Source organism: Parendozoicomonas callyspongiae, assembly GCF_023502345.1.
GTDB classification, from domain to species: domain Bacteria; phylum Pseudomonadota; class Gammaproteobacteria; order Pseudomonadales; family Endozoicomonadaceae; genus Sansalvadorimonas; species Sansalvadorimonas callyspongiae.
Genome location: NZ_JAMFLX010000001.1, coordinates 1 through 115,343 on the forward strand (window position 1 = coordinate 1; position 115,343 = coordinate 115,343).

Here is a 115,343-nt window from a genome sequence, read left to right on the forward strand (position 1 = left end):
CCTCAAGGTAAAATGGTCGATATTCGGTTTTATCAGCCTTGGCAAGCTGTGCCAACAAACCAAATAGTTCATCCCGAACCTGAAGAATTCCCATCGGGTTTTCTGACATCAGAACTGCCAGCTTTTCAACCGTAGAATCACTCGTGGTATATCGAGATCTGATTGGTACTTCAGGAATCTCATTCATCGCATCGTTCAGATGAAGCTCTGCATCTTTTCGTTTTTGAATATCATGGCCAGCTTTTTTGAATTCCCCCTTGGCAGCATCAAGGAGCAAGTCCGATTTTATTTTTTTTTCTTCATACTCCTGCATGGCTTTTTCATGCTCCTCACCAGCCACACGTTCCAGCTCCATTAAAAAACTGATGGCTTCCTGCATGACTGGCGTTTTCTTAATTGATGGTCGTCCAATAGCAGCCCCCCACAGGTTTGGAATAACAACCCAATCGTCGAAAGCCTTGGGAGCAATAACAAGGCGATTACCAATCACTGTCGCAAGTGCACAGATCACAGCTATCGCTGCAAACTCGACGGGAGCATTGTCCTTACGTTCAGCGATATCAACAACCCAGTCTCTGATTTCCGATGGCAGCCACAGTGGGTCAAATTTCATCACTGGTAGTAATGCCTGCTCAATAGGCTTTGGTTTCTCCCAAGTTATATTTGGTGCCTCCACAGCATTAGGAGCGGGCAGCAGCTTTATGTTTTGGTCGGGGGTTATGGAATTGTTAGCCACGGTCAACTCCTTTTGACAGGTTGGCGTAATCATTGAAATCGGTACCGGAACACCCGGCAGGAAATTGGGGATAGGTAACCCTGCCATTCACCCGTTCAGCCGCCTGTAGCGCCTTCAGGATGCCCGGGTTTCCAGGGGTGTAACGGTCATTGTCAGCAGCAAAGAGGATGTCAGATTGCTGATAGGCATCACGAAGGGCAAGCCCCGCATGGAGAAGATTCCCGCAATGAAAGGCGGCGAACACACTGGCGACATTCTTATCCACATAGACACTGGCTGCAGTCGCATAACCTTCAGCAATAGCATTAGTCCCAGTAGGCGAGAAGTTGCCAATACGGAAACCACAGCCCTGAATCTGGCCTCCTTTCTTAAACCGCTTTTGGAAACCACCGTTCTCATTATCAGGACAAATAAACTGGATGCTGCGAAGCTCGCCCTGCACATTGCAGACAGGAATAAGCAGGCTTTGGCCTATGACTTTAAGCCCGTAACTGGGAACGGCTTTCAAATCCAGATAGGGATGACTGGAAACCTCTCGCGCTGAGCGCCAGATATCCTGACAAACCTTTGCCGTTTCATCATTGACCCGAGCCGTTTCCCGCCTGATAGATTCCCGCAGATGTTTCGCTGCTATAGCCAGCTCTAGGCGCTCTTCATCACTAAGACTATGAACCGAAAATGGACGCCATAAATGCTTCTGCCCGATCCCCTTGAAGCTACCAAAAATCCCAAAGGGGTAGCGCCCAAAATGCAGCGCGTAATAGGCTGACTTGCGGCCAGATTTGTCGTGCGGTTCGGGATAGCGATGAAATTTACCATCAGCTATTGGGCGCTCATTCAGCGGTATACCAGCAGCAAATGTGGCATTAATGAAGTCATCAAGATATGAGGAATATGCTGTCATTCTGCACCCTCCTCATTATTGTCAATTATCACTCTGTTTTCGTCGAATGCATTCAGCTCATCCAGTCGCCACATTGGGCTTCCTGAAAAGTTTCTGGCTGGAGGGAGGTCTCCCTGTTTTCGCCACCGGTCTATCGACGATGTCGATTTCCCGTACCGGACAGCGAGCGCATTACGATCAAGGAAAATCTGCTGATCGGTTATTAAAATCTTGTGCGCACAGTGAGGGCATTCTGCTGAGATTTGCGCAATTACATTTGTGGTGTTTTTGCGGGTGTTACGGGACATTTCCTTGTCTCCGGTTGTGGTAACAGGATCAAGGATATGGGTGATATTCTGACATTACTGGCAACCGCCATTATTGGCTGGCAGTTGCCATAGATTTTGGCAGTTGCCACTGGAACATGCTGCCCAATGACCGTTAAATCAGTAGCTGTTCTCCCGGATATGCTTAGTAGCTTTGGAGAGTTTTTCCCTGATTGTACGACTACTTAGGTTTGGTATTCCCCGTGGAACTTCATCAACAAGATAATCTGCAAGCTGGGAAAAATTTGGGTTGTCAGCTGTCCCGTAGTTTTAGGGTCGCCTAAATGAGAAACGAGTTCAGGGATCAAAACACCAACTAACCCTGCCCAGGATTCAATTTCCTTTGTGGCTGCCGCAGTCAACTTGAGCTTACTACTTTGTAGTGCAGCGAGTTCTTCCACATTACACATCAGATCAACCCGGTGAATAGACACACTGTCATGGGTGTACGAAGGGTTCGGCTCGAACACTTGTAGGGATTTGAGAATTACGTTTCGGGTTATCTGTGGGTCTAGCTGCCAATAAATGTCAAATGGAGCAGGCAAACGCTCAACGGAGTAACCCTGGTCTTTGATAAGCCCAATTAATCGCTGTCCCATCTCTTCGCTGAGTATGACGTAGGCGTTGATTTGCTTACTGCCTAGAATCGCTTCCAAACTCTTCTCTGTTATTCCGAGAAACTGGGCAGAGTCCTCTATCGATATGAAATCATGATATGCATTTTTTTTATTATTCATGCCTAACCACACAGTCAAATATCTTGATGTTTTAGGCTAATTCGTTCGCTGACACTCTTCAATCGTCTGGAATGATAAAAAGTAAGAAAGCACATCTTTCGGTTTTTTCGGTGTGATTCAGGGAGTTCGGTCAGAAGCCATGACAACGACTTCTGACGCAAAGTGAGTAGAGATGTGTCAGGAGGGGCAACTGACCTCTTCCAGCCAGCGCGAGATATCACGATCCAGCCAACCAACAGTATTCTTACCCAGTCGCATAGGCTGTGGAAACCAACCGTCACGCACCCACCGATACACCGTACTACGGCTGACATTACCCAGACGCTGCTGCACCTGTGGCATTCTGAGAACTTGATGATGTTCCTGAGTCATTAGACAGTCCCTGTCTGTTGATGAGTCTTCAGAGTAACTTCCTGTATACCACCAGTCGTCCTCAATGCATTCTCATAAACCCCGGTTGCACGTGGTCTATGATGATCTTTTCTATATACCCCACTGGAGAATAGAGGATATGATGTTATATCCAAACCCTATTGGCGCATTCTTTCCTCCAACATGGTTCTGCCCATCCTATCTGCTCTGGCCGAACTTCCCTGTAAACACTTGCGTTGTTTCCTACTTTCACCTTCATAATTGGGTTCAAGACGGTATACCGATACATGGAATTAGATTTGTCCTTCAGGATGCCGGAAAGGATCAGTATTGGGCATACAACCAAAAGCAAGATGCTGACGCAGCGACCAATTGGCTTCAAAGCATAGGAATTCGACAAGCTATCCCCCTCCAAGCAGCTTGGGCCAATTATCTATAGGTGTCCATAATGGCAGGGGCATCAGAGATGGGACCCGCACCTACAACACGAACACGGTCCCACCCTGCCGCCCCCCATCACATATTTACACCTCCCCCCCTTTATATTTTTCTCAAAACTTTTTATTAAGCCCTTCAACTAAGACGACACATACACAGGGCCTCGACCAGGACCAGCATGAACAGCACTGCCAAGACAACGCGCCAAGACTAACCGACACAAGTAGGAGGAAAAGGTGAGAGCAAAACAGGTGTGAGATAAGAAAAATCAGGCCTGCAATCTGCCAAGACTACTGCCAAGACAAAACTGCAGATACAAAAAAGCCCCGCTATTAGCGAGGCTCTTAAGTGCTTGATATACAAGGCTTTGTTTGGTGCCGGCACCAAGAGTCGAACTCGGGACCTACTGATTACAAGTCAGTTGCTCTACCAACTGAGCTATGCCGGCAACGGGGTGGAATAATATGGATGAGGCCCTATTTTGTCAACACCTATAGACCGCTTTTGATTCCAGAAAACTCTTCCACCTTCTGGTTACGAATACACCTTCTATCAGAGCAGTCAGTTTTCCTGACAATAAGCCTTTGGGACTAAACCACTTCGCCTGCTGTTTATCTAATTTCTCATATAGCAGCCCTTTTTATCGGTCACTCATCTCAATGACCCAAACAGAAGGGCTAAGTGGAATTATTAAACCTGGAGGCATCAGGAATGGAATCACCAACAACAAGCCGCTCACCTTCTCCTTCTTCGACCCTTATAGCTCCCAGGTCAGCTGACGGGTCTCCAGGAAGGAAAACCTCCACCTCCAGTGGCAGTACACTGGTAGAAAATATTCAGAAAACCGGTGATAGCTTAATCCCTCAAGATAGACCTGTTTCACCTGGTAGTTTCGTTAAGTCAAAGCCTATACAAGCACGGAAGACAGATCCTGCAACAGGTAGACCTGAGCTAATACAGCAAACCGAAGATGAAAAGTTTCAACACATTAAAAAGCAGGCAGAGAGCTTGAGGCTCAAAGGAGCTTCCTTAAATCCGTGCAAGGGTAGACAGGCCCTTATTAACCTCCCTCCTATTGCTGCGTCAATGTTCCTACAGTTTGACAGCGTTGGCCTTTCTCAGATTCAGGAAGCTGAAGCCCTTGAACAATACTTGATAAAAACCACAGGAGCCCCTCCAGCCTATAGAACAGATAATGATAGAAGAAGGGTGAATCTTTCATATGAACAGGGATCTGCATTAATAAAAAAAGGCAAAACAGCAGAACCTCTTATTATCCCCGAGTTCGTCGCCAGAGGGCGACCTTTCTGTCTGAGAATGCTGGAGACCCTGGAAAGAAAATGTTTGGAAATGGAAACAGCCTCACAAGCAGCTGAGTCTTTCTGGGGGAAAACGGCGAAATTTTTTACTAATGCTCTCACCTCTACGACTCCATCATCAACTTCAGAGCACTACAATATCACCCTCCAGAACCTTCAGGAGATGCATTCAGACTTGTTCTGTTCCGAGGGTCACAGAACTGCCTTCCCCTACGAAGACAGAAAAATAAAACCGGGTCAGATTCTTGGAGAGAAGAGAGTTCCGGCTCCAGGATTCAGCAGCGCTGCAATGGATATTCTTGAGGGCGACCCAAGCCTTCCTCAGTATACGGAGGCAGGACTGAAGGCGGCACAAGAATTTAGAGAAGAGCAAATACGAAATTTAAAATTACCAAAGAATTATCCAGCGTTTGTATTGCACTTCCCAGAAAACCTTTCAGGAAGGTTTGCCAGATTAAGCATTCCTCTCACTCTTGATCAGGCTATTAAACTTGCAACAGTTAAATATTACGAGAAGAGTCTTCATCAAATAGAACAAAATGCAGCCCTTTTTTGTGGGGTTCTCGAAGAGATCAGCGAAGCCATTAAAAGAGCTGATTTCAAGCATTTTCCAGAGCAGTTTGCAGAGGAAAATATTTATAGTGCTATAAACTACATATTCGGAAACCATGGGGAGTTGTCCAGCTTATACTGCCAGCACTCCCACGAAATTTTTCGATTTAAAATGCTGCCAGCAGAACACATAAAGAAAGAACTTCAACGAGAAATTGGAGAGTTCAACGGAAGCCTTGGCCGGGCAAAAACAGTTGGTGAACTATGCAATGCTATCGGCAGACATATCCCCCGGCTTATTCAGATACATCCATTCCCTAATGGAAACCGGTATATTTTTGCGCAATTAGCAAGAGAGATTCTTCTTCATTATGGGTATCCCACAGCCCCCTCTCACAACTTAAAACTATTCGGAATGATTGGAGCCAAGGAGCTTTCAAACTACCTTCTAATGAGTATTGTGTATTTTCAGGATTTTGAAAAAAAGTGTCAGACAAGATATTCAGAGTTTGACGTCAGGCCAGGCCAAAGATTACCTACGAGTGCAGGTGAAGATATCGAGATGGTTGCACGCCAAATTGAATCTATCAGAAAAAAACACAATCTAAATCCGGAATATATTCTTGAAGAAGACTCTACCTCAAGCATAAGTACTCCAACGCAGGTTCCAGAGCCACAGGAAAAAACCAGCTGGGAAGATGAGATCGACTAAGTTCATTGAATTGCTCTTTTCTATGAGAAGAGCTTAAAACTCATCTATACACCTTCCTCCTACTTCCTTATTGGTAATGGTATATGAGGTTAAGCATCCCCCAAAGGTGGTTCTATATCTGGATAACAATCACCTTTAGCTTCGTACACCCCACCTATACTCAAGCCGGTGTAACGTGGAATCGGTTAATTAAAGCGGATGACAAACCCGGGGGGAAGGCATCCTCTGCGGTCAGACTGCTGCGTAAATGTTCTCTCTGCCTCTTCAATCAAGATAACTTTGACCCAGATAAAGTCCGAGTTGTTGACCAGCAGAATGAAAATATAATTCTCCGTATGCCAAATCCTTCGATTGATGGAGAGTTCCGTGAAAACAAACTTTATGATGCCATAAGAACGGCAGTTCCCTCCTGGAAGGGGCCAGATGACAGTGAGATAGTTGTTTTCAACCTGATGCATCGCTGGGCAGAGTTCGAAGAGTATGTTGTTGAAAAATCCTGGTTCGATGCTCACCCTGAACATAAATTTAAATACTTCCCTCAACTGGGGTCACTTCTCCCATCTACCTGGGTTCCAGGCTTGCTGAGAAAGCTACTCTACAAGTGGGATCGTCACCTTCTATTGCGTGCACGGGTAGTTGTAGATGCACTTCACGATGAATTATCCACCCTTGGTGAAAAACCCAAAATCATTATTCTCCATTGTGTATCTGGGCGGGATCGTACCGGATTTATCGATGGTCTATACCAAATGACTTATAATGAAAAATCCTACGAGTCAGTGGTAAAGGTTAACCAAGAAGTTGCTGGAAAGCCCCAGGATTTTTACAGCAGAAACAGCTTGAGGTGGGAAGCACTCAGGTTAATAGAGGAAGGATATTCGCACGTTGGAGAGAAACAGGCTGTGCTTGATTATGATGACAAGGATACAGCTTACTTTCAGCGGCAGCTTTCAGTCAGCAAGAAACAAAAGAAACATTAATATTTTCAGCGCATACAAAAAAACCAGACTTTATAGGTCTGGTTTTTTTCAGAATCTGGTGCCCAGGAGAAGACTCGAACTTCCACGCCCTTTCGGACACTAGCACCTGAAGCTAGCGCGTCTACCAATTCCGCCACCTGGGCTTTGCCGTTTTTTAACCTTGTCGGCCAAGTTTGCTAAGGATGATGATTGGTGCCCAGGAGAAGACTCGAACTTCCACGCCCTTTCGGACACTAGCACCTGAAGCTAGCGCGTCTACCAATTCCGCCACCTGGGCATCGCCCTTAGCGACCCGCCTTGAACAGCAACCTGTCGTTGCCAGCGAGCGAGGCGAATATTAGAGAGATCGCTATTTTGTGTCAACAGCTTGCTGAGTTTTAAGTATCAGTAAATTCCGAATACCGAAATAACTTCCATGAGATCTGCCATCGGTCTTTGATTCTGCTTAGATCAATCACTTCACATGAGGTCTTCACATTGGCACAAAAGCCGAATTTACTGGCGTAGACATGAAGGTATGAGCCACAGCTTCCCGACCAGAATAGAGGCGGGGTTGTTGTTTTTTGCTATTCTCACCGGAGTATTCGAGCATATCCGGGAACATCATCCTGTTCACATTCTTTATAAGTTACAGACAATACTCACAAATAAAGCTGATTGTTATTTAACTACTACATTTGTTAACAAAAAAAGTACATAACCAGCATTGGGTTACAGATACTCTCCACAGCACACCTCTTGAGCTGAAACACATCTATACTCACCCAGCTCGTCACACATAATCCCGGAGCAGTAATGAAGGGTTCCTCAACTCGTCGCCATCTCTTTCTCGTTTCATCTCTAGCCCTGGCAGTTTCTGCTGGCAATGCTTTTGCCGGTGGTTATGAAAAAGCAACACTTTGGGATGCCAAGTACAGCGCTCTGGCTGGTGCAGCGGTTTCTTCTGTTAATGATTCCAGTGCCGTTTATTACAATCCGGCTGGTCTGGCGTTTGCTGAACAGAATGATGTTTCCCTGCATGTCTCTCCAACATTCTCCCGGATTGACGGTCCGGCTGAGGGTTCGGGCTCTTTTGTAAAAGGCAAAACCCAGTTTTCTCCTGTTGGTGGTTTTACCGGCCTGTATAAACTGAATGACAAAACCACTCTGGGTTATGGCATTTATGCCGCTGGTGGTTCTGCCTCTGAGTACGATGTTACCGTTGGTAGTAGTGCTACATCACTAAGCGGTAAGTACTCTACTGATATTAAAGTGCTAGAGAGTGGCCTGGCTCTGGGCTATAGCCTAAACAACAACTGGTCTTTAGGTGCCACCTATCGCCTGACTTATGCTTATGCTGATATCAACCTGATGTCTGCAGCACAAGGCATTGGCATACAGGCCAGCTACAACGATATGAGCGGCTGGCACAAATCTGGTGTTCGCGTTGGGGCCATGTTCCGTTCCGATGATAACCGCTGGGGCTGGGGCATTAACTACCGTTCCGAGGTACAGATCAAAGCAGAAGGTAAAGCCTCATACAACAACGCTCTGGGTAAGCCCTTAGCGAGAAATCAACCAGCTCCATTCAAAGGAAAAGATGCAACGGCGGCTACAGCCCTTCCCATGCAGATTGCCACCGGTGTTGATTACCGTGTAGCGGATGATCTTACACTGTTTGGTGAAGTGACATTCAGCAAATACAGCACAAACAAGAGCATCGAGTTTGATTCTGATGAGCAGGCCCTGGTTGTGCCGCAAATCCCTCAAAAGTGGGATGACCAATACAGCTACCGGATTGCTGCGGAATACACCGGTATTGCCGACTGGGCTCTGAGAGGCGGCTATATCTATACCACAGGCCTTGTACCAGAAGAGTATGCCGCTGTTACCTTCTCCACCCCGGCTGCCGCACACACGGTGACTTTTGGTGCAGGCACGGCCATTATGGATGACAAGCTGGAACTGGATTTTGCTGCCGATTACAGCCTCGTGAAAAACAATGATGTAAAAGGCGGTGGCGCTGTGAGCGCAACGTCCAAGGCTCCTGCAGGCAAGTATCAATCCCAGGCACTCTCTATTCACATGTCTGCTACATATAAATACTGATTCTCTGCCTTTCAAGAAAACCTCTCGTCTCAAGAGAGGTTTTCTGCACTGAAACCCAGTTATAAAATACCGGATATTTAAGCCGGTATTCTTTTCTGATGACTCCAGCGGTCCTTGCAACCAAAAAGGCCAAAATTCCCCTCACTGTTCATGAGTATGAATATAAATCCTCCTGCACCAATTTTGGTGAAGAGGCCGCTGAAGCTTTGGGTTTGAATCTGGAGCAGGTTTTTAAAACTCTTCTGGTCAGTCTTAACGATGATCCTCGCAAACTGGCGGTTGCTATTGCCCCGGTCGCTGGAAAGCTGGATTTAAAAGCCTGTGCCAAAGCCCTGAAAGCAAAGAAGGCCGAAATGGCTGAGCAAGCACTTAGAGCTTTTGCCTGACAAAAAAAATGGGGTACTATTAATTATGCTTTGCTCTGCCTCCGTCTCTGCCTCTGAAACATGATGAAACCCGCAGCTATCCTGCTGATTTTCTGCCAATGGCTCTTTGCTAGTGTGTCCCTGTATGCACACAGTATGGATCTTGGGCATGATAGCCTTGAAGACGTGCATGTTCATTTTGAGCAAAGCAGCGAACCTGCCAGTCAGGAAGCAGATAGCGACAACAGCCCCCATATTCACTTTTCTTTGGACCCGGTCGTCCATCACCTGACTTTTAACAGTAACCACATTTCCAGTTGGTCACTGCTTGGCGATCAGCATTGGTATAACCAGATCTATCAACCGCCCCTGCCTCCTCCAACCAGTTATCCCCTTAAAGATTATTCAAATACTGACCGCAAACATGTGCTCAGACAGGGAGCACCTGTCTGCAAAGAAACCTTGAGGAATATATGCTATTTCGTTCAATTCCATGGCTGACGCGGGGGCAGCTGTATTGCTGCCTGCTGCTGTTAATGTCCGCCAGTATGGCTTTTGCCCATGGTGTCACGATAGGTGACCAGGGCTATATCCAGGAAATCTCTGGAGCAAACATCATTCCATTCATCTATCTCGGTGCCAAACATATGGTTACCGGGTATGACCATTTGCTGTTTCTGGTTGGCGTTATCTTCTTCCTTTACCGAGCTTCGGATATCGGGATATACGTCAGCTTGTTTGCAATTGGCCATTCCACAACTCTACTTGTGGGTGTGTTTTTCAATATTCCAGCCAATGCCTATTTAATTGATGCCATTATTGGCCTCTCAGTCGTTTATAAGGCACTGGACAATATGGGAGCCTACCAGCGCTGGCTTGGGTTTCAGCCCAACACTAAAGCCGCTACGCTGATCTTCGGCCTGTTCCACGGCTTCGGTCTTGCTACCAAGATTCAGACCTTTGAGTTGTCGGAAGATGGTCTGCTGACAAATCTGATTGCTTTCAATGTCGGGGTTGAAATAGGTCAGTTACTGGCGCTGTTCGGGATTCTGATTCTTATAAGTATCTGGCGGAAGCATCCTTCATTTCTGCAGCACGCTTATAGCGCAAACACCCTCCTTATGACCGCTGGTTTTACTTTGATCGGCCTGCAACTCACCGGCTTTTTTGTCGCATAACAATGAATAGGGGTGCTTATGTATAACTCAAATATTCCATCCAGAAACGAACTTCCATCCAGCAAGCAACTGGTTGTTTCTACCTTTATTGCTTTGATCGTTGCCTGCACTTTGCTAATCACCTGTGTTCTGCCTGCAGAATATGGCATTGACCCGACCGGTATCGGCCGTTCTCTGGGTCTAACTCAAATGGGAGAGATCAAGGAGCAGCTGGCTGAAGAGGCAACTCAGGATCAGGCTTTGCAGGAACAACCGACTCAGAAACAGGTGGCCTCTGCAACACCAGAGACAAGTAATACTGCCTCTGAAACCTACAAGGTAACTCTGAAACCGGGTGAAGCGGCAGAAGTAAAACTGGCCATGAAGAAAGATGCAGATGTGGATTATTACTGGTCAGTCAACCAGGGCCACGTAAACTTTGATACCCACGCTGATAACTCTCAGGTTAAGTATCATGGTTACAACAAGGGCAAGGCGGTTACAGAAGATAAAGGTGTAATGACCGCCGTATTTGATGGGAAACACGGCTGGTTCTGGAGAAATCGCTCAGAAACCACAGTGACAATCACCTTAAAACTCACAGGAAACTATAGCGAGTTAATCCGGGTGCTCTAACTTCAGGTTATTCTGAACCGAACTTAATCTTCATTAAAAGCATTTGCCTGTCTTAACAGGCAGATGCTGTTCAACTTTGAATTCTTTTCTTATACAAACAAACCGGCACAATGACCGGATGCCCAGGCCCATTGGAAATTGAAGCCTCCCAGATGCCCGGTTACATCAACAACCTCGCCAATAAAATAGAGATTATCCTGCAAACGGCTTCCCATTGTTTTGGAAGACAGTTGATCGGTATTCACACCACCCATTGTGACTTCGGCTTTTTTATATCCTTCTGTGCCGTTTGGCGTTATACGACAGTCAGAAAGCATACTGATCATTTTATCCATGCTTTCCCGTCGCCACTGGCAGGCTTCACCTTTCTCACCAATCCATTCAGCAAAAACTGTCGCCAGACGTTTGGGCAAATGTTCAGTAAGAAGTGTTGCCAATGAAGCCTTTGGGCGAGCGTCACGCTGACTTTTCAGCCACTCTTCCACATCAATATCCGGCAGCCAGTTGATGGTAATTTCATTACCTTTCTGCCAATAGCTGGAAACCTGAAGGATAGCCGGGCCACTCAGCCCTTTATGGGTAAACAGCAGTGCTTCACGGAAGCTGGCATTGTTACAGCTGGCAATCACTTCCGTGCTGATTCCAGGCAGATCTGCAAATCTTTTCATCAGTTCCTGGGGAAGAGTGAAAGGAACCAGAGCTGGGCGTGAAGGAACGATGTTATGGCCAAACTGCTTGGCAACCCGGTAGCCAAAATCAGTTGAACCCATTGTCGGAAAAGACAAGCCACCTGTCGCAACAACAAGGGATTCTGCAGTAACAGCGCCTTCGCTTGTCTGAATCTGATAGCTTCCACTTTCCAAAGCTTCAATTTCACCAATCTCGACTCGATTGCAGATAGTCACTCCCGCCTGATCACATTCAGCCAGCAACATATCAACAATATCTTTGGCTGTGTTATCACAGAAAAGCTGCCCCAAGGTTTTTTCATGCCAGGCAATACCATGCTTGTCGACCATGGCCTGAAAATCCCACTGGGTGAAACGACTCAGTGCTGATTTGCAGTAGTGCTTGTTACTGGAAAGATAGTTGGCAGGCTCGGCATACATATTGGTGTAATTACACCGTCCCCCTCCGGAAAGAAGAATTTTGCGCCCTGGGCGTTTGCCATGATCAAGCACCAGAACCCTGCGCCCCCGCTGCCCGGCAGTCAGTGCACACATAAGACCAGCGGCACCGGCACCAATAATGACAACATCACTCTGGGGAGGTAAAGACATACACAGGGTTCCATCAACAACAAACAGCAGGCGGGAGACTATAAAAGGAATGCCTGACCGGTGCTATTGTCCATTAACGAAGATTTCTAGCCCATTTCTACTGAACAAACGCCGTAAACTTCATCTGTTGGAATTTCCGGTGGTTTTCCATAATACATCCTTACCCACTCATGCCCTGTTGGTTCGAGCTTGAAGTGATTAATAAATTTCCGTCGGTTTAGATTATTGTCTGGGATATCGATATACACAGATGTACCGGCATAAAGCTGACAACAGAGGCCTTCCATCAGATCTTTGGCATCAACCACAGTCTGGGCATACAAAGGGCCAACCCGATACCCCTCCGCCGCTTCACGAAGCACACCATATCCACGTAGCTGTCCGCGCGAGTTGCGCATACAAAGATGCCGACGACCAACATCCAGATCAAGCCATTGGTGTATAAAACAACCACGAGACTCTTTTACATAGTGAGCGTCGAATGCAGTCAGTTCCATCGATTCGGGAGGACGAGTGACAACCCTGTCCCTTAACTGCTCAGATCCTTTAACCCGATAGTGATAGCGTCTGTTGTAATGAGACTCTTCGAATCCGTGTTTCCTGTATTTATGCAGCCGTAAAGGGTCTGCATCCAGCCCCATAAGCCGTACGCCAATTCGGTTCAAATCCTCAAATACATGTTTCCAGATCTGATAACCGTACCCTTTACCTCTCAGTTCAGGATCTGCGATATGGAAATATCCGATAAAGGCAAAACTGTACTCATAAATATGTGCTGAAAGACAGGCAACAGGCTTTCCATCGAGAACCCCGATATAAAAAAGCCCCGTCTTTGATTTACAGGCGACCTTGATATCTGCCAGCCCGGGGTTCCAGTCTGCTTTTGCAAACCACTCCGTCAGCAGTTCGAATTCATCATCCCACACATTACGAATGAGCATTTTTTGGGACATGACTACAATTCACGTCAATTTAAAGGAATGGATTATACAGATCAGTTGATCGTTAATTTTGCTCTACTACAAAAATACGACATTTTTTTAACGTCGCAGGATGGCTATCCAGCGGCCTAAATTAAGGAGACTGGCCATGGCTCCTGCAACATACGTCCAGGCGGCAGCTTTAAGAACCTTCCTGGCACCATGCATATCCTGTTCTGTTAAATAGCCCTCTTCCAGAATAGGCAGCGCTTTTTTAAAGCTGGCATCCATTTCAACCGGAAGATTAACCAATTGCACCCAAACGGCAGCCAGCATACCGGAAGCCCCAATCGCCACAGTTAACAACGTACTTTGGGGAACACGGGTAATCAAGAAAATTACTGGAGATATCATCAACGCGATGGCGCTGAAGCGTTCAATGGTAATAGCTGTTTTAATACGTCTCTGCCGGAGCATAAATCCCGGGTGCTGTTCCTTATGCTGCAGTGCATGTCCCACTTCATGGGTCGAAACAGCGACGGCTGTCACTGAACGGCCATCGTAGTTTTCCGGTGACAGGGAAACCAGCTTGTCTTCCGGGTTGTAATAGTCTTCACCCGGCCCGCCTTTCTGGACAGTCACTCCCTCAAGCTCAAAGCGTTCTATCAGGTGCTGTGCCAGCTCTCCCCCTGTTCCCTGAAGATCCGGGCGATCACCACCAAATCGTTTCATGGTAAAACGCACCCAGACCTGGGGCCCGAAAACCAGCAGAATAATGGCTATAAACGGGATAACAATGACCATCTGCACTCCCCTGTAAGATGGCTCTTTCGATTATTGGAAAGCTTACCAGAAGAAAAGCAAAATATTGGTTTTAATGCCGCCAAAACTGACAGCATTAGTTCAAGCATCCTGGTTATTCATCCCAGATATTTGCAGCTGTCTAAGGGCTGTTTCCCTCTCTCCAGTAATTACTCGATACAAAGCGATAACTCACTATAAAGTCGAGTTTGTTATTTAAGAGTTCCTTAACAACTCGGCTTCACAGGCGCAAACTAGACAACGTTGATAGAGGATGAAAAATGAAATTCTGGCGTCTTATCCTGACAGCATCTTGCCTTGCCATGACTCTTGCGCATGCAGCAGAACGCGAGATAGTGGTTCTGCCGTTAAATTATTCACTTCCGGAGCAGGTGTTGCCGCCGGTGTTAGCCATTCTTCCGGAGGACGCTACGGTTACGTCCCATGGCAACCAGCTTATTCTGAAAGTAACACCGGAAGAAAAGACCGATGTTGAACAGCTTCTTCAGCAGATTGATAAGCCTGCCCGACAGTTCTTAATCAGTGTGCGCACTCCCCATTCTTCTAACAATCATCAATCCGGGGTTACGGCGTCTGGCACTTTTGCAAATGACAAAGTTCAGGTAGGCAGCAGTGTACAGAATGGGAATGTTGTTATCCGCAACAGTGATGCCCTCAGTACTGAGAAACAACAGCAATCTGTAAGAGCTACAGAAGGAATGCCCGCCTATGTGGCAGTTGGTGAGTCGGTTCCAGTACACAGCTATCGGATTAATGCATCAGGACAGAGAGAAGTTGTAACCGAATTTAAACCTGCCAATAAAGGCTTTTATGTGACTGCAAGGCTGGTGGGGAGCAATGTTGTTCTCGATATTAACCAGACCAATGATCAGCACCAACAAAACAGAATCGCCACCAAACACCTGGCAACCCAGATCAGTGGACCTGTCGGTCAATGGATCACGATTGGGGATACGGATAGCAAATCAACCACCAGTCAGAGTGGACTGGTGGTGCGTAGTTCAGATGCCAGCCGAAAATCCGGCCAGATTCAGCTTCGGGTCGAGTTATTGAACTAGGCTGCGTTGACAATTAACCATTCGAAAGCTTCCAGCCAATATTTGTTCGGGGAATTGTGCAACCTTTCAGCACAGCTGTGTTCTGCTGGCAGTTTGTGCAAATGACCCCGATCATACCAGCCTGAAAATCCAGAATTCCGCACGACTCGGTTTCCAGTGAAAACAGGTTATAGACAGAGACTGATCCCTCAACCTTGTCATTGACCGGTGCAATATAGTTTCCGGTGATGACCGAACCACCTTTATGTATGACTCTCTGCATTCCGCTGGCGTCAGGTGCTATTGGTGATGCAGAGACACTACCTGCAAGTACCAGGGCTACGAAACCAGTTGTAAAAGACTTGATATGTTTCCGAAACATGGCGGACTCCTACATTATTCCATTAACCAGAATTTCCAGGTCGTGATGATTCGTTGACAGCGTATTAACAATTTCAGTGTACAACCCAATTTGGACGATGGGCTGTTACTCCTGCCTGCCCACTGTTACCAACCTGTTGCCGGCAGTAACAGCTTTCCTTAAAGAGCTGTACACCGGTGCTTTGTTATCACTCCTTATTTACTTTTATCCCTTTGTTTTTATTCGATTTTATATTTTCTGGCACATCCTGAGCATTTATCAGGTCACAATAAAAATAAAAATGCTTACTCCCTAGCCCATATAAAAATAATAATGACGGGCAACAAGTTGATTATTTTACGCGCTATCTGGTTCTTCTGAACCATGCAACACAACATGGACGAAGGCTGGAACAGGGAAGATACACAGTGTACTTGCTCAGCCAGTAAAGTAATCCGCTTGTAGAGTAACTTGTGTGCAACCGGTCTCCGGTTGCACTTTTCTTTATTTTTCTTTCACACTTTATCCAGTAGCTTATTCACTACCTGGGTACGCCTTGCATTATCCACAGCAAAAGAATTCTTTGTATTTGTCCCCTTGAATAATCCCGGAATAAGTCACTAATCATTCTCTGTTGATAACTCAAGTAAACCCTTATTCTGCAAGGGTTTCATCAGTTTTTACTTTTCCTTTTAAGTTCATCCTTAAACCTGAGGATAACTTTCACTCCTAATCTTCCATTTGAATATTCCACAGGGAGTCGCTTTATTTTTAGGCTGTACAAAAAACAGACAGACTTTACACACAGGCCCTTAGCTACAGGCTTCCAGCGTTTGTCAACAGCTTTTAAAAGCAAAATCACAAGCTATTCAACGGGATATACACAGCTTTTGTGCATAATTTTTAACCATAAAGTTATCCACAGAAAAATGTTAGCCATTCGTTAGTAAGCCGTTAGTAATGCGTTCATACCCACCGTATAACATGTGGAGTCTTTCATGTGGATAAAAAAGGCTCTTCAAGAAGAGCCTTAACAAGGTGTGAATATTTTTAAAGAGCCGGAAGAGCAGTTACTCCTCGTTCGGGTGCTTCCACTGGTTAATCAGTTCTTTCTGTACAGCAGGAATGACTGCTTCGTAATGGCTGAACTTCATGGAGTAGGTTCCTTCACCTCCCGTCATTGCTTTCAGCTTGTTGCTGTAATCACCCACACTGGATAATGGTGCTGTTGCCTGAATATCCAGAGAACCATCCGGACAGGCATCCGTTCCGGTTACCAGACCCCGAATACTGGCCAGATCACCGGTGATATCTCCCATGCATTGAGCAGGAACATGGATGACAATTGCGACATGTGGTTCCAGAATCTTTGGCCCTGCCTGTTGCACAGCTTCAATAAACGCTTTGCGTCCGGCAGTCACAAAAGCAATTTCCTTTGAGTCAACAGGGTGATGCTTGCCGTCATAAACAGTTACCCTGACATCCTGCATCTGGAATCCGGCAATCCCGCCCTGGTCATAAGCTTCCCTGACGCCTTTTTCCACAGCAGGAATAAATGGGCCAGGAATCACTCCGCCAACAACAGCATCGACAAACTCAAAACCTGCTCCGCGCTCAAGAGGCTCAATCTTCAGGAAAACTTCACCAAACTGACCGGCACCACCATTCTGTTTCTTATGACGGTGATGTCCTTCCGAAGGTTTGGTGATTGTCTCGCGATAGGGAATGCTTGGTTCAGCTGTAGCAACATGCATGTTGAAAACATGCTCCATCTTGTCGAGCACGGCTTTCAGATGAATATCACCAATACCCATCAGAACCGTTTCATTCTGGCGCTCACGGAACTCAATTTTCAGACTGGGATCTTCGGCCGCCATCTTCTGCAGAACGTCTGACATCTTCTGTTCATCACCCTGATGCAATGGGCTGACAGCCGTGCTGGCCATGGGATCAGGGAATTGCAGAGTTTTCAGATGGAAGTTGTCTTCCTCATGGGAGTCATGAAGAACGGCATCAAAATAGAGGTTATCTGCTTTCGCAATAGCGCAGATATCTCCCGGGCCAGCTTCATCAACAGCAATATGCTCTTTACCCTGAAGTTTATTCAGGTGAGTAATACGCAGGGGTTTTCTGCCATCACCAATATAGAGCTGACTGCCGTTACGAACAGTGCCCTGATGGATACGGAACATGCCCATCTTGCCCATGAAAGGATCAAGAGACAGTTTGAATACATGGGCAATAACATGGGCATCAGCATCAGGCACAACACTGACTTCCTCTGCTTCCTCGCCCTCACCTTTCAGAAACAGGGGAGGATTGCCTTCTGCCGGTGTTGGCATCAGCTCATTCATCACCTTCAGCAAATTATCCACACCTGCGCCGGTTATTGCAGAGGTGAAGCAGACAGGAATCAGGTGATTTTCCCGCAGAGCTTTTTCCAAAGGTTCATGAAGCTGCTCAACAGTGATGCTTTCTCCCTGTTCGAGATAAAGCTCCATCAAATCATCATCCACCTCAACAACCTGATCCACCAGGTTACTGTGGGCTTCATCGACAGATCCAAAGGCCGTTTGTGCGCTGTCATCAGCAGTAAAGTAACAGTCAACTACCTGGCCATCAGAAGTTGGCAGGTTAACTGGCAGGCACTCCTGACCGAGCACGTCCTGAATTTCTTCAAGAATGCCTTCACAGTCAGAAGCTTCATCAATCTGGTTCACGATCACCAGCGCGCACTTATGGCGTTCTTTTAATTTTTCCCATGCGGCACGGGTAACGATTTCAACACCATGTTTGGCGTTAACAACTATCGCAACTGTTTCTACTGCAGGCAGTGCCGAGATCGCACGCCCAAAAAGATCTGCTGTTCCTGGTGTGTCGAGAAGGTTTATACAGGATGATTTATAGGGAAGGTGGAGGAGGGAGGTTTCAAGTGAATGACCAGTGTCTTTTTCCAGGTCGGAGTAGTCTGATACTGTGTTTCGCCCTTCAATACTCCCGGGCGCTCCCGAAACGCCAACTTTATGTAGAAGCATTTCACAGAGTGTAGTTTTGCCACTGCCTGCGTGGCCAAGCAAGGCAATATTGCGAATGCGGTCGCTTTGATAGCCGGCCATCACTTCCCTCCTGTTGGGATTGTTTTCTATTCGCCATGAAAATCCCTTTTCATCCCCCCAGGGTACAAAAAGCGACCTGTTCAATCATGGCTCTATGAACACAACCCTTGTGTTATCCGTTCAGGAGCTTTGATCCTGTTCGGCTGTTCGAGGGTCGCGTTCGCTCTCTCAAACGTTTTTATTGACAGCTCACTTGCTGTGCATTTATTAGACAGGAAAAGTTGATATTCGGTTTGTACTGACTTCAGTATAAAGATGCCGCAATCTGGATAAATTGTTCCCGGTCAATAGGAAGTGAGGAAAGAAACAGAAGGCTTCTGACACAAATCAGAAGCCAGAGGGTAAGTAATCAGGGTGCCAGTCGCTCAATATCCCAAGAAGAATCATCCTGCAGCTTATAAAGGAACCGGTCATGCAAACGGCTTGGGCGCCCCTGCCAGAATTCGATTTTCGTGGGACGTACGCGGTAACCTCCCCAAAAGGAGGGAACAGGAACCTCTCCCTTTTTAAATTTACGCTTCATTTCATCGAATTTTAATTCCAGCATTTTACGGCCGGTAATTACGCTGCTCTGATGGGAGCACCATGCACCTAACTGGCTGCCATGAGGGCGGCTCAGGAAATATTTCATGGTCTCGGCTTTACCGAGCTTCTCGGCTTCGCCACGGATAATGACCTGACGCTCCAGAGGCAACCAGAAAAACATCAAGGCAACCTTTGGGTTTTTCTCAATTTCGTGAGCCTTGGCGCTGGTGTAATTGGTGAAGAGTGAGAACCCTGATTCGTCAAAGTATTTCAGCAATACTGTCCGAAGGCTGGGTTGCCCGTCTTCAGCCACTGTTGCCAGACTCATGGCATTGGGTTCATGGATATCAACTTCCTGAGCCTGCTCAAACCACTTTGTAAACTGTTGGATAGGATCATCGGTGAGATCCTCCCGCCTCAGACCATCACGGGTATATTCTTCACGAAGGGCACTTAGATCCATAACAGACTTTCACTCAATGCATTCAAACAGCCGTCAATAATGGCACTCATGCTTTGTGGAATAAAGATTCAGATGACAGGATCAGTTTTTTCACAGATCACTAGAAGAACACGACATGTTTAAAAAATGTCTAAAATATTCTTTCCCGCTTTAAAGCTGCAGGTGGAAAGTATGTCATATCACCATACGGCAAAGCTTTTACCATCGTCATGATGAAAAGCATCATTAGAGGGTCAATTCCATTTTATGCCGTTATCGCTGTACTCTTTCATGGATTTTTTGATGATGCCTATGCAGGCGGCGGATTATCAAAACAGGCTTCTCATCCCCCTCCTCGCTACTCTGATTGGGCTAAATTTGCCGCTGAACCCGAAGAATTAAAATTATGCGTTCCCCCTCCAAAACTGCCGCTCCCTCAAAAAATTAATGAAGGCGATATGCTTCAATATCAGGCTGGACCTATGCAAAGGGATGAGAGTACCCACCCATTTACTTTACAGAGCCAAAATAGTGGGATAACGCCGTCAAAACAGACCAATAAAAGACTGCTCAAATGTGTACGAACAAAGCCATCAGAACACAGGCTATTACCAGCTACCGATAACAAGGGCTGCGTAACTATCAGCCATAATGGACAATGGATTATTACCGGCCACAAAAATGGCATTGTCAAAATACATAGCGTGGCAAATCCAGAGCAAACATTTCAAATTGACTTTTCTGCCGGAATACAGCGCAATATTGGGTATATAGCCAGAGTAGATTTGACTCGTAACAACACATTATTAACAGCTGTTTTTTATTCCAAGGAGAACCCCTCTTTCTCTCTCGCTATTTATGATTTTGACAGCAGAACTTTTATTTTTCCAAAATATCTTGATGGAAGCATTCATAAACTCTCTGGAATAATGTCTCCTGGTGGGAAATTTATGGCGGTATTCCTAATTAAAGAAGGTGTCGTACAAGTAATTGACTGGAAAAACAGTCTCATTATCTACCAGACTCCTCTAAAGAATACGGGACTCATTAACCTATATTTCATCGACAACACACACATATTATTTGCCACTTACAAAAGTGCGTACAAAGCTGACTTTGTCACAGGGGAAACCAGGAATTTTTCCTATCTTGCGACACCAGACTTCTTCAGTGTAAATATATCCAATCACTGGATTACTATTGCACATACTAAGGGAATCTCATGTTTTTACGAAGGGGGAGTTACTTGTCAATCTTATTTTACAAATTGCACATTACCTATGGTGATCAGCAATGATGGTAAAACCCTGTATTGCTCTAAAGCAGGCAACATTTCTGGTTATAATATTTTTCTTGAAATCTTGAAAGTCCGATTTCCCTCAGGAGATTCCCTGGTTTCTGTGATAAAAATCACACCGGATGATCAGATGCTGATTGCCGGATATAGTGATGGATTCATCCGGCTGTGGAATATAGCTACTGAACAGCTTTTGCTGGAGCTGAAATGCCAGACTGAACCTATTGAACCTATTGAACCTATTGAAAATAAAATAAAAAATATTTGGGTCACTCCTGACTATGAATATCTGGTATATTCCCCACCTGATGATGAACCAATCCAGATCTACCCCTTGCATGTGGAATAATTTCCTGAAAAGCCTTAAGCCGCTATTACCCATCCCCGTCCATCAGAGCCTGTCAGAGAAAGACATATAGAATTAAATTTGTGCTATCCAATTCCAAATAAAGCGTATGTAAACCTTGTTACTTTTTTAAATTTGTTACCCTGAGAAAGGTGTTACCGCTTTATTAATGAAACATCGTAACACATGACCTGTACAAGAATTATTAATTGAACTTTAAAACCAGCTAACCAATTGTTTTTTCAGCACTTAGTTTGTTATGGCTTGCGAACTGCGTATTAAATGGTGCAGTCAGACAAAAAATAATTGTCTGACTGCAGCCAACCAATAATTATGATAAAGGCAAATGAACCGATTGTTTTACAGGATGCTTTTTTGTGGTGAAGCAGGATGACATACCTGATAGCTGAGTAAGAAGATCACTGGAGTGGTACGACAGAGGTCAGGGGCATGGATGCCCACAAAATATTATCCACACATTCTTTAAAACAATCCGTTCGAAACCCACTAAAAAGGAGCCTTAATGGCTCCTTTCTTTTCTTATTTAAAACTACAGAAGCAGCTTTCTGATATCACCCAGCAGAGTAGAAAGCAGTACCGTAAACTTGGCAGCTTCCGCACCATTAATAGCACGGTGGTCGTACGACAGTGACAGCGGAAGCATCAGACGAGGTTCAAACTCATTGCCATTCCAGCGAGGTTTCATATCCGCCTTGGATACACCCAGAATTGCAACTTCCGGAGAGTTCACAATCGGAGTGAAGTAGGTTCCACCAATGGAACCCAGGCTGGAAATTGTGAAGCAGCCACCTTTCATTTCTTCAGGCTTCAGCTTCTTGGTGCGGGCTTTCTCGGCCATTTCCGCACACTCAACAGCCAGCTCCCAAAGACCTTTACGATCAACATCCTTGATCACCGGTACCATCAGGCCATCCGGTGTATCAACCGCAATACCGATGTGAACATAGTTCTTCAGAATGCGGGATTTGCCATCTGGAGACAGTGACGCGCAGAACTGAGGCATCTCTCTCAGAGCATAAGCCGCAGCCTTCAGCAGGAAGGGCAAAGGAGTCAGCCGAGTGCCGCGAGCTTCAGCAACGGCCTTCTGTGCCTTGCGGAATGCTTCCAGTTCAGTGATATCGGCATCATCGTGCTGGGTCACATGTGGAATGTTGAGCCAGCTGCGTTGGAAGTTCTTTGCCGCTACCTGACGCAGGCGGTTGAGTTCTTCAACAACAACATCGCCCCACTGACCAAAGTCGATTTCGGGAATCTCTGGAATACCGTTGGCGGCAGTCACACTACCTTTAGCAGCCACAGGTCTGGTCAAACGTTCTTTCACAAACGTCTGCACATCTTCCTTCAGGATACGACCTTTCGGACCAGTTCCCTTAACCAACGTCAGATCAACACCAAACTCACGGGAAATCTTTCGAACCGCCGGACCTGCATGAACCAGACCGGGCAGAGCTGGTTTCATATCTTCTACGCTGACAGCCTTGTGGGCATGACCTGTGCGATCAACCAGAGCTGCAGGTGGGGGAATATCGCGGGAAGGTTCTTCTTCTGCTTCCACAACTTCCTCAACAGCAGGAGCAGCAGGAGCCTCAGCACCAGCGACTTCCATAGTGAAGATCAGGTCACCCTGATTCACCTTGTCGCCAATGCTTACTTTAATACCTGTGATTTTACCTGCACTGGCGGCAGGAATATCCATGGTGGCTTTATCAGACTCCAGCGCAAGCAAAGTGTCGTCTACTTCAACGGTATCGCCGACGCTGACAGATATCTCAATAACTTCAACGTTCTCTGCACCGATATCCGGTACATAAACTTCAATTTCTGCAGACTGAGCAGGAGCAGCAGCAACAGGTGCAGTCTCTTCTACAACAGTTTCTGCGGGAGCAGGTTCACTTGTCGGCTCTTCAGAGGCAGCACCTTCAGCAGCGATATCCATTCGCAGCATATCGTCGCCGTCTTTAACGGTGTCGCCAATGTTTACCAGAATTGCAGCAACAGTACCGGCGCGTGTTGCCGGAATTTCCATGGTTGCTTTATCTGACTCAAGAGTAATAACGGTATCTTCGGTATCGACAGTGTCGCCAGGAGCGACATTGATCTCGATGACTTCTGCGCCTTCACCACCGATATCCGGAACCTTGATTAATGCTTCTGCCATATTCTTAGCCTTCGGTCCGGCCGGGCTGATGAGATATTCCCACCAGCCCGGCTTCAGATCCTGTTCTGTTTCGTTTACTTCAGCCAGCTATCAGCTGTTCAGGGGAGTGACTTTCTCTGGGTCAATTCCCAGAATTTTGATTGCTTCAGGAAGCACAGATGCCTCCAGCTCACCATCCCTGACCAGCCCCTGAAGTGCAGCCAGAGCAATAAAGTTACGATCCACTTCGAAGAAGCGACGCAGGTTTTCACGGGTATCAGAGCGACCAAAGCCATCGGTACCCAGAGTAATGTATGTGCTTGGTACAAAGTCACGAATCTGGTCGGCGTAGAGCTTCATATAGTCTGTGGCAACAATAACCGGACCTTTTGCACCTTCAAGCTGCTGCTCAACCCAGGTCTTGCGAGCTTCCTGATCAGGATGCAGCATGTTCCAGCGGCTGGTTTCCAGGCCATCGCGGCGCAGCTCATTAAAGCTGGTTGCGCTCCAGATATCGGATTCAACGTTAAATTGGTTGCGCAGGATATCAGCGGCAGCACGTACTTCCTCAAGTATGGTGCCACTACCCATCAGCTGCACTTTCAATTTGGGCTCAGGGCTGTTGGAACTGTCTTTTTCTTCACCCTGCTCGAACAGATACAGACCTTTCAGGATACCTTCCTGCACCCCTTCACGCTCAGGCATGGCAGGCTGCTGGTAGTTCTCGTTCATGGTAGTGATGTAGTAGTAAACATTTTCCTGTTCACCATACATACGACGCAGACCGTCCTGAATAATCACCGCCAGCTCGTAACCGTAAGTCGGGTCATAGCTGATGCAGTTAGGAACAGTACTTGCCAGAATATGGCTATGACCGTCCTGATGCTGCAGGCCTTCACCGTTCAGTGTTGTACGACCAGAAGTTGCACCAATCATAAAGCCGCGGGCCTGAATATCACCGGCAGCCCATGCCAGATCACCTGTCCGCTGGAATCCGAACATGGAGTAGAAGGCATAGAACGGAATCATCGGGATATTGTTATTACTGTAGGACGTTGCAGCTGCAATCCATGCTGCGTGGGCACCTGCTTCGTTGATACCTTCTTCCAGAATCTGACCGTTCTCGGTTTCCTTGTAGAACATCACCTGATCAGCATCCTGAGGCTCGTACTTCTGACCAGAGGCAGAGTAGATGCCCAGTTGACGGAACATACCTTCCATACCGAAAGTACGGGCTTCGTCAGGAATAATCGGAACAATGTGCTTGGCCAGGTTCTTATCTTTCACCAAGGCACCGAGAATACGGTTAAAGGCCATGGTAGTAGAGATCTTACGATCACCGCTACCTTTCAGAACTGCATCAAAGGCAGACAGTTCAGGAATCGGCAGGTGAACATCAGTATTCGTGCGACGCTGGGGAATAAAGCCACCCAGTTTCTCACGACGACGACGCATGTAGACCATTTCAGGGCTGTCGTGATCCGGCTTGTAGTAAGGCAGATCTTTCAGGTCTTCATCTTTGATTGGCAGATCGAAGCGGTCACGGAACTGCTTCAGGTCTTCAATAGGCAGCTTCTTCACACTGTGGCTGACGTTGGCAGCTTCAGCAGTTGCACCGGTACCGTAACCTTTAACGGTTTTGGCCAGAATAACAGTTGGCTGGCCAGTATGGTTTACTGCTGCATTGTAGGCTGCAAACACCTTGTAAGGGTCGTGACCACCGCGGTTCAGATGCCAGATATCATCATCCGTCAGACCTTCAACCATCTTTTTGGTTTCAGGATAACGACCAAAGAAGTTTTCACGGGTCCAGGCACCGCCTTTGTTCTTGCAGTTCTGATAATCACCATCAACCGCTTCGTCCATCAGCTGCTGCATCATGCCATCTTTGTCTTCGGCAAACAGGCGATCCCAGTGACGTCCCCAGACAACCTTGATCACGTTCCAGCCAGCACCACGGAAGACACCTTCCAGTTCCTGGATAATCTTACCGTTACCGCGAACCGGACCATCCAGGCGCTGCAGGTTGCAGTTAACCACGAAGACCAGGTTATCAAGATGCTCTCGGCCAGCCAGGGAGATTGCCCCCAGGGATTCCGGCTCATCCATCTCACCATCCCCCAGGAAGGCCCAGACCTTACGCTTCTGCTCGGGCATCATGCCGCGGTTGATCAGGTATTTCATAAAGTGAGCCTGATAAATCGCCTGCAGCGGGCCAAGACCCATGGATACAGTTGGGAACTGCCAGAAGTCAGGCATCAGCCAGGGGTGTGGGTAGGAGGGCAGACCTTTTCCATCAACCTCAGTACGGAATCCATCCAGCTGATCTTCAGTCAGTCGACCTTCCAGATAAGCGCGGGCATAGATGCCTGGCGCGGTATGGCCCTGGTAGTAAACCAGATCACCATCACGATCACTGTCAGGACCGTGGAAGAAATAGTTGTAACCGATATCGTACAGGGTGGCACTGGAAGCAAACGAGGAAATGTGACCACCGAGATCACCTTCTTTCAGGTTGGCTTTCATTACCATTGCCAGTGCGTTCCAGCGCACCAGAGAACGAATTTTCCGCTCCATAAACAGATCACCAGGCATTCTGGCTTCTTTGGAGGAGGGAATGGTGTTTCGGTAAGGCGTGGTAATTGCGTAAGGCAACTGAGTTCCACGTTTGCTGGCTCGGCGGGCAAGACGGGTCAGCAGGTAATGTACCCGCTCTTCACCTTCTGCTTCCAGCACAGCTTCCAGAGCGTCAAGCCACTCTTGAGTCTCGACAGGATCAATATCGCGCTGCATTATGGGTCCCCGGCACTGAATCAAATCAGTATACATGGAAAGATTGTACGCAAAAGCCACCCCGGCCAATCACCTAAACCGGCAGCCCTGCATTTATGTATGTAATTTTCCTACATAAATAACAGCTCGCGCAACACCAAATTCAACAAATTCTGTAACTTTTCTACATTTGTGATTTTTGCTCCACTTTTTCACCATCACCAAATGCTGTCATTTCCGGTACACTGGCACTCTTAGAGCCTGTCCGGCAGGCTCCCCGGCCCAGCCATAAGTAAGAACGATTCCAGAGGGCACCATGACAGCCGCCAAGCCTGAACTCATCCAGAAACTTGCCAGCCAGCGACACCAGATATTCCTCGAAAAGCTCTCAGATGATGAGAAATCTACTTTTATGGCGCTAACACCCGACACTTGGGAACAGATTCAACGGTGTTGGGTTGGCAGTGACTATGTATGGGATTTATGTCAGACAAAGCCGGAAGTTCTCCTCTCATTAATTGGTAGCGGCGCTCTCTATAAAAGCTTTGAGGAAAATGAGCTGGATCATGAGTTAACGCAGCTTCTGGATGGGTGTGACTCTGAAGAAATGCTGATGAGTCTGCTTCGCCAGTTTAGACGGAAGCAGCAGATGCGGACAATTTTTCGTGATCTCAACCGCTTGGTACCCATGACGGAAACCACGACAGATGTAACATCTCTGGCTGACAGCTGCATCAAACAGGCCTGCGACTGGCTTTATGAAGATTGCTGCAAAACCATCGGCACCCCCATGGGATCAGAAGATGGTGGCCCTCTTCGCCAGCAACATATCACTGTACTGGGCATGGGCAAGCTGGGTGCCAGAGAGCTCAACCTGTCATCAGATATTGACCTGATCTTCTGTTACCCCAGCAAAGGGGAAACCCAGGGTGCCCCAAGAACCCTGACCAACCAGGAATTTTTTATTCGTCTGGGTCAGCGGCTGATAAAGGTTCTTGATTCCCAGACTGTGGACGGATTTGTATTCCGAGTCGATATGCGTCTGCGCCCTTACGGGCAGAGCGGGGCACTGGCTCTCAGTTTCTCCGCCATGGAGCAGTATTATCAGGACCAGGGTCGGGACTGGGAACGTTACGCCATGATCAAGGCCCGGGTTATTACCGGGGACAAGGCAGACGGCCAGGAATTGATGGATATGCTGCGCCCCTTTGTTTACCGGCGCTATATCGACTTCGGTGCTATCTCCGCACTGCGCGATATGAAGCGGATGATCCAGCGGGAAGTTGCCAGACGCAGCCTGCAGAACAATATCAAGCTCGGCCATGGCGGTATCCGGGAAATTGAGTTTGTTGTGCAAAGCTTCCAGTTGATTCATGGAGGACGGGATCGCTCTTTGCAAAAGAGACCTTTGCTGGAAGTGCTAGAGCACCTTGGATCCTCTCAATACCTGCCATCTCAGATTTGTCAGGATTTGCGTGAAGCCAATGAGTTCCTCCGTAATCTTGAACATGCTCTTCAAGCCGTTGCTGACCGTCAGACACAGACACTGCCATCTTCAGAAGACGATTTGCAAAAACTGTCGTGGATTATGGGCTTTGATAGTGAAACCGGTTTCCTGGATCACCTGAATGTCATCCGCGACAAAGTCAGCCAACACTTCGAAGCCATTATTTCCGAGAACGATGATACTGAGCAGAAAGAAGACTCAAATCTGGAAGAGTGGGACTCTTTCTGGTCTTCCCAGTTACCGTCAGAAGAAGAGCTGGCACTTCTGGAACGCATGGGTTTTCAGTCACCGGTAGATGTTCACCAGAGACTGCTGGTCTTGCGCGATGGAAAAGTTCTGAAAACAGCCCGCAGACAAAGCACGGAACGCATTGATCAGTTTATGCCCCGGCTGCTGCAGGCTGTTCTCAGGGAGGACAACCCTGATCAGGCTCTACTCAGGGTTCTGACGATTGTTGAAGCCGTTCTGCGCAGGACAGCTTATCTGGTCCTGTTGATTGAAAACCCCGGAGCTCTGGAACACCTGGTTTCTCTTTGTGCCGCCAGCCCAATGATCACAGATCAGATTGCCCGCCATCCCGCACTGTTGGATGAGTTCCTTAACCTTGGCAGTCTCTATTCTCCCCCTGAGAAAAACGAGCTGGAAGATGAACTGCGCCAGCAGCTGGCGCATATTCCGGAGGATGATCTGGAAACCCAGATGGAATCCCTGCGTTACTTCCGGATGTCTCATATGCTGCGGGTCGCAGCCGCACAGGTCGCTGGAAAAATGCCTCTGATGAAGGAGAGCGACTACCTGACCTGGACAGCCGAGTCTATTCTGCGTGCAGTTCTGGATATTGCCTGGAAGCAGCTTGCAGCCAAACATGGCGAGCCTTCTTTTGATGAAGGCGACAATCCTCCGGGGTTCCTTATTGTCGGTTACGGGAAGCTGGGCGGAATAGAAATGGGGCCTGGTTCCGATCTGGATCTGGTGTTTATCCATAACGGTAACTCCCGGAAGATGACCTCTGGTGAAAAGCCATTGGAAAACAGCATGTTTTTTACCCGCCTTGGTCAGCGGATTGTGCATATGCTTGACACCAGCACTATTTCAGGCCAGCTGTATGAAGTCGATATGCGGCTACGGCCTTCTGGCAACTCCGGGCTGCTGGTGTCTTCGCTGACCGCATTTGAAAAGTATCAGAACAAAGAGGCCTGGACCTGGGAGCATCAGGCTCTTGTAAGAGCGCGGGTTGTTGCTGGTGACCCATCTCTGGCCCAACAGTTCGAATCAGTAAGAGCCAATATCCTTTCAAATAAGCGGGAACAGGGCAAATTGCTGGATGAAGTCAGGGAAATGCGGGAAAAGATGGCAAAAAGCCTGGGAACCAAAGCAACCAAGGCAGGAACATCTGAAGAAGCCTGGGACTCAAAAGGCGAGTTTCACCTGAAACATGACCGTGGCGGTATTGTCGATATCGAATTCCTGGTGCAGTACGCAGTACTGGCCTGGTCTCACGATCATCCTTCTTTAACGCGCTGGAGCGACAACATTCGCATATTGGAAGATCTGGAACATGCAGGGCTTCTCTCCCATGAAGATGCTGTTGTCATGAATGAGGCTTACCAGTCCTACCGCAAAAAGCTGCATAAGGCTGCACTACAGAATCAAAGTAGCAAGATCAGGGGAGATAAAATGCATAAGCAGCGACAGACTGTCATTCAGCTCTGGAATCACATTATGCAGGATGATGTTCCCTGTAACGTCCCCTGTTAAGAACAGGCAGAATATGGTGCAATAGGCCTTTGCTGCTAGATGTATAATGATCTGAACCAGCACAGGCCTGCACCAGTTGTCACAAGCGACTGAAAGGCTTTTAGGTCGCGAAAAACCGAAAGCGTCCTGAAACGGGATAGACCTCCGAACAAATGACAAAGGGAACCCGTTTAGCGAACAAAATAATGATGAATTGACAGGAGCACCCTATGTCTTTCGCCGATCGTGATGGCGTAATCTGGTTTGATGGTGAACTGGTTCCCTGGCGTGAAGCCAAAACCCATGTTTTGACACACACTCTACACTATGGTCTTGGTGTATTTGAGGGTGTCCGGGCCTATGCGACTGACTGCCCAGAGCTGGGAAGAAGTGGCCCATGCATTTTTCGCCTGCAGGAACATACTGATCGCCTGTTCCGCAGCGCCCATATCCTTGGCATGAAAATGCCATGGACCAAGGATGTGATTTCTGAAGCGCAAAAGACTGTCGTACGGGAAAACAACCTTTCTGAAGCTTATCTTCGCCCAATGTGCTTCTATGGCTCAGAAGGAATGGGCCTGCGTGCCGAAAATCTGAAAACACACTGTATCGTTGCTGCCTGGGAATGGCCTTCCTATATGTCCCCGGAAGCCAAAGAGCTGGGCATTAAAATCCGTACGTCGTCGTACACTCGTCACCACGTCAATATCACCATGTGCAAAGCCAAGGCAAATGGCAACTACATCAACTCCATGCTGGCCCTGAAAGAAGCTCTCGACAGTGGCTGCGAAGAAGCACTCCTGCTGGATAACGAAGGTTATGTTGCAGAAGGCAGCGGTGAAAATATCTTTATCGTCAAAGACGATGGCATCATTTACACGCCTGAACTGACATCCTGCCTTGAGGGAATCACCCGGGATACCATTATTCGCTTTGCCAATGAACTGGGTCTTGAAGTTCGGGAAAAGCGGATCACCCGCGATGAAGTCTATGTTGCTGAAGAGGCGTTCTTTACCGGAACTGCTGCCGAGGTTCTGCCTATCCGGGAACACGATGGCCGGGCGATTGGCAGTGGAAAGCGTGGACCGATTACAGAAAAGCTACAGACCATGTATTTCGAGCAGGTGAAAGGACGGCGGGAACAATGGCCCGAGTGGCTGACTCCGGCCAGATAGCCGAATTGATAAGATTACCGTACAAAACGCAACAATTGTGTGGCAGATAACCACACAATTCAGCAACTCAAAGCAATCCTGCATATTCAAAGTGGCGTATAATTTGCGCCACTCCTTCACCATGAAAATATCGCTGTCAGCATAAAGCTGTCTTCATGGCTTTGGGGGGAGCGGTATTTTCCGCTCATGGCTGTTTTATTAATTTTTGCATTTTATTTTCAAAAACAGAATTAAGCCGGTTTACTGAATCATTCCTCGTTAGAAGCGAGCATGTTTAATATTCAGCAGATCGGGTTGCCGCCTGAACCGGGGCGCTCCAAGCAGCGTTAACCTGACGGGCGGTAGCGTGCTCTATCAGCCCGGAAAGCAGAACGAAAGAAGGCTAAACGAGAATAGTGAAGTACCTGATTATTGGCCCCTCCTGGGTTGGCGATATGGTGATGGCACAGACGCTGTTCATCACTCTCAAGCAACAGGATCCTGAGGCAATTATTGATGTGCTGGCTCCAGCCTGGAGTGCACCACTGCTTGAACGCATGCCGGAAGTTCGTAAAGGCCTGGATATGCCTCTCGGCCACGGAAAACTTGATCTTGGCACCCGCAGGCAGCTGGGTAAAAGCCTGATATCTGAACAGTACGATCAAGCCATGGTTCTGCCTAACTCATTAAAGTCTTCCCTGGTTCCTTTCTGGGCAAAAATTCCCAAACGCACCGGCTGGCGTGGTGAGATGCGCTATGGTCTGCTCAATGACCTGCGACCTCTTGATAAAGAGCGCTACCCGCTGATGGTTGAGCGTTTTATTGCTCTGGCTTTTCCCAAGGGGCAGGCACTTCCTGAAGAGCTTCCCCGGCCTCATATGGAAGCCAATATAGAGAACCGTGATGCAGCTCGTAGCCGTTTCCAGCTAACCAGTGACAAACCAGTGCTTGCTCTCTGCCCCGGCGCTGAATTCGGTCCGGCCAAAAAGTGGCCAGAAAAACACTATGCAGCTGTTGCCCAGAAAAAGCTCGAGGAGGGTTGGCAAGTCTGGCTGTTTGGTTCAGAAAAAGATCGCCCGGGTAACGAGACTCTTGCGGGATTTATTAGTGACGAGCATAAAAGCTCTGTTCATAACCTGGCGGGACAGACCAGTCTTGCTGAAGCTATCGACCTGCTTTCCTGTGCCGATGCTGTTGTCAGCAATGATTCCGGTCTGATGCATATTGCTGCTGCGCTGGGGCGTAACCTCGCAGTGATTTATGGATCAACGTCTCCCGGTTTTACTCCTCCGCTAAACGACAATCACAAGATTCTTCGCCTGGGTCTGGATTGCAGCCCCTGTTTTAAGCGTGAATGTCCTCTTGGACACCTGAACTGCCTGAATGATTTAAAACCAGAGCTGGCTATTAATGCTCTGGATAAACTGGATGGCAAATTAATTGATATCAATACTGATGAGGCTTTGAATGAGCAGTAAGCCGATGCACGTATTGCCAAAGCGGGTGTTGATAGTAAAAACCAGTTCTCTGGGAGATGTCATTCATACTCTCCCGGCGATTACCGATGCCACAAAAGCGATTCCTAGTATCAAGTTCGACTGGGTTGTTGAAGAAAGCTTTTCTGAAATTCCTTCCTGGCATCCTGCCGTTGATAAGATTATCCCTGTCGCTATTCGTCGCTGGCGCAAGAATATTGTTCAAACCTGGCGAAGCGGAGAGTGGGCAAACTTTCGAAAAGATTTGAAAGCCCGAAAGTATGATCTTGTTATTGATGCACAGGGACTTCTGAAAAGCGCTCTTTTGACCCGAGGGCTTGATGCGTCGGTTTATGGTCTGGATAAAGACTCAGCCCGCGAGCCTCTAGCTGCGAAGTTCTATACAAACCCTGTCGCTGTAGCCAAAGGCCAGCATGCCGTTGAGCGTGTTCGTCAGTTGTTTGCCAAAGCTCTTGGTTACCCCTGCCCGGAAGAGAAAGGTCACTTCCAACTGGCTGCAGAAAAGTTTTCTGACAGTGAAGGGCTGCGTCCGAAAGAGCCTTATCTGGTGTTTGTTCATGGCACAACATGGGTTGATAAACACTGGCCTGACACTTACTGGTGCCAGCTGGCTAAAAAGGCGACTGAAGCCGGTTATATTGTCTGCCTGCCCTGGGGTAACGATAAAGAACATGAGCGTGCAAAGCTGATAGCAAATGGGAACCCCAATGTTCAGGTTCTTCCCAAAATGCCATTGAAAGGGGTTGCTTCCATTATTGCCGGAGCCGAAAAAGTTGTAGCTGTTGATACAGGACTCGGTCATTTAACTGCCGCATTGGAAATTCCAGCCGTTTCCCTTTATGGCCCCACCAGCCCAGTTCTGGTTGGAGCCTATGGTGAACAACAAAAACACCTGACCTTGGATGATTGTGACAAAACGGGAAGCATTCCCGATGTTCATCCCGCAATTTTTGCTCCAATGACCCCTGAGCTGGTTTGGGAACAATTGGAGGCTGGTGTTTAGTCCATGACTTCAATGAAACAGCCTCTAACCCTGGCCTTTATCCTCTACAAGTATTTTCCTTTTGGTGGTTTGCAGCGGGACTTTCTCCGTATCGCAAAATGCTGCCAGCAGCTTGGCCATTCCATCACTGTTTACACCATGGAATGGAAAGGAAAGATCCCGGAAGGTTTTGAGATCAAAACCAATTATCCGAAAACCATTACCGCTCCAACCCGCAACAACCAGTTCCACAACTGGGTAAAGGAGCAGCTGGAACTGAATCCGGCAGATCTTGTTGTCGGCTTTAACAAAATGCCTGGGCTGGATGTGTACTACGCAGCCGACACCTGTTTTGAACATAAAGCCCGAAACCTGCGTAGCAGCTGGTATACCTGGACCCGTCGTTACCGTCACTTCAGTCAGAATGAGAAAGCTGTTTTTGGTAAAGATGTCGATACAGTTTCACTTCTGATCTCTGCCAATGAAAAGGTCAATTTTCAGCAGCACTACAAAACACCCGATGAAAGACTGCACCTGCTACCTCCTGGTATATCCAGAGATCGCAGGCGTCCGGCGGATGCTGAAAGTATTCGTCAGAATTTTCGAAAAGAGTTTGACGTGAAAGACAATCAAAATCTGGTTTTAATGGTTGGTTCCGGCTTTAAAACCAAGGGCGTCGACCGTGCTTTACAGGCAATCAAGGGGCTGCCAGCTGAGCAAAGGAAAAGCACCCGCCTGTTTATTATTGGTCAGGATGATCCGCGCCAGTTCAAGGTTCAGGCTAAAACTCTGGGTATTACAGAGCAGGTGAGCTTCTTCTCGGGCCGCGATGATATTCCACGTTTTCTGGTTGGTGCAGATCTTCTTATGCACCCTGCTTACAACGAAAATACCGGTACCGTACTTCTGGAAGCACTTGTAGCCGGTCTGCCTGTGCTGTGTACTGATGTCTGCGGATATGCACACTACATCACTGATGCACAGGCTGGTGATGTCGTTCCCTCTCCCTTTATGCAGGAAGATCTGAACAAGCGTCTCAGCACTATGCTGGCTTCTGATCAAAAACAGCAGTGGCAGGATAATGCTCTGGCTTTTGCTGATACTGCAGATATCTACAGTCTGCCAGAGCGGGCAGCGGAAATTATCGAACAGGTAGGCCTGAAGAAAACAGGTACTCAACAGCAGGAAAGGGAGACCCTATAAACGTGCTGTATCTTCGACAGGACTTCCAGTCCGCGTGGAAGGGGGAAGACCCTTTTGAAAAAGTCGAGCAGCTGGAAGGCGAAGTATTCCGCCAGCTGGAAGCTCGTAAGACCCTGCAGTTTGCACAGGACGGTAAAAGCTATTTCGTCAAAATCCACCGGGGTGTTGGCTGGAAAGAGATTATTGATAACCTGATCCGGCTGCGTAAACCTGTTCTTGGTGCTGAGAATGAGTACCTGGCTATCAAAAAGCTGGAGTCTCTTGGCATTGATACCATGACGGCTGTCGCCTATGGAAAAAAGGGAAGTAACCCGGCTAAACAGAAGTCATTTATTGTCACAGAAGATCTGATTGATACCATCAGCCTTGAAGACCTTTGTGAAACCTGGCCAGATAATCCTCCACCATTTCGGTTAAAGAAAAACCTTATCGAGAAAGTGGCAGATGTCAGCCGCCTGCTGCACAACAACGGTGTTAACCACCGGGATTATTATATTTGCCATTTTCTCCTGAAAATCCCGAACGGTATTGAAAAGATTGATCCGGAGAATTTCCATGTTCATCTGATTGATCTGCACCGCTCGCAAATAAGAGAAACCACACCAAAACGCTGGATAAAAAAAGATATTGCCGGTATCTATTTTTCGGCTTTGGATATTGGCCTGACTCAGCGGGATATCCTCCGCTTTATCAAAATCTATACCGGTTTGCCTCTTAAACAGGCTCTTTCCGACTTCAACTGGCTATGGGAAGGTCTGCAGAAAAAAGCCGACAAACTCTATACTCGCCAGCAGCGAAAGGCTGGAATGTGATTCAAGGATGTCGCCTGCCTGGATAAAATTATGATCAGTAAAATTTTGACCTTTTTTGAAAAGCGAGAGTAACAGCTTCTGTGAAATGTATTTCCCCAGACGAGCTGTCGTCCTTAAAGCAGTCACCAGTGGCACCCTTTACTCTGGAAAGCACTTCTGGAGCATTAAACTGTCGGCAAACATTGCGCTTTCTTCCCGGCAAAAGACTGGTTGTCAGGGCTCAACTGAATAATCGAGACGTGATAGCCAAATACTTTTTTGGCCCCCACGCTTTAAGAGACCAGCAAAGAGAAATCGCTGGAATTCAAGGTTTCCAGAAAGCTGGCATCAACACACCTGAGTTGGTTGATCACAGCCATGACCAAAACTTTGCTGTTGTAGTGACTGCCTGCCTTGACCCCGCCATCAGCTTTGAGGCCATCTGGAACAGTAATATAGAAGATAGCGAACGCAGGCAATGGCTTACCAGGATAGCCGTCATCATTGCCACAATGCACAAAGCCGGTGTCGAGCAGACAGATATCCATCTTGATAACCTGCTTCTTCATAACAACCAGCTGTTTATGATTGATGGTGGCGGAGCCAAAATCGGTAGCACTCCCCTTCAGGCGAAAGCGGCTCTTGAAAATCTGGCTCTTTTTCAAGCAGTGCTTTACCCAAGGTTTGATCGCTTCCTTGGGGATGTCTGGCTGGCCTACAGCAAAGAAGCCACTGAATACACCCAGCAACTCTCCATTGAAGAGTTTACCGATTTAATACAAATACAACGCAAGTGGCGGGAAAAATTCATTATGAAAGGCCTGCGCAATTGTACTCGCTTCCGTGTAGATAAAAGCTGGAATCGTTTTGTATCTATTGATCGTGAATTTGATACAGAAGCATTACAACCTTTAATTCAAAATCCGGAACAAGTCATTAGCCAAAGCAAGATCATCAAGCGGGGCAGAACGAATACTGTCACTATTGTTACCCTTGATAACGGTCAACAGGTTCTGGTCAAGCGCTATAAAAGCAAAAAGGGTTTTCTGCATAAATACCTGCGGTGCTTGACAAAATCCCGGGCACGTATCAGCTGGCTGAACAGTCTGTTACTGGAGATGATTGGAATTGCCACTCCCCGCCCAATAGCCATGATTGAAGAACGCTTTGGGCCTGTTGTACGGTGCAGTTATGTCATCAATAGCTTTGTGACAGGTCAACAAGCCATTAGCTGGTTTTCTGAAAACCATACAAACCCGGATGCACCCGCCGTTGCCCGGAAAGTCACTGAGATGCTGGAAAATTTAAGGCGTTCTCTTGTTTTTCATGGTGATTTAAAAGCAACTAATATACTCTTGGCTGACAACCAGCCCATGCTGATTGACCTTGATGCAATGAAGTCTTACAAGAGTCAGACAAAATTTCGACGGGCTGCAGAAATCGACAGGAAGCGTTTCATTAGAAACTGGGAAGGATATCCCGAAGTACAACAGCTCTTTGAGCCGTATATAACAAATAAACAGCCATGAACCAAAAGTTATTCCCCCAGGGAACCGTGCTTTCATGGCTGATAATAAGCGGGAATTGTTGTAGCCATGATCATACTTGGCCTTTCCGGAGCGATAAGCCACGATCCGTCTGCCGCCCTTTATATTGATGGAAAACTGGTAGCCGCCGTTGAAGAAGAGCGCCTGATCCGCGATAAGCACGCCAAGGGTAAAATGCCTCTGGAAGCTACCCGGTTTGTCTTGCATCAGGCAGGTATTAAACCAGCTGATGTTGATATCGTTGCCATCCCAATGGCACCAATCAGCCTCTCTTCACCTGCACGCTGGCATTATGCCAAGCGTTACTGGTATGCGCCGGACAGATCTCTGGATGCCTTATTTAACGGCAATCGTCGTTACCATCGTTATGCCAATAATATTCGTGCCATGCTGGCTGATCTTGGATTCCAGGAAGGGCAGTATGAGTTTGAACCCGTTGAACACCATCTGGCTCACGCTTCAAGCGCCTATCATCTAAGCGGCTTCAAAGAAAAGACCGCCATTATGGGGGTTGATGGTAAAGGGGAGTATGCCACCACATTCTTTGGTTATGGTGAAAACGGCAAGATTCATAAGATCAAAGAGTTTTACGACCCTGACTCTTTAGGCGGCCTGTACGGAGCTATCACGGAATACCTTGGCTTCGATATGCTCGATGGCGAGTACAAAGTCATGGGAATGGCACCATATGGTGATCCTGACAAATACGACTTAAGCCGTCTGATTGATTTTGACGGTAGTGATTTCCGTATCAACACAAAGCTCGCTAACGTCATTGGTTTGAGACGTTATAAAGAGGATGGCAAAGGTTACTACTTCACTCCTGAACTGATTAAATGGCTGGGACCTCGCCGTAAAGACGATGCTGCTGATGATCCCTATATTCACTACGCCGCTTCGATGCAGGCACTGTATGAGGAAGTGGTTCTGGGGCTGATGGATCATTACCTTGGAGACATCATCAGGGAAACAGGTCATATCGCTTTTGCCGGTGGTGGCGCCTTAAACGTTAAACTGAATCAAAAGATTATTGCCCGGCCAGACGTCAAACAGCTGTTCGTCCAACCTGCCGCCAGTGATGCGGGTACAGCTATCGGTGCAGCATCTTATGTCTCCGAGATGCGTGGCCAGAAAGTAGAAAAGATGGATCATGTTTACCTCGGCCCATCATTTACCAATGAACAGGTTATTCAAGCCTGTGAAAGCCACAGCGAAAAACCTAAATTCAAGCAGATATCTGACGTTCCCCAGAACATTGCCAAAGTGCTCAATGATGGTAATCCTGTAGCCTGGTTCCAGGGACGAATGGAGTTCGGCCCAAGAGCTTTAGGCGGGCGTAGTATTGTGGGCTGCCCAAGTTTTAAGGGTGTTGCTGACCGAATCAATGAGCAAATCAAATTCCGTGAGCGGTGGCGTCCCTTCTGCCCAAGTATGCTTGAACGCACTTCAAAAGAAATGTTCAAGGTCGACCACCCCGCACCCTTTATGACATTCACTTTTGAAGTGAATGAAGAGTGGAAAACGCGTGTGCCGGAGGTTGTTCATGAAGATGGCACCTCTCGGGCCCAGGCTCTGAAGCCAGGGTTGAATGACCGCTACTATACCCTGATGGAAGAGATGGAAAAGTTGACCGGTAATGGCGTAGTTCTCAACACCTCACTCAACAGGCGCGGCGAACCCATTGTCTGTACACCGACAGATGCACTGAATATGTTCTTTGGTTCTGATCTTCAGTACCTGATTATGGAAGATATTCTGGTTGTGAAAGACGAGTTTCCCGAACACATCTAACGACGACAAGCGCTTGTCTGAACGACAGGCGCTTTTTAAACACGAATAAAAAAGCTGTGAATATTCTCCGAGCCTGGCGGAAAAGAAGCTGGCATGACATTGATGCCAGCGAATACAGTAAAGCTTATGCTTCTTATGGTGGAAGCGTAATAACCCACCCCCATATAATTAAAAAAATCTCTGACATTACAAACATGCCTTTACGCTATCTGGCTCAGCATCAGAATGGAAAACTTGTTGCCGCGATTCCCATTTGGGGCTCATACATAGCCGGGAGCAAAAAAGCCCTGAGGAAGGCCGGAAAAAACAGGATAATAGATTTTGGGAACCCGGAGGTTATGCTGCCACTTGAGAAGAACTGGACTGGCGCAATTCCTTTTCAAGGCGATTTCCTCTCCCATGTTCACCACGGCAGGGTTCACAGCCTTAAGCCCAGTTCATCAAAGTCTATCTGCCTGGCACGTTCGTACAAGCCAGGTGAAAACGGACTATCCAAAAAATTTAAATACAATAAGCGCCGTGAACTGCGACTGCTGCAAGAACATGGTGGAAAGATTATTCCCGTATCAGAGCTCAGCACCGGGGACTTCTGCCAAACCTACATTCACCTGTTCAGGGCTAGGTGGGGCTTTGATATAAAAGGAGCAGAAAATTTACATCTCGTCCTGGAGTCCATACGAGATCACCTCGTTGGACACATTGTGACCATTAACAATACTCCAGCAGCAATACAACTACTGCTCAAGGCTGAATCCCCTGAATGGGTATCAGTCGAATATATTAATGGTGGTGTCGATCCAGGTTTCAATAAATACAGCCCAGGCAGTGTACTCAGCTATCTTCACACCAGTCAGCTGGAAGATTATGCTATAAGCCAGAATAAATACCTGCGCTTTTCTTTTGGAAAGTCAGATAAAGAGTATAAAGATCGATGGTGTTATCGTTCACCTGTCTACAAGACTTAACGATCAAGCCACACAATAATAAAAATAATTGGCAGTTAAAATAATGAAGACCAGCGAGAGTCCCTGGCTTACAAACAGCCATGAGCGGGAAATGCCCCCCCGAAAAATGAAAATGCAGTGGGCATTTCCATGATAAAAAAGAAACGCTTCAACCAAATTAAAGTCGTTATCGTCCTTATCATTTGCTGTATCGGGGTTGGGTATGGGTTTTGGTGGCAGACTGGTTTGTTTCTTCTGATGGTATGGATATCCCATGAAGTTTTGTGGTCCGATCATATCTTTTACGACCCCAAACAGGATTACCTCTACATCCTGAACAGTGACTTCCAGTTGCAGGTTGACCTCCGAGAGGGCATTACCCTGAAGCTGGATACATGCAATACCTCAAGCAGCAGATTCGATACCTGGATTCTTGCACAAAAGATAAAAGCTACCAGCATTGCTGGCCAGATATTTGATCCAGCAGTCACTGTGTGCTGCGGCAGCAAGCAGCATAAGCAGTATTTTGAACGCGGAGGGGCAGGTATCCGTTACATTAACCTGTCTGATTTTGCTGAAGAATTAAACAGCGGGCAGCTTGTTCATATTACCGGGAAGCATTGCTCTCTTTCAGGTACAGGAACTATACATGGCTTCTGTAACCCAAATTTCAGTCAGAAACGAATCCTGATTATTGCTCCTCATGCAGATGATGCAGAGCTATCATCATTTGGCCTGTACAGTCAGTCTGATGATGTCCATATCGTTACTTTGACTGCTGGAGAAGTTGAGATGGACGACTTCTCCCATGTCTACCATCAGCCAGAACAAGCTTCTGTCCTGAAAGGACGTCTCCGATCCATGGACAGCATAGCTATTCCCTTATTGGGAGGTGTGCCACAGGAACGATGTATCCAGCTTGGGTATTTCTGCAAACGGTTGAAAGATATGAAGCAGCAACCTGACAAGGAGTTTGCGTCCCTTTCGGCAAAAATCACTGATACCCGGATATTTCGTGAGTTCAACTCTCAAAATCTGCTTTCAGACAGCGATGGAAGGCCTACGTGGGATAACCTGATTCAGGACTTGGTTGAACTACTGGGCAATATTCAACCCAAAGTCATCGTCATGCCAAACCCTGACATGGATGCCCATGATGATCATATTTACAGCACTATAGCTATGAAGGAAGCCATAGCAAAATCATCAATCGAGCCTCAGTACGAATTATTCTACGCCAACCATTACCACACTACAGATATGTTCCCGTTTGGTCCGGCTCATTCCGCAGCCTCACTTCCTCCAGATTTTTCAGGCCATTCTGTGCGGGTTTATTCCTGCCAGTCAGATATAGACCTGCAGAAACGAAAAGTATTCAGCTTAAGAATGATGCATGATCTAAAAGATAAGTGGGTACTGAAAAAGCAGCTCCGAAGCCTTCTACAGGGGCTGCTGATACGCAGACGTTTCTGGAGATATGGATCAGAACCATATCTGCACAAAGCAGTTAAGCAGAATGAGGTTTTTATTGTCTCTGAGATAAAGTAACCAACACGGAGAGAAATTAACCCTCTCCAGCTCCTCCAATATGATTACGAGCCTCCACACAACTTTCTAAAGAAAGCGCTTCCAACACATCTTCTTCCACTGCACCAAATTGTTGCAGCTCTTCGATTGTCATCTCTGACAGATCTTTTCCACAATCCAGCCCATACGCAACAGCCTTGCCAACTACTTCGTGGGCTTCACGGAACGGTAGTCCCTTCTTCACCAGATAATCCGCCAGATCTGTTGCGGTAGCAAAGCCTGTCTTGGCTGCCGCCCGCATATTCTCTGACTTTGATTTGATATGGGGAACCATATCGGCAAAAGCACGCAGACAATCTTTCACCGTATCCACCGTATCAAACAGTGGTTCTTTGTCTTCCTGATTGTCTTTGTTGTAGGCCAGAGGCTGGCTTTTCATCAGGGTCAGCAGACCGATCAGATGACCATTCACCCGCCCGGTTTTGCCCCGCACCAGCTCAGGAACATCCGGGTTTTTCTTCTGCGGCATTATGGAGGAACCGGTGCAGAAGCGGTCTGGTAGTTCGATAAAGTCAAACTGCTGGGAAGTCCACAGCACCAGTTCTTCTGACATTCTGGAAAGGTGGGTCAGAATCAGCGCACTGGCTGAGCAGAACTCTATCGCGAAATCTCGGTCACTTACGGAATCCAGAGAGTTTGCAGTTGGCGCATCAAAGCCAAGCTGCTCGGCCGTATAGTTACGATCAATCGGGTAAGTTGTTCCTGCCAAAGCTGCAGCACCAAGAGGGCACTGGTTCATGCGTTTCCGGCAGTCAACCATTCGGCTGTGGTCACGCACCAACATTTCCCGCCATGCCCTGAGATGGTGCCCGAAGGTAATTGGCTGGGCGACCTGAAGATGGGTAAAGCCTGGCATTATGGTCTTGTTTTCTTTAACCGAGAGCTCTGTCAGTCCATCCTGCAAACGTTCCAGTTCAGCAAGAATATGATCAATCTCATCCCGCAGCCATAAACGAATATCAGTCGCTACCTGGTCATTTCTGGAGCGCCCGGTATGGAGCTTTTTGCCGGCAATGCCAATCTTCTCTGTCAGTCGCGCTTCGATATTCATATGAATATCTTCCAAAGCAACTGACCATTCAAACTCTCCCCGCTCAATCTCTTCCTTGATATCCTGCAGGCCATTCAGAATGCTGCCCAGCTCTTCTTCAGTAAGAATATCCGCTTTATGCAGCATTCGGGCATGAGCCATCGAGCCCTGAATATCATGACGATAAAGGCGTTTATCAAAATCAATTGAGGCTGTGAAACGAGCTACAAATTCATCAACAGCTTCACTAAAACGTCCGCCCCACTGCTGATTAGCCTTCTTTTCTTCTGTCATTCTGTATGGCTCTATGATTATCACTGTTTCGAGCCATTATACCCTTCACACCTTCCATTCGCTTGCAGAATGGGGTTATAAATATTGCTACAAGATAAATATTACTAATATCTGATGAGTGTAAATCCAATCACGGACGATAACTTTTACCTCCCAGACTTCTGTACGCCCAAAGCTGTTTTTTTGCTGGTTATTGCTGCGGAACTTCTGGCTATTGTTCTGGAACTGGCTGGATCCGGTGCTTTCAGCTGGACACAACTAGCCCTGACATCCCTTTTTATCCAGTGGGTCGTGTTGTTATCAGCAGGCCTGCTCTGCGCAATCAGACCATCAATGGTATCTTTATCTCCTTCGTTCACAACTGCTATCTGTCTGCTGGTTTGCCTGACAGTAACTTCTGCTTTTACACTTCTGGCTGTTTTTCTGATAACCAACATGTCTTTTGTGTGGCAGGAGCAGAATGAGTTACTGATTCGCAATAATATTATTGCGCTGATTATCAGCTCTCTGGTTCTGCGCTATTTCTATTTGCAAAAGGAACTGCTTAGACAGAAGCAGTCTGAACTGACTGCGCGTATCCAGTCACTTCAATCCCGTATTCAGCCGCACTTTTTATTCAACAGCATGAATACAATCGCCAGCCTGATTTCCAGCAAACCGGAACAGGCTGAACAGGCTGTTGAGGATTTGTCTGATCTGTTTCGCGCCAGCCTTGATGATGCCTCAATTCTGATTTCCATCGGGGATGAAATAGCGCTTGCCCGTCAGTACCTGGGAATTGAGTCCCTGAGGTTTGGTGATCGACTTAAAGTCACCTGGGCAGTTGGAGAACTTTCACCTCAGACCCAAATTCCACGCCTTTGCCTGCAGCCTCTTCTGGAAAACGCCATTGTTCACGGTATTCAACCAGACTCTGAGAATGGTGAAATTATTATTTCTGTCACTGAAGCAGAAAACCTCAATCTCTCAGTCAGTAACACCCTGCCAGGAATACAAAACAAACCTGAGAACAATAACCAAATCGCGCTGATCAATATATCTGACAGGCTTCAGGCTCTCTTTGATGACAAGGCGAAACTGGTAAGCAGAACTTATGAAATTGAAGACCGTAGCTGGTACGAATCCCGCATAACAATTCCAATTCAACAAACCGAGATGGTGCAATCCATCAGGAGAGCATCCTGACAGCTATGAGTATAAACAGCCATGAGCAAAAGAAAGTGTCTCCGTCATCCTCCGGGGAAGAAGACACTTTCACGATAAAAGTGCTGATTTGTGATGATGAGCCACTCGCCCGGGAAAGGCTCAAAACCATGCTGGATAAAACTGGAGGCATTGAAACTGTTGAAGACACAGCCGCCAATGGCACTCAGGCTCTGGAGCTGATCGAAAAAAATCAGCCTGATATTGTCTTACTGGATATCCAGATGCCGGGAATGGATGGCCTGACCTGTGCCCAGAAAATTGCCGATATGGAAACACCTCCGGCTGTCATTTTCTGCACGGCCTACAATCAGCATGCTTTGGATGCCTTTAAAGCGCAGGCTGTTGGTTACCTGCTGAAGCCCATTCGTCAGTCTGAACTGGCTAAATCCCTGAAACAGGCTCAACGTTTGACGCAATCACAGATCACGGCACTCAATGCCAGAAATCACAGTAATGAAGAACATGTTGTAGCCCGAACCCGCCAGGGAGTTGAGCTGATTCCTGCCAGCGATATCACTCTGTTTCAGGCTGACCAGAAGTATGTCACCGTCAGCTACCCAAAAGGTGAAGTTCTAATTGATGAGCCTCTGAAAAGCCTGCAGGAAAGGCTCGGCGATAGTTTTGTCCGCATACACAGGAACGCTCTAGTGGCCCGGAAAGCCATTGAGAGCATGAGCCAGAGTGATGATGGTTTTTATGTGTTAAACATTAAAGGTCTGAATGAGCCGGTCACAGTCAGCCGTCGGCATGTTTCATCAGTGCGCCGGGTGATTCAGGGAACTTCTCGCTGATAGCCAACTAGGTTCTGTTGACGTAAGTTTGTACGATTCAGTGGCTCAGAAAGCCGCTAATCACAAGAAAGGCTTGCGAAGGTGTAGTGGTTCTACATCAAGCAAGCCTGACGTAGGGAGTGGCGACTTTCTGGGCCACCCGAAGGGCGTCAGCGAGGCTTTCCAGCTCGTCGTTACAGCCGTTCGAAAGACAACCAGTCTTCCTTCACGTCTGCGTCTAGATCTGAAAAGCCTCGCTGACGCTGAATGTACAAACTTACGTCAACAGAACCTAAAAAAAGACCGAACAAAAGTTCGGTCAAACACAAGAGAGAAAGAATGGCTGTTAAGCAGCCTTATTATCTCCATCCTTAGCGGATGGCGGGTAGGTTGCGATGGTTTCTTCACCATCGAACGACTCCAGTTTCACATCAAACCCCCAAAGGTTTTTGATATGACCCAGGATCTCATTGGTACTCTGTTCATCCAGTGGACAGCGTTCGTGCATATAATGCCGCAGGGTGATTGAACGGTCGCCACGGACATCCACGTTATAAACCTGGATATTGGGTTCCAGATTTCCAAGGTTGTACTGAGCCGCCAGGTTCTGACGCAGCTGCCGGTAACCTTCATCATTATGAATAGCTGATACTTCCAGGTAAGGATTGGTATCATCATCACGAATGGTGAAGAAGCGCATATCCCGCATCACCTTGGGCGACAGATACTGCAGGATAAAGCTCTCATCCTTGAAGTTACGCATGGCGTAATCCAGTACTTTCACCCAGTCCTGACCGGCAATATCCGGGAACCACTCACGGTCTTCATCCGTCGGATCAAGGCAGATACGCTTGATATCCATAAAGATATTGAAGCCCAGAGTGTATGGATTAATACCGCTGTACCTTTGATCATCAAACTCCGGCTGATACACAACATTGGTGTGGGACTGCAGGAATTCCAGCATGGAACCATCAGTGATCTTGCCGCGATCATGCAGCTCAGTCATCAGGGTGTAATGCCAGAAGGTTGCCCAGCCTTCGTTCATCACCTTGGTCTGCTTCTGGGGATAGAAGTACTGCCCCATCTTGCGAACGATGCGAATCAGCTCACGCTGCCAGGTTTCCAGCAGAGGTGCATGCTTCTCTATGAAATAGAGCAGGTTCTCTTCCGGATCTTTCGGGAAGTGTTCCTCATGCTCTTCTTTCTTGCGGAATTTCTGGGGAATCGTGGTCCAGATATCGTTAATCGTCCGCTGGATATATTCCTCTCGGTCTTTCTGGCGATGTTTCTCCTCATTGGCAGAAAGCGGCTTGGGACGTTTATAACGGTTCACACCCTGGCTTTGCAGAGCGTGGCAGGCATCCAGCACCTCTTCTACCGCATCAACACCATGCATCTCTTCACACTTGGCAATGTAGTTCTTGGCAAAGAGCAGGTAGTCAATGATTGAGTCTGCATCCGTCCATTCCCTGAACAGATAATTGCCCTTAAAGAAAGAGTTATGGCCGTAGCAGGCATGGGCGATAACCAGTGTCTGCATGGTCATGGAATTCTCTTCCATCAGGTAAGAGATACAGGGGTTGGAGTTGATTACGATCTCATAGGCCAGTCCCATCCGGCCACGCTGGTAATTCGCCTGGTTAGAAAGGAAATGTTTGCCGTAAGACCAGTGGTTATACATCAGCGGCATACCCACTGAAGCATAAGCATCCAGCATCTGCTCTGAACAGATCACTTCAATCTGGTTAGGATAAGTATCCAGACCAAACTCATCAGCAATTTTGGCGATTTCCTGACCAACGGTTTCAATCAGCTCAAAATTCCATTCTGAACCGGTGAACAGTGGCTGAGCATCCTGTTTCGTATTCTTTTTCTTGCTCATGCGGTCACCTCCCGCTTCTCGAACAGTTCCCGGAATACCGGGTATATATCCGCCGGGGAGCGTATATGCGCCATGGCAAAGTAGTCAGGGTGATCTTTCTCCAGCTTCTTGTATTCGTGCCACAGATTTTGGTGATGACGGTCAGTAATTTCGACATAGGCGTAATAGCTGAGCAGAGGCATCAGATCTTCACTGATCACCTTGGAGCACTTGGGTGAATCTGCTTCCCAGTTATCACCATCCGAAGCCTGAGCCACATAGATGTTGTAATCCTTGGGGTTGTAGCGATCCTGCATAATATCGCGGGTCAGCGTCAGAGCAGACGAAACCACTGTGCCACCGGTCTCCCGGGCATAGAAGAAGTCATGCTCATCACATTCCTTGGCTTCAGCATGATGGCGGATAAATACCACATCGACCTGCTTGTAATTCCGCTGCAGGAACATATAGAGCAAGAAGAAAAAGCGCTTAGCCATATCCTTGATATCCCGGGTCATTGAACCGGAAACGTCCATCACACAGAACATCACAGCCTTGCTGGAAGGAATGGGAACCTTGATCATATTGTTGAACTTGAGATCAAAGTCATCGATAAACGGCAGACGTTTGATTTTCTCGTTCAACTCTTTGATACGCAGCTGAATCTCGGCAGCCCGATCCTTATCAGTCTCATCAGGGCTGACTTCCATCTCCCGCAGCTCTCTTTTCAGTGTACGAATCTCTTTACGATCCTTGCCGGAAAGGGCAATTCGCCGGGCATGGGCACCACGCAGGGAACGGATAACATTAATCCGGTCCGGTGAACCAACATTGGTAAAACCGCCACGACGCCATGAAAACTCGGTACTGTCCTTCAGTTCCTTGCGCACCATGTTAGGCAGTTCAAGGTCATCGAACAGGAATTCCAGGAACTCATCACGATCGATCTGGAAAACAAAGTCATCCATACCTTCACCGCTGTCGGACGCATCGCCATCTCCAGCGCCACCACCGCCTCCGCCACCTTTCGGGCGTTTAAAACGGTCTCCGGTTATAAACTCTTTGTTGCCTGGATGGGTCTGCTCGCGCTTGCCACCCTGGCCGTGATGAAAAAAGGGTTCGGACAGGTTCTTTTTATTTATGCTGATCTCTTCACCGCTGTCCGTATCGGTGATGCTTCTGCTGTTGACCGCATCGTTTACAGCTTTGCGGATATGATTACGATAGCGGCGCATAAAGCGCTCGCGATTCACCGTACTCTTGCCCTTACTGTTACGACGGCGGTCTATGATTATGTTGCTCATAAACGCCTCCAGCTTTGTGCTCTCAGGTCTACAGGCCCAGCGTTCACCGGGCCTGTCACTTCACACATCACTGGGACTTACGCACCCGGATGTACCACTCACATAACAGGCGTACCTGCTTCTCGGTATAACCATGCTTCATCATCCGCTCAACAAAGTCGTGATGCTTCTTCTTCTCTTCCTTGCTGGACTTGGTGTTGAAGCTGATAACAGGCAGCAGATCTTCAGTGTTGGAGAACATCTTCTTCTCAATCACTGAACGCATCTTTTCGTAGCTGAGCCACTTGGGATTATTGCCTTCATTGTTGGCCCGGGCCCGCAGCACAAAGTTCACGACTTCGTTACGGAAATCCTTCGGGTTGGCAATGCCGGCAGGCTTCTCAATTTTTTCCAGCTCTTCGTTCAGGGTTGGACGATCGAGAATATGACCGGTATCCGGATCACGGAATTCCTGGTCCTGAATCCAGAAATCGGCATAGGTGATATAGCGGTCAAAGATGTTCTGACCGTATTCAGAGTAAGACTCCAGATAAGCGGTCTGAATCTCTTTACCCAAGAACTCCACATACTTCGGAGCCAGATACTCCTTGATATAACGCATATAGCGATCATGGGTTTCCTGCGGGAACTGCTGCTGTTCAATCTCACGCTCAAGCACGTAGAGCAGGTGCACAGGGTTGGCAGCGACCTCAGACGGATCAAAGTTAAAGACCTTGGACAGCGTCTTGAAGGCGAAACGGGTGGAAAGACCTTCCATACCTTCATCAACACCTGCAGCGTCCTTGTACTCCTGCAGAGACTTGGCGTGTGGATCGGTATCTTTCAGGTTTTCACCGTCATATATCCGCATCTTGGAGAAGGAGTTGGAGTTATCCGGTTCTTTGATACGGGACAGAGTGGTGAACTGCGCCAGCATGGTCAGAGTATCCGGTGCACAGGGCGCATGTTTCAGAGAGCTGTGCTCAAGCAGCTTCTCATAAATATGAACTTCTTCACTGACACGTGTGCAATAAGGCACCTTGACGATATTCACACGGTCAATGAAGGCTTCGTTGGTCTTGTTGTTGCGGAAGGCCTGCCACTCGGATTCGTTGGAGTGAGCCAGCAGAATACCTTCATAAGGAATCGCGCCCAGACCTTCCGTACTGTTGTAGTTACCTTCCTGTGTTGCCGTCAGTAACGGGTGTAGTACCTTGATGGGTGCCTTGAACATTTCGACGAATTCCATGAGGCCCTGATTGGCACGACACAGGGCTCCTGAGAAGCTGTAGGCATCTGGATCGTCTTGAGAAAATTCTTCCAGCTGTCTGATATCGACTTTACCAACGAGGCTGGAAATATCCTGGTTGTTTTCATCACCGGGCTCCGTTTTGGCTATAGCGGTTTGGTTGAGAATACTCGGGTAGAGTTTCACAACGCGGAACTTGGAGATGTCACCTCCATACTCGTGCAGGCGCTTCACCGCCCACGGGGACATAATGTGACGCAGATAGCGACGCGGAATCCCGTACTCCTCAGTGAGGATGGCTCCGTCTTCAGTGTCATCAAACAGGCCCAGTGGTGATTCAAACACAGGGGAACCCTTGATGGCATAGAAGGGAACTTTTTCCATTAACTGCTTGAGACGCTCGGCCAGGGAGGACTTACCACCACCGACAGGTCCAAGCAGATAGAGAATTTGTTTCTTTTCTTCCAGTCCCTGGGAGGCATGACGGAAATAGGAAACAATCTGTTCGATCGCTTCTTCCATGCCATAAAATTCAGGGAATGCAGAATAACGTTTAATGACTTTGTTGGAGAAGATCCGGCTTAGACGCGGATCTCTTGAGGTATCAACCATTTCAGGTTCACCAATGGCCATCAGCATACGTTCTGCGGCATTGACATAGGCGCGGGGATCTTCCTTACACAGATCCAGATATTCCTGCAGGCTCATCTCTTCCTGCTGCGTGGAGTCGTAGCGGCTCTGATAATGATGAAACAAGGACATACACACCACCCGTTTTTAGTCGTTATTAGCGGCAGACTCATACCGGGCGAACTGGTTCCCTTACAACAGTGACCTGGGGGATGCAACAATCAGATTTTCAACATTCCCCTGCAATCCCTGTTTATCTGCCTCTCTTGCCCGGCAGACTCACTCTTGTGCCATCTCATTCTGTGTCCTCTCTCAGCCACAGAACATGGCAAGCCATTATTTTTTTTCGCTTTAACGAGGCCATACACAGAATCCTCACCAAATATACTACGGTGGTTACGTAAATTATAAAAGACTGTTTTACTGGGATTTATTATGCAATATTGAATAAGATCAGCGATAAAGTCAGTGATTTTGTCTATTAATTTACCTTCAGCCAGCGCCAAAAATATGAGTGTGTGTTCTTTATTTGTTCGGATTCAAGAGTCTGTGCTCTTAAGTCAATAACTCTCCCCATCTCCCCAGTTGAGTCGAGTTAAACTGACTGCATGGCTAAACAGGCTCCTGGCATGGTAGATAGAAATCAACGCTTCTATCAGAGTGGGTCAAACCGCCATGGGTGAAACAGCTATGAATAAAAACAGACTGCTGGTTTTTACAGACCTTGATGGAACACTTCTGGATCACAACAGCTACAGTACTGAGCCTGCATCAGAAGCTCTGGCACTTCTTGAAGAAAACAATATCCCACTGATTTTCAATACCAGCAAAACCCGGTCAGAGACCATCAAACTTCGCCGAAAACTCCACAATAACCATCCTTTTGCTACGGAAAACGGCAGTTGCCTTTCCGTACCCGACGGATACTTTCAGGGGGAAAAGAAAAAGACAGTTCATACCACTTTCTTCGGGCTGCTCTATACCCAGATACGGCAGGTGCTGGCCAGCATTCGTGCAGAGTACGGTTTTGAGTTTACTGGCTTTGGTGACATGGCTGCTAAAGAAGTCGCACACCTGACGGGGCTTTCAGCTGATGAAGCCGTTATGGCCAAAGACAGGGACTGCAGCGAACCCATTGTCTGGGCTGATACAGATGAAAATCTGGAAACATTCAAACGATTGCTGGCAGCACGAAATATGCAGCTAACAGTTGGTGGACGTTTTTACCATGTCTTCAGCGTTGGAGATAAAGGGTTGGCCGTTCACTGGCTGGCTGATTATTTCCATGCCGAGTTTCCTGATCACCATTTCATTACCATCGGACTGGGAGACGGCATTAACGATCTTCCCATGCTGAACAAAGTTGACCACCCGATTTTGGTGCGCCCAATGCATGGCAATGCACCAGATACGAGCAATATTGAGAATATTTCCATAACAGATGCACCCGGCCCTGCAGGCTGGAATAGATCGGTGATCAATCTGGTGCATGAGCTGTTGTAACCAGTTCCAGAATGTTTCAGTCATTTATCCTGTAATGTTTCTCCGTTTTTAAAAACCCGGCCTGTCTTTTGCACTTTCTGAGACTATGCTGCCAGCACTTCTGTCATAACTCTGACATTAATAGCGATAACAATCTTATGCAGATGGCAGTTTGTGGGTTGATAAATACAAGGAGAAAACGATGGGCGACTTCTATCAGAACGGTGTTATCACCAACCTGCACAACCTGCGCACAAGGAGTCTGCAGGAACTGGAACAGGAACTTGTCACTTTCTCCCGCCTGCGGCCCATGTCACTGGTTTTGCCATCACTCTATTCTGAGCTTGAGGGCCCGGCACTTGGCAATATTGTAGATGAACTCTGTGAAGTACCTTATCTGACTGAAATTGTTGTTGGACTTGATAGAGCAGATAAACAACAGTTTGAAAACGCTCGGAAGTTCTTTGGTAAGTTGCCACAGCATCATCGCATTCTCTGGAATGATGGCCCCCGCCTTCGCGAACTGGATAAGCTGCTTCAAAATGAAGGGCTCGCCCCATCACAGCCGGGCAAAGGGAGAAATGTCTGGTATTGCTACGGCTATATCCTTGCTTCAGCAAAAGCTGAAGCAGTTGCGCTACATGATTGCGATATTGTTACCTATAACAGGGAAATGCTGGCCCGGCTGTTTTACCCCGTTGCCAACCCAGCATTCAACTATACCTTCTGCAAAGGTTATTACGCCCGGGTGGCCGGGCAGAACCTGAATGGCCGGGTCAGTCGCCTCCTCGTCACACCATTGCTCCGGGCTCTGAAAAAAACAATTGGAGTCCACGATTATCTGGATTATCTCGACAGCTTCCGATATCCGCTGGCTGGTGAATTTTCCATGCGAGCCCATGTTTTCAACGATATCCGGATTCCCAGCGACTGGGGGCTGGAGATCGGCATGCTGACGGAAGTGAAACGCAACTACTCGACCCGCCGGATATGCCAGGTTGATATTGCCGACACCTACGACCACAAACACCAGCCTCTTTCCAAAGATAATCCCGAAACCGGCCTGTCCAGAATGAGCACAGACATCATCAAAGCCATGTTCCGTAAACTGGCCACAACAGGTGTTGAGTTTAATCAGGAAGCCTTCCGAACGATAAAAGCTACCTACTACCGGATAGCTCTGGATTTCATTGAAACCTATTACAACGATGGCATTATGAATGGCCTGCGGGTTGACCGGCATAGCGAAGAACAAGCTGTTGAATTGTTTGCCAAAAATATTATTGATGCAGGCTCCCAGTTCCTAGAAAGACCTATGGAAAAACCATTTATTCCCAGCTGGAACAGGGTTGTTTCAGCGATTCCTGACTTTCTGGAACGGCTTTATGATGCGATAGAACTCGATAACAGTTAAATTCAAGTCAAACTGCCGTATTATAAGCAGCCCGACCACCTATCGAAGTTCGACGTATGATGACCGGAAAGGCTGACTCCACCACGCAACAGGCACCCCGCACTTTGCGAATCGCAACCCGTAAGAGTGCACTGGCACTCTGGCAGGCTGAATATGTAAAAGGGAAGCTTGAGGAGCTGCACCCCGGCCTGACTGTAGAGCTGGTCACTATGGTCAGCCGTGGCGATAAACTGCTTGATGCCCCTCTGGCCAAGATCGGTGGCAAAGGTCTGTTTGTTAAAGAGCTGGAACATGCTCTGCTGGAAGATCGTGCCGATATTGCCGTTCACTCCATGAAAGATGTTCCTATGAGCTTTCCCGAAGGGCTTGGTCTGGAAGTGATCTGTGAGCGTGAAGACCCTCGCGATGCTTTTGTTTCCAACACCTACGCATCCCTCGATGAGCTGCCACAAGGTGCTGTTGTAGGAACCTCAAGTCTCCGCCGCCAGTGCCAGATACTGGAACACCGTCCAGACCTGACCATTAATTTCCTGCGGGGCAACGTAAACACCCGCCTGGCAAAGCTGGACGATGGTCAGTATGACGCAATTATTCTGGCTGCAGCCGGCCTTATTCGTCTGGAGTTCCAAGATCGAATTCGCCAGTTCCTGGAAACAGATGTCAGCCTTCCCGCCGGTGGCCAGGGCGCTGTTGGCATTGAGTGCTGCACCGGTGATGAGGAAATCATCAACCTGATCAAACCTCTGCATCATGAGCAGACAGCCAAGTGTGTTCTGGCAGAGCGGGCAATGAACCGCACCCTGAATGGTGGTTGTCAGGTACCAATTGCGAGTTTTGCCGAACTGGAGGGTGAACAGGTTCACCTGCGTGGCCTTGTAGGCCAGCCAGATGCAAGCTCAATTCTAAGAACTGTACAGACCTTCCCCGCTGAGCAGTATGAACAGGCAGGCATCCAGGCAGCCGAGCACCTGCTGGAACAAGGTGCCGGTGAAATTTTGGCAGCCCTTCCTCATTCCACTGCAACCAACGCTGACACAGAATGAGCAGCGGCTTCCTTGATGGGTTGAACGTTCTGGTAACACGGCCTCAACCCCAGGCTGACAAACTGGCTCGGCATCTTTCAAAACTTGGTGCTGAGCCGGTGGTCATGCCCATGGTGGAAATTGAGCCTATTTATACCCAATCATCCCTGCCACCAGATTCTCCGCTTTCTGATATCAGCCAGTTCGACAAAGTTGTTGTCGTCAGCATCCCTTCAGCTGAGCAGACTTTTTCACTCAAACCAGCAAATGCTAACAGTGCAGACTGGTTTACACCGGGGTTATCAACAGCAAAAGCACTATCCCGGTTTGGAATTGAAGCCTCCTGTCCGGAAACAGCATTTACCAGTGAAGCTTTATTAGCCCTTCCGGCATTGCAAAACATTGCCGGACAGAGGATTCTGTTACTCAAGGGTGAAGGGGGGCGAGATTTACTGGAGAATGAGCTCACAATCCGTGGAGGGAAAGTCTCTTCACTGGAGCTCTACCGACGTGTTTGCCCAAAATACGCTTCTGGCGAGTTAGAGCAGACAGTGGCAACCCGAAAGATTGGTGCTATTGTCGCGACCAGCAGTCAGATAGTGACCCATCTGCTTCACAACATGAAGTCAGAAAACACAGGGGACCTTTTGTACAATGTCCCCCTTCTGGTGCCCAGTGCCAGGGTTGCAGATTACGCCCGCACGCAAGGCTTCCAGAATGTGATTATCTGTGAAAGCGCCGGTAATCAGGATATTTCCAACGCTTTACTGCAACTGGTAAAGCAAGAATAGAATCAATGAATGGTTATGCACCCTGATGCGCTTGCCCGGGTGGCATTACCGAGTAAATAAACGAGAACGAGTGGATCAGGGTGAACGATAAGACGTCAGATCAAACTCCTTCAACCGAAGTGGTTAACCCGGAGCAAAATACCGGTACAACCGAACGGAAACAGGAACCAAAACCTCGCTCTGTCAAAAGCAAATCCGGCAATAAAACCGCTGTTCTTGCCCTGTTTTTGTCATTGGTAACTCTTGCCGGTCTTGGTGCAGCAGGATGGTTTGGTTATCAAACTTTATGGCCACAAATTGCCAAACAGAACTGGGTTAACAGCCAGCTTGAGAGTAACAAATCAGCTGTTACTGTCGGCATCAATCAGGCCTCCCGTGAATTAGCAGCCAGAACAAACGAAGTTTCCCAGCAATCTCAGCGTCTGGTTACCCGTATGGATAACCTGGATGTGCGCTTCAACCGCCTGCAGGGCGCCGACCGCAATGACTGGAAGCTGGCTGAAGCGGAATACCTGATGCGCCTGGCTAATCAGCGTCTGCTGACCATGCACGACCTCAAGAGTGCCCACACCCTCCTGGCCCAGGCTGATGAGCTTTTAGTCGCTGTTGACGAATACGGACTGTTCAATGTTCGTGCAGCACTTGCTGAGGATATTGCTGATATCAAAGCCACAGCTTCGGTTGATATTGATAAAACCTGGCTGCAGCTGAATGCACTTTCCGGCCGTATTGAGCAGCTACCTGTTCTCGCCTACCAAGGTTCAAAGGAGCCTGTTGTTTCTGAAGAACCCGCCACGGCTCCCGCTCAGCCACTTAGCTGGCAAGATAAAGCCATTCTTGCAGCGAAACAGATGTGGAACAGCTTTGCAGGTCAATTCCGTATTCGAGAAACAGGGCAGAAATCTGTTACTGAACTTCTTTCTCCCGAGCAGGAGATGTACCTGCGGCAGAACCTGCGTCTGATGTTTGAGCAGGCTCAGGTCGCCCTGCTTCAGGGTCGTGCTGATATATACCGTGCCAGCCTGCTGAATGCCCGCGACTGGCTAAGCAAGTGGTTCCTGAATGAAGGTCAGGAAATGCAATCCATGCAGGAGTCACTATCCGAGCTGGCAAACTTCCAGGTCGAGCAGCGTATTCCTGACATCAGCCGTTCCCTGGTTGCTCTCAAGGCATATATTGATGAGAAAGCCAGCCAGCGCCTGCCAGTAGAGCCTGTAGACAAAGAAGAGGAAGGAACCAGCAGCAGCGAGGCCAAGTCATGAGAAGGACGGCTCTCACTGCAATTATCATCCTGCTTCTGATTGCGGGCAGCTTTTTTGCTGCCCGTTATCTTTTTGAAGATCCGGGTTATGTTCTGATTGCCTATAACGGTTACACCGTTGAAAGCAGCCTTTGGTCTTTACTTCTTGCTCTGGTTTTTGCGGTAGTTGCTATTCGCCTGATTGCCGGGTCAGTTCGCTTGCTGATTGGCAGCGCAGGCTTGATTTACCCACTTTCGGCAAAGGCCAAACAGCGCCGTGCTCAGAAGCTGGCGAATAAAGGTCTGATTCTCTTCGCCAATGGTCACTGGCAGCAGTCCCAGAACCTTCTGGCGAAAGCCGGCGATATGGGAGCCTCACCTCTCTACAGCTACCTTGTTGCAGCCAGAGCAGCTTCTGCCAACAACGATATGGATGCCTGTAAGGAGAACTTGCGCAAAGCTGATGAAGTGGCACCTGCCGCCTATATGGCAATCGGAATTACCCAGGCTGAAGCCCAGATGACCCAGAAGCAGTGGGAACAGGCTCTGGCAACACTTCGCTCCCTGCGCAAGAAGTCACCAAAGCATCCCTACGTTCATAAACTGCTTAAACAAACTTATGAAAAACTGGGTGACTGGCAGGCTCTTGCTGATATTTTGCCGGTTCTTCGCAAGCTGAAAGTGTTGAACGGCGACGCGCTGGAAACTCTTGAACAAAAAATTTACCACGAACTCTTTGAGCAGGCCTGGAACAAAGGTCGAAACCAGAGAGATAAGACTGCCCGCGTTGCTCCTGCCAATGTGGTCTGGAACTCTCTCAGCAAAGCCCAGCGCCGCAATCATGAACTAGCTTATGGCTACGCCCGCTGCCTGTATCGTTTAGGTGCGGATGATGATGCAGAAGGCTTTATTCGCCGTAACCTGCCAGCAATTTACAGTGCACCACTGATCCGCCTTTACGGGCGACTGGACAGTGATGACAAGGGCCGCCAGTTGCTGACTGCTGAAAAGCTTTTGGCCGAACGTCCTAATGACCCAGACCTACTGCTGGCACTGGGAAGAATCTGTTCCCGTGATCAGCTTTGGGGCAAGTCCAGAGAGTATCTGGAAGCCAGTCTTCAGCTGAGACACAGCCTGGATACCTATAACGAGTTGGGCCGTTTAATGGCACAACTCGATGAGCATGAGTTGAGCTCTGGGTACTTTCAACACGGTCAGGCCCTCGCTGCCGAGGAAGAAGTCTGATTCTCACTTAACAAATCAATGCCGCTATCTTTTTGCAGAGCTAGCGGCATTTTTATACCACTTTTATAAAAACAGGAAATAATCGAATGTCACGCTTTTACCTTGGTGTTACTGCAATATTTGGTTTTCTTGCCGTTGCTCTGGGTGCTTTTGGAGCTCATATCCTCGCCGCTTCTCTTTCACCAAGAATGATGGAGGTTTGGGAGAAGGCTGTGAATTATCAAATGTTTCACACAATCGCCATTGGCCTTATAGCAGTTTTTGCTCTTCATTCACCGGGTAAATTCCTGAAATATGCGGCCCGGCTTTTCACCGCTGGTACTTTGCTATTCTCCGGGAGCCTTTATTTTCTGGTTGTTACTGGTTTCAGCAAGCTTGGGATGATTACACCACTCGGTGGAGTTGCTTTTCTTTCTGGCTGGATAATGCTGTTTGTTCATGCCATGAAATTCACCAGAAAAAACTAAGGATTTTTTCGCTCATGGCTGTTTGATCTGCTGGAGAACTTCGTATAATGCGCGCCCCAGTACTCTTTCAAATGCAGCCTTCATGACTGACACAGATACCCAACATCACCGCAAGATTAAAAGCTTCGTCCTGCGAGCTGGTCGCATGACCACAGGCCAGCAAAGAGGCTGGGATGTCATTTTTCCTCACCAGGGCCTGAAGCTGGAAAATGGCGCTCTGGATATTGAGAATACCTTTGGCCGGAAAGCTCCTCTCGTTGTTGAGATCGGCTTTGGTATGGGCCTGTCACTGGTTGAAATGGCAGGCAATGAGCTGGATAAAGACTTTATCGGCATTGAAGTCCACCGCCCTGGCGTTGGCAGCCTGATGAACGAGGCTGACAAAGCTGGCCTCTCAAACCTGCGTGCTTACTGCGATGATGCCGTAGAGGTGCTGCGTCAGTGTATCCCTGATAACAGCATCAGCCGCATGCAGGTTTACTTCCCGGACCCCTGGCACAAGAAGCGTCACAACAAACGCCGCCTGATTCAGCCTGAGTTTGTTGCTTCCATTCTCCCAAAAATGAAACCCGGTGGTGTTCTGCACCTGGCTACTGACTGGGAAAACTATGCAGAGCAGATGATGGAAGTTATGTCTGCTGCTGAAGGCTGGGAAAACCAGGCTGGAGAAAACCAGTATGCTCCGCGTCCTGATTTCCGCCCCCTGACCAAGTTTGAAAAACGCGGGCAGCGTTTAGGTCATGGAGTTTGGGATTTATTATTTGAGAAGAAATAAATCTTTCTTTAAACCCGGCTAATTGCCGGGTTTTTTATATAACAAAAACAACCACAGCCTTTTATTAAGTACTGCTTTAAAGCATTACTTAATGCTAATAACTAACAAAAATAAATATTTAAGTAATTTAATCAAAAGGTAATTAAATAATTACAGAACGATTTTTTTATTTGGTGAAATAAAAAAAAGCCTGACACCAAAGCAGAGGGGGGAGGAGGGAGGTGGTGTCAGGCTTACTATTACAACCAGAAGTCAGGGAGTAATGAAAAAGCGTGGGCAATAATAGTCCCAATTAAAATTCACGAAATCCGTACATGCACGCTACAAAATGCAACGACTACCTAGACTTTTAAATAAAATTGAGAGTGAATATTCCAATGTATATGAACTCTTAGTTCATTTTCCGCTAGAATGGCGTTCCAACGAAATAAATAGTGCTTTTTCCCATGCAACGCATTGGCATCTTTGGTTCTGCATTTGATCCGCCAACCCGCGGGCATCTTGATGTTCTGCGCCAGGCATCAACAGAGTTTGACAAAATATTGCTGGTTCCCAGTGCTGCACACGCTTTTTCGAAAAAGTCACAGCCATTTTCTATCCGAACCAGCCTGCTCGAAGCTTTCTGTAAAGATCTGGCTGATCTGCCCTGCCAGATTGAAATCTGTCTTATTGAGGCAGATCTTCTTTCCTTGAACTCAGGAAAGCCTGTTTATACTTATGACCTTTTGAAAGAACTTCAAAAGAATAATCCAAATGATGATCTTTGGTTTATTCGTGGACCAGATAATGCCACCAAAGAAACTTGGCAACGTTTTTACCGTTATCTGGATATTGAACAACAGTGGTCGATTTTCACCGCTGAAGAAAAAGTTCCGGTTCGTAGTTCAAAATTGCGTGACCTGCTTAACAACTTAAATGGTAAAGCTTGCCAACAAGAACTCTCAAATTTGGTGACCCCTTCGGTGCTGAAGCTTATAGTTGAGAAAAACTTATATCGGACATCCGCATGAACGACAATAAGTCCTTTAAATATGAAATCATAAAAGAAGAGTCTCTGTATAAAGGTTTCTTTGGAGCCATTCGGTTTCATCTTCGGCATACCCTTTTCAAAGGGGGTATGAGTTCCAGCTTTGGCAGAGAAGTTTTTATGAGAACACCTGCAGCAGGTGTTCTTCTCTATGATGATGCTCAAGACAAAGTTGTTCTTATCGAACAATTTCGAGTTGGCCCCATGGTTGCCAAAGATAATGCCTGGATGCTGGAAGTGGTAGCAGGCATAGCAGAACCCGGTGAAGATCCGGAAGAAGTCGCTATAAGAGAAGCGGTTGAAGAAGCTGGCTGTACTGTCACCAAACTCTTACCAATCAGCAGTTACTACCCATCTCCAGGGGCCTGCAATGAAATCATCCATCTCTATTGCGGTTTGACTGACAGTACTGGTGCAGGCGGAATACACGGACTTGATGAAGAAAATGAAGATATCAAAGTCCACGTCCTCTCCAGTGGCGATGCTTTAGAGCTGCTGGATCGTGGCACAATTAATAATGCGACAACAATTATTGCTCTGCAGTGGTTAAGGGAATACAGACAGAAGCAGCATCAGAACTAAAACCGGGGAGTGCAGTTCACAATGAAACCTATTCAGCATACGCTACTTGCCTTAACCTTTGCGGTTGCTGCAGGTTGCAGTTCAACACCTTACCAGAATGGTTTTCCCAGCCAGGAAAACTGGGCTGTAATGCCTGCGATATCGTTAAACTCCGAAGAGGCCGGAATTCAGTTGGAACGCATGCTGAAAGTACTTCTAGCCTCCAACGGTGTCGAAAACATCTCCCAGCCGCCTCAGACTGAGTTTGGAGATCAGTCCACCCTGATCAGCAATGCCCACAAACTGCAAAATGCTAATCAATGGGCCCAGCAACATGCTGTCAAACTTGGCATGATTGGCTCAGTTGATGAATGGAAAACCTCTTCTGATGGCCGCTTTACAGTTGGCCTCACGCTAAAATTGACTGATATTGAGACCGGTGAAGTCGTCTGGACAACCAGCGGCCAAGGTGAAGGTCGTCCGCAAGAAGACCCACTGGATGTCACCAGAAATCTGATAAATACCCTGCTTTCAACTCTGCCAATTACCGGCTCTCCAGCTGAGTCAGACTGGTTAGATTGGTTCAAATGGATTCCTGGGGTCTAACATGAATAGATATATTCAGATTATGGAAGCCTCTCATGTTTTATGGTCTCAGAGATGAAACCGGAGCAGTCGTTGCCGTTGGGGAGAAGCAGATTAGCCCAGAGTGGCAGCCAATGGAAAAGGACTCAGAGGAGGTTCGCCAGTTCTTGCAACGCCAGAACAGCAGTTCACAGGATTTGGATATTCAGTTTATTCGGGTTTTGGATGATCTGATTGAGCTTCTGATTGAAAAGCAGACGATTCAGTTTACCGAGATACCTGAACCTGCCCAGCAGAAACTACTGAAGCGCCGCTGGTATCGCCAACAGTTAAGGGGTAATGACGATACCACGCATCTTATTGATCCTGAGAAAGGCTTGCTCTGAAGTTCATTTCTGAGTTGAGTACAATTCCCAGATCTACATTCATGCTATCTAAAAGCTGGCCAGTGTTGTGCAAAATCCGGTACCGGGAATACACCTCTTCATGAACGACCTGAATAAAGTCCCGCTGGGACTGAAACAACTCATTTTCTGTATCCAGAAGATCAAGCAGTGATCTTTTGCCCAGCCTGAACTGCTGCTGGTAAGCTCTGGCAACTTCTCTGCTGGCCTGGATATGCTCTTTCAAATAGCTCACCTGACCTGCAAGGTAGATAAAGGCATCCCAAGACAGGCGAAGATCTCTGGTCACATTTCTGTAGCTGAGTTCCCGGTTGGCCCGGGCCTCTTCAACTTTCCATGCAGCTTCTCTACGGCGGGCCTGATCAGCTCCCCCGTTGTAGAGGTTATATGAGAAGTTCACTATCGCAGAAAGCTGTTCTGTACGGCCGTCTGAACTGGGGATATCTGAGCGTACATCACTCCAGCTCTGCCCAACCTCAAGGTCAACCTGAGGCAGGAAACTACTTTTCAGGGCACTTGCCTGAGATTCATATGCACGAATATCGAAGCCTGCGGCAAGGATTGACGGGTTGTTATTGCTAACCAGAGCCATGGCTTCATCAAGAGTCACCGGAAGCAGGGTTTTATCCACCCTTGGCATAACCAGAGATTTTGGCTTCCGGTTCACGGTATTAAAGAACTCTGAGCGGGCATTGGAAAGGTTATTAATCGCTGTGACCAGATTGGCACTGGCACGCGCACGGCGGCTGCGTATCTGCTCCAGGTCTGAAGTTCTGGATAAACCGCTGCCAGTGCGTTGATGTATCTGGTCAAAGATTTCGTCATGGACAACCAGATTCTCGCGTGACAACTCCACCAGCTGCTCAGATCGAATGACCTTCATATAGACTTCAGCAACCTTCAACGCGATGCTGTCCGCCCTAGAGCGCATCAGCAATGAGCGGGAGCGGGCATCCATTTCCGCCCCCTGAAGCCTGTTTTGCGTTCGAAAGCCATCAAATAACATTTGCTGGACAGATATGGCTGTATCGACCTGGCGATCTGTGGTTTTTGAATTTCCTGCCTGAAGCCGGTTGTGTTTGCGCTGCCAGCCAAAACTTCCATTGACTCCCAGCTTTGGAAGATAACCTGCCCTCTCAACATCCACGGTCTCTACGCTGGCACGATACCGGTTCATGCTGATCAACACTTCGGGATTGGTTTCGATGGTGTAGGAGATTGTTTCCTGAAGGGTGTCAGCCCCAGACTGACTGACGATAAGCAGCAGATAACTTCCCAAAAGCCCTCTGCCTGCAGCTAAACAGCGTCCCATCCATGGACCCCCTTGATTAAAAACCACACCTGATACTGGCCATTTGGAGGAAATAGATACGTCTCTGTATCACATCCCTATACGAGGCTGTTATCGGCGGCTTCAGATGATCAGTTTAGGGGATTTCGGAAACTTCTCCGGGCCGTGTTATCCTTGCGCCGGGTGATGGCCACTCTTCAGGCCAGTTCTGCTGGTTATCAAAGCTGCCCATTGGAATCATTAGCCTGGAACTTTGAACCCTGTGGGGAAAAAGGTGTCCATCCAGATGATCCAGTTCATGCAGGAAAACACGAGCCATAAATCCTCCCAGTGCCTTTTCAACCTGCACTCCATCACGGTTATAGCCCCGCACATTAACTTCCGCTGGCCGTTCAACCCACCCTCTGAAGCCCGGAACAGACAAGCACCCTTCCCAAACCCATGAGGAGTTCTCACTTGCAGATACAATTTCAGGATTTATCCAGCATTCTAACGGGTAGACTTTGGCCCAGGGATAACGGGGATTAGACTTCTCAATACCTATATTCATGACTCTCGCAGGCCAGCCTATCTGGGGAGCAGCCATTCCCACACCAGTGCAGCGTCTCTGGCTTTCAAGGAGAATACTAAGGTTATGCTGAAAGACTTCCTGGCTTATTTCATCTTTCTGAACAGGAGGTTGAATTTCAAATAAGGAGGGTTCTCCCAGTAGCAGGACATCTGGATTTTCAGGTAAACTCTTCATTATTCTCTATCCATCCCGGTTTGTGCTGCTAGGTTCTGTTGACATAAGTTTATGCGATTCAGGATAAGAGGTTGCCCTGATCAGAGAGGAGGTTAGCCAGCTGAGCAGCATTCGAGGTGCCAAAATAAGCTGAGAGATCAACACCATCCAGCACAATATTCTGGACCACCGGCCCACCAGCAGAAGTGCTGACACCAATAGTGGTATCACCACCCGCAAAGCTGAAACTGAGAAACTGATCCAGATTATCCGAAGCATTTTCTGGGAGAAGATCTCTCAGGTCCAATACATCTCCAGAACCTTTGGTTCTAAAGTCAGTTATCGTATCGGTTGCTGGAGACGCCTGAGTTCCTACATCCTCAACGCTCCAGACAAAGAAATCAGACCCATCACCACCAGTCATAGTGTCATTACCTGCACCACCTATAAACTCATCATGGTAATCCCAGCTTACTGATGAACCCGTCAGAGTATCATCCCCTGACGTACCAATTCGTGCGTGATCAATCCCTACGTAGTTGGTCGTTATACTGGAAACAGCTGGAAGGCTATCTGTCAAATTGCCTGATGCATCATATTTACTAGTGGTTGTGTGAATTTCCATCCAGACGCCTTGTAAAAAGTCACCATTTTCCATGGTGTAACTCAATCCACTGGAAAGAGCATTAAAGACATCCAGTCCTGCATTTGAGCCTGGAGTTGCTGTCCACACCAGAAGGGAACTATCGGAGGTGTTACCTGTAATGGCCCCAGATGCTGTTAACACTTCGGGAATATCAAAAACAATCCCATTATGGTGGATAATTCTTATTTCAGTAATTTTGTGAAAATCATCAGGAGTCTGTGCCAAAAAATCTACAGGCACCGCCGAGTCGGTATTAACACTCTCCATCGTGATGGAGCTGGTAAGAAGTGATGACTCTGCAACATCAACTTCATCTGTTCCATTTACATAAACTGTCAAAATACTCTGGCTTATCTGACCATTTGTGTCTGTCAGCGTATACGTAAACCGATCATTCCCAGTTTCCCCTGAAGCCAGGTTATTAGTAGCATCGAGGCGGTCATCAACCCTGTACTGATAGCTGCCATCACTTTTTATAGTGAGGATACCAAAGATTCCACGAATCGTTGTTCCGTGGCTGGTTACTGCCCGGGATGTTCCATCTGAAAGCGTTATCGCATTGACACTTTGAGGATTGGTATCGTTGTCGAGAACATTTCCAGTCATCGTCCTCATTCCAATAACGGCTCCACCTTTTGGGTGATTTTCATAGCTGACATAGCCAAGGTACTCTTCAAGGCCTCCTGTTTGTGTATTTACAGTAACAGCCTGGCCATTGAAACCTATGGCTACAAGTTCTCCATTGATAGATGCCATCGTGTGAATATCGAGTTTATTTCTCTCACTTGGGAGGGCAGTTAAAGTCAAATCGCTGCCAGTCACATCAGCTCGAATAAAATACCTGTTCTCAATAACTGTTCCCGATTCATTGTAATTAGATGACGTTAAATAAAGCGCTCCATCATGCCATGTAATATCACCAACGTACTCATTTCTATAACCGAGGTCCGCAAGACTTGCGGCAGTTGTAGCCTGACCGGTGGTTGGGTTAATTGTGCTGATGACTCCCCTTGAATCAAGCATGTAGATAGTACCGTCGGGAGAAGCTGTGATGCCTGATATCTCCCAGCTACCAGCATACAAAACGCCATGATCGCCAATTTCAGTAGCCATAAGAGTATCAGGATTGACAGTGTACAGTTTTTTGCTATCAACAGCGTATAGACTGCCAGAGGCAGACATTGCCAGATCCAAGTACCATGGTTCTGGCATTCCTTGAATCACCCCAAGATTGTGGGTAGTTCCCGTTATTATATCTATAGCTAACAAGTCACTGCTTGATGTATCACTGTCATAGCTGGCATCGAAAATAGTGGACGCTGACCAGGGAGACTCCGTGATAGTCAGGCTATCTGCATTTGCAGCCCCCTGAGCAATAACATTTACCGACAGCGTTGATCTAGAAGTGGTTGTTCCATCACTTACGGTATAGCTGAAAACGTCAGTCACTCCTCCTGAAACACCATTATTTGATGTATATGTGTAAGTTCCATCAGCTGACACTATTAACGTACCGTACTGACCGACAATTGATACAGTTCCAGAATCCGGGATACTCGTACCAGCAACTTCAGTCACTGACAGACTATCGTCATCCTGATCCCTGTCATTGCCAAGCAAGCCCGAACTTCTAACGCTATTCACTAATGCGCTTTGACCCGCTATAACTGATAGGGCATCATCTTCTGCAACAGGTGCCGTATTATCAGAAGCCTGTAGTGAAATGTTTAACGTTGAAGTAACAGTCTCTCCAGCAGCATTCTGAGCGGTATAGCTGAACTGATCAGTGATAGATCCGCTGGTGTTTCCCAGCACTCGTGCCTCAAAGTCCCCAATAGAACGGTTATAAACTCTGACATTGTCTATCAAACCATCAAAGCCAAACGATCCTGTATGATTACCATCGTGAAACCTGAATGTACTGTTACTACTTCCCCCGATGTGTAAATCCCCGTTATGGTCATCCAGAGTCTGCCCTGGCGCCTGCCCCAGTCGGGTTCCATCCAGCCAGGCAACCATGGTTTCCTGATGACCATCTAACGACAGGGTAATATTGTGCCAATCCCCAGCATTGAAACTGGAAATATCAGCACTGAAAAAATGTCCGCTCCATCCTGAACCATTGTAAGCTCCGGCATAAAGAGTTCCGTCATGAATATATATGACTAATCCTGTGGTTTGATTACCTTCCTGAAAAAGAACCTGACGGCCACCTTGACCAGTTTGAGATTCAAGTTGAAAAGAAAGGCTGACTGAGCGTTCCTCAATACCTCCATCATTAGGGACATTCAGCTCGACTGACTGTTCTACTGAAATGCGGCCATCAAGGGTATTTCCAGTAATTCCTCCACCAACCACCTTGGAACGGGAACCAAGCAAACCGATATTATTGGTGCTATCCATCCCTGATCGATCATCAACAACTCGGCTGGCATTGCTCTGGTTAAAATCCCAAAACGCAACCAGATCGCTGTACAAATCAATATCAAAAGCAGAATAGCTATAGCTCCCATCTGCTTGAATTGTAAGTGTTCCAAAGTCCCCTTGTATTGTTGCACTGCCGTCATCAGCTAAAGGGACATTTCCAATATGTTTGATAACAAGGCCTTCCCCGATATCATTCGAAAGAATACCCGTCTGTTGATTAAGGATCTTTCCATACCTTGCCCAACTACTATCACTGATAGCCTGAAAAAAACTGTCTGTATTTAGAAACGATGAGGACAGCGTTTGAACCTGGCTTCCCAGAATAAATGTACCTGGGTTCGAATAGGCACCCTGCGGTTGGAAACCACTATAAAGGCTGTTGGATGAGGTGGTTGATGCAAGCGGTTCAACAATGTTTTTTTCAACATCTGACTGAACATTTGATGTTGGCGCACCAGAATTATCCAGCCCTAATCCTTCTCTTTGCAGGCTGTGAGTTTTTCCAAAACTACTCAGATCTTGGAGACTACCTCCTTCTTGAGATTCATTTTTTGAGTCATTTAAATCTGATGTAAAAATTTCATCAGAGCTCCTTCTAAGAAGGCTGGTTTCAATGGAAGTATTTTCCTGAAAATCAGAAGGTTTCTGCAATGAAGAGTTAAGCGATTTTGTTTTCTCAGATAGATTATCAAACCCGGGAAGCTGAAAGTTACTCCCGGAAGGCAGTCGAAGAACTTCTCCAGAAGGAAGTATCAGAGAAGCGTTGCTATTTAGCCCGGTACGAATCAACTGCTGGGGCTCTATATCATCCCCAGCCTGAATGATTCTGACAGAGCCATCAGGCTCTATTAGTTCAACATGACCATTTACATCAAGAACCTTTGCCATCGCTTATCTGCATCCCATCAGGTTTGAAGGTTGCCACCATTTGTCAGGTTATTAATAATAGTGGAAGTATCTGCTGAACGACGGAGCCGCTCGCAGATGTGCTGACACCAACTGTCGTGCCATTACTGGTAGTGAATGAATAGTATTGATCAAGGTTACCAGCTGCCGAATCGGGGAGAAGATCTGCAAGATCAAGCCCCCCTGAACACCAACATTAAAATCTGTAACGATATCAACTGCCGGGGAGCCTGATGCGCCCTGGTCTCCGTCATGCCAGATGAAGAAATCAATCCCGCCACCGCCGGTTAAGGTATCCTTTCCTCCTCCGGCATTTATGCTGTCATTCTTTAATCCACCAATAAGAATATTGTTAGTTTCATCGCCTTCCAGCCGGTTCTCAACAACAGCAACTTCATCGGCTCCGTTGATATGCACAGTTAAAACTGCCTGAGCTGTATCACCATTATTATCTACTGTTGTATACACAAACCTGTCGTTTGCTGTTTGCCCGCTGGTCAGACTATCAACCTGCTCATTGGTATTATTTAGTGTGTAGCTGTAACTACCATCAGACTTAATATTGATCTCACCAAATTCTGTCTGAACAGTTGTTCCTCCGGAAGTGACTGTAACGGCATTGCCATTAACATCCAGAATACTGGTAACACTTTGAGCATTTGTATCGTTGCTTAATACATTACCTTCAACAACAGAGTCAAAACTGTAAGCAAGGTCAGCGGGATAATTCAAATCAGACGAAGTTCCCAGATTCGTAACTGCCCCGGTATTCTTATTAATTGAGATCAATTCATTAGAACCGTTCACTCCATACAACTGGCCATCCTGAACAAATAAAGGAGATGGATTGTCAGTCAGAGCTGAAGGGCTTGCAGATATTGAGCGTGTTGCAACTTCGGTTGCGGCAAGAGTATGCGGATCTACTGTATAAACAGCATCTTCACCAAGCGCATAAAGCTGGCCATCAACCATTGCCAGATATAAATGGCCTAATGATGTGCTCGGTGTTGTACCGGTGATATTCCCCAGAGTTGTAACTTCTCGAGTTTCCACATCAATAGTTGCCAAAGTAGTACCTGAAGTAATGAGGTAACTCATTCCATCCGGGCAAAATTTCTCAACAATTGATACCGAATCATTAGCAGCAAAGGAGTCAGCAAGCATATTGACTGTTAGCGTTGCAGTAGCAGTACTGGTGCCATCACTTACTGTATATGTGAAGGTATCAATACCTCCTGGAGTGGCAGCATTTGATGGTGTGTAAGAGTATGTCCCGTTTGCAGCTACAATCAGCGTTCCATATTGGCCCTGAATAGGTGTTGTGCCGGAAGAAGAAACATTCGTTTCTCCAATTCTGGTAACACTTAAAGCATTTCCTTCTGCATCCTGATCATTCCCAAGCAATCCCGTTGAAACCAGACTGTTAACAGCTACGGTCTGACCAGCACCAACATTAAGAACGCCACCTTCCGCGTTTGGAGCCGCATTAATTGGTCGCTGAACAGTGATATCAATTTCCGCAGTTTTAGAAGCGCAACCCTGATCACTCACCATGTAAATGAAACTATCACTCAGCTCACCATTAGAGTTCAACATGGCCTGTACTTCGGAGTTGGTAAACGCTCGATCATAAATTCTTAGACCATCGATCTGACCAGAATGCTCAACAACAGATTGTGCCGATGTACTTTGACCTATCTGAGCTCCATCAAGCCAGGCAATTAATGTTCCATCAGGTTCATCTAAAAAGAGAGTTATCTGATGGAAATGACTGGTATCCAGAGAAGAAATATCAGTGCTGAGAAAAGCCCCTGACCAACCAGATGTCGAACTGTATGCCCCGGCATACAAAGTGCTGTCATGAATATAAATGATAAAGCCACTGGAGCTACCACCTTCCTCAGTAAAGAAATTTGAAACAGAAACCGAAGCGTCTGCAGAGCCTCCCTGACCGTTGTAAATTTTGAACTCTAAAGTATTACTGGTGTTGTTATGGGTGAGAAAAATATTGTTGTCTGCTTCCCCATCACTAAAGTCGAAAATTCGAGACCATCTGTTGCTTAAATCATCAATCCTGACCCAAGCTGCAACTGACATTGGACCACCAATCGCCAAATCATTGATTTCTGCATCACCACGCAGATACCCCTGGTTGCTTTCCCGATCATACCGGGCACCGTCAGCTGCAACGTAGGTGTAGGTTCCATCAGCATCAGTTGCCGTGAGTGTTCCTTCAACACTCACAACAACGATGGATTGAGAAATCGGGCTGGCATTACTCATACATCCTCCGTGATAACCTGAGTGCTTAGGTCATCAGGTTGCCATTATCCGTAAGGTTATTAATCAAGACACTGGTATCGGCTGTTCCCAGTGCCGCTGATAAATCAACATTCTGAAGAACAATTTGCTGAACAGCTTCACCATTGGCAGACGAGCTGATTCCAATCGTTGTGCTGCCGTTTTCAAAATTGAAACTGAGGTACTGATCCAGATTATCAGCCGATACGGTATTGGGGATCAGATCTGCAATGTTGAGAACATCTCCTTGCATCCCCAGCGCAAAATCCATCACTCTATCTACAGCTGGAGCAGTGGTGGTGCCCACATCAGAAGCATTCAAGGTGAATACATCTATTCCACCACCTCCAGTCAGAATATCGTTTCCACCGCCACCGATAATTTCATCATCAGTCGTATTGCCTGTAAGGGTATTGTTGGCACTATCTCCGATTACGGTCTGATCAATATGAACAAGCTTGGCGTCATAAGGGACTGTTGATGTCCAGCTTGATGTAGCGACGCCATTTGCATCGTATTCTGTTACTGTGACTTCAATGTGCAGATCATTTGAAGAGTTGCTGGTTACGTTAGAAAGAGTAAGTCCTGCGTTCCTGGCGTTAAGACTTTCAAGCCCTGCATTGTTCCCTGATGAAGCCGACCATGACCAGCTGTTGTTGCTTGTAGTTACCGAACCGGCGTCTGTTAATGTTGTGGGTGACGTTATTGAGGCATCACCATGACCTGTAATAGTTATACCTGTAATTCTCTGATTATTGGCACCGGAATCAACAGTAAAGCCAAGTGGTTGAGATTCGCTACCACCATGAAACACATAAGCGTGCTGGGTATCAGAGAAAGTCGGGACATGCGCTGCAGAAACATCAGTCGCACCATTAATGTTTACTGACAGAACACTCTGGGCGGTTCCACCATGATTATTCACGGCCATGTAAACAAAACGATCATTAACTGTTTCATTCAAATCAACCTCAGCTAACGCCGGACTGTTATTATCAAGGTGATAGGTATAAGAACCATCCGCATTGATTTTCAACTCACCGAACTGCCCCCGAACAATAGTCTCCCCGCTGATATTGGTGGAAGAACTCAAGCCATCAGCACCAGAAACAGCAGTAACTCTGACAGCCCCTGTGTCATTGGTAATCACATTCCCTGTCACCTGTCCAAAAGCAAGCTGAGAAGCGCCGGTTACATCTTCTCCCACAGTACTTGATAGCTCTGTTGCAGCTCCTGTCTGGGGATTTATCTGGAATGTCTGACCATCAGCGTCGACAGCACTCAATTGCCCATTAATTGATGCAAAAGCAGTGTAGGGATCATCGACCTGAGCTATTGGTGTAACAAGCGAACTACTTACATCAACACGGGTAAGCCAGTTTTCTCCACTGACACTGTTGTTAAGAACCATGTAGATCTCACCGTTGTGCCATGTAATACCACCAACAGGAGTACCACTGACGTTACCAACAGCTGTTGTCAAACCACTAGAGACATCAATAGAGCTAAGCACTCCATTTGAATTGACCGCATACAGAACCCCGGTAGATGACATGGTTATACCTTCTACTGTTCCTGCTACCGTGTGGTTTACGAGTGAGGTCGCCGTACCGTTTGCAATATTAATTGTGTAGATTGCATCGTTCGTGGCTCCATAAACAACGTTGTTTGTACCAACAGTCACATCCTGGAAGTTTGGAGTACCTGAAAATAGAACCCGGCTTCCTCCCGTTGCAGTATCAAAGGCCAACAGCCGGTTTCCTTCATTGTCATAAACAAGAATGGTGCTGCCATTTGCCTCAGACTCATAAATTGTTGCCGTATCATGTGTAGCAAAATCATTAGCCAGAACATTTACAGCCAAGTTTGCTGTCACAGTGCCGTGTCCATCGCTGACTGTGTAGGTGAAGGTGTCGGTTCCACCCTGTGTCGCTGAGTTAAGTGGGACATAGCTGTATGTACCATCAGCAGCAATAATCAACGTTCCGTACTGTCCACTGATGCTGGTAGTTCCTGATGCTGCAACTGCACCGTTCACAATCGTGATGCTGGTTGTATCGCCATCCTGATCAACAACCATTCCTAATAGTCCCGCAGGCTGAGCAGAAACAGTTGAAGAAGATTGGGAAAAGGCGACATTTAACTCATGGTTTTCCAACTCAGGTAAGTGGTTATAAGTCTCATGAAGAGACAATGTCAGCGACGCACTTTCCTGAGTACCATCACTGGCCGTTACGGTGTAGGTAAAATTATCTTCCAGACTATCAACAGTGGCGGGATCAAATGAATTGCTGTTATAGCTGTAGCTGCCAGAAGAGCTGACAGTTAAGCCACCTAGTGTGGTTTGGATCAAAACCTCACCGTTTTTGGGAATTGTTACGCCATTCACAGCTGTTATACGAGCGCCTTCGGGAAGAGAATCATTTCCCAGCAAACCTGTTTGATTCAGCAGTTGTGCCCCAATACGAACATCACCGGAATCATTACGCAGAGTCATAACTGGTTCAGGCTCTGGCGCAGTGACGGGAGCTGAAGATCCTGACGTAGAGGTCAAACTTCTTGGTTGTGACAGATCACTCTCACTGACACCACTACTGATTGAGATATCAGAGTTATGTCCACCGTAAGCATTAAATGAGAGAGGCCGACTTTGTGGCGTACTATCAGCATCGGACAGCGTGTCACCGGCAGGAGTCAGAAAATTCACAGCCGGGCTCAAAATCGGTGTAGATCCAGCCCTGCTCAACTCTGAGTTTCCCCCTCCATCACTGCTTTCAGAGCTTGGGCTTGAAGTGTCCGGTACTGGTTCCGTGGCAGGAGGACTTTCAATAACTTCCTGACTTTCTGTAGTGACTTCTTCAACAGTCTCCTGAGAAGCCTGTTGTATTTCCGGTTGAAGAACAGCTTGAACTGGCTGGTAGAGATAGTTGTTGCTGACAAGGACAATCTCGCCACTTGCGGTGCGAATGACCGCCTGACCACCATCAACACCCTGGATCGTTTCTCCAGGCAATAACTGGCCACCTTCTTCAAGAGGTCTTGTACTGCCATCAGGCGCAACCGCAATAACTTCACCTGTTATTTCGGTAACAATGGCGGGTCCAGTCGATTGAGGATTCATGGTTAACATCCCTCTACTTCAAATCCTTGACCTCTACTGCTTTTCGGGCAGGCAGGGCTTATTTTTAGACTAGATAGTAAGAAGCGATGCCTTATTAGAGATAGGTAATCAAAGAAGAAAAGGCTATTGCTAATAGTTATCAGGAAAAGCCAAAAGCTATCTCTCTGTCAGAGCGTTGGCACGGGCTTTTAGAACAGGTTTCAACAGGTATGACATAATTGTTTTCTTGCCAGTCACTATGTCCACCTGAGCATGCATTCCGGGAATGATTTCCAGTGGTTCTTTATCTGTTCCTAAATGACTTTTCTCTGTACGGATTCGGACGATGTAATAACTCTCACCCTGCTCATCGGTAATGGTATCAGCACTGATGTGATCGACTTTGCCTTCAAGCCCTCCGTAGATAGAAAAATCATAGGCTGTGAGCTTCACAATAGCCTTATCACCCGTCTGCAGGAATGCAACATCCTTCGGATTGATCTTGGCTTCAACCAGCAGAGCATCCTCTACAGGCACGATTTCAATCAAATCCATTCCCGGCTGTACCACACCTCCGATTGTATTCACATGAATCTTCTTCACGATTCCGGGAAGTGGAGCACGAACCTCACGTCTGGAAACCTGATCTACCAGGGACTTTCTGCTTTGTGTCAACTGTGCCAGTTTCACTTCTTCAGCACGCAGTTCTTCAAGAGTTTCTTCACGGAATTTCAGTTTTACTTCCCTTTCACGACCACGCTGCTCCTGAAGTGTTGACTGCAAGCGGGGCAGGCTGAGTTCAGCTTCATTCAATTCAGAAAGAAGATCATTAACTCTTTGTTCCAGCTGAATCATTTCAACCTCTGAAACAACGCCTTTCAAAGCCAGTGGTCGTGTCATTTCAAGTTCTTTTAAGCCAAGATCATAGCTCCGCTGCAGGTGATCACGGCGAGTTTCCATAGCCCGCATTTCCTGCTCACTCTGGCGGACTTTCTCTTTAACAATATCAAGTTCCGCTTCAAGACCTTCACGACGACTGTTGTAGACATCACGCTCACGACTGATTAAATCTGTATAGGATTTCACTTCATCAGGGAATATCAGGCGTCTCTCGTCGACTTCTGCTTTGAGGCGGGCAATCGTTGCCAGCACACTGAAATATTCAACCTCAGATTCCTGGAAAGTTGAATTGAAGCTGGTGTCATCCAACTGCATCAAAGCCTGGCCTTTCTCTACAAGCTGACCTTCTCTTACCAGCAGTTTTTCGAGGATTCCCCCTTCAAGATTCTGTACAACCTGAAGTCGGGAAGAGGGTACAACCTTGCCATCACCACGGGTAATCTCATCAACCTCGGCCCAGCAGGCCCAAAGAATTGCAATAGCAATAGCCAGGAAACTCAGGACAACCAGCAAACGACCGCCACTGGGAGACTTCAGCAACATGGCTGCCGAAGCATCAGACATATATTCCAGCTCAACTCTGGAAGCAGGCTGTTTTCTTTTTCCACCCTTGGGAAATTGCGTGACAGGAGCCTTTTGCCCTTTTGGTATGGGAGGTCTCTGTTTCTTTTTGCCTCTCTTGGGATCGAGCGGCACTGGCTTCTTGTCGCTCATTAGGAAATCCTCAACTTACCTTCACGCAAAGCTGCAAAGACCTGATCTTTTGGCCCGTCAGCAACTATTCGCCCTTGGTCCATCACAATGAGACGATCAACCAAGTCCAGCATAGACGCCTTGTGAGTAACTAAAATCAATGTCTTGTTCTGACAGTAACCCTGAAGATTTTGCCTTAACCTGGTTTCCGTTGTGTTATCCATAGAGCTGCACGGCTCATCGAGAACCACTATCGGTGCGTCCATCAGCATAGCTCTTGCCATTGCAACGCTCTGCCTCTGACCGCCGGAAAGGTTTCCACCCCGTTCACCGACCTGCATATCAAGCCCTTCAGGGTGACGATCCGCAAATTCTTTCACACCTGATATTTCAGCAGCCTTAAGAATCGCACTGTCGTCCATATAACTGGCGCCAAGAGAGATATTTTCTTTAAGGGTTCCGTACATAAGACAGGTGTCTTGAAGGGCACAACCAATGTTATGACGCAGGTCTGAAGGGTTAACCTGCCGAAGATCAACACCATCAATACGAACCGCACCATTTTCAGGTTGGTAAAGGCCGAGAATCATTTTCTCAACAGTAGTTTTACCTGAGCCAATCCGCCCGATAATTCCTACTTTTTCACCAGCTTTAATTCTCAGGCTGACATTATTGAGAGCTTTAAATTCCTGACCAGGATAGGAGAAGTTCACCTGCTCAAATTCGATGTCTCCTTTGAGCACAGGGCGATGTGCATAAGACTTTCCCTCAGGCCTGTCAGAGGGCATCTTCATAATATCGTTCAGGGCATTGAGGGCAACTTTTGTCTGGTTATATCGGGTTGAGAGTCCTGCAACCTGCCCCATTGGAGCAAGGCAGCGTCCTGACAGCATCACTGTAGCTATTAACCCACCCATGCTTAGTTCGCCCTCAGCAATCATATAAACGCCACCAACAACAAGAGCAACTGTCACAACCTGTTGAATAAATGCGGCAATAGTTCCAGCGGATGCAGACAGCATCTTGCTGCGAACGCCCCATTTGGCAATATGGCCAACGTTCTTTTCCCACTTGGCTTGCATCTCACTCTCAGCACGTGCCACCTTGATACTTTCGGCACTCCCAAGAACTTCAATCAACGTTGCATTCTTCTGGGCTGAAGAGCGAACGGTTTTATCCACAGACTTTCTAAGAGGGCTTTGCAGGGCGAAACCATACAGGGCAATAATCAGAGCGCCGATCGCAGGCACTACAGCTAAAGGCCCTCCAATAAAGCCAACAACCATCAAAATAATCAGAGTAAATGGAAGATCGACGAGGGCAGTAACTGTTGAGGATGTGATGAAATCCCTGATGCTCTCGAATTCCTGAACATTCCTGGCAAAGGAACCAACGGACTGTGGTCGCGAAGCCATGGATAGCCCAAGCACTTTTTCGAAAATACGGGCAGATAGAAGGATATCCGACTTTCTACCTGCAAGATCGATAAAGTAGCTGCGCATTAGCTTAAGCACTGTATCGAAGGTAAACAGGATCATTGCTCCGAAAGCCAGTACCCACAGCGTATCAATCGCATTATTGGGTACAACCCGGTCGTAAACATTCATCACAAACAGCGGGCTGGCAATGGCAAATGTATTGATAAGAAATGATGCCAGCAGAACATCCCGGTAAATCCGCCAGGATTGAGTAATTGTTCCCCAGAACCAGTGTCTGGAGCGAATTTTAAGAGTTTCCGGAGCACGATCATCATACTGATACTTTTCCCTGATAAAGAAGGCATGACCAGAATACTCTTTGACCAGCTGCTGTAGGCTGACATCCTGTGTTCCACTGCCTGCTTCGGGGAAAATGACCTTGGCATTGCCTCTTTTGAAATCAATATTGGTCATGATACAGGCTTTTCGCCCTTTCAGAAGGAGCACAACAGGGGTAACAAGTGATGAAATCTTCTTCAGCGGCGTTTTAACGAGACGGGCTGCGAACCCTCCACGAGCGGCTGCCCGGATAAACAGCTCTGCAGTCAGCCTGTTATCCTGCAGGGGAAGCCCATGCTTAAGCGCATCAGCACTACTGGAGCGCCCATGAATGCGGGTGATTGTGACCAGACAATCCAGTAAAGGATCCAGATGAGTACTGCCATCTCTGGGAATGGACCAGTCTTTCTGAGGTTTGGCGGCTTCAGACATGGCCGGGAGAACATCCTGTTCAAACTACTCTCCATGAAAGATTAGGGGCAGGTAGGTAAGAAGTCCGAAGAACCCAGTTTTCTCGTCATAATTCAGGCATTAAACCTCTTCCAAGGCCTAAAGCTATCGATAACGGAAAAGTTCCGTTGACGCAGTCAGATCAACTCATTTCATAGGGTTTTATTAGCTGGAGGCAAAAGCCTTCCCAAAAGATGGACAACAGTAGGGTCTTCGGTGCTCCATGGATCATCTGTATCAGTTACTGAGTCAACTGAACATTTTCCGAGTGCTCTTGAGGATAAAGAGAAGAATCCGGCTCAAGGTGCCACTGACCTTGCGATGTTTCCTGTTGGTCAAGGCTTAAAGTGAATGAAACTTGTGCAGCAACTTGAAAAGAAAAGAGAAGGACCGCTATCCAAAGAACATTGAAGAGAGCTGAAGAGTATGCCTTCATGTCAGCACCTGAGAGTAAGGGCAATATGACAGAGACAAGGTAGATGGTGTTCTGAAAAAGAAAAGGGCCGGGGTAATGTCCCAGCCCTTACACATAATCAACAAAAGCGGCTTTTATGCATCCGAAGGTGAACGTTCAAAAACCTCAGCCTTCATTTTCTTGAGCCCTATGTGACGAACATCAGTTCCTTTCACCAGATAGATAACGTACTCAGCGATATTCCGAGCATGGTCACCAATACGTTCCAGGGAACGCAGTACCCACATAATGTTAAGCACCCGGGTAATTGAGCGGGGATCTTCCATCATGTAAGTCACCAGCTCGCGCATGGCAGAGCGGTATTCTCTATCAACAGACTTATCTTCCTGAGCAACAGCAAGAGCCATATCAGCATCAAAGCGGGCAAAGGCATTCAGAGCATCCTGCACCATTTTGCGCACATGAGTACCAATATGACGAGCTTCAATATAACCCCTGGGTGACTCACCATTCTCAGCCAGCTCCATGGAGAAGCGGGCGATTTTGGCAGCTTCGTCACCAATACGCTCCAGATCAGTTGAAGCTTTGGTGCAGGCAATGACCAGTCGCAGGTCTGATGCAGCCGGTTGGCGACGAGCCAGAATACGGGATGCTTCCTCATCAATGGAAACTTCCATAAAGTTTACATCGTCGTCTTTTGCCCGAACGCTGAGCGCCAGTTCACTATCGGCATCAATAAGGGAATCAATGGCATCTGAAACCTGTTTCTCAACAGCGCCGCCCATAGCCAGCAGCTGACTACGCAACTCTTCCAGCTCAGTATTGAACTGCTGAGAAATGTGCTGGTTCAGATCCGTGTTCATATCCACTGACATAAATTATTATCCTTGGGTTCTAACCGTAGCGACCGGTAATGTAATCCTCGGTCTTCTTCTCACGAGGATTGGTAAAGATGGTATCAGTATCACCAAATTCAATCAGTTGCCCCATGTACATAAAGGCGGTGTAATCAGAAACACGCGCCGCCTGCTGCATATTGTGGGTTACGATAACAATGGTGAATCTGTCTTTCAGTTCGTTAATAAGCTCTTCAATTTTTAGCGTGGAAATGGGATCAAGAGCAGAGGCCGGTTCATCCAACAGCAGAACTTCAGGCTTTACCGCAATCGTTCTGGCAATAACAAGACGCTGTTGCTGACCACCGGAAAGTCCCAGTGCGCTGTCGTGCAGACGATCCTTTACTTCTTCCCAGAGAGCAGCCCCCTTCAATGCCCACTCTACAGTGTCATCCAGAACACGCTTTTTATTAATTCCCTGAATACGCAGTCCATAGGCTACGTTTTCATAAATACTTTTTGGAAACGGGTTTGGTTTCTGGAATACCATACCAACCCGGCGGCGAAGATCAGAAACATCAACGCGCTTGTGATAGATATCTTCCTCGCCATCCAGAATTACTTCACCATCAATCTTGCAACTCTCCACCAGATCGTTCATCCGGTTGAGGCTGCGAAGCAGAGTTGATTTACCACAGCCTGATGGCCCAATGAATGCAGTTACACGCTTTTTGGGTATCGGCATATTGATGCCAAATAATGCCTGCTTTTCACCGTAGAAGAGATTGAGATCATGAATATCAAGACAGGTTTCTTCCTCTTCAAGAGAAAGCTTGCGCCGCCCACGACCAAGAGAATCCAGGTTAATACCGTGGGTTTTATGCTCCTGCGTGGCTGGTTCCCCGTTAGGTTGCTCAAATGATTGCACGGTCTCGACTTTTTCGTCCTGGGCTACTGCCACTGATTCAGTCATGGTTAGCCTTCTACTCTCATTTTTACTCTGAATAAACCGTTATGCCAAAAAAATTCATCAAAATTTCATATTCAGAGCAGTGTCCGTTTCAGGCTGGCCCATGATTGATGACCAGCCCCCTAACAACTTTCTGCGTATCTCTAAATCTCGAGAGCTTTGTACTTCTCACGCAGGTGGTTTCGAATCGCGACAGCTGAAAGGTTCAGCACAGCAATAACAATGACCAGCAACAGCGCAGTGGCATAAACCAAAGGCCGCGCAGCCTCAACGTTCGGGCTCTGGAAGCCCACATCATAAATATGGAAGCCAAGGTGCATAAACTTCTGATCAAGATGCAGGAAGGGGTAATTCCCATCCAGCGGCAAACTCGGAGCCAGCTTTACAACACCCACCAGCATCAGCGGCGCCACTTCGCCAGCTGCACGGGCAACAGCCAGAATCAAACCGGTCATCATGGCAGGGCTGGCCATTGGCAGCACAACGCGCCACAAGGTTTCTGCCTTGGTTGCTCCAAGGGCAAGGCTTCCTTCACGTACGGTTGAAGGAATTCGGGACAACCCTTCTTCAGTAGCAACAATCACAACCGGCAGAGTCAGAAGAGCCAGAGTGATAGATGCCCACAGCAAGCCAGGCGTGCCGAAGGTGGGAGAAGGCAGAGCTTCCGGGAAGAACAGCTGATCCATATGGCTACCCAGGAAGTAGACAAAGAAGCCCAGACCAAATACACCGTAAACAATGGACGGAACACCGGCGAGGTTGTTAACCGCAACCCGGATCACACGAGTGACAAAACCCTGCTTGGCATACTCACGAAGGTAAACAGCGGCAATCACACCAAATGGCGTAACGATAATGGACATAATAATAACCATCATCACCGTACCAAAAATGGCCGGGAAAATACCACCTTCTGTATTGGCTTCACGGGGATCGTCGCTGACAAATTCCCAAATCTTGTCACCGTAGAAGCCTACCTTGCCAAAGAAACCCATAGCGTTGGGCTGATAGGCCCGCACAATCTTGGAAACATTGATATCGACTATGTTGTTGTCGATGGTTTGTGCCTGAATGCTATCCCGGGTGAAAGCAGCATAGAGATCACCCAGCTCCTTTTCCAAAACCTTATATTCGGCATCAAGTACAGCCCGGCTCGCAGCAATATCCGCCAGCGCTTCCGGCGTATTTGTGCCTTTCAGCTCCAGACTGCGTTCCTTCAGGCGCAGACGCTCCAGGCCACTGTTGATGTGGCCGATTTCTTTCTTCTCAATTTTGTAGATCTGGGAGTAAATATCTTCAGCTCGCTCAATGCTGTCCTGGAGTGCAGCCCAGGCTTCTGTGCCTGACGCTACAACAGAACCATTCTGGCGAACATCTTTCAGGAAACCGTAAAAGTTACCCCACTCCCGTCGTTCAAGGGCAATGGCATCTTTAGGATGGCTGACATTCTGCAACCAGGGTTTTACTACCCAGACAAAATCACTGCCGCTAACATCTCGGTTACCAACCTTGATCAACTGGCGATCAATCAGTGCTTTGTTACCTGGCTTTGGCAACCCTGCATCCACAAGACGCTGGGCTGGTATTTCCTCAACATCTGCAATCTGCCCCATAACCTGAACCTGACTGTTGCCAGGAATGGTGTAATCCGCAGCCACAATAGCTGTTGGCCAGAAATGTCCCAGACCACGCACAGCTATCAGAGCCAGCAGTCCGAGAACCATCACAACACTTACGGCAACAGCTCCGGCATTCAGCCATACCCATGGCGAACCGCTTTTGAACCAGTTGCTGACAGTTATTTTCATCGTCATTTACCGTCGCTAAATTCTTGGGCCACTTACTGAATTAAAGAGAGCTGTACTTCTGGCGCAGACGGTGGCGAACCATCTCAGCCAGTGTGTTCACAACAAAGGTGAACAGGAACAGCACCAGTGCAGCCAGGAACAGGATCCGGTAGTGAGAGCTGCCCACTTCCGATTCAGGCATTTCCACAGCGATATTTGCCGCCAGTGTTCGCATGCCTTCAAAAATATTGGCATCCATAATCGGCGTGTTACCGGTTGCCATCAGAACAATCATGGTTTCACCAACAGCCCGCCCCATACCGATCATGACTGCAGAGAAAATACCGGGGCTTGCTGTCAGCAGAACAACCTTGGTCAAGGTCTGCCAGGGAGTGGCTCCCAAAGCCAGCGAACCATAAGACAGGTGCTTGGGCACACTGAAGATCGCATCTTCAGCAATGGAGAAAATTGTCGGAATTACTGCAAAGCCCATCGCCAGACCAACAACCAGGGCATTACGCTGGTCATAGGGAATACCCAGATCATGAGTAATCCAGCTGCGCATATCGCCACCAAAAAACAGTGACTCCATGGCTCCACTCAAACTCATTGCCAGCCAGCCAAAGATCAGAATGACCGGAACCAGCATGGCTGCCTGCCAGCCTTCACCAACCCGGCCACGAATACTCAGTGGCAGACGATCCCAGAACCATGCAAACAGCAGCACACCAAATGGAAGCAGTATCAGCAAACTGAATATTCCGGGGAGGTTGTTCTCAACGTAAGGAGCCAGCCACAAACCGGCGAGGAAACCGAGAATGACTGTTGGCAATGCCTCCATTAATTCAATAACCGGCTTAACCTTTCGACGCATTCCTGGAGCCATAAAGTAAGCCGTGTAGATCGCTCCACAGATTGCCAGAGGTGTTGCCAGCAGCATGGCGTAGAAAGCCGCTTTCAAAGTACCGAATGCCAGTGGCATCAGGCTTAACTTGGGCTCAAAGTCATTATTGGATGCGGAAGACTGCCAGATATATTCAGGCTCACCGTAGGATTCGTACCAGACTTCATCCCACAATGCCGACCAGGACACTTCCGGGTGTTCATTCTCTACAGACCAGAAGGCCATATCATCACCGGTACGCACCAGCAAACCGTTTGCACGGGGAGCAATTCCGGTAAAAGCAACATTCTGATCAGCAATTTTGGTTGTCAGAACCTGTCTGTTAGCTGTCGTACTGTAGAGGCCCAGAACACCGGCACTATCCAAAGCCAGGAAGCCTTTACGACGGTGTTCAGGAATAATGCTGGTGATAACGGCATCACCCTGTTTGAAGCTGCGAATACGGGTCAGGTCTTCTTTGCCCGATTGATTGCGCACCATAAACCATTGACTGATATTGCCATCGCTGTCACCTGCCAGCAGCGAAATGCCTCCCAGCAGAAACTCCAGTGAGGTTACGGTATGGGAATCTTCTGCCAGCGGCACAACCCGCTTCACATAGGGAACCAGGCTTTTAATATCCAGAACAGAAAGATCGTCATTACCGGAAAGTGCAAACAGCCATTTCCTATCAGGATCAAGCAATAGCCGGCGGACTTTACCGCCAATCATCGGCATAGTGACCTGCTCACGGGTCAGGGTGATCTCTTCAGTCAGGAAATCAACTTCCTTGTTGAGGCGGGTCATGAATAGCTGGCCACCGCTGGAACCGGCAATAGTGAGGACTTCTTCAGAATCCCTTATCGCCACTTCATCAAGGGGGAAGCCTTCAGAAACAGTTATTGGCTCTTCGCCATAGGGGTATTCAATAAAAGGCGTTATCAGACGCTGATCATTCGGCCAGGTGATCTTGTAATCATGCTTAAAAATAATGGCAGAACCATTGGATAGCCCCGCAATCAGCAGGTTACTGCCTGGCGCACTCTCAGCAAAAGCAGAAACGGTTACACCTGCGGGCACAGGCAACTGGCTTTGCAGCCGCAAGGAGCCATCCTGAGTATCGAAGAATTTGGCCTCACCACTTGAGGATACCTGCAAACCAATTTCAGCCTGCTCTTCCATAGCCAGATACAGACTTTCACCAGCCGTCACAGGCAGAGAGTATGCCACCTGTTTATGAACATCCGCAGAACGGAACAGCGGTACGACTTCAAACAGCAGATAAAAGAAGATCAGAGTAATCGCAACAATTACGCCAAGACCGCCAGTGGCAATACCATAGCGGGCAGCCCGATCCTTGAGCTTGCGCACGTTGCGGTATCTCAAAAGTGCCGGGGTATCAAAAGAGATATCCGGAGTCGATGAGGAAGAAATTTGTTGGCTCATTTGAGTGATTTCATACCGGATCGGTCTGTCATGAGCGAACAGTAACCGCGCAATGTGACACTAATATTACAAAAGAGTCATACCGCAAATGTTTAAAGAAAACCGCCCTGGAATAACAGCTAATGCCAGTCTTATAAACAAAAAAAACGCTGCCTCCATTCAGGAGACAGCGCTTTTTTCAACTCATATGAATCAGATATCACATACCCAAAGCACTCAGCTGCTTTTCAACAACCTTGGTAGGCAGAGGAATATAACCATCCTTCACAACAACTTCCTGGCCCTGCTGGGAGAGAACCATCTTCAGGAACTCACGCTCAATTGGAGCCAGAGGCTTGTTAGGCTGCTTGTTCACGTAAACATAGAGGAAACGTGACAGCGGGTAGGAACCATTCACAGCATTATCAGGATTAGCTTCTACAAAAGGCTGACCTGCTTTCTTTGCCAAAGGTACAGTACGAACACTGGAAGTCTTGTAGCCGATACCGGAATAACCAATACCGTTCAGGGAAGCAGATACAGACTGTACGACAGAAGCAGAACCTGGCTGCTCATTTACATTATTCTTGAAGTCACCCTTACAGAGAGCTTTCTTCTTGAAGTAACCGTATGTGCCGGATACAGAGTTACGACCATAAAGCTGCACATCACGATTCGTCCAAGGGCCAGTCAGACCAGTATCCCCCCAGGAAGTAATCTTCTTATCGCCACCACACTTCAACGTGGAAGAGAAGACAGCATCAACCTGAGCCATGGTCAGACCCTTTACAGGGTTGTCCTTGTTTACAAACACGGCCAGAGCGTCAATCGCTACAGGAACAGCCGTTGGCTTGTAACCGAATTTCTTCTCGAATGCGGCCAGTTCCTTGTCCTTCATCTTACGGCTCATGGGGCCGAGATTTGAAGTTCCTTCAGTCAGCGCAGGCGGCGCAGTAGAAGAACCAGCAGCCTGAATCTGGATATTTACATTAGGATAAGTGCGCTTGAAGTCTTCAGCCCACAGGGTCATCAGGTTGGCCAGAGTGTCGGAACCAACACTGGAAAGATTACCTGATACACCACTGGCTTTGGTGTATGTAGGAATATCAGCATCGACTTTGCTGGCCTGGGCCGTAAACGAAATACTGGCGGCCGCCAGAGTCAGTGCTGTTGCAAGGCCTTTCAGTTTCATTGTGTTCTCCGGGTCACCATTCTATTTTCAGGCAATGCGCGTTACTGCTTGCGAACTATCTGCCCAGTGAAATTTCTTGAGCGAAGCCAGTATCCGACTCCTTGATGACGATTATGTGAATAGTATGTGACAGAAAGATTACAATTAACTCCTCAATCAGCGGGCCGAGTCTTACCCCCCGCCGCAGCAATCGGTATACTGCCCACAACAATAATTACAAAGCAGTACCGGGACGTTATATGTCAGCATTACTCCGATCTTCCCGCCGGATTGTTCACTTCATCGATTCATTTACTGAAACCTTTGGCCGAGTTATTTCCTGGTTAAATATCGCGCTTATGTTGAGCGTATTTGCAGTTGTTTTGCTGCGATATGTTCTGAACATGGGATCAATTGCTCTCCAGGAACTGGCGATTTACATCCATGCAATTATTTTTCTCTCAGCCTGTGGCTACACACTTCGACATAATGGCCACGTGCGCGTTGATATTTTCTATCGGCGCTTCTCTCCCCGAACCCGCGGCATAGTTGACTCCCTGGGATCAATTCTATTCCTTCTTCCTGTTTGCCTTTTTATCGGCTTTATCAGCTGGGATTATGTGGATAGAGCCTGGGATATCAGGGAAACATCCCATGATCCGGGAGGGCTTCCAGCAGTATATCTATTAAAAAGCCTGATTCTTGTTCTTGTAGCAACCCTGGTTCTTCAGGGGGTTGCAGAGTTTTTAAAAGCTGTTGATGCGATTGTTAATCCTCAACAAAACAGCATATCCAACAATGAATTAGAGGAGGCCGCATAATGGAATTCATGCCTCTTTATATGTTTGCCGTTGTCTGCATTGTTCTTCTTGCAGGATATCCCGTTGCATTCTCGCTCGCTGGAACAGCATTAATATTTGCCGGGGTAGGGCTTGTTAACGGTTTCTTTGAGCCTTCATTCCTAACAGCTCTTCCCAGTCGTCTTTACGGCATTATGACCAACCAGACTCTGCTTGCTGTCCCTTTATTCGTGCTAATGGGAGTGATGCTGGAGAAATCCCGGATCGCTGAAGACCTTCTGGACAGTATGGCCCGGTTGTTTGGCCGTATCCGCGGAGGGTTGGGCATTTCAGTCACCCTTGTTGGTATGTTGCTGGCTGCCAGTACAGGTATTGTCGGGGCAACAGTTGTCACCATGGGCTTGATGTCGCTTCCAAGCATGTTGCGCAGAGGGTATGACCCAAAGCTGGCGACAGGTGCAATCTGTGCCACTGGAACACTGGGGCAGATTATCCCTCCCTCCATTGCTTTGGTTCTTCTTGGTGATGTTCTGTCCAGTGCATTTCAACAGGCACAACTACAACAAGGAATCTTCTCGCCGGAAACAGTCTCTGTTGGAGACCTGTTTGTTGGGGCAATTATCCCCGGCCTGATTCTGGTTGGACTCTACATTCTCTATCTTGGGACTATGGCTGTTCTGAAGCCGGAAAGTTCACCTGCTTATGATGATGGTGAGGTACAAATTTCGTTCTTACAGCTTGTTAACAGCCTGTTTCCGCCTCTAATTCTAATCGGTGCAGTACTTGGTTCAATTCTTACCGGTATTGCGACTCCAACAGAAGCTGCTGGCGTTGGTGCCCTAGGTGCCACCATTCTTGCCATCATCAAACGTCAAATGTCTTTGAATAAGCTGTCAGAAGTTGTGACCAGCACAACCCGAATCACCTGTATGGTGTTTATGATTTTGATCGGTGCTTCTGTCTTCTCGCTGGTTTTTCGTGGATATGGCGGTGATGAGCTGATTCAGGAACTGTTCAGCAATCTTCCTGGTGGAGTTTTTGGAGCCACACTCGTTGTCATGCTGGTGATCTTCCTTCTGGGCTTTATTCTTGATTTTATTGAAATTACTTTTGTTGTTGTGCCAATTGTCGGCCCGGCCCTGCTGGCAATGGGACTTGATCCAGTCTGGCTAGGCATAATGATTGCTGTTAATCTGCAGACGTCGTTTTTAACACCTCCCTTTGGTTTTGCCCTGTTTTATCTGCGAGGTGTTGCCCCGGCAACAATCAAAACGACAGATATCTACCGGGGTGTAGCGCCATTTGTAGGGATTCAGCTTGTTTTACTTGCGATCCTTGCCGTATGGCCCGAACTTGTAACCTGGCTGCCAGACAAAATTTATAACTAATTATATGTCAGGGCAGCTCCAAACAGCCATGAGCTAGAAAAATAAAAACAATAAGAATAAATGGAATTGCTTTATGGACATTCTGGAACTCGAACTTGATAAGGAAGTTGATCTTAACCCGGAGCCTCAGGGAGAGCTGACTCTGCAGGTTGCAGCCCTTCCCAAAGATACCAACCAGGATCGTGACATTCTTGGTGGCTGGGTTGTCTCCCAGATGGATCTGGCAGCTGAAGTGACTGCCCGAAAAATTGCCGATGGCAGAGTTGCCACCGTCGCTATCCACCAGCTGACGTTTATCAGACCCATAGAAGTAGGCGATATGGTGTGCTGCTACACCAATGTGACTAGCATTGGCAGCAGCTCAATTCATATAGATGTCGAAGTCTGGGTACGGCCAGCTGCGGGACAGCACTCACATAAGGTCACGGAAGGAACTTTTGTGTTTGTTGCAATTGACGATAACCGCCGTACCCGCCGTATTCGGTAAACTTCTTCTAATTTACACTTGTCGTCGCGGAAACCAGATCCGGCAGCTCAGCCACCAATCTCATTCCCTGGTTGAGCTGCCCCACTCCTTTGGGAGTTCCTGTAAGAACTATATCCCCAGGCTGTAACGTAAAATGCTGGCTGATATAACTGAGAAGGGCCAAGATACCGGTCAGCATCTGAGCACTATTACCATCCTGCCTGATTTCATCATCAATGGTGAGCCGAACGGCTATATCATCTAGCTGAATATCTTTTGTATAGGAGACAAACTCAGAGACAGGACAGGCTCCATCAAATCCTTTAGCAATTTCCCAGGGGTGCCCTTTCTCCTTCAGGCAGCTTTGCAAATCCCGTAAAGTCAGATCAAGGGCAACGCCTAACCCACCAATTCCTTTTTCTGCTTCCGTTTCTGAAACTCTGGTTAGTGGCTCGCTGATCAGAAGAGCTATTTCTGTTTCATAGTGGATGGAATCCTGCCTCAGCTGAACCGGCTGATTCATCGGCACCAGCGATGTTGCAGGTTTCATAAAAAGAAGGGGTTGGACAGGAATGGGGTTATTCAGTTCCTTGGCATGTTCAGCGTAATTGCGCCCTACACAGACGACTTTCCCAACAGGTAAATCAATAGTCGAACCATCAAACCACTGGTGTTGATACCCCATAAGTCTCACCTGCTTGTCTTTATCATTATTTCAAACGGCTATTATACAGCCACTGGCAGCACCACTGAGAATAATAACTGCACGGAAACTTCATCAGGGCAGAGAGAAACTGAACACAAGATAGTTCACAGCTATTCCACTCAACGTAAGGGCTGGTCTATGATGAAAGGGCGATCTGGTGGAGAATAACTATGAGTGAACAGCTTCAGGCCCATATCCAGAACCTGCACGATATACTCGAAGGCCAGCCGGTCGACGAATGCACTGCCGCATCCCTAAAACAGATAACCACTGAGATTGAAATCGCTCTTGCTCAGGCCGATGGTACGATTCCAGAAAATGCTTATAACGAAGCCCTGGAACAGGAAGCCGTGCGTTTCACTGAAGATCATCCGGCCATTGCCCAGATTATACGTCAGATAATGAATACTCTGGACAATATTGGCATCTGATAAGAACAATGAGGGGGAGGGCACGCAAGTGCCCATCCAATAATATCTAGCTATATGAGCTAGGCACTTTTCTTTAACTGCATGGTTGCAGTGCATTCCCTAAAGTGATCCAGAAAAGCCTGCATAACCTGAGATTGATAAGCACCCGACTTGGTAATGAGATAAAAAGGAGACTCATAACAGAGTTGCTCAGGCATAAGTGGCTTTAGTTCACCCCGCCTGACCCAGCGTTCAGCATAATGAGTAGGAAGAAAACCAATATACCGACCAGTCATTACTAAAAGTGCTTCCGCTTCCATATTATCAACCACCGCCGAAGCAGCATCGGCCTGCAAAAGCCTTAAGTCCACTTCATGTCCATAGCCATGAACGATAATACGGCTCTGACTGATCTTTTCTTTTGTCACTTCACCATCAAACAGGGGTGCCCAATTCCACAATAAACATTGTGGCGTTCAGTAAAGATCTCTTCGTAAGTGATGCCTAGAATTTTTACCGGAAAAGGGCTAATCGCGGTGTGCATCCAGCCAACCAGCCATCCAGCCATCCAGCCATCCAGCCATCCAGCCATCCAGAACATGCTGCTCAAGTTCATGTGGTGAATGAACTTCAATATCAATGCGCACATTTTCTGCCAGATGATTAAAACGCCGGATGGCATCAACAAAACGAAACTCTGCATTGGTAATCGTATTATCGATCAATCCGATTCTTAACTCGCCCTGTAGAGTTTCTGTTAAACCAGCAGCTTCCAGCCGAAATTCTTCAACTGAACGCAATAACTGCAATGCTGCCTTGTAAGCTCTTTCACCAGGCTCTGTCAGACTGAAACCCGCACGACCTCTTAAACAGAGCTTTACCCCCAAGCGGGTTTCAGGCCTGTTCATATATTCGCTTATTGTTGACTGTCTCAGATTTAAAACAGATTGCGCAGCGGAAAATCCGCCACAGTTAACAATGGTGACAAATACACGAAGTAATTTTATATCGGCATCCTGCACCTGCTTCATTCATCACAATTATTCAAAGTCATCATTTTTTGAATGCAGTTAAATAATGTCTTATATCGATTAACCACGAATTAAGCATCATTACTGCGATATTTTACCGATGCATATCTCTCGATACATTGATCCAGCCTTAACAAATGTCGTGATTAAGTAATCAGCCGTAAGTGGAGATGCCGTTCTTGAGCCATGGAAATGGCAAGGAATTTTAAAAGCCTTGGTTTGCCAGGGCTTTTTTATTAATCGAAGATTTTACCTGGATTCATTATTCCATCTGGATCAAAGACTTTCTTAATCCCTCGCATCAAATCAATTTCAGCTTCACTGCGGGTATAAGTCAGATAATCTTTTTTCAGCAAGCCAACACCGTGCTCGGCAGAAATGGAACCAACATACTCCTGCACAATTTCAAAGACCCACTTACTTACGTGATTACACTTTTGCAGAAACTCTTCAGTTGAGAGTGAATCAGGTTTGAGTATATTCAGATGCAAATTGCCATCACCAATATGACCAAACCAGATAATCTCGAACTCCGGATATTCACGATTAACTACGTTATCAATCTCGGCAAGAAACTCTGGAACCTTGGAAACGACAACAGATATATCGTTCTTGTAAGGCGTCCATCGGGTTATGGTTTCGCTGATAAACTCCCGGCATGCCCACAAATTCTGCAACTGGGAAATACTCTGACTCATCACGCCATCCAGAACCCAGCCCTGTTCCATACAGTGCTCGAACAACTCCATAACCGTATCGGAAATGGCTTCGCTGGTGTTCTCAAACTCAAGCAAAGCATAAAAAGGGGTTGGCGTATCAAATGGTCGCTGAACCTGGCTGTGTTCAACAACTCGGGATAACGCCTGCTCGGAGAAAAACTCAAAGGCAGTCAGATCAACCTTTTGCTGAAAGGCTTTCAAAATGGACATCACGCCATTCATATCTTCTGCTCCCAGCATAAGAGCAGTCAGGTTTTCCGGTGGGCGCGTTAACTTCATTGTTGCTTCAACAATAAACCCAAGCGTTCCCTCTCCACCAATGAAGAGCTGGCGGAGATCATAGCCTGTGTTGTTTTTAACAAGACCGCCATTTAATTCCAGAAGTTCACCAGTTCCTGTAACAACCTTTAACCCAACAACCCAGTCGCGGGTCATGCCGTAACGAATCACCTTTATGCCACCAGCATTGGTAGCAATATTGCCGCCAATCTGGCTGGAACCGCTTGAGGCAAAATCGACTGGATAGAATAGATCCTTCTCTTCAGCAAATTGTTGTAGCTGCTCAGTGATAACACCCGGCTCACAAACAACAGTTCTATCGATGGGATTGAAGTTACTGATCTTTTTCATTCGGTCAAAGGCGACCACTATTTCGCCATTCGTCGCCACGGCGGAAGCACTTAATCCCGTTCTTCCCCCGGATGGAACCAGTCCAATCTGGTTTTCTCGGGCAAATCGAACAACAGCCTGAACTTCCTCAACAGAAGAGGGCAATACTATTGCCAGGGGTGCAGGTGTGTGAAAGCGAGTCCAGTCACGGCCATACTGCTGAAGGGAATCAGAATCAGTCAGAACTCGCGCCGGGGCCACAGCAGTTTCGAGGTCTTCTATTAACTTCAACGGCTTATGATTCATTATTCTTTCACTGTCCGAACTTCGTCAGACCGATTGTACGCATTTACCGAAGTTTTTTCCCTCCCATTTCGTATCGCTATGGTAATATGACAATCCCGGAGGGGGACCGGTCTATAAACACAACCTCAAATATTGAAAAGAATTAATTTAATAAGCAGTCAGGACTAGAGAATGACCACAACTTCACTCGAAAAGAGCAAGATTCGTTTTTTGCTTCTCGAGGGCGTGCATCAGTCTGCAGTCGATGCACTGCAGGCTGCCGGCTATCACAATATTGAATACCTGAAGACAGCACTGCCGGATAATGAGCTTAAGAAAAAGATCTCGGATGCGCATTTTGTGGGTATCCGCTCCCGGACCCAGTTAACCCGTAACATCTTCGAAGTTGCCGAAAAACTTATCGGAGTCGGGTGTTTCTGCATCGGAACCAACCAAGTTGATATTGGGGCCGCAACAGAGTTTGGTGTCCCTGTTTTTAACGCCCCTTATTCCAACACCAGATCAGTAGCTGAGCTGGTGTTAGCTGAAGCGATCCTGCTTGCCAGAGGCATTCCCGAGAAGAATGCTTCCGCTCACAGGGGCGGGTGGATGAAAACCGCCCAGAACTCTTATGAAGTTCGGGGTAAGAAACTGGGAATTATCGGCTACGGCAATATTGGCAGCCAACTGAGTGTTATGGCGGAATCCCTTGGAATGGAAGTCTGCTTCTACGATATTGAAACCAAGTTGCCTCTCGGTAATGCGACACAGATCGACCGCCTGGATGATCTCCTGACCACAGCGGATATTGTCACACTTCATGTCCCGGAAACCCCTGCAACCCAGTGGATGATTGGAGAGCATGAACTTTGCGTGATGAAGAAAGGCAGCATCCTGATCAATGCAGCCCGAGGTACTGTTGTTGATATTGAGGCACTGACGCGCTCTTTGAAAGACAAACACCTTCTTGGTGCGGCTATTGATGTATTCCCGGAAGAACCACACTCCAACAGTGATGAATTCATTTCTCCACTGAGGGAGTTTGATAACGTTATTCTGACCCCTCATATTGGTGGCAGCACGCTGGAAGCCCAGGCCAACATCGGCAAGGAAGTTGCCCATAAGCTGGTGCGTTACAGTGATAATGGTACATCACTGTCGTCTGTAAACTTCCCGGAAGCATCACTTCCTGCACATGATGGCAACCACCGTATCCTTCATGTGCATCATAATATTCCCGGCGTTCTAAGCCATATCAACCAGATCTATTCAGATGACAATATCAACATCAGTGGTCAGTACCTGCAGACCAATGACAAGATCGGTTATGTGGTCACAGATGTGGAAGCTCAGCACAGTAAGAATGTGATTGAGCGCCTGCGCGAGGTTGAGGGAACAATCAGGTGTAGGGTTCTTTACTAGCGTCTGTAAAAACGAAGACCGGACTACCGGTCTTCGTTTAATTCATCCCAGACAGTGTCCGCCTTCTGGATATGACCACTCACATCATCCAGCCAGCGCTTTTCGACCGACGGGTTGTGATTAAGATAGAGCGCACCATCAACAATCTGCCAACTTCTGGGATTTCCTCTGTACAGCATTTTTCTTGCCGATACAGCCCAGGCACAGTGGCCACCATATCGTGGAGCGTATTTCTCCGGATTACTCTTAAACAGATCCATATTCTGCATTGAAGCAAACCGCCAGTTCGCCCCCTGCCAGCGGAAAGTAAACTTTCTCAATCCTTTCAAAGGCTTACCTTCCGTAAAATAGGCCACAGCATCATAGCCACCTACAGCAGCATTACCCAAAGCTGTTGTATGAAAGCGTTCTGCAGCCTGCACAGCGGCTGAAAAGCCAGCTGCCAGTAAAAATATGAAGAGAGCTCTAACCCATCTGGCCCTGCTCATGTGCCTTTCCTCCCTGAAAGCACCTGAATCTAAGGTTAGCCTCCAATTCTGCTCTACCCCAGAGCCATACGGTTTAACGCCTGAATTTCGTCACTCCAAATGATCTCATCAATGGTTTCCAGCACCATAGGGACACCATCAAAGCGGGAGTCTCCCATGATATAGCCAAAACAGTCCCAGCCGATTTCACCTTCTCCAAGGCTGTGATGACGATCCTTTCTGGAGCCAAATTCCCCTTTGGAATCATTGATATGCATGCCTTTGAGGTACTTGAAGCCAACGACTTTCTCAAACTCAGCAAATGTCTTCTCACAGGCTGCGGCGGTTCGAAGGTCATAGCCAGCAGCAAAGGTGTGGCATGTATCCAGACAGACACCAACCCGGCTCTTATCTTTCACGCCGTTAATAATCCATGCCAGGTGCTCAAATTTCCAGCCAAGATTGCTGCCCTGACCAGCTGTATTCTCGATAACAGCAATAATTCCATCCGTCCGATCCAAAGCCAGATTGATGGACTCAGCAACTCTTTCACAACACTCTTCTTCAGAAATTGAGCGCAAATGGCTTCCTGGATGAAAGTTCAGACGGTCCAGCCCCAACTGCATACAGCGTTCCATTTCATCAACAAATGCAACGCGGGATTTTTCCAAAGCCTCTTCTTCCGGATGCCCCAGGTTAATCAGGTAACTGTCATGGGGAAGAACCTGTTCCGGAGCAAACCCATACTGCTCACACCTCTCCTTGAACAATTTGATATTCTTCTCGGTAAGAGGTTTAGCCTTCCACTGACGTTGATTCTTGGTGAACAGTGCAAAAGCACTTGCTCCCAGTTTATGGGCATTTAAAGGAGTATTCTCAACACCTCCTGCGGCGCTGACATGTGCTCCGATATATTTCTTATGACTCAAGCCCGAGCTCCAGATTCGATATTTTCGGGCTCATTATGCCTGACTCCTGCATAATTTCTTCAAGGTCATTTCGATGGGAATCTTATAACTGACATCCTTGTTATGAACTGGCCTGGATCTCTCTTAATCAAACTGATACTGATAAGGATTCCCTAGAGATAGATATGAATAAAATAACACTTGGTGCTTCTATATCTCCTGGCATGTCACCAGTAGTCCCTAAAGAGGTAACAGATGAAGAGCTAGACCAGCAGTTTGATAGTCTTCCTAAGGGGTGTTCCAGAAATCGAGGTTTTTCGGTCACAAATAGTAAAGGAGTGACTACTGACTGGGATGCTAACCTGATAAGCCTTAGTTATAACTCACGGCATATCCTTGATGTGGTAGCCGCCCGTGCCCCTATCAAGAATTCTTTTGATTTGTTCTGGGATCTTGTCAGACAAAACCCTGCTTATCTCATTAATCTTGCCAGCAAGGATGGGGCTAATTATCTGAGCCATACCCACTCCGAAAATGCCAGTGAGTGTTCTTACCGAAACTTGGTTATTTCTGAAAGCACATACACTGCATCACCGAGTTCCAATATTCCCGTATACAGTAGAACTATTGAATTCTCACCCAGTACCAAATCTTCCGAGAGAGTAACAGTACCATCTCTTGAAGTACTTAACTGGCCTGGTCAGAAAGGGCTTATGCCAGCAGATCTACACTTTCTGGTACTCATTCTTCAGGCTACCTGCTGTAATTTCATAAGCCCTGGGGTTATTCATTGCCACTATGGCATAGGAAGAACTGCCACTTTGATTATTGCTATGGCTTTGAAAACTCTTTCAGATAAAAAAATCCTGACTAAAGAAAATCTGGAAAATGTCCTTAGAGAGCTGATCACGTATGGTAGGGAAACCCGAGACAAAAAGTTTGTAGAAAGTGCCCATCAATACAGATCACTCTACAGATATGGCCTAACACTATGCTCCGGTCTACTGCCCAAAACATTTAAATCTTACAGTCACCAAGCAGCTCTCTAGCCGAGCAGCCAGGATTATTTCCCAGCGCATTAATATCTATATATTTCAACTCTTCCCGATGAATAGATGTACTCTGTCCGCTGATTGCAACCGGTCTTCTCAAAATACGGGCCAACCGGGGAAGTTCCCGCTCAAGGGTCTCTCTGTGCAAAGCTTTATCACTGCTTAAAAGAACCGCATCACACTTAGAGCGAATAGCTGTTATACCAATATCGTAAAGTGACATCCCGGCCGGAAGTAACCGGGCTCGGCCGGCACTTTCACAGACAGATAAAGCCTGCAGCCAGCTGTAGAGTTCATTCTCATCTTCCAGGCAGTTAGCGCAAAGAATCAGGGGGCCCTGGTTTCTCTGAGATGCGTGATAGATCCGTGAGCCAACTGCAATTCGAAAATAGCTGTACATGAACCCCTGCTCCATGCCCATCACTCCCTGAGACTGCCACTCTCTGGACAGCAGGTCGATAACAGGTCGAACCAATCTCTCTGTGACAACTTCCACGGGATAGAGTTTTAAGGCAGAGCTATAAAGCGTATCAAGATGGGGTTCATCAAAACTTCTTACAGCGTCAATAAACTCTTTTCGCTGTTTGCTCCATTCTTCATCGAGATCAACATCAGCATCACTGGAAGATTCATTGAAATTATCCAGTTCCTGATGCAACAGTGCTTTTACTTTCCCGACAGGGACTCCTCTATCCACCCAACCGGTTATTGTTTTAATGAGAGCGATATGGTCACCGCTGTAGAGCCGATGCCCCTTTCCTGTTCTAAAAGGAATAATCAGTCCATATCGTCGTTCCCAGGCCCGCAGGGTTACCGAGTTAACGCCCGTAATCCGGGATACTTCGCGAATAGGATAGAACACACCTGTCTCAACATCCGCAGGTGCATCTGTCTTTGGCATTAAATGGTATTCCTCAAACCCAGCTCTTCAGGGTGAGGCTGGAGATAAACCTGATCCTTCACATACTGGCTTCCATGAATATTCAGAAAGTGCCGCAGCATGGTGACAGGAACAACCAGGGGAATCTGGCCAATGCGATACTGCTCTATCAGTTCAAGCATGGTGTGTCGGGACTCATCACTTAGAGTCTTCTTCATATAGCCCAAAAGATGCAGCATCACATTCGTATGGCTCTTGCGATTTGCCCGCTGCTTCAAAGTATCCATAAACAGCTGGATATACTCTGAAGCTGTTTCTTCAACTGGCTTTTTCTTTCCTACGGAGACCATCTGCCCGAGTTTTCGGTAATTCTGGGGACTGTGGGCCATAAGGATATATTTGTACGCAGAGTGATAAGCCACGAGACCGGCATATGTGGAATTGTCACGCATCTCTTGTTGCCACCGGTGCCATGCGATAACCCGGGTAAAAAAGTTGTCCCTTAAAACAGAATCATGGAGGCGGCCTTCTTCTTCAACAGGCAGTAACGGACAGGTTTCCATCAGTGCCCGGGCATACATTCCCGGGCCACTTGCACCCAGAGGATGCCCGTTCTTGTGGTAGATCTTGACCCGCTCCATTCCGCAGCTTGGGCTGCGCTGCATCAGGATGTAGCCACTGATATCTTTATCCAGTGCTTCTCCTGTTTTATGGCCAAAGTCCAGCAGTTGCTCCGTGAAATCATTCTCTGGGTGATCCGACCCAACAACCCTGTAATCCTGATCGGGTTCTCCCACCAGTCTTATGGGTTCTCGGGGAACTCCCATGCCTATCTCAACTTCCGGACAAACGGCACGCAGGTGGAAAAACTTATCCAGAATATTGAGCACCATGCTGGAGCGTTTGTGATCACCGTTATAACGGACTTTTTGTCCAACCAGGCAGGCACTGATACCAAGGGTTATTGTTCTTTCGTGTTCCTGACGTTCTACGATAGGCATGAGTCGCGCGTCCAAAAGGTTGTACACACTAAAAATAGTGTACAACCTTTTGGGGAATGACAAAGGTCATTTACAAAGAATGGGGTTATTTACTTTCTTGAACCATCCAGCTGTTACCTGCTTCAAGGCGTTCCATTGTTAACGCCTCAAAGTTATCCACAACTGAATAACGCACAGAATCCCTGTCCAGCAGAGCTGACTGCCAAGTCTTCAACCTACTAAAACCATCAAGAATATCGACACCGAAATGACGATTATGGAGATCAACTCTCATAAAGAATGGTGCTACAGCAGCATCCACAAGACAGAAATCCTGACCGGCGAACAATGGCCCATCACTGACAGACTTTTCCAAATGTGCCAACTGCTTAGTTAATGCTTTTTGTTCTTCCTCTGCCGCATTTCTATCCTGCGCAAAGGCAACTTTGTACTGCCCCATCAACAGACTGGAGGAGAATTCAATCCAGGCGCGATGCTTTGCTTTTATAAGAGGGTCTTTGGGGTGAAGCGATGGTGGCGTAATTTCATCCAGATATTCATTAATGACAGCTGACTCAAATACCACTTCTCCCTGAGTCTTCAATACCGGAACCTTTCCAGTCGGGGATAACTCCAAAAACCAGTCAGGTTTATTACTCAAGTCAATATAAGTTATATCAAATGGAACTTTTTTCTCCAGAAGGGTAATCACTGAACGCTGAACAAATGGGCAAAGCTTAAAGCTGATAAGCTCTATGTTCTGACTCATTTTAATCTCCTCCCAGTTAGCATTTATCGGCCTAGTTTATCTCCTCATTTCTTTTTCAGTCTTTTACTTTTACAAATATCCAATACAAAAAAAGCTCAACCCTAAAAGAGTTGAGCTTTTTAAACAGGTTTTTCGATCAAGCCATGGAATGAGTTGGTTCACCAACTCCCTGGCCAGCTTTAGCTGTCATCTTACTAACAACTACATAGGCGATAACAGAAACAACACTTGCATAGATGGGAGGCTCAATCCAGCCAAGACCACCCTGAGCCATAAGAATTCCACACACCACGAAACCTGTCAGCATGGCTGCAATCGCACCTTTGGCATTACCACGCCAGAAGGCACTGATAAGCAGGGGACCAAGGAGTGCAGCATTCAAAGTGCCAGTACCGATAATGGCAATCAGGTTCAGCATGTATGGAGGGGCAAATGCCATCAGCAGTAAACTGATACCGCCAAACAGAACAACCATTATCCGGTTGAAAGAAAGCGCCTTCTTATGAGGTAACTTCTTGTTTGGGTTTATGGCCTTGCGCAGATCGTGTGAAATCGCGGAAGCAACTACGTGAAGCACGGAGTTAGCTGTTGACTGCATTGCAAACAGGATAAACAGAGTTATCACACCAGCAATCAGAGGTGGCATGAAATTCTGCAGGTACATGGGCATTGCATTATCCGCAATTTCAAGACCTGGCATACGAACACGCATGTACAGACCAACGATTGGCACCAGACTGAGAAGCAAAGCGACTGGGGCAGCGATCAAAGCGCACTGGTGTGCTTTTACATCAGGTCTGAACGACATCAGACGGATAGACATATAAGGAAGCACTGCGCTGAACATCAAAGTATAAGGAACCAGCATGGACATATGCCCTTTAGTTGAACCGTATGGTTCAGCTGTTGGCGGATCAATATGTGCTGGTGCAATTTCACGCAGCTTTGCGATCAAGTCCATCAGAGGAATATCGGAAAAAATCTGGAAGCAGATAACAATTGCAGAGATGCTCATGCCGGCAACCATCAGGGTGTCGGTCCAGGCAATTGCAGCCATTCCACCCAGACTGGTATAGAGCACGATAATGGCAACCATTAAAACGGCGGCAGCTTCAAAGGATATACCCAGCCAGGTTCCCCCAAGAAGGCCCAGAGCTTTCACCTGACCAACCATATATACGCTGAGTAGAACAACAGTAATGACTGATGCCAGAGCCTGAACCGTGCGCTTTTCTTTATCGGTTCCTTCATGAACCTGGGACAGGAACTCAGGAATTGTCAGACTTCCCATTTTCAAAGCACGGCGATAAAGAAACTTGGCAATAAACAGAACAGCAATAATCATGGAAAAACCAAAGAAGAAGTTTCCAAGCAGCTCTGTGGTTCCATAAGCGTATGCAGTACCGGGGGAGCCCATAAATCCCCACCCGCTGAAGCCTGTGGCAACAATTGTACCTGCACCAACAAATGGTCCCAGAGTACGACCGGCCAGCAAGAAACCACCTTCATCGGAAGATGTTTTTACAACGGTATTATTCGTCTTGAACCCCATCCATATGAGGACCATGACCGAGATGCCCAAGATGATCCAGTTAGCTATATTAGCTTCCATCTCATAGAACTCCTCAGGTGCTTTTATTCACACCTAATTCTTAGTGTTTTTTGTGGCTTTGAAGAATTAATAAAAATTGTTAGATTCTTTCTTACTTAATCTTCCCCAATTCCACCAACACCGGCGGCTTCTCGTTTGAAATAAACAACAGTCGGGAGGACTAGCTGTACAAGACCAAGAATGATAAACCAATCTATCGTCCAGGAACCTGTAATCATTTTAAATCTCCTGTTGATATTAATTGTCACTGTGCATTTATCGTTCACTGTTACCTTGTACACAGATAGTAAGTAACTAAAAAAGCATAACCACAATTTTTTGGCTGCAAACTAATCAATTAGGCTCATTCAATTAATAATCCTGTTTTGAGTTCATATTTGTTCTGCAATTAAAACGACAACTATTTGCTAAATCCAACATTAATTTGCCTGATTAAATATACAAATTTAGTCATTGATTCAGATCAAACTAATCACCAGCGAATAACGTTTAGTGTTTTCATCAAGCATTTGTTGAACCTGTTATTTCTACGCTCTTTTTTAGTTAGCAAGGGTTTCTATTGCTTTCTAAACACAAGGTCATCTTATTAATTTGAATAGCCAGAATGTACTGGTGATGGAGATGATGCAATGAAACTGGAAGTCGGCGACATTCATGTCGATGCTCTGGAATTTGGATCTGTCAGTACTGTTGAAGGACATACTGTCAGCATCAATCGCGAAGAACTCACTTCATATCTAAAAACACTGGATAACCGCCTGACTTCATTGGAGCTGAACATCGCCCGCCCAGGCGAAAGTGTTCGTATTATGCCCGTGAAAGATGTTCTGGAACCCCGGGTAAAAGTTGAAGGCAAAGGTGCCATATTCCCAGGCATAGCTGCCAACGGGAACGAAATGGTTGGTTGTGGTCGTACTCATGTCCTGAAGGGCATGGCTATTGTGACCGCAGGCAAGATTGTTGGTTTCCAGGAAGGCGTGATCGATATGAGCGGTCCGGGTGCAGACTACTGCCCCTTCTCAGACAAGCTCAACCTTGTCATCACTGCCGAAGTTGAAGAAAGCTGCACTCCACACGAACACGAAGCTATTCTGCGTAAAGTTGGCCAGGAAACAGCCCTGTGGGTTGGCCGTATGGCGAAGGATGTCGAGCCACACGAAGTCACAACCTACGAAACCAAGTCACTGGCAGAGCAGGTGATAGAGAATCCTGAGCTTCCTCGTGTTGGTTACATCTATATGCTGCAGAGCCAGGGTCTGATGCACGACACCTATCTCTATGGTGTCGATGCCAAGCAGATTCTTCCTACTTTGCTTGAACCGACCGAAGCAATGGATGGTGCGCTGACCAGTGGCAACTGTGTTGCGGCTTCCGACAAAGTCACCACATATATGCACCAGAACAACCCTGTTATTCATGAGCTGTTCAAGCATCACGGTACCCGTTACAACTTTGTCGGTGCCATTGTGACTAATGAGAACGTCACCCTGAAGGACAAGGAACGTTCTTCAGCCTTTACCACCAAGCTGGCTTCACAATTAGGTCTGGATGCAGTCATCGTCACCGAAGAAGGTTACGGCAACCCTGACACCGACCTGGTAATGAACTGCAAGCGCCTTGAGGACGCAGGCATCAAGACCGTTCTGATTACCGATGAGTTCGCAGGCCGCCTGGGTGAAAGCCAGGCACTGGCAGACAGTACCGATCGCGCCAAAGCCATGGTGACCTGTGGAAACGGTAACCCTGTCGTTGATCTTCCTGCCATGGATGTTGTTATCGGCCACCTGGATACAACCGATCATATTGTGGGCGGCTATGAAGGCTCACTGCATGAAGATGGCTCCATGACTATCGAGATTCAGGCCATTATCGGCGCTACCAGTGCTGTTGGCTTCCACAATCTGGCCGCTCGTGCGGGTTAACAGGAGGTTTCCGAAATGAGTATTCGCGTTGTTCATTACCTGAACCAGTTCTTTGCCCAGAAGGGTGGAGAAGAAGCCGCCCATCTTGGCATTGAGTATGTTGAGAACCCCATCGGTCCGGGTGTTCAGCTGGCTAAAATGCTGGAAGGCAAAATCGATCTGGTTGGCACCATTACCTGTGGTGACTCTTGGTTTAACGAGAACCAGGAAGTGGCCTGTGAAGGTATCCGGGAACTGCTGATTCAGACAAAGCCTGATCTTGTTATTACTGGTCCTGCCTTTAACGCCGGCCGCTACGGCATGGCCTGCGGCAACGTTGCCCAGGTTGCTGAAAACCTTGGTATCACTACGATATCCGGCATGTATCCTGAGAATCCAGGTCATGCTGTTTTCAACCCATATCTCTATGCTGTGGAAACCGGCAACAGTGCAGCTTCCATGCGTAAAGCGCTGCCAGATATGGTGAAAACGGTTGAGCACTTCCTGGAAAATGACCAAACCATGGGCCTGCCGGAAGAGGGCGGCTATATGCCCCGTCGGGTGCGCGTGAACTTCTTTGCAGAAGAGAACGGTGCCAAGCGAGCTGTGGATATGTTGCTGAACCGTTTAGAAGGTAAGCCATTCACTCCTGAGTTTGATATGCCGGTTTATGACCGTGTACCACCTCAGCCAGCAGTTGAAGATCTCAGCAAAGCCACAATTGCACTGATTACTTCCGGTGGTGTTATTCCTGCAGGCAACCCGGATCGCATTGAATCATCCAGTGCTTCCAAGTTTGGTATCTACAGCATTGAAGGACTTGACCGACTGGAAGCTGGCGATTGGGAAACAGTCCACGGAGGATACGACCCAGTTGTCTGTAACAAAGATCCAAACCGTGTCGCGCCAGTAGATGCTCTGCGCGAACTGGAAAAAGAAGGTCGTATCGGCAAGCTGCACGATGAATACTTCGCCACCGTAGGTACCGGCACCCCGGTTTCCAATGCTGAAGGCTTTGGTAAAGAGATTGCCATGCACCTGCAGAAGGCCGGCATAACTGCTGCCATCATGACTTCCACCTGAGGCACCTGCACTCGTTGCGGCGCAACGATGGTGAAAGAAATTGAGAAGGTTATGCCCGTGGTTCATCTGGCCACTGTCGTACCAATCTCCAAGACAGTAGGTGCCAACAGAATTGTTCCGGCGATTGCGATTCCTCACCCTCTGGGTGATCCAACCGTTAACCTGAAAGCAGAGAAACAACTACGTAAGGATCTGATTGAGAAGGGACTGGCTGCTTTGGAAACTTCTATTGATGAGCAAACTGTTTTCTAAGAAAAAACCAAGAGACAAGAAAAAGGCCGGTTAACCGGCCTTTTTCTTGTTTACTAAGCAGCAACCGCTCGCTGTTTTCTATAACGGCTTGGGCTGACCGACATAACCAGACGGAACTGGTTATTAAAATTACTCAAGCTGGAATAGCCCACATTAATAGCAATACTGGCTATTGGCTCCCGGGTTTTCTCAAGCATTTCACAGGCATGACGAATACGCACCTGGTTCAGATACTTGATAAATGGCATCCCGGCATTACTCTTAAAGAACCGTGTGAATGTGCTGCGTGCCATACAGAAATTCTGGGCAACTTTTTCTACATAGAGTGACTCATGATAGTGGTCGTCTACGTAAGAACAAATCGCTGATACCAGCTGCCGGTTACGATTAATGGTTGGAGTATGGCAACGATCGGTAGAAACAGCTTTATAGTTATCTGCCAGCGCCAGCTGGTTCAGAACATCAAAGAGATAGATAACTTCACTGAAGTGGAAGGTATTGCGCAGATGTTTGGCAGACTCAAAAACAGGGTTGTTCTTTTCGCCTGAAAAAACAATTCCATAACCGGTCCGTGCCAGAAAAGCCCGAATCTGGTTGAATGGCCGGCTATTGATAAATTCGCGGCCTAATGCAGAAGTTCGAAACACAATAGAAAAACAATCTTCGATACTTGGATCGTTTTCCATTCTCAGCAGGCTGGGAACATAAGGGCCAATAGCAGCAATATCTCCAGGTTCCAGAATGCGGCAATTGTCACCGATCTGCAGCGTTCTCCTACCAAGAACATTAAAAATCAACTCGTAGTCGCTGCGATAATGCATCTCAGAGGAAGAGACAATACGCTTATCAAACAGCACATAGTCCACTTTTTCATTTCTGTTGAGCAAACCTACTGACACGCGCTCCCCCTGCAAAAAATACAAGCTGATCGAAACTTCATCCGCTTTGTACATTAAACGTATGTTGGGCAAGCGATATTTTGATATGAATCAGCAAAAGCACACTCAATGAGTATAAGTTATACAGTATTAGTCAATAAGATGGTCAAAACAGGGGTAAAGGGTATATTTTTTGTTGTTTTGTATCTACCGAGTGTCAGGCTCCATCAATCTAATAATTAACAACTTGTCTTTATTTGATCTTCACTATCAGATTTAAACTCATCTCATTTTACACCCCCATATAAAAGTCATATTTCTAAACCTGAATATTTTTCAATAGGCGTCAACATACAAGCATCAACTTGATATACATCACTATCAAAAACCAAACTAATCTAAATCGGCATAATTCAGAGCAAGCATGATCAGAAAAGTGTAGTTTCCTGAATCTATTTCGTTAGTCTAGATATCGAGTTTTCAATAACGTCTTACACAAAGACTTATTTATAGAGCGCCAGAGACTGATCATTAATTAGATTTAAAATCGATGCATTAGAAACAACTAATGCGATGCATCTCTGACACTATCTGATTATCATAATGATGGAGCTGAGACCATGGGCAGTATTTCCAATGATCTGTATCCCAATGCAGCAATGCCACTTTCACGCAAAGAAAATGGCGTGCCTTTATATCGTCCTGGTTTGAAGGTTGAATCTTATAACGACTTCGATCCACTCCGTCATGTTATCGTAGGTATTGCAGACAACCAGCATATTCCAGAAGCCTGCCCAGCCAGTAATGAAAAAATTCCTGCCGATTCCCCCATGCGGGGCAGCAAGGCTGGACGCCGTACTCAGGAGAGTATTGATCAAGCCAACGAATGCCTGAACAACTTTGCCTCCATGCTGGAAGGGCGCGGTATTATTGTTGACCGTCCAGCCGCTGTTGACTGGCATGAGCGCATTGAAACGCCTGACTTCACCATCAGCTCTGGCTTCGGCTGCATGCCTCCACGTGACTGCCTGCTGACTGTAGGCAAAACCTTCCTGATGGCTCCCATGAGCTTCCGCAGCCGTTACTTTGAATACCTGGCATTCCACGATCTGGCCCGTGAATACTTTGAGTCTGACCCTGAATGTATTATCGAGCAAGCTCCCCGCCCTCGTCTGGCAGATGAAAGCTTCCGCATGGATTATGTGGCTGCCTATGAGTATCTCTCTGACGACGAGACCATGGCTCGCTCACTGCGTAAGGAATACAGCACCCTGGAAACTGATATTCTGTTCGACGCAGCAGACGCCATGCGCCTGGGTAAAGACATCTTTGTTCAGCACGGTCTGACTACCAACCTGGCAGGTATCCGCTGGCTGAAGCGTAAGTTCGAGCCTCAGGGCTATCGTATTCACACTTTGAGCTTCCGTGATAATCATCCGATCCATATTGACGCAACCTTCTGCCCACTGCGTCCAGGACTGATGCTGCTTAACCCACACCGCCCTCTGTTTGATGGTCAGCACGAAATCTTTAAGAAGAATGGCTGGGAGATTGTTGAAGCTGCTGAGCCTGCTCACAAGAATCCACCACCTCTGTGCTACTCCTCTGTCTGGCTGTCCATGAACATCCTGATTCTGGATCACAAAACAGTCTGCGTTGAAGCAACAGAAACCGCACAGATGGAGCAGTTCGACAAACTCGGCTTTGAAGTTATCCCAGTTCCATTCCGCGATGCCTATGCATTTGGTGGTGGCCTGCACTGCTCAACCGCTGATGTATATCGTGAGGGTACCCGTGAAGATTACTTCCCCAACCAGTTCGCAGGAGCACACAGCGTTGAGTACTGGGAGTATTAATCACACAAAATAAAACATGGAAGGGTCTATTGATGCCGCTCTTTTTGAGCGGCATTTTTTATGCCACACCTCAGGTCATAAACCATACCTATACTTTACCGCTTTTAATGAGCAGGCAGAATAGTCAAATGGAGTTTAAAGGAGATCTTCCAGAACTTTTTACCAAAGCGGTTGAAGGAGATATCAGCTACATCTTTATGAGAGATTTACCTGCACTGCTCAAGAAGCATGCTTGCACCGGAAATATGGCTCTCGACTACGGTTGTGGAACAGGTGTGCGCCTTCCGTTCCTGAAAGATCAGGGTTTTAATGTTGAGGGCGTCGATATTGAGCCGGATATGCTGAACCAGGCTCGGCAGCTCCACCCGGAGTTCTCTGTCACTCATATCAAGTCAGGAAATATTCCAAAACCAGACAATTGCTTTGATCTGGTATTCTGCAGTTACGTTCTTCTTATGATCCCGACAAAAGCCGAGATGTATCAGGTCATGGCTGAGATCTATCGTGTTCTCAAACCCGGAGGAGTGTTTGTCTTATTAACCGCTGCCGAAAACATTTATGACCATTCCCGAGACTGGCTTTTATATGAGCCCATAGATTACCAGCCCTATCCCCCCACAAGTGGCAGCACTGTCAAAGTTAAAGTCCGCGACAGTTCACTGGTATTTGAAGATTATTACTGGACAACTGAAGATTACCGATCAGTTTTTCATGAAGCTGGCTTTGTTTTGGAAGAACATATCCAGCCTCTGGGATACAAGGGGGAATATCTTGAATGGAAAGATGAGCTGGAATACCCAAACAACTCCACTTTTATTCTGAGAAAGCCAGCTGCGTAATGCTTGATAGAAGAACGGAATTGAAAAAGGCCATGCAGAATTCTGCATGGCCTTTTGGGGGGACTATTTCCGTACTTTTAGATTACATGGATTCAGTAAAGGTACGGGTAATAACGTCCATCTGCTGTTCACGAGTCAGAGAGTTGAAACGAACAGCGTAACCGGAAACACGGATGGTCAGGGAAGGATACTTGGTTGGGTTTTCCATAGCATCTTCCAGCATCTCGCGGTTCATAACGTTTACGTTCAAGTGCTGACCACCTTCACGCTCAGTTTCAGTATGGAAGTAACCATCCATCAGACCAGCCAGGTTTCTTTGACGGCTGACTTCATCCTTACCAAGAGCCTTGGGCACGATAGAGAAGGTGTAGGAGATACCGTCCTTCGCATATTCGAATGGCAGCTTGGCAACGGAACTCAGGGATGCAACCGCACCGCTGGTGTCACGGCCGTGCATTGGGTTGGCGCCAGGACCGAAAGGCTGTCCTGCACGACGACCGTCAGGTGTGTTACCAGTCTTCTTACCGTATACCACGTTGGAAGTGATGGTCAGAATGGATTGAGTAGGCAGAGCGTTGCGGTATGTCTGGTGAGAAGCAACCTTCTTCATAAAGCGCTCAACCAGATCACAGGCGATGCTGTCTACGCGATCATCGTTGTTACCGTACTTCGGATAGTCACCGTTGATTTCGAAGTCAACTGCGATGCCGTTTTCATCACGAACAGGTTTGACTTCTGCGTACTTGATAGCAGCCAGGGAGTCAGCAGCGATGGACAGACCAGCGATACCACAGGCCATGGTACGGAATACGTCACGGTCATGCAGAGCCATCAGAGCAGCTTCGTAGCTGTACTTGTCATGCATGTAGTGGATGCAGTTGAGTGCAGTCACGTACTGAGTCGCCAGCCAGTCCATGATGTTATCCAGACGGCCCATAACATCGTCATAGGTCAGAACATCAGCAGTGATAGCTTCAGACTTGGGAGCAATCTGAACCTTCAGCTTCTCATCCATACCACCGTTGATAGCGTACAGCAGCGCCTTACCCAGATTGGCTCGGGCACCGAAGAACTGCATCTGCTTACCAACAATCATGGGAGATACGCAGCAAGCGATTGCGTAGTCATCGCTCTGCATGTCAGGACGCATCAGGTCATCGTTTTCGTACTGGATGGAACTGGTGTCGATGGAAACCTTGGCACAGTACTCCTTGAAGCCCTGAGGCAGTTGCTCAGACCACAGAACAGTGACGTTTGGCTCAGGAGAAGGTCCCATGGTGTACAGAGTGTTCAGGAAACGGAAGCTGGTTTTGGAAACCAGAGTACGACCGTCCATGCCCATACCGGCAACAGATTCAGTTGCCCAGATTGGGTCGCCGGAGAACAGTTCATCATATTCAGGAGTGCGCAGGAAACGAACCATACGCAGCTTCATAACGAAGTGATCGATGTACTCCTGGGCTTCGGATTCGGTGATAACACCTTTTTCCAGATCGCGCTGAATGTAGACATCCAGGAAGGTGGATACACGGCCCAGAGACATGGCTGCACCGTTCTGGCTCTTAACCGCGGCCAGGTAGCCGAAGTAAGTCCACTGAACAGCTTCTTTAGCGTTGTTAGCAGGACGGGAGATATCGAAACCGTACTTCTCAGCCATAACCTTCATATCAGCCAGAGCGCGGTATTGATCGAAGATCTCTTCACGCAGCTGAATGGTAGCTTCCAGATCTTTCCCAGAAGACAGCTTGTCTTCCAGAGACTGGTGCTGAGCAGCCTTGTCCTTCATCAGGAAGTCGATACCGTACAGAGCAACACGACGGTAGTCGCCAATGATACGACCACGGCCGTATGCATCAGGCAGACCAGTCAGAACACCGGACTTTCGGCAGGCACGAATGCCCGCTGTGTAAACGTCGAATACACCCTGGTTATGGGTCTTACGGTATTCAGTAAATATCTTCTTGGTATCAGCATCCAGTTCACGGCCATAGGCTGCGCAGGAGCCTTCAACCATACGGATACCACCGTTAGGCATGATGGCACGCTTCAGTGGCGCGTCAGTCTGCAGACCTACGATAGTTTCCAGAGGCTGATCAATATAACCGGCATCGTGGCTGATGATGGTGGAAGGCATCTTGGTGTCAAAATCAACCGGCGCGTGAGTACGGTTTTCGACCTTGATACCTTCCAGAACATCGGCCCACAGTTTTTCAGTGGCTTTGGTTGCGCCTGCCAAAAAGCCGTCATCGCCCTCATATGGGGCATAGTTTTTCTGGATAAAGTCACGAACGTTAACGGAATGATTCCACTCCCCATTAACGAAACCTTCCCAGGCATTGCTATCTGATTTTTGACTGTTTTCAGTAGTCATTTGTATACCCTCGGACACTGTCGTGCAGCGCCTCTCTTTAGGACACAGCGGGCACAACATCTATCCAGAGGCATCCTCCCGCCTCTGGAATACATGTCAGCGCCAGCAAAAAATGCTTTCAGGCAGAAGGGTAAGCCGTCTGGTCTTCTCCGGACTCGAGCAACTTACCCTCAAGTTCAGGGTTTAATTAGACTCTTCAGCCTTGGCCTGTATCGCGGTCAGTGCGATGGTGTAAACGATGTCGTCTACCAAAGCACCACGAGACAGGTCATTAACAGGCTTATTAAGACCCTGCAGCATTGGACCAACACTTACGACGTTGGCACTACGCTGCACAGCCTTATAGGTGGTGTTACCGGTATTCAGGTCAGGGAAGACGAATACTGTTGCGCGACCGGCAACGGTACTGTCTGGCGCCTTACTGCTGGCAACAGATTCCACAGATGCGGCGTCGTACTGCAAAGGACCGTCGATCTCCAGATCTGGACGACATTCCTTGGCGATACGGGTGGCTTCGCGCACCTTTTCAACATCAGCACCCATGCCGGAAGAACCAGTGGAGTAACTGATCATTGCAACGCGGGGGTCAATGCCAAATGCAGCAGCAGAATCAGCACTCTGGATAGCAATATCCGCCAGCTGTTCAGCTGTTGGGTCTGGGTTTACGGCACAGTCACCGTATACCAGAACCTGTTCAGGCATCAGCATAAAGAAGATGGAAGATACGTTACTGGCTTCCGGCTTGGTTTTGATCAGCTGGAAGGCAGGACGAATAGTGTTGGCAGTGGTGTGAACAGCGCCAGATACCAGGCCATCAACATCCTGTTCAGCCAACATCATGGTGCCCAGAACAACGGTGTCTTCCAGCTGGGATTCAGCCATCGGAGCAGTCAGGCCCTTGTTCTTACGCAGCTCAACCATGGGAGCAACATACTTGCTGCGAGCCTCATCCATATCCAGGATTTCCAGGCCTTCTGGCAGCTCGATACCCTGAGCTTCGGCAACACCACGAATAATATCGGGCTTACCCAGCAGGACACAGTTGGCAATACCACGTTCCTGACAGATAGCAGCGGCCTTAATGGTGCGAGGCTCGTCACCTTCAGGCAGAACAATGCGCTTGTTGGCAGCCTGGGCTTTGCGCACCAGCTGGTAACGGAATGCAGGCGGAGAAAGACGCTTTTCACTGGTAGTCGCGATGCGGCTCTGCAGAGCATCAACATTCATATGTTCAGCTATGGACTCCATCACCTGTTCAACACGCTCCAGGTCATCAGAGCGCACTGCAGAACTCATACGGTTCAGGCGAGTTGCCGTCTCGTAGGAACCTTCGTCGATAGTCAGCACAGGCAGGCCGGACTCGCTCAGAGCCTTGTGAGCCAGACTCAGAATACCTTCTGCTGGCTTGTTTTCACCGGTCAGCAGCAGGCCAGCCAGTGGCACGCCATTCTGTGCAGCCATACAGGTAGCCAGAATGACGTCATCACGATCACCAGATACAACAACCAGTGCACCAGGCTTCAACAGATGGCTCATGTTGGCTGCAGTACGCGCGCAGAGCACGCAGGAAGTCATACGACGGGTGGCCATTTCACCGGCAAACATAACGTCACAGCCAAGTTCTTCGGCAACATCCTTGGTACGAACAGCTGCCAGTTCGCTACGCCAAGGTACATAACCAAGAGGCAGAGCCTTTGCTTTCTTAAGACCAGGCAGTGGGTCAAAAGAACGCTCTCCACCTAGCTTTTCCATGGAGTCAGGATCAATTTTGTTCAGAACATAGCCAAATATATTCTTGCCGTTCAGACCACCGTAAATATCAGCAGCAATGTTCAGATGATCAGTCACATCGCTCAGAGTCTCTTCACCAGTGCGCTGACCAACCATAACAACCTTGGCATTCAAGGTTTTGGAAATTTCACTGTTCAGGCGGGTTACGTAGGGAGCAGTGCGGGTTGGTACCATACCTTCAACGATAACAACATCAGCACCGGTGCAGACACGGTCGAAATTAGCCACAATTTCTTCCATCAGCACATCGCGCTTGTCAGCACCCAGCAGATCTTCGGCCCGGCTCAGGGCAATAGGGTCAACTGGCTGCTGGGCCATGGTCGCTCGAACCATTTCCACAGAGTGCTCGGGACCGGCAATATCAGTCTGGGCAATAGGCTTGAAGAAACGTACTCGGCAGCCCAGCTTATCGAGAGCGCGAACGAGACCGAGGGAAACAGATGTCAGGCCAACCCCATAATGAGTCGGCGCAACGTAAAAGGTATGCATGATAGTACAGGGTATCCGCAATGTAACCCACTAAACCTGGAAAGGGCAGTTGAGTAACTACCCTTTCCACCTGGACTTCAAGAAAGTTTAAGTTCTGCTGGCAGAGCTTAGCTTTCTCCAAGTTTGCGCTGGCGAATATATAGATAGACTGTGTGCCGGGAGACACCCAACTTTCTCGCGACTAAAGGCACACTTTCTTTAATATCGAAGATGCCTTTGTCAAACAGCGACATAATTATGTGCTTGTTCTTAACCTTGTTTGACAGCTGTTGGTTGCTGTTTACTTCAAGGATGGTGCGATCAACGGTGTTTTCCACCAGATCATCAACACTGGCAGGGAAGTGACCGGAAACAGGCGTTTCACTGGCACCACCTACGGTAAATGCCTGCAGGAACTCACTGGCAGGAACACTCATATTGATGTTGATGCACAGCATGCCTACAGGCTTTTGATGTTCGTTGCGGATGACCATACTGGTTGACTTGAACAGTTGGCCATCGGGAGTACGCTTGCAGGTATGAGAAATATCACCGCCTTCCTGCATAGCAATTTCATTCAGCTGTTTGAGAGCTTCTTCGGTGATGGGGCTATCAACATCACGCCCGGTTGTGGTCAGGCCGTTCTTGATTTTGACGACTGAGCGAGCAGGATCTTCCAGGGAATGAAGAACAACTTCGCAGAACGGTCCAAATACGCTGGCTATACCGTCAACAACAGTTTCCATTGAACGGATAATCTTGCGATCACCGTCGTTAAACGCATGGCGCCATGAAGAGATTTCATCGGGAACGAGTGTTGCTACTTCTTCAATCATCAGTATCCAGCCTTACGACTCAAGTAAACCGACTTCAGGCTGAGCGCCTTTTGTTATGGATCACTGTCCATGACTGAAAACGATGAATAGTCTTTTCATCTGCTATTCCATCGCTCACGGCTGCTGCGTTATATAACCGGAGTCGCTTACCCATTCACACTATCGTTCAACTATAGTTGAATGTCTCGAAAATTGGATTGTTGCAAGTCAATAGTTTTTTAGTTTTTCACTTCGAGTTGAATCATTAGACATGCCGCATTTACGTATTCACGGCCTTGCCAAAGAAATAATCCTTAAAATCAGTATACCACTTCTCGACAAACTGGCTCCCGCTGTAAGCTGCCTACGGGACCATTTCACCATTGAACAAATCCACAGCACCTATATAACCGATAACCGAGAAGAGGGAAGAGGGAAGAGGGAGCCTACCCTTTTGTCGAAATGCACTGGTTTGATCGCGGTCCGGAAGTACAGGACAGCGTTACAGGCATTATCACAGATCAAATCCAAGAGGTGATGGATGAGTCTACCGATATTGCTGCTGTGTTTCATGCACTTGAAACACGTAATTATTACGAAAATGGTGCCCATTTCGGGTAAAAAATGACATTTACAGTTGCATTCCCCTAACCTGACAGGCATCTTCTCGTACCTGATTTATCGCAGTATTTTCTTCAGGAGTTAGCATGAAATTCGGGCGTATTAGTGCGCTGGCAGCAGCTTTCTTTGCAGTGCCGATCTGGGCCGCAACTCTGACTGTTCCCAATAACATCGATATCGAAGTTCTGGACGGTCAGAAATACCGCTCCGAAGCGTCCTTCCTTGGTGGTTCCAATACCAAGATCGATCTGAATGATGGTGACCACCAGCTGGTTGTTCGTCTTTCCGGTAACCTCAAGACCAGCGGCGATGCTGAGCTGTACAAAACCGGCTACTTCGTTGTGACCCTGAACTCAGAAGGTAATTCAGAGCTTAAGCTGGCAACCAAGTCCATCAGAAACAAAAAAGATCTGAACGCATTCAACAAAAAGCCTGAATTTTTCCTGACTAACAACCAGGGTCAGCCATATCCGTTCAAGATGGCTCTTCTTGAGAAAGAAGGCATGCAGATCGGCCGTGATCTGGTTCGTGAGCTGAGCGAATTTAACGCTACCGGCAATCCTGCAGCGCTGGAGTCCCGTGCTCCTTTCGCAGCTCTGGCCATGAACAACCCACAAACCGCTCTGTCTAATGGCTCCAACAGTGTCAGTGAGATTCTGCTGTCTGAGCAGATGCTGCATTACTGGTTCCAGCAGGCCGACAAGCCAACCCGCGAGCGTTTCCTGAGCTGGGCCGCACGCGTAATGAAGAAGCAATAGTCTGCTGACTAAGAGGCTTGATAACGGGTCTTCACACTGAAGATCCGGTTATTTCCAATGACAAATTCCTACCATATTCCCTCCGCTCAATGTGAGACGGAAGAAACCATCAAGAAAAGCCGCTTTATCTCTCTGATTGCTCACACTCCAGGCAGGGAAGCAGCACTCTCATTTATTGAATCTGTTCGCCAACAACACCCTGATGCACGTCATCACTGCTGGGCATTTATCGCCGGTGCTCCTGATGATTGTCAGCAGTGGGGTTTTTCGGATGATGGCGAACCCTCAGGAACAGCTGGAAAACCAATTCTGGCACGCCTTCAGGGTTCTGGACTGGGTGAACTGACAGCCGTCGTAGTGCGTTACTCTGGTGGTATCAAACTGGGAACAGGTGGCCTGGTTAGAGCTTATGGCGGAGGAGTCGGAAGCACACTTGCTCAGCTTGAAACCAAACTCAAGGTGATCCAGACCAGGCTTCTGCTGACCTGCAGCTATGACCAACAGGCTGATGTGCAGCACATCCTTGCCAGATATTCCGGACTTATTGAAAACACTGAGTACGGTGAGCAGCTGGATCTGATCATTTCAGTCCCTTCCAGTCAGGTAAAAGACTTTTCAAAAGATCTTACCAACCACTTCAAAGGTCAGTTATCTACCCGCCCTGCCGATAAATAGCACTAGGTTCTGTTGACCTAAGCTAAATAGAATACCTTTCGGTTGGATGAGCCCCATGGCATGGATGCAGAAGGGCTGGCTGCCCTCAAAAATTTTCAGCCTGATGTCATCGGTTAATCAGGAACGTTTCCGTAACCGGCAAATAAGAGCACAATCGGCAAAACGAATCATGATGGACAGCAATGGTTCACCTGTTGTTGTCATTCCCATGCTTGACCGGTTTATCTCCAGCATGACAGGTGCCACTCTGATGGACACCATGGTCCGTCGCTCTGGGCTGGACCTTGATGGCCTCAGTAAACTGACGACCAGTGAACTGAGCAAGCTGGTAAAGACCCTGTCTGGCCGCCGGGCGCTGCAACTGCTCTATATGGATGCAACAACCAACCGAAGTGCGTTACTGACAAGCCTGCTGGAACTGCAGCCAGATCTTTTGGAGCACATCATTTCAACCCTGTCGAGCAGTGAACGGCTGTGGGTATTTCAGATGTTTGAAAGACCTGCACCGGAATTATCTGCTCCTGCCGCAGAGCATGCAGCGCAGATGATGGCTCACCACATTGAGAGAAAAAATATTGCACCACTGTTTGAACACCTTCTCAGTCATTCAAAAACTGAAGCTGGGGCCGCAGCATTATCAGGTCTCTATCACAAGCGACGCCTCGACTTCAGCCTGATTAACGATATAAGCCATGCTTTTACGCCACCGGCACACCTCAAGGACTACTGTCGTGATCAAGGAAGAGACATTGTGTCGTCCTGCCACTGGCATGCACAGCAGGTTCATGATGATAAGCTGACCAATCACCTTCAGATCTATATGGATCTGATGTATCAGGCCTTACCTCAATACAAAAGCTACTGGGCAGCCTGCACCGATTTACCCGCTGAAGACTGTCCTGTTGGTGACCAGTTCAAGAGTCTGGAAGTCAGCCTGGCCCGCCTCACCCCTCAGGCAGTCAATGCCCTTTGCCAATCCCGCGAAGAAGATGAGCTGGTATCTATCGCTGCCCGGTATGGCTGGAAGAAAATTCACAGCCAGTCCTCGGCCACTCTGCGAAATCCGGATGCCGCCACAGGTGATTTCATTTACCGGGTGTTCAACGCTGAGCTGGAACCCAGTTGGAATCGTAGTTGATTAACCTCTTCTAAATGATGCCATTCAGGCAAGAAGCTGCTTATTAGCCACTCAAGAATGGGTAATTGACTGATTCCTTACACATATTTCTTATCATCAAGAGCAGCTTAAGATGTCTGCCTAAACTGAAAAAGTTGGATCATATGATAGAGGTTCACTGTGAGGTTGATTTCATCGTTTACACATTCCATTGCGCATGCTCTCGGGCTGTCTCGCTCCTCAAAGCATCACCCGCCAACAGGTCCTGTTGGAAATTTCAAAGGCAGCACTGTACAAGTCATTTATACTCAGCCCAGACACCAACCTCCTGCTCAGTTCTCCGGGCATCCGGCCGGAACTCAGCTTCATCAGCGTACGGCTTTTCAGGTGCCCCCCAACACTACATTTCAGTTAGAAAACACCTCAGTTTCATTCTTTTCGGGTCAGGTTACTCCAGGGTATCCACAGAACCAAAGTGCTTATAACCCTCCTCCAAATCAAGCTTTTCATCACACAGGAGCTCCGACACAAGTCCAGCGTCACGACCATGCAGCACAGCATCTTGGTGAGATTGCCCCGCAGAGATCACCATTCGCACCACCAAGTTTTCATGATATTGGAAAGTTCGGTGATATCTCTATACCCACCACTTCATCAAAAACAGAGCCAGAGACAACCCCAACCGAAGCAATCAGCTCCAAAAGTTCACCCGAACTACCTCCGCCAGATCCGGAAGAACTAAGGAACGCCCTCTTCCCATGTTGCGGCAGGATAAATGACCCAGATACAGACATTCCCACTCTGACAGGTCAAAAAGAAGCTTTCGCTCAGGCCTTTGCAGAGTTAGAAAACCATGTTGCTGATATCAAAAACCTTGATAATGATGATCTGGATGATTTGCTTTTATGTTTCGGCATCGATACTTCCAGCGAAGAGCTACATGGCGATGAGTTACGATCAACCGCATACGAAAAACTAAACGAAGCAAAGAAAGAGCTTGAAGAGAACTATCAGGATTTTAAATCAGCAGTTTCCTCAAATATTAATGAAAGCCTTGAATCTATATCTGACATGAGCTCTTACGCTCTCTTAGATCTTTGGATTAAATACAGTGACAAAGATCCCTCATCAAGCAATGACTCCGTTGAAGCACTGAGATCGGAGACACAGAAAATGCTTCAAGCCGTCAAAGATGACCTAACACCACCCGGAAAATCTTTTGTAATTCCTGAAATTGTGGTCACAGATACAGACGCACCAGATACCACTACACCACAACCTGTAGTAACAAAAACTCCGCCACCTGTAGCGCCAAAACCCACTTCAAAATCAAAGTTAGAGGCAGATCTTCCCAAAACTAATATGGTAGAAACTCCTCCCAAGCCTGTGGTAGAAACTCCCGCTAAACCTGCCGTGGCACCAACACCAACACCAATACTAACCACCATTTTCAGCCAGTCAGCCAAGTCAGCTTTGGACGATGCTCCGGGGATTGTTGGTTTACCTGATAAACCAACGTATTCCGGAGAAGAGCTCAAAACCCAGCAAGCAGCTCTTTCTAAAGAAATCGCAGCTTTAAAAAATACAATTTCAAGCATGCTCACTCAGCTTAAATCTACAGACGGCAACAAAGTCAGTGAAGAAGATATTTTTCAGGTGCTGAAAACAACCGGATTAACACGGTATCAAAAAACAAAATCTCCTGAAGCTGCTATTCAGGAAGCCCAGAAGAAAGTAAAAAATCAGGCAAGCGATGCACGAGCTGCATTTATTGCTCTCAAAAGCTCCAGGCAGTCAGACTGAATCGCCTGACCACAAGGCTTGATCTTCTTAGAGCTTTTCTGCTAACCAGTCGTAGTACTGCCTGCGAATCTCAGTGTTTTCATTTGCCAGATGGTGCTTACCCTCTGGAATTAAAAACAACTCTACTGACTTATAAACTTTTTCCAGCACCTTTAAATTATGCTGCCAGTCGACAGTCCCATCATCCTGTCCCTGAATGATTAGGGGTTCAAAATCACACGCTGACTTCAGGTTTTCAATCCATGATATCCAGCGATCAAGGGCACCTACCCAGCCAATTGGAAGAACCTTGGATTGAAGCGGTTCTTGATTAAGAAATTCAAGAAACTCTTCATCATGAGAATTACGGGAACGTGAGCGGGGCACACCATCAATAAAGCGATGAAACAGTTTGTATTGTAAACGGGCAATCTTCCACTTCACTGGCCGAACCAGAGGAGCAAGCAAGATCACTTCACCAATAGGGTAATCATC

At 47.5% G+C, this 115,343-nt stretch carries 92 protein-coding genes, 3 tRNA genes and 4 pseudogenes (1 of these 99 running past the window's edge); 50 read left to right on the plus strand and 49 right to left on the minus strand.

The genetic code is table 11. The annotated features are described in order from the left end of the window. Both M3P05_RS00005 and M3P05_RS00010 read right to left on the minus strand, forming a co-directional pair. A partial coding sequence (locus M3P05_RS00005) for a DUF3987 domain-containing protein (protein ID WP_249697163.1) occupies window positions 1-736 on the minus strand: 736 nt, incomplete at its 3' end. Then, window positions 729-1,640, minus strand: coding sequence for a hypothetical protein (locus M3P05_RS00010; RefSeq protein WP_249697164.1), 912 nt, complete (start codon window positions 1,638-1,640; stop codon window positions 729-731). The genes M3P05_RS00010 and M3P05_RS00005, both read right to left, overlap by 8 nt. Before the next feature lie 242 nt (window positions 1,641-1,882). Between M3P05_RS00010 and M3P05_RS00015 the strand changes: the two genes are divergently transcribed. Continuing rightward, window positions 1,883-2,020, plus strand: coding sequence for a hypothetical protein (locus M3P05_RS00015; protein ID WP_249697165.1), 138 nt, complete (start codon window positions 1,883-1,885; stop codon window positions 2,018-2,020). A gap of 110 nt (window positions 2,021-2,130) precedes the next feature. On the opposite strand, the gene M3P05_RS00020 is transcribed toward M3P05_RS00015, so the two are convergent. The 3 genes from M3P05_RS00020 to M3P05_RS00030 all read right to left on the minus strand — a co-directional run bounded on the left by M3P05_RS00020 (window position 2,131) and on the right by M3P05_RS00030 (window position 3,940). Beyond that, complete coding sequence (locus M3P05_RS00020; RefSeq protein WP_249697166.1) at window positions 2,131-2,682, minus strand: hypothetical protein; 552 nt, start codon at window positions 2,680-2,682, stop codon at window positions 2,131-2,133. A 177-nt stretch (window positions 2,683-2,859) separates the two neighbouring features. Then, window positions 2,860-3,054: a helix-turn-helix transcriptional regulator gene (locus M3P05_RS00025; RefSeq protein WP_249697167.1), complete on the minus strand. Its 195-nt coding sequence runs from the start codon at window positions 3,052-3,054 to the stop codon at window positions 2,860-2,862. A gap of 810 nt (window positions 3,055-3,864) precedes the next feature. Continuing rightward, window positions 3,865-3,940: transfer RNA gene (locus M3P05_RS00030), tRNA-Thr, on the minus strand. Window positions 3,941-4,203: 263 nt separating this feature from the next. On the opposite strand from M3P05_RS00030, the gene M3P05_RS00035 reads away from it, so the two are divergent. After that, a complete protein-coding gene (locus tag M3P05_RS00035) occupies window positions 4,204-6,075 on the plus strand; it encodes a hypothetical protein (RefSeq protein WP_249697168.1) in 1,872 nt (623 codons plus the stop codon). Between the two features lie 83 nt (window positions 6,076-6,158). Continuing rightward, window positions 6,159-7,055 (plus strand): hypothetical protein, encoded by an 897-nt coding sequence (locus tag M3P05_RS00040; protein WP_249697169.1) that lies wholly within the window; start codon window positions 6,159-6,161, stop codon window positions 7,053-7,055. A 56-nt stretch (window positions 7,056-7,111) separates the two neighbouring features. On the opposite strand, the gene M3P05_RS00045 is transcribed toward M3P05_RS00040, so the two are convergent. Continuing rightward, a tRNA-Leu gene (locus M3P05_RS00045) sits at window positions 7,112-7,198 on the minus strand. A gap of 47 nt (window positions 7,199-7,245) precedes the next feature. After that, a tRNA-Leu gene (locus tag M3P05_RS00050) sits at window positions 7,246-7,332 on the minus strand. Between the two features lie 518 nt (window positions 7,333-7,850). Between M3P05_RS00050 and M3P05_RS00055 the strand changes: the two genes are divergently transcribed. From M3P05_RS00055 to M3P05_RS00075, 5 genes are all read left to right on the plus strand, one after another. After that, on the plus strand, window positions 7,851-9,143 hold the full coding sequence (locus tag M3P05_RS00055; protein WP_249697170.1) for an OmpP1/FadL family transporter: 1,293 nt from the start codon (window positions 7,851-7,853) through the stop codon (window positions 9,141-9,143). Window positions 9,144-9,241: 98 nt separating this feature from the next. Further along, on the plus strand, window positions 9,242-9,529 hold the full coding sequence (locus M3P05_RS00060) for a YbaK/EbsC family protein (RefSeq protein ID WP_249697171.1): 288 nt from the start codon (window positions 9,242-9,244) through the stop codon (window positions 9,527-9,529). A gap of 60 nt (window positions 9,530-9,589) precedes the next feature. Further along, a complete protein-coding gene (locus tag M3P05_RS00065) occupies window positions 9,590-10,009 on the plus strand; it encodes a hypothetical protein (RefSeq protein WP_249697172.1) in 420 nt (139 codons plus the stop codon). After that, on the plus strand, window positions 9,982-10,686 hold the full coding sequence (locus M3P05_RS00070) for a HupE/UreJ family protein (protein ID WP_408635831.1): 705 nt from the start codon (window positions 9,982-9,984) through the stop codon (window positions 10,684-10,686). The genes M3P05_RS00065 and M3P05_RS00070 overlap by 28 nt, the downstream gene beginning before the upstream one ends. 18 nt (window positions 10,687-10,704) lie before the next feature. Further along, the gene (locus tag M3P05_RS00075; protein ID WP_249697173.1) at window positions 10,705-11,301 is read left to right on the plus strand and encodes a transmembrane anchor protein; all 597 of its coding nucleotides are present in this window, start codon (window positions 10,705-10,707) and stop codon (window positions 11,299-11,301) included. A gap of 89 nt (window positions 11,302-11,390) precedes the next feature. Here the strand turns inward: M3P05_RS00075 and M3P05_RS00080 are convergent, their stop codons facing one another. The 3 genes from M3P05_RS00080 to M3P05_RS00090 form a co-directional block, all read right to left on the minus strand. Then, entirely contained in the window at window positions 11,391-12,581 is a 1,191-nt protein-coding gene (locus M3P05_RS00080; RefSeq protein ID WP_249697174.1) for a BaiN/RdsA family NAD(P)/FAD-dependent oxidoreductase, read from the minus strand. A gap of 86 nt (window positions 12,582-12,667) precedes the next feature. Beyond that, window positions 12,668-13,534, minus strand: coding sequence for a GNAT family N-acetyltransferase (locus tag M3P05_RS00085; protein WP_249697175.1), 867 nt, complete (start codon window positions 13,532-13,534; stop codon window positions 12,668-12,670). An 87-nt stretch (window positions 13,535-13,621) separates the two neighbouring features. Next, window positions 13,622-14,305 (minus strand): zinc metallopeptidase, encoded by a 684-nt coding sequence (locus M3P05_RS00090; protein ID WP_249697176.1) that lies wholly within the window; start codon window positions 14,303-14,305, stop codon window positions 13,622-13,624. 278 nt (window positions 14,306-14,583) lie between these two features. Here M3P05_RS00090 and M3P05_RS00095 point away from each other — a divergent pair, with 278 nt between their 5' ends. Then, a complete protein-coding gene (locus M3P05_RS00095) occupies window positions 14,584-15,381 on the plus strand; it encodes a hypothetical protein (protein WP_249697177.1) in 798 nt (265 codons plus the stop codon). Between the two features lie 13 nt (window positions 15,382-15,394). Here the strand turns inward: M3P05_RS00095 and M3P05_RS00100 are convergent, their stop codons facing one another. The 3 genes from M3P05_RS00100 to pdxH form a co-directional block, all read right to left on the minus strand. After that, window positions 15,395-15,742, minus strand: a complete 348-nt coding sequence (locus M3P05_RS00100; RefSeq protein WP_249697180.1) for a hypothetical protein — start codon at window positions 15,740-15,742, stop codon at window positions 15,395-15,397. Window positions 15,743-16,791: 1,049 nt separating this feature from the next. Then, window positions 16,792-18,837 carry an elongation factor G gene (gene fusA / locus M3P05_RS00105; RefSeq protein ID WP_249697181.1) on the minus strand — a complete coding sequence of 682 codons (2,046 nt, stop codon included), beginning with the start codon at window positions 18,835-18,837 and terminating at the stop codon, window positions 16,792-16,794. A 349-nt stretch (window positions 18,838-19,186) separates the two neighbouring features. Further along, window positions 19,187-19,825, minus strand: a complete 639-nt coding sequence (pdxH, locus tag M3P05_RS00110) for a pyridoxamine 5'-phosphate oxidase (RefSeq protein ID WP_249697183.1) — start codon at window positions 19,823-19,825, stop codon at window positions 19,187-19,189. 209 nt (window positions 19,826-20,034) lie between these two features. Here pdxH and M3P05_RS00115 point away from each other — a divergent pair, with 209 nt between their 5' ends. Further along, window positions 20,035-21,450: a WD40 repeat domain-containing protein gene (locus M3P05_RS00115; RefSeq protein WP_249697187.1), complete on the plus strand. Its 1,416-nt coding sequence runs from the start codon at window positions 20,035-20,037 to the stop codon at window positions 21,448-21,450. 547 nt (window positions 21,451-21,997) lie between these two features. On the opposite strand, the gene aceF is transcribed toward M3P05_RS00115, so the two are convergent. Both aceF and aceE read right to left on the minus strand, forming a co-directional pair. Continuing rightward, entirely contained in the window at window positions 21,998-23,626 is a 1,629-nt protein-coding gene (aceF, locus tag M3P05_RS00120; protein ID WP_249697188.1) for a dihydrolipoyllysine-residue acetyltransferase, read from the minus strand. Between the two features lie 90 nt (window positions 23,627-23,716). Then, entirely contained in the window at window positions 23,717-26,398 is a 2,682-nt protein-coding gene (aceE, locus tag M3P05_RS00125; protein WP_249697190.1) for a pyruvate dehydrogenase (acetyl-transferring), homodimeric type, read from the minus strand. A 295-nt stretch (window positions 26,399-26,693) separates the two neighbouring features. Between aceE and glnE the strand changes: the two genes are divergently transcribed. The 9 genes from glnE (at window position 26,694) to M3P05_RS00170 (ending at window position 39,550) form a co-directional block, all read left to right on the plus strand. Further along, entirely contained in the window at window positions 26,694-29,642 is a 2,949-nt protein-coding gene (glnE, locus tag M3P05_RS00130) for a bifunctional [glutamate--ammonia ligase]-adenylyl-L-tyrosine phosphorylase/[glutamate--ammonia-ligase] adenylyltransferase (RefSeq protein WP_249697192.1), read from the plus strand. Between the two features lie 209 nt (window positions 29,643-29,851). Continuing rightward, complete coding sequence (locus tag M3P05_RS00135; RefSeq protein ID WP_249697194.1) at window positions 29,852-30,796, plus strand: branched-chain amino acid transaminase; 945 nt, start codon at window positions 29,852-29,854, stop codon at window positions 30,794-30,796. 395 nt (window positions 30,797-31,191) lie between these two features. Continuing rightward, complete coding sequence (waaF, locus tag M3P05_RS00140; protein WP_249697195.1) at window positions 31,192-32,253, plus strand: lipopolysaccharide heptosyltransferase II; 1,062 nt, start codon at window positions 31,192-31,194, stop codon at window positions 32,251-32,253. Then, entirely contained in the window at window positions 32,243-33,274 is a 1,032-nt protein-coding gene (waaC, locus tag M3P05_RS00145) for a lipopolysaccharide heptosyltransferase I (RefSeq protein WP_249697196.1), read from the plus strand. The genes waaF and waaC overlap by 11 nt, the downstream gene beginning before the upstream one ends. Before the next feature lie 3 nt (window positions 33,275-33,277). Then, window positions 33,278-34,456 carry a glycosyltransferase family 4 protein gene (locus M3P05_RS00150; protein ID WP_249697197.1) on the plus strand — a complete coding sequence of 393 codons (1,179 nt, stop codon included), beginning with the start codon at window positions 33,278-33,280 and terminating at the stop codon, window positions 34,454-34,456. Window positions 34,457-34,458: 2 nt separating this feature from the next. Then, window positions 34,459-35,268 (plus strand): lipopolysaccharide core heptose(I) kinase RfaP, encoded by an 810-nt coding sequence (gene rfaP / locus M3P05_RS00155; RefSeq protein ID WP_249697198.1) that lies wholly within the window; start codon window positions 34,459-34,461, stop codon window positions 35,266-35,268. 128 nt (window positions 35,269-35,396) lie between these two features. Further along, window positions 35,397-36,776, plus strand: coding sequence for a lipopolysaccharide kinase InaA family protein (locus M3P05_RS00160; RefSeq protein ID WP_249697199.1), 1,380 nt, complete (start codon window positions 35,397-35,399; stop codon window positions 36,774-36,776). A 66-nt stretch (window positions 36,777-36,842) separates the two neighbouring features. Continuing rightward, window positions 36,843-38,585: a carbamoyltransferase family protein gene (locus tag M3P05_RS00165; RefSeq protein ID WP_249697200.1), complete on the plus strand. Its 1,743-nt coding sequence runs from the start codon at window positions 36,843-36,845 to the stop codon at window positions 38,583-38,585. 56 nt (window positions 38,586-38,641) lie between these two features. Further along, window positions 38,642-39,550 (plus strand): GNAT family N-acetyltransferase, encoded by a 909-nt coding sequence (locus M3P05_RS00170; protein ID WP_332841981.1) that lies wholly within the window; start codon window positions 38,642-38,644, stop codon window positions 39,548-39,550. A gap of 3 nt (window positions 39,551-39,553) precedes the next feature. Here M3P05_RS00170 and M3P05_RS00175 read toward each other — a convergent pair whose 3' ends face one another. Continuing rightward, on the minus strand, window positions 39,554-39,826 hold the full coding sequence (locus tag M3P05_RS00175; RefSeq protein WP_249697202.1) for a hypothetical protein: 273 nt from the start codon (window positions 39,824-39,826) through the stop codon (window positions 39,554-39,556). On the opposite strand from M3P05_RS00175, the gene M3P05_RS00180 reads away from it, so the two are divergent. Then, entirely contained in the window at window positions 39,812-41,077 is a 1,266-nt protein-coding gene (locus M3P05_RS00180) for a PIG-L deacetylase family protein (RefSeq protein ID WP_249697203.1), read from the plus strand. The two genes, M3P05_RS00175 and M3P05_RS00180, sit on opposite strands and share 15 nt — an antisense overlap. A gap of 16 nt (window positions 41,078-41,093) precedes the next feature. Here M3P05_RS00180 and argH read toward each other — a convergent pair whose 3' ends face one another. Continuing rightward, complete coding sequence (gene argH, locus M3P05_RS00185) at window positions 41,094-42,440, minus strand: argininosuccinate lyase (protein WP_249697204.1); 1,347 nt, start codon at window positions 42,438-42,440, stop codon at window positions 41,094-41,096. A 114-nt stretch (window positions 42,441-42,554) separates the two neighbouring features. Between argH and M3P05_RS00190 the strand changes: the two genes are divergently transcribed. Both M3P05_RS00190 and M3P05_RS00195 read left to right on the plus strand, forming a co-directional pair. Next, on the plus strand, window positions 42,555-43,625 hold the full coding sequence (locus M3P05_RS00190) for a sensor histidine kinase (RefSeq protein ID WP_249697205.1): 1,071 nt from the start codon (window positions 42,555-42,557) through the stop codon (window positions 43,623-43,625). A gap of 5 nt (window positions 43,626-43,630) precedes the next feature. Then, complete coding sequence (locus M3P05_RS00195; RefSeq protein WP_249697206.1) at window positions 43,631-44,437, plus strand: LytR/AlgR family response regulator transcription factor; 807 nt, start codon at window positions 43,631-43,633, stop codon at window positions 44,435-44,437. A 325-nt stretch (window positions 44,438-44,762) separates the two neighbouring features. Here M3P05_RS00195 and M3P05_RS00200 read toward each other — a convergent pair whose 3' ends face one another. From M3P05_RS00200 to M3P05_RS00210, 3 genes are all read right to left on the minus strand, one after another. After that, entirely contained in the window at window positions 44,763-46,301 is a 1,539-nt protein-coding gene (locus tag M3P05_RS00200) for a SpoVR family protein (RefSeq protein WP_249697207.1), read from the minus strand. After that, a complete protein-coding gene (locus tag M3P05_RS00205; RefSeq protein ID WP_249697208.1) occupies window positions 46,298-47,584 on the minus strand; it encodes a YeaH/YhbH family protein in 1,287 nt (428 codons plus the stop codon). Before M3P05_RS00205 ends, M3P05_RS00200 begins: the two co-directional genes overlap by 4 nt. 67 nt (window positions 47,585-47,651) lie before the next feature. After that, the gene (locus M3P05_RS00210) at window positions 47,652-49,574 is read right to left on the minus strand and encodes a PrkA family serine protein kinase (protein ID WP_249697209.1); all 1,923 of its coding nucleotides are present in this window, start codon (window positions 49,572-49,574) and stop codon (window positions 47,652-47,654) included. Window positions 49,575-50,132: 558 nt separating this feature from the next. Here M3P05_RS00210 and M3P05_RS00215 point away from each other — a divergent pair. The 12 genes from M3P05_RS00215 (at window position 50,133) to M3P05_RS00270 (ending at window position 60,437) form a co-directional block, all read left to right on the plus strand. Beyond that, window positions 50,133-50,945, plus strand: a complete 813-nt coding sequence (locus M3P05_RS00215; RefSeq protein ID WP_249697210.1) for an HAD-IIB family hydrolase — start codon at window positions 50,133-50,135, stop codon at window positions 50,943-50,945. 181 nt (window positions 50,946-51,126) lie between these two features. Continuing rightward, window positions 51,127-52,338, plus strand: coding sequence for a glycosyltransferase family protein (locus M3P05_RS00220; protein ID WP_249697211.1), 1,212 nt, complete (start codon window positions 51,127-51,129; stop codon window positions 52,336-52,338). A gap of 56 nt (window positions 52,339-52,394) precedes the next feature. Further along, on the plus strand, window positions 52,395-53,381 hold the full coding sequence (hemC, locus tag M3P05_RS00225; RefSeq protein WP_249697212.1) for a hydroxymethylbilane synthase: 987 nt from the start codon (window positions 52,395-52,397) through the stop codon (window positions 53,379-53,381). Next, window positions 53,378-54,151, plus strand: a complete 774-nt coding sequence (locus M3P05_RS00230; RefSeq protein ID WP_249697213.1) for a uroporphyrinogen-III synthase — start codon at window positions 53,378-53,380, stop codon at window positions 54,149-54,151. Before hemC ends, M3P05_RS00230 begins: the two co-directional genes overlap by 4 nt. An 80-nt stretch (window positions 54,152-54,231) precedes the next feature. Next, window positions 54,232-55,413: a uroporphyrinogen-III C-methyltransferase gene (locus tag M3P05_RS00235; RefSeq protein ID WP_249697214.1), complete on the plus strand. Its 1,182-nt coding sequence runs from the start codon at window positions 54,232-54,234 to the stop codon at window positions 55,411-55,413. Further along, on the plus strand, window positions 55,410-56,636 hold the full coding sequence (locus M3P05_RS00240; RefSeq protein WP_249697215.1) for a heme biosynthesis HemY N-terminal domain-containing protein: 1,227 nt from the start codon (window positions 55,410-55,412) through the stop codon (window positions 56,634-56,636). Before M3P05_RS00235 ends, M3P05_RS00240 begins: the two co-directional genes overlap by 4 nt. 86 nt (window positions 56,637-56,722) lie before the next feature. Beyond that, window positions 56,723-57,103 carry a DUF423 domain-containing protein gene (locus M3P05_RS00245; RefSeq protein WP_249697216.1) on the plus strand — a complete coding sequence of 127 codons (381 nt, stop codon included), beginning with the start codon at window positions 56,723-56,725 and terminating at the stop codon, window positions 57,101-57,103. A gap of 82 nt (window positions 57,104-57,185) precedes the next feature. Then, the gene (gene trmB, locus M3P05_RS00250) at window positions 57,186-57,878 is read left to right on the plus strand and encodes a tRNA (guanosine(46)-N7)-methyltransferase TrmB (protein ID WP_249697217.1); all 693 of its coding nucleotides are present in this window, start codon (window positions 57,186-57,188) and stop codon (window positions 57,876-57,878) included. A gap of 446 nt (window positions 57,879-58,324) precedes the next feature. Further along, complete coding sequence (locus M3P05_RS00255) at window positions 58,325-58,888, plus strand: adenylyltransferase/cytidyltransferase family protein (protein WP_249697218.1); 564 nt, start codon at window positions 58,325-58,327, stop codon at window positions 58,886-58,888. Then, window positions 58,885-59,487 (plus strand): NUDIX domain-containing protein, encoded by a 603-nt coding sequence (locus M3P05_RS00260; protein WP_249697219.1) that lies wholly within the window; start codon window positions 58,885-58,887, stop codon window positions 59,485-59,487. The genes M3P05_RS00255 and M3P05_RS00260 overlap by 4 nt, the downstream gene beginning before the upstream one ends. Before the next feature lie 21 nt (window positions 59,488-59,508). Further along, entirely contained in the window at window positions 59,509-60,072 is a 564-nt protein-coding gene (locus tag M3P05_RS00265; protein ID WP_249697220.1) for a hypothetical protein, read from the plus strand. A gap of 35 nt (window positions 60,073-60,107) precedes the next feature. Further along, a complete protein-coding gene (locus tag M3P05_RS00270; RefSeq protein WP_249697221.1) occupies window positions 60,108-60,437 on the plus strand; it encodes a hypothetical protein in 330 nt (109 codons plus the stop codon). On the opposite strand, the gene M3P05_RS00275 is transcribed toward M3P05_RS00270, so the two are convergent. The 13 genes and pseudogenes from M3P05_RS00275 to M3P05_RS00330 form a co-directional block, all read right to left on the minus strand. Continuing rightward, window positions 60,409-61,767, minus strand: coding sequence for a TolC family outer membrane protein (locus M3P05_RS00275; protein WP_249697222.1), 1,359 nt, complete (start codon window positions 61,765-61,767; stop codon window positions 60,409-60,411). The genes M3P05_RS00270 and M3P05_RS00275 overlap by 29 nt on opposite strands. A 115-nt stretch (window positions 61,768-61,882) precedes the next feature. Beyond that, window positions 61,883-62,491 carry a peptide deformylase gene (def, locus tag M3P05_RS00280; protein WP_249697223.1) on the minus strand — a complete coding sequence of 203 codons (609 nt, stop codon included), beginning with the start codon at window positions 62,489-62,491 and terminating at the stop codon, window positions 61,883-61,885. Window positions 62,492-62,549: 58 nt separating this feature from the next. After that, the gene (locus tag M3P05_RS00285; protein WP_249697224.1) at window positions 62,550-66,431 is read right to left on the minus strand and encodes a VCBS domain-containing protein; all 3,882 of its coding nucleotides are present in this window, start codon (window positions 66,429-66,431) and stop codon (window positions 62,550-62,552) included. A 43-nt stretch (window positions 66,432-66,474) separates the two neighbouring features. Then, window positions 66,475-66,570, minus strand: a pseudogene (locus tag M3P05_RS21155) (hypothetical protein); the annotation flags it as partial. Between the two features lie 155 nt (window positions 66,571-66,725). Next, window positions 66,726-68,732: pseudogene (locus M3P05_RS00290) on the minus strand (Ig-like domain-containing protein); the annotation flags it as partial. Window positions 68,733-68,757: 25 nt separating this feature from the next. After that, window positions 68,758-71,871: a VCBS domain-containing protein gene (locus M3P05_RS00295; RefSeq protein WP_249697226.1), complete on the minus strand. Its 3,114-nt coding sequence runs from the start codon at window positions 71,869-71,871 to the stop codon at window positions 68,758-68,760. Between the two features lie 156 nt (window positions 71,872-72,027). Then, on the minus strand, window positions 72,028-73,464 hold the full coding sequence (locus M3P05_RS00300) for an HlyD family type I secretion periplasmic adaptor subunit (protein ID WP_249697227.1): 1,437 nt from the start codon (window positions 73,462-73,464) through the stop codon (window positions 72,028-72,030). After that, window positions 73,464-75,632 carry a type I secretion system permease/ATPase gene (locus tag M3P05_RS00305; RefSeq protein ID WP_249697228.1) on the minus strand — a complete coding sequence of 723 codons (2,169 nt, stop codon included), beginning with the start codon at window positions 75,630-75,632 and terminating at the stop codon, window positions 73,464-73,466. The genes M3P05_RS00300 and M3P05_RS00305 overlap by 1 nt, the downstream gene beginning before the upstream one ends. 567 nt (window positions 75,633-76,199) lie before the next feature. Beyond that, window positions 76,200-76,940 carry a phosphate signaling complex protein PhoU gene (gene phoU, locus M3P05_RS00310; RefSeq protein ID WP_249697229.1) on the minus strand — a complete coding sequence of 247 codons (741 nt, stop codon included), beginning with the start codon at window positions 76,938-76,940 and terminating at the stop codon, window positions 76,200-76,202. A gap of 19 nt (window positions 76,941-76,959) precedes the next feature. Continuing rightward, a complete protein-coding gene (gene pstB / locus M3P05_RS00315; protein ID WP_249697230.1) occupies window positions 76,960-77,874 on the minus strand; it encodes a phosphate ABC transporter ATP-binding protein PstB in 915 nt (304 codons plus the stop codon). Window positions 77,875-78,014: 140 nt separating this feature from the next. Then, on the minus strand, window positions 78,015-79,679 hold the full coding sequence (gene pstA / locus M3P05_RS00320) for a phosphate ABC transporter permease PstA (RefSeq protein WP_249697458.1): 1,665 nt from the start codon (window positions 79,677-79,679) through the stop codon (window positions 78,015-78,017). 40 nt (window positions 79,680-79,719) lie between these two features. Then, window positions 79,720-81,987 carry an ABC transporter permease subunit gene (locus M3P05_RS00325; RefSeq protein ID WP_249697231.1) on the minus strand — a complete coding sequence of 756 codons (2,268 nt, stop codon included), beginning with the start codon at window positions 81,985-81,987 and terminating at the stop codon, window positions 79,720-79,722. A gap of 199 nt (window positions 81,988-82,186) precedes the next feature. Then, the gene (locus M3P05_RS00330; protein ID WP_249697232.1) at window positions 82,187-83,158 is read right to left on the minus strand and encodes a PstS family phosphate ABC transporter substrate-binding protein; all 972 of its coding nucleotides are present in this window, start codon (window positions 83,156-83,158) and stop codon (window positions 82,187-82,189) included. Window positions 83,159-83,397: 239 nt separating this feature from the next. Between M3P05_RS00330 and M3P05_RS00335 the strand changes: the two genes are divergently transcribed. From M3P05_RS00335 to M3P05_RS00345, 3 genes are all read left to right on the plus strand, one after another. Beyond that, the gene (locus tag M3P05_RS00335; RefSeq protein ID WP_249697233.1) at window positions 83,398-83,958 is read left to right on the plus strand and encodes a TRAP transporter small permease subunit; all 561 of its coding nucleotides are present in this window, start codon (window positions 83,398-83,400) and stop codon (window positions 83,956-83,958) included. Beyond that, on the plus strand, window positions 83,955-85,325 hold the full coding sequence (locus M3P05_RS00340) for a TRAP transporter large permease (protein WP_249697459.1): 1,371 nt from the start codon (window positions 83,955-83,957) through the stop codon (window positions 85,323-85,325). The genes M3P05_RS00335 and M3P05_RS00340 overlap by 4 nt, the downstream gene beginning before the upstream one ends. A 73-nt stretch (window positions 85,326-85,398) precedes the next feature. After that, window positions 85,399-85,812, plus strand: a complete 414-nt coding sequence (locus M3P05_RS00345; protein WP_249697234.1) for an acyl-CoA thioesterase — start codon at window positions 85,399-85,401, stop codon at window positions 85,810-85,812. Between the two features lie 7 nt (window positions 85,813-85,819). Here the strand turns inward: M3P05_RS00345 and M3P05_RS00350 are convergent, their stop codons facing one another. Continuing rightward, window positions 85,820-86,476, minus strand: a complete 657-nt coding sequence (locus tag M3P05_RS00350) for a fumarylacetoacetate hydrolase family protein (protein WP_249697235.1) — start codon at window positions 86,474-86,476, stop codon at window positions 85,820-85,822. 191 nt (window positions 86,477-86,667) lie between these two features. Here M3P05_RS00350 and M3P05_RS00355 point away from each other — a divergent pair, with 191 nt between their 5' ends. Beyond that, window positions 86,668-86,928, plus strand: a complete 261-nt coding sequence (locus tag M3P05_RS00355) for a DUF4404 family protein (protein WP_249697236.1) — start codon at window positions 86,668-86,670, stop codon at window positions 86,926-86,928. Between the two features lie 59 nt (window positions 86,929-86,987). On the opposite strand, the gene M3P05_RS00360 is transcribed toward M3P05_RS00355, so the two are convergent. The 3 genes from M3P05_RS00360 to M3P05_RS00370 form a co-directional block, all read right to left on the minus strand. Further along, window positions 86,988-87,335, minus strand: a complete 348-nt coding sequence (locus tag M3P05_RS00360) for a LysR substrate-binding domain-containing protein (protein ID WP_249697237.1) — start codon at window positions 87,333-87,335, stop codon at window positions 86,988-86,990. A 99-nt stretch (window positions 87,336-87,434) separates the two neighbouring features. Further along, a complete protein-coding gene (locus tag M3P05_RS00365) occupies window positions 87,435-87,938 on the minus strand; it encodes a LysR family transcriptional regulator (protein ID WP_249697238.1) in 504 nt (167 codons plus the stop codon). A gap of 236 nt (window positions 87,939-88,174) precedes the next feature. Then, window positions 88,175-89,572 carry an FAD-binding oxidoreductase gene (locus M3P05_RS00370; protein WP_249697239.1) on the minus strand — a complete coding sequence of 466 codons (1,398 nt, stop codon included), beginning with the start codon at window positions 89,570-89,572 and terminating at the stop codon, window positions 88,175-88,177. 171 nt (window positions 89,573-89,743) lie between these two features. On the opposite strand from M3P05_RS00370, the gene serA reads away from it, so the two are divergent. Further along, on the plus strand, window positions 89,744-90,973 hold the full coding sequence (gene serA / locus M3P05_RS00375; RefSeq protein ID WP_249697240.1) for a phosphoglycerate dehydrogenase: 1,230 nt from the start codon (window positions 89,744-89,746) through the stop codon (window positions 90,971-90,973). A 23-nt stretch (window positions 90,974-90,996) separates the two neighbouring features. Here the strand turns inward: serA and M3P05_RS00380 are convergent, their stop codons facing one another. Further along, on the minus strand, window positions 90,997-91,461 hold the full coding sequence (locus M3P05_RS00380; RefSeq protein ID WP_249697241.1) for a YHS domain-containing (seleno)protein: 465 nt from the start codon (window positions 91,459-91,461) through the stop codon (window positions 90,997-90,999). Window positions 91,462-91,514: 53 nt separating this feature from the next. Then, entirely contained in the window at window positions 91,515-92,369 is an 855-nt protein-coding gene (nfo, locus tag M3P05_RS00385) for a deoxyribonuclease IV (protein ID WP_249697242.1), read from the minus strand. A gap of 164 nt (window positions 92,370-92,533) precedes the next feature. Between nfo and M3P05_RS00390 the strand changes: the two genes are divergently transcribed. Further along, window positions 92,534-93,397: a protein-tyrosine phosphatase family protein gene (locus tag M3P05_RS00390; protein ID WP_249697243.1), complete on the plus strand. Its 864-nt coding sequence runs from the start codon at window positions 92,534-92,536 to the stop codon at window positions 93,395-93,397. On the opposite strand, the gene M3P05_RS00395 is transcribed toward M3P05_RS00390, so the two are convergent. The 5 genes from M3P05_RS00395 to M3P05_RS20855 form a co-directional block, all read right to left on the minus strand. Then, complete coding sequence (locus M3P05_RS00395) at window positions 93,366-94,301, minus strand: MerR family transcriptional regulator (RefSeq protein WP_249697244.1); 936 nt, start codon at window positions 94,299-94,301, stop codon at window positions 93,366-93,368. The genes M3P05_RS00390 and M3P05_RS00395 overlap by 32 nt on opposite strands. Next, entirely contained in the window at window positions 94,301-95,281 is a 981-nt protein-coding gene (locus tag M3P05_RS00400; RefSeq protein WP_249697245.1) for a YbgA family protein, read from the minus strand. The genes M3P05_RS00395 and M3P05_RS00400 overlap by 1 nt, the downstream gene beginning before the upstream one ends. 85 nt (window positions 95,282-95,366) lie before the next feature. Then, window positions 95,367-96,029: a glutathione S-transferase family protein gene (locus tag M3P05_RS00405; protein WP_249697246.1), complete on the minus strand. Its 663-nt coding sequence runs from the start codon at window positions 96,027-96,029 to the stop codon at window positions 95,367-95,369. 136 nt (window positions 96,030-96,165) lie between these two features. Next, complete coding sequence (locus M3P05_RS00410) at window positions 96,166-97,641, minus strand: sodium:solute symporter family protein (RefSeq protein WP_249697247.1); 1,476 nt, start codon at window positions 97,639-97,641, stop codon at window positions 96,166-96,168. A gap of 95 nt (window positions 97,642-97,736) precedes the next feature. Next, window positions 97,737-97,859, minus strand: a complete 123-nt coding sequence (locus M3P05_RS20855; protein WP_283777617.1) for a hypothetical protein — start codon at window positions 97,857-97,859, stop codon at window positions 97,737-97,739. A gap of 411 nt (window positions 97,860-98,270) precedes the next feature. On the opposite strand from M3P05_RS20855, the gene M3P05_RS00415 reads away from it, so the two are divergent. Continuing rightward, window positions 98,271-99,563: a glycine/sarcosine/betaine reductase component B subunit gene (locus M3P05_RS00415; protein ID WP_249697248.1), complete on the plus strand. Its 1,293-nt coding sequence runs from the start codon at window positions 98,271-98,273 to the stop codon at window positions 99,561-99,563. 15 nt (window positions 99,564-99,578) lie between these two features. Then, window positions 99,579-100,877 (plus strand): glycine/betaine/sarcosine/D-proline family reductase selenoprotein B, encoded by a 1,299-nt coding sequence (locus M3P05_RS00420; protein WP_249697249.1) that lies wholly within the window; start codon window positions 99,579-99,581, stop codon window positions 100,875-100,877. Window positions 100,878-100,930: 53 nt separating this feature from the next. Here the strand turns inward: M3P05_RS00420 and M3P05_RS00425 are convergent, their stop codons facing one another. Beyond that, window positions 100,931-101,776, minus strand: coding sequence for a helix-turn-helix domain-containing protein (locus tag M3P05_RS00425; RefSeq protein WP_249697250.1), 846 nt, complete (start codon window positions 101,774-101,776; stop codon window positions 100,931-100,933). 599 nt (window positions 101,777-102,375) lie between these two features. Here M3P05_RS00425 and M3P05_RS00430 point away from each other — a divergent pair. Both M3P05_RS00430 and M3P05_RS00435 read left to right on the plus strand, forming a co-directional pair. After that, the gene (locus tag M3P05_RS00430) at window positions 102,376-103,611 is read left to right on the plus strand and encodes a serine/threonine protein kinase (RefSeq protein ID WP_249697251.1); all 1,236 of its coding nucleotides are present in this window, start codon (window positions 102,376-102,378) and stop codon (window positions 103,609-103,611) included. A gap of 128 nt (window positions 103,612-103,739) precedes the next feature. After that, window positions 103,740-104,450 carry a class I SAM-dependent methyltransferase gene (locus M3P05_RS00435; protein ID WP_249697252.1) on the plus strand — a complete coding sequence of 237 codons (711 nt, stop codon included), beginning with the start codon at window positions 103,740-103,742 and terminating at the stop codon, window positions 104,448-104,450. A gap of 82 nt (window positions 104,451-104,532) precedes the next feature. On the opposite strand, the gene pflB is transcribed toward M3P05_RS00435, so the two are convergent. From pflB to M3P05_RS00450, 3 genes are all read right to left on the minus strand, one after another. Beyond that, window positions 104,533-106,821, minus strand: a complete 2,289-nt coding sequence (pflB, locus tag M3P05_RS00440) for a formate C-acetyltransferase (RefSeq protein WP_249697253.1) — start codon at window positions 106,819-106,821, stop codon at window positions 104,533-104,535. A 183-nt stretch (window positions 106,822-107,004) separates the two neighbouring features. Next, entirely contained in the window at window positions 107,005-109,101 is a 2,097-nt protein-coding gene (gene pta, locus M3P05_RS00445) for a phosphate acetyltransferase (RefSeq protein ID WP_249697254.1), read from the minus strand. Between the two features lie 107 nt (window positions 109,102-109,208). Further along, window positions 109,209-109,916 carry a helix-turn-helix transcriptional regulator gene (locus M3P05_RS00450; protein ID WP_249697255.1) on the minus strand — a complete coding sequence of 236 codons (708 nt, stop codon included), beginning with the start codon at window positions 109,914-109,916 and terminating at the stop codon, window positions 109,209-109,211. 250 nt (window positions 109,917-110,166) lie between these two features. On the opposite strand from M3P05_RS00450, the pseudogene M3P05_RS21160 reads away from it, so the two are divergent. The 6 genes and pseudogenes from M3P05_RS21160 to M3P05_RS00470 all read left to right on the plus strand — a co-directional run. Next, window positions 110,167-110,301, plus strand: a pseudogene (locus M3P05_RS21160) (DUF1904 family protein); the annotation flags it as partial. Between the two features lie 38 nt (window positions 110,302-110,339). Continuing rightward, window positions 110,340-110,516 (plus strand): annotated as a pseudogene (locus tag M3P05_RS21165) (DUF1904 family protein); the annotation flags it as partial. Window positions 110,517-110,602: 86 nt separating this feature from the next. Then, window positions 110,603-111,274: a YccT family protein gene (locus tag M3P05_RS00455; RefSeq protein WP_249697256.1), complete on the plus strand. Its 672-nt coding sequence runs from the start codon at window positions 110,603-110,605 to the stop codon at window positions 111,272-111,274. Between the two features lie 57 nt (window positions 111,275-111,331). After that, window positions 111,332-111,949, plus strand: a complete 618-nt coding sequence (locus M3P05_RS00460; protein ID WP_249697257.1) for a YigZ family protein — start codon at window positions 111,332-111,334, stop codon at window positions 111,947-111,949. A gap of 55 nt (window positions 111,950-112,004) precedes the next feature. After that, on the plus strand, window positions 112,005-113,087 hold the full coding sequence (locus tag M3P05_RS00465; RefSeq protein ID WP_249697258.1) for a hypothetical protein: 1,083 nt from the start codon (window positions 112,005-112,007) through the stop codon (window positions 113,085-113,087). 159 nt (window positions 113,088-113,246) lie between these two features. Further along, window positions 113,247-114,869, plus strand: a complete 1,623-nt coding sequence (locus M3P05_RS00470) for a hypothetical protein (RefSeq protein WP_249697259.1) — start codon at window positions 113,247-113,249, stop codon at window positions 114,867-114,869. Between the two features lie 27 nt (window positions 114,870-114,896). On the opposite strand, the gene M3P05_RS00475 is transcribed toward M3P05_RS00470, so the two are convergent. Next, window positions 114,897-115,343: the 3' portion of an alpha/beta hydrolase gene (locus M3P05_RS00475; RefSeq protein WP_249697260.1), read on the minus strand. The gene runs 525 nt beyond the window's last position; only the last 447 of its 972 coding nucleotides appear in the window; its start codon lies off the right edge, out of view; its stop codon occupies window positions 114,897-114,899.

What these genes read in the sequence shown, in the direction of transcription:
- M3P05_RS00010 (WP_249697164.1), bottom strand. Translation starts at nt 1,640, where the DNA reads ATGACAGCATATTCCTCATATCTTGATGACTTCATTAATGCCACATTT.
- M3P05_RS00020 (WP_249697166.1), bottom strand. Translation starts at nt 2,682, where the DNA reads ATGAATAATAAAAAAAATGCATATCATGATTTCATATCGATAGAGGAC.
- M3P05_RS00025 (WP_249697167.1), bottom strand. Translation starts at nt 3,054, where the DNA reads ATGACTCAGGAACATCATCAAGTTCTCAGAATGCCACAGGTGCAGCAG.
- M3P05_RS00035 (WP_249697168.1), top strand. Translation starts at nt 4,204, where the DNA reads ATGGAATCACCAACAACAAGCCGCTCACCTTCTCCTTCTTCGACCCTT.
- M3P05_RS00040 (WP_249697169.1), top strand. Translation starts at nt 6,159, where the DNA reads ATGAGGTTAAGCATCCCCCAAAGGTGGTTCTATATCTGGATAACAATC.
- M3P05_RS00055 (WP_249697170.1), top strand. Translation starts at nt 7,851, where the DNA reads ATGAAGGGTTCCTCAACTCGTCGCCATCTCTTTCTCGTTTCATCTCTA.
- M3P05_RS00060 (WP_249697171.1), top strand. Translation starts at nt 9,242, where the DNA reads ATGACTCCAGCGGTCCTTGCAACCAAAAAGGCCAAAATTCCCCTCACT.
- M3P05_RS00065 (WP_249697172.1), top strand. Translation starts at nt 9,590, where the DNA reads ATGATGAAACCCGCAGCTATCCTGCTGATTTTCTGCCAATGGCTCTTT.
- M3P05_RS00070 (WP_408635831.1), top strand. Translation starts at nt 9,982, where the DNA reads ATGCTATTTCGTTCAATTCCATGGCTGACGCGGGGGCAGCTGTATTGC.
- M3P05_RS00075 (WP_249697173.1), top strand. Translation starts at nt 10,705, where the DNA reads ATGTATAACTCAAATATTCCATCCAGAAACGAACTTCCATCCAGCAAG.
- M3P05_RS00080 (WP_249697174.1), bottom strand. Translation starts at nt 12,581, where the DNA reads ATGTCTTTACCTCCCCAGAGTGATGTTGTCATTATTGGTGCCGGTGCC.
- M3P05_RS00085 (WP_249697175.1), bottom strand. Translation starts at nt 13,534, where the DNA reads ATGTCCCAAAAAATGCTCATTCGTAATGTGTGGGATGATGAATTCGAA.
- M3P05_RS00090 (WP_249697176.1), bottom strand. Translation starts at nt 14,305, where the DNA reads ATGGTCATTGTTATCCCGTTTATAGCCATTATTCTGCTGGTTTTCGGG.
- M3P05_RS00095 (WP_249697177.1), top strand. Translation starts at nt 14,584, where the DNA reads ATGAAATTCTGGCGTCTTATCCTGACAGCATCTTGCCTTGCCATGACT.
- M3P05_RS00100 (WP_249697180.1), bottom strand. Translation starts at nt 15,742, where the DNA reads ATGTTTCGGAAACATATCAAGTCTTTTACAACTGGTTTCGTAGCCCTG.
- fusA (WP_249697181.1), bottom strand. Translation starts at nt 18,837, where the DNA reads ATGGCCGGCTATCAAAGCGACCGCATTCGCAATATTGCCTTGCTTGGC.
- pdxH (WP_249697183.1), bottom strand. Translation starts at nt 19,825, where the DNA reads ATGGATCTAAGTGCCCTTCGTGAAGAATATACCCGTGATGGTCTGAGG.
- M3P05_RS00115 (WP_249697187.1), top strand. Translation starts at nt 20,035, where the DNA reads ATGATGAAAAGCATCATTAGAGGGTCAATTCCATTTTATGCCGTTATC.
- aceF (WP_249697188.1), bottom strand. Translation starts at nt 23,626, where the DNA reads ATGGCAGAAGCATTAATCAAGGTTCCGGATATCGGTGGTGAAGGCGCA.
- aceE (WP_249697190.1), bottom strand. Translation starts at nt 26,398, where the DNA reads ATGCAGCGCGATATTGATCCTGTCGAGACTCAAGAGTGGCTTGACGCT.
- glnE (WP_249697192.1), top strand. Translation starts at nt 26,694, where the DNA reads ATGACAGCCGCCAAGCCTGAACTCATCCAGAAACTTGCCAGCCAGCGA.
- M3P05_RS00135 (WP_249697194.1), top strand. Translation starts at nt 29,852, where the DNA reads ATGTCTTTCGCCGATCGTGATGGCGTAATCTGGTTTGATGGTGAACTG.
- waaC (WP_249697196.1), top strand. Translation starts at nt 32,243, where the DNA reads ATGAGCAGTAAGCCGATGCACGTATTGCCAAAGCGGGTGTTGATAGTA.
- M3P05_RS00150 (WP_249697197.1), top strand. Translation starts at nt 33,278, where the DNA reads ATGACTTCAATGAAACAGCCTCTAACCCTGGCCTTTATCCTCTACAAG.
- M3P05_RS00165 (WP_249697200.1), top strand. Translation starts at nt 36,843, where the DNA reads ATGATCATACTTGGCCTTTCCGGAGCGATAAGCCACGATCCGTCTGCC.
- M3P05_RS00175 (WP_249697202.1), bottom strand. Translation starts at nt 39,826, where the DNA reads ATGATCGGACCACAAAACTTCATGGGATATCCATACCATCAGAAGAAA.
- argH (WP_249697204.1), bottom strand. Translation starts at nt 42,440, where the DNA reads ATGACAGAAGAAAAGAAGGCTAATCAGCAGTGGGGCGGACGTTTTAGT.
- M3P05_RS00190 (WP_249697205.1), top strand. Translation starts at nt 42,555, where the DNA reads ATGAGTGTAAATCCAATCACGGACGATAACTTTTACCTCCCAGACTTC.
- M3P05_RS00195 (WP_249697206.1), top strand. Translation starts at nt 43,631, where the DNA reads ATGAGTATAAACAGCCATGAGCAAAAGAAAGTGTCTCCGTCATCCTCC.
- M3P05_RS00200 (WP_249697207.1), bottom strand. Translation starts at nt 46,301, where the DNA reads ATGAGCAAGAAAAAGAATACGAAACAGGATGCTCAGCCACTGTTCACC.
- M3P05_RS00205 (WP_249697208.1), bottom strand. Translation starts at nt 47,584, where the DNA reads ATGAGCAACATAATCATAGACCGCCGTCGTAACAGTAAGGGCAAGAGT.
- M3P05_RS00210 (WP_249697209.1), bottom strand. Translation starts at nt 49,574, where the DNA reads ATGTCCTTGTTTCATCATTATCAGAGCCGCTACGACTCCACGCAGCAG.
- M3P05_RS00215 (WP_249697210.1), top strand. Translation starts at nt 50,133, where the DNA reads ATGAATAAAAACAGACTGCTGGTTTTTACAGACCTTGATGGAACACTT.
- M3P05_RS00220 (WP_249697211.1), top strand. Translation starts at nt 51,127, where the DNA reads ATGGGCGACTTCTATCAGAACGGTGTTATCACCAACCTGCACAACCTG.
- hemC (WP_249697212.1), top strand. Translation starts at nt 52,395, where the DNA reads ATGATGACCGGAAAGGCTGACTCCACCACGCAACAGGCACCCCGCACT.
- M3P05_RS00230 (WP_249697213.1), top strand. Translation starts at nt 53,378, where the DNA reads ATGAGCAGCGGCTTCCTTGATGGGTTGAACGTTCTGGTAACACGGCCT.
- M3P05_RS00240 (WP_249697215.1), top strand. Translation starts at nt 55,410, where the DNA reads ATGAGAAGGACGGCTCTCACTGCAATTATCATCCTGCTTCTGATTGCG.
- M3P05_RS00245 (WP_249697216.1), top strand. Translation starts at nt 56,723, where the DNA reads ATGTCACGCTTTTACCTTGGTGTTACTGCAATATTTGGTTTTCTTGCC.
- trmB (WP_249697217.1), top strand. Translation starts at nt 57,186, where the DNA reads ATGACTGACACAGATACCCAACATCACCGCAAGATTAAAAGCTTCGTC.
- M3P05_RS00255 (WP_249697218.1), top strand. Translation starts at nt 58,325, where the DNA reads ATGCAACGCATTGGCATCTTTGGTTCTGCATTTGATCCGCCAACCCGC.
- M3P05_RS00260 (WP_249697219.1), top strand. Translation starts at nt 58,885, where the DNA reads ATGAACGACAATAAGTCCTTTAAATATGAAATCATAAAAGAAGAGTCT.
- M3P05_RS00265 (WP_249697220.1), top strand. Translation starts at nt 59,509, where the DNA reads ATGAAACCTATTCAGCATACGCTACTTGCCTTAACCTTTGCGGTTGCT.
- M3P05_RS00270 (WP_249697221.1), top strand. Translation starts at nt 60,108, where the DNA reads ATGTTTTATGGTCTCAGAGATGAAACCGGAGCAGTCGTTGCCGTTGGG.
- M3P05_RS00275 (WP_249697222.1), bottom strand. Translation starts at nt 61,767, where the DNA reads ATGGGACGCTGTTTAGCTGCAGGCAGAGGGCTTTTGGGAAGTTATCTG.
- def (WP_249697223.1), bottom strand. Translation starts at nt 62,491, where the DNA reads ATGAAGAGTTTACCTGAAAATCCAGATGTCCTGCTACTGGGAGAACCC.
- M3P05_RS00285 (WP_249697224.1), bottom strand. Translation starts at nt 66,431, where the DNA reads ATGGCAAAGGTTCTTGATGTAAATGGTCATGTTGAACTAATAGAGCCT.
- M3P05_RS00295 (WP_249697226.1), bottom strand. Translation starts at nt 71,871, where the DNA reads ATGAATCCTCAATCGACTGGACCCGCCATTGTTACCGAAATAACAGGT.
- M3P05_RS00300 (WP_249697227.1), bottom strand. Translation starts at nt 73,464, where the DNA reads ATGAGCGACAAGAAGCCAGTGCCGCTCGATCCCAAGAGAGGCAAAAAG.
- M3P05_RS00305 (WP_249697228.1), bottom strand. Translation starts at nt 75,632, where the DNA reads ATGTCTGAAGCCGCCAAACCTCAGAAAGACTGGTCCATTCCCAGAGAT.
- phoU (WP_249697229.1), bottom strand. Translation starts at nt 76,940, where the DNA reads ATGTCAGTGGATATGAACACGGATCTGAACCAGCACATTTCTCAGCAG.
- pstB (WP_249697230.1), bottom strand. Translation starts at nt 77,874, where the DNA reads ATGACTGAATCAGTGGCAGTAGCCCAGGACGAAAAAGTCGAGACCGTG.
- pstA (WP_249697458.1), bottom strand. Translation starts at nt 79,679, where the DNA reads ATGAAAATAACTGTCAGCAACTGGTTCAAAAGCGGTTCGCCATGGGTA.
- M3P05_RS00325 (WP_249697231.1), bottom strand. Translation starts at nt 81,987, where the DNA reads ATGAGCCAACAAATTTCTTCCTCATCGACTCCGGATATCTCTTTTGAT.
- M3P05_RS00330 (WP_249697232.1), bottom strand. Translation starts at nt 83,158, where the DNA reads ATGAAACTGAAAGGCCTTGCAACAGCACTGACTCTGGCGGCCGCCAGT.
- M3P05_RS00335 (WP_249697233.1), top strand. Translation starts at nt 83,398, where the DNA reads ATGTCAGCATTACTCCGATCTTCCCGCCGGATTGTTCACTTCATCGAT.
- M3P05_RS00345 (WP_249697234.1), top strand. Translation starts at nt 85,399, where the DNA reads ATGGACATTCTGGAACTCGAACTTGATAAGGAAGTTGATCTTAACCCG.
- M3P05_RS00350 (WP_249697235.1), bottom strand. Translation starts at nt 86,476, where the DNA reads ATGGGGTATCAACACCAGTGGTTTGATGGTTCGACTATTGATTTACCT.
- M3P05_RS00355 (WP_249697236.1), top strand. Translation starts at nt 86,668, where the DNA reads ATGAGTGAACAGCTTCAGGCCCATATCCAGAACCTGCACGATATACTC.
- M3P05_RS00365 (WP_249697238.1), bottom strand. Translation starts at nt 87,938, where the DNA reads ATGAAGCAGGTGCAGGATGCCGATATAAAATTACTTCGTGTATTTGTC.
- M3P05_RS00370 (WP_249697239.1), bottom strand. Translation starts at nt 89,572, where the DNA reads ATGAATCATAAGCCGTTGAAGTTAATAGAAGACCTCGAAACTGCTGTG.
- serA (WP_249697240.1), top strand. Translation starts at nt 89,744, where the DNA reads ATGACCACAACTTCACTCGAAAAGAGCAAGATTCGTTTTTTGCTTCTC.
- M3P05_RS00380 (WP_249697241.1), bottom strand. Translation starts at nt 91,461, where the DNA reads ATGAGCAGGGCCAGATGGGTTAGAGCTCTCTTCATATTTTTACTGGCA.
- M3P05_RS00390 (WP_249697243.1), top strand. Translation starts at nt 92,534, where the DNA reads ATGAATAAAATAACACTTGGTGCTTCTATATCTCCTGGCATGTCACCA.
- M3P05_RS00395 (WP_249697244.1), bottom strand. Translation starts at nt 94,301, where the DNA reads ATGCCAAAGACAGATGCACCTGCGGATGTTGAGACAGGTGTGTTCTAT.
- M3P05_RS00400 (WP_249697245.1), bottom strand. Translation starts at nt 95,281, where the DNA reads ATGCCTATCGTAGAACGTCAGGAACACGAAAGAACAATAACCCTTGGT.
- M3P05_RS00405 (WP_249697246.1), bottom strand. Translation starts at nt 96,029, where the DNA reads ATGAGTCAGAACATAGAGCTTATCAGCTTTAAGCTTTGCCCATTTGTT.
- M3P05_RS00410 (WP_249697247.1), bottom strand. Translation starts at nt 97,641, where the DNA reads ATGGAAGCTAATATAGCTAACTGGATCATCTTGGGCATCTCGGTCATG.
- M3P05_RS20855 (WP_283777617.1), bottom strand. Translation starts at nt 97,859, where the DNA reads ATGATTACAGGTTCCTGGACGATAGATTGGTTTATCATTCTTGGTCTT.
- M3P05_RS00415 (WP_249697248.1), top strand. Translation starts at nt 98,271, where the DNA reads ATGAAACTGGAAGTCGGCGACATTCATGTCGATGCTCTGGAATTTGGA.
- M3P05_RS00430 (WP_249697251.1), top strand. Translation starts at nt 102,376, where the DNA reads ATGGGCAGTATTTCCAATGATCTGTATCCCAATGCAGCAATGCCACTT.
- M3P05_RS00435 (WP_249697252.1), top strand. Translation starts at nt 103,740, where the DNA reads ATGGAGTTTAAAGGAGATCTTCCAGAACTTTTTACCAAAGCGGTTGAA.
- pflB (WP_249697253.1), bottom strand. Translation starts at nt 106,821, where the DNA reads ATGACTACTGAAAACAGTCAAAAATCAGATAGCAATGCCTGGGAAGGT.
- pta (WP_249697254.1), bottom strand. Translation starts at nt 109,101, where the DNA reads ATGCATACCTTTTACGTTGCGCCGACTCATTATGGGGTTGGCCTGACA.
- M3P05_RS00450 (WP_249697255.1), bottom strand. Translation starts at nt 109,916, where the DNA reads ATGATTGAAGAAGTAGCAACACTCGTTCCCGATGAAATCTCTTCATGG.
- M3P05_RS00455 (WP_249697256.1), top strand. Translation starts at nt 110,603, where the DNA reads ATGAAATTCGGGCGTATTAGTGCGCTGGCAGCAGCTTTCTTTGCAGTG.
- M3P05_RS00460 (WP_249697257.1), top strand. Translation starts at nt 111,332, where the DNA reads ATGACAAATTCCTACCATATTCCCTCCGCTCAATGTGAGACGGAAGAA.
- M3P05_RS00465 (WP_249697258.1), top strand. Translation starts at nt 112,005, where the DNA reads ATGGCATGGATGCAGAAGGGCTGGCTGCCCTCAAAAATTTTCAGCCTG.